Annotated in this window: 87 protein-coding genes and 3 tRNA genes (1 of these 90 only partly in view); 31 read left to right on the top strand and 59 right to left on the bottom strand. The window is 42.8% G+C overall.

Annotation, left to right across the window (positions count from 1 at the left end):
• The 6 genes from Q9G97_RS04815 to fdx all read left to right on the top strand — a co-directional run.
• Positions 1-507: the 3' portion of an IscS subfamily cysteine desulfurase gene (locus Q9G97_RS04815; protein ID WP_201572780.1), read on the top strand. It extends 720 nt beyond the left edge of the window; only the last 507 of its 1,227 coding nucleotides appear in the window; the start codon falls outside the window, past its left edge; its stop codon occupies positions 505-507.
• A 139-nt stretch (positions 508-646) separates the two neighbouring features.
• Positions 647-1,057: a Fe-S cluster assembly scaffold IscU gene (gene iscU, locus Q9G97_RS04810; RefSeq protein WP_201572778.1), complete on the top strand. Its 411-nt coding sequence runs from the start codon at positions 647-649 to the stop codon at positions 1,055-1,057.
• A 164-nt stretch (positions 1,058-1,221) separates the two neighbouring features.
• Complete coding sequence (gene iscA / locus Q9G97_RS04805) at positions 1,222-1,542, top strand: iron-sulfur cluster assembly protein IscA (RefSeq protein WP_201572776.1); 321 nt, start codon at positions 1,222-1,224, stop codon at positions 1,540-1,542.
• Between the two features lie 119 nt (positions 1,543-1,661).
• Positions 1,662-2,249: a Fe-S protein assembly co-chaperone HscB gene (gene hscB, locus Q9G97_RS04800; RefSeq protein WP_305899927.1), complete on the top strand. Its 588-nt coding sequence runs from the start codon at positions 1,662-1,664 to the stop codon at positions 2,247-2,249.
• A gap of 78 nt (positions 2,250-2,327) precedes the next feature.
• Complete coding sequence (gene hscA, locus Q9G97_RS04795) at positions 2,328-4,241, top strand: Fe-S protein assembly chaperone HscA (RefSeq protein WP_305899926.1); 1,914 nt, start codon at positions 2,328-2,330, stop codon at positions 4,239-4,241.
• Positions 4,242-4,317: 76 nt separating this feature from the next.
• On the top strand, positions 4,318-4,656 hold the full coding sequence (gene fdx / locus Q9G97_RS04790; RefSeq protein WP_201572770.1) for an ISC system 2Fe-2S type ferredoxin: 339 nt from the start codon (positions 4,318-4,320) through the stop codon (positions 4,654-4,656).
• A gap of 125 nt (positions 4,657-4,781) precedes the next feature.
• Here the strand turns inward: fdx and Q9G97_RS04785 are convergent, their stop codons facing one another.
• The 4 genes from Q9G97_RS04785 to Q9G97_RS04770 form a co-directional block, all read right to left on the bottom strand.
• Positions 4,782-5,213 carry an HIT domain-containing protein gene (locus Q9G97_RS04785; RefSeq protein WP_201572768.1) on the bottom strand — a complete coding sequence of 144 codons (432 nt, stop codon included), beginning with the start codon at positions 5,211-5,213 and terminating at the stop codon, positions 4,782-4,784.
• A gap of 138 nt (positions 5,214-5,351) precedes the next feature.
• Positions 5,352-9,083 carry a transcription-repair coupling factor gene (mfd, locus tag Q9G97_RS04780; RefSeq protein ID WP_305899925.1) on the bottom strand — a complete coding sequence of 1,244 codons (3,732 nt, stop codon included), beginning with the start codon at positions 9,081-9,083 and terminating at the stop codon, positions 5,352-5,354.
• Between the two features lie 231 nt (positions 9,084-9,314).
• The gene (gene rraA, locus Q9G97_RS04775) at positions 9,315-9,830 is read right to left on the bottom strand and encodes a ribonuclease E activity regulator RraA (RefSeq protein WP_305900271.1); all 516 of its coding nucleotides are present in this window, start codon (positions 9,828-9,830) and stop codon (positions 9,315-9,317) included.
• Between the two features lie 287 nt (positions 9,831-10,117).
• On the bottom strand, positions 10,118-10,816 hold the full coding sequence (locus Q9G97_RS04770; RefSeq protein ID WP_305899924.1) for an NAD-dependent epimerase/dehydratase family protein: 699 nt from the start codon (positions 10,814-10,816) through the stop codon (positions 10,118-10,120).
• Positions 10,817-11,356: 540 nt separating this feature from the next.
• Here Q9G97_RS04770 and rpsT point away from each other — a divergent pair.
• A complete protein-coding gene (gene rpsT / locus Q9G97_RS04765) occupies positions 11,357-11,623 on the top strand; it encodes a 30S ribosomal protein S20 (RefSeq protein ID WP_010200097.1) in 267 nt (88 codons plus the stop codon).
• A 563-nt stretch (positions 11,624-12,186) separates the two neighbouring features.
• The gene (locus Q9G97_RS04760) at positions 12,187-13,350 is read left to right on the top strand and encodes an FAD binding domain-containing protein (protein WP_305899923.1); all 1,164 of its coding nucleotides are present in this window, start codon (positions 12,187-12,189) and stop codon (positions 13,348-13,350) included.
• Positions 13,351-13,381: 31 nt separating this feature from the next.
• On the opposite strand, the gene Q9G97_RS04755 is transcribed toward Q9G97_RS04760, so the two are convergent.
• The 19 genes from Q9G97_RS04755 to Q9G97_RS04665 form a co-directional block, all read right to left on the bottom strand.
• A complete protein-coding gene (locus tag Q9G97_RS04755) occupies positions 13,382-14,119 on the bottom strand; it encodes a histidine phosphatase family protein (protein ID WP_305900270.1) in 738 nt (245 codons plus the stop codon).
• 194 nt (positions 14,120-14,313) lie between these two features.
• Positions 14,314-15,108 carry a metallophosphoesterase gene (locus Q9G97_RS04750; protein WP_305899922.1) on the bottom strand — a complete coding sequence of 265 codons (795 nt, stop codon included), beginning with the start codon at positions 15,106-15,108 and terminating at the stop codon, positions 14,314-14,316.
• A gap of 113 nt (positions 15,109-15,221) precedes the next feature.
• Positions 15,222-15,938 carry an orotidine-5'-phosphate decarboxylase gene (gene pyrF, locus Q9G97_RS04745; protein WP_305899921.1) on the bottom strand — a complete coding sequence of 239 codons (717 nt, stop codon included), beginning with the start codon at positions 15,936-15,938 and terminating at the stop codon, positions 15,222-15,224.
• 119 nt (positions 15,939-16,057) lie between these two features.
• Positions 16,058-16,465 (bottom strand): LapA family protein, encoded by a 408-nt coding sequence (locus tag Q9G97_RS04740; RefSeq protein WP_305899920.1) that lies wholly within the window; start codon positions 16,463-16,465, stop codon positions 16,058-16,060.
• A gap of 76 nt (positions 16,466-16,541) precedes the next feature.
• Positions 16,542-16,844, bottom strand: a complete 303-nt coding sequence (locus Q9G97_RS04735) for an integration host factor subunit beta (protein ID WP_201572752.1) — start codon at positions 16,842-16,844, stop codon at positions 16,542-16,544.
• A 361-nt stretch (positions 16,845-17,205) separates the two neighbouring features.
• Positions 17,206-18,900, bottom strand: coding sequence for a 30S ribosomal protein S1 (rpsA, locus tag Q9G97_RS04730; protein ID WP_201572750.1), 1,695 nt, complete (start codon positions 18,898-18,900; stop codon positions 17,206-17,208).
• Between the two features lie 310 nt (positions 18,901-19,210).
• Positions 19,211-19,966: a (d)CMP kinase gene (cmk, locus tag Q9G97_RS04725; protein ID WP_305899919.1), complete on the bottom strand. Its 756-nt coding sequence runs from the start codon at positions 19,964-19,966 to the stop codon at positions 19,211-19,213.
• A gap of 196 nt (positions 19,967-20,162) precedes the next feature.
• Entirely contained in the window at positions 20,163-20,621 is a 459-nt protein-coding gene (tadA, locus tag Q9G97_RS04720) for a tRNA adenosine(34) deaminase TadA (RefSeq protein ID WP_305900269.1), read from the bottom strand.
• Positions 20,622-20,756: 135 nt separating this feature from the next.
• Positions 20,757-21,509, bottom strand: coding sequence for a uracil-DNA glycosylase (locus Q9G97_RS04715; protein ID WP_305899918.1), 753 nt, complete (start codon positions 21,507-21,509; stop codon positions 20,757-20,759).
• Positions 21,510-21,755: 246 nt separating this feature from the next.
• A complete protein-coding gene (clpA, locus tag Q9G97_RS04710; protein ID WP_305899917.1) occupies positions 21,756-24,311 on the bottom strand; it encodes an ATP-dependent Clp protease ATP-binding subunit ClpA in 2,556 nt (851 codons plus the stop codon).
• A 676-nt stretch (positions 24,312-24,987) separates the two neighbouring features.
• Positions 24,988-25,395, bottom strand: a complete 408-nt coding sequence (locus Q9G97_RS04705) for an ATP-dependent Clp protease adaptor ClpS (protein ID WP_371747929.1) — start codon at positions 25,393-25,395, stop codon at positions 24,988-24,990.
• 61 nt (positions 25,396-25,456) lie between these two features.
• Positions 25,457-26,392, bottom strand: a complete 936-nt coding sequence (locus Q9G97_RS04700; protein WP_305899915.1) for a hypothetical protein — start codon at positions 26,390-26,392, stop codon at positions 25,457-25,459.
• A gap of 215 nt (positions 26,393-26,607) precedes the next feature.
• Positions 26,608-27,675 carry an N-acetyl-gamma-glutamyl-phosphate reductase gene (gene argC, locus Q9G97_RS04695; protein WP_305899914.1) on the bottom strand — a complete coding sequence of 356 codons (1,068 nt, stop codon included), beginning with the start codon at positions 27,673-27,675 and terminating at the stop codon, positions 26,608-26,610.
• 67 nt (positions 27,676-27,742) lie between these two features.
• A complete protein-coding gene (gene hemE, locus Q9G97_RS04690) occupies positions 27,743-28,909 on the bottom strand; it encodes a uroporphyrinogen decarboxylase (RefSeq protein ID WP_305899913.1) in 1,167 nt (388 codons plus the stop codon).
• A 57-nt stretch (positions 28,910-28,966) separates the two neighbouring features.
• Positions 28,967-30,136, bottom strand: a complete 1,170-nt coding sequence (gene proB, locus Q9G97_RS04685) for a glutamate 5-kinase (RefSeq protein WP_305899912.1) — start codon at positions 30,134-30,136, stop codon at positions 28,967-28,969.
• Positions 30,137-30,246: 110 nt separating this feature from the next.
• Positions 30,247-31,467 (bottom strand): Obg family GTPase CgtA, encoded by a 1,221-nt coding sequence (gene cgtA / locus Q9G97_RS04680; RefSeq protein ID WP_305899911.1) that lies wholly within the window; start codon positions 31,465-31,467, stop codon positions 30,247-30,249.
• Positions 31,468-31,821: 354 nt separating this feature from the next.
• Entirely contained in the window at positions 31,822-33,264 is a 1,443-nt protein-coding gene (locus Q9G97_RS04675; RefSeq protein ID WP_305899910.1) for a glyceraldehyde-3-phosphate dehydrogenase, read from the bottom strand.
• A gap of 432 nt (positions 33,265-33,696) precedes the next feature.
• Positions 33,697-34,872, bottom strand: a complete 1,176-nt coding sequence (locus Q9G97_RS04670; RefSeq protein WP_305899909.1) for a lipocalin family protein — start codon at positions 34,870-34,872, stop codon at positions 33,697-33,699.
• A gap of 218 nt (positions 34,873-35,090) precedes the next feature.
• Positions 35,091-36,260, bottom strand: coding sequence for an NUDIX domain-containing protein (locus Q9G97_RS04665; protein WP_305899908.1), 1,170 nt, complete (start codon positions 36,258-36,260; stop codon positions 35,091-35,093).
• 238 nt (positions 36,261-36,498) lie between these two features.
• Between Q9G97_RS04665 and hemP the strand changes: the two genes are divergently transcribed.
• Positions 36,499-36,663, top strand: coding sequence for a hemin uptake protein HemP (hemP, locus tag Q9G97_RS04660; protein WP_201572725.1), 165 nt, complete (start codon positions 36,499-36,501; stop codon positions 36,661-36,663).
• A gap of 119 nt (positions 36,664-36,782) precedes the next feature.
• Here the strand turns inward: hemP and Q9G97_RS04655 are convergent, their stop codons facing one another.
• Entirely contained in the window at positions 36,783-41,774 is a 4,992-nt protein-coding gene (locus tag Q9G97_RS04655) for a translocation/assembly module TamB domain-containing protein (protein WP_371747928.1), read from the bottom strand.
• A gap of 108 nt (positions 41,775-41,882) precedes the next feature.
• The gene (locus Q9G97_RS04650; RefSeq protein ID WP_305899906.1) at positions 41,883-45,443 is read right to left on the bottom strand and encodes an autotransporter assembly complex family protein; all 3,561 of its coding nucleotides are present in this window, start codon (positions 45,441-45,443) and stop codon (positions 41,883-41,885) included.
• Positions 45,444-45,731: 288 nt separating this feature from the next.
• On the opposite strand from Q9G97_RS04650, the gene Q9G97_RS04645 reads away from it, so the two are divergent.
• From Q9G97_RS04645 to Q9G97_RS04630, 4 genes are all read left to right on the top strand, one after another.
• The gene (locus Q9G97_RS04645; RefSeq protein WP_305899905.1) at positions 45,732-47,084 is read left to right on the top strand and encodes an MFS transporter; all 1,353 of its coding nucleotides are present in this window, start codon (positions 45,732-45,734) and stop codon (positions 47,082-47,084) included.
• 247 nt (positions 47,085-47,331) lie between these two features.
• Positions 47,332-47,970: a 2-polyprenyl-3-methyl-6-methoxy-1,4-benzoquinone monooxygenase gene (coq7, locus tag Q9G97_RS04640; RefSeq protein ID WP_305900268.1), complete on the top strand. Its 639-nt coding sequence runs from the start codon at positions 47,332-47,334 to the stop codon at positions 47,968-47,970.
• Between the two features lie 258 nt (positions 47,971-48,228).
• Complete coding sequence (locus Q9G97_RS04635) at positions 48,229-49,188, top strand: hypothetical protein (protein ID WP_305899904.1); 960 nt, start codon at positions 48,229-48,231, stop codon at positions 49,186-49,188.
• A 316-nt stretch (positions 49,189-49,504) separates the two neighbouring features.
• Positions 49,505-51,997, top strand: coding sequence for a triacylglycerol lipase (locus Q9G97_RS04630; protein WP_305899903.1), 2,493 nt, complete (start codon positions 49,505-49,507; stop codon positions 51,995-51,997).
• Between the two features lie 238 nt (positions 51,998-52,235).
• Here Q9G97_RS04630 and Q9G97_RS04625 read toward each other — a convergent pair whose 3' ends face one another.
• On the bottom strand, positions 52,236-52,781 hold the full coding sequence (locus Q9G97_RS04625; RefSeq protein WP_305899902.1) for a rhodanese-like domain-containing protein: 546 nt from the start codon (positions 52,779-52,781) through the stop codon (positions 52,236-52,238).
• A gap of 137 nt (positions 52,782-52,918) precedes the next feature.
• Between Q9G97_RS04625 and Q9G97_RS04620 the strand changes: the two genes are divergently transcribed.
• The 5 genes from Q9G97_RS04620 (at position 52,919) to cydB (ending at position 57,400) form a co-directional block, all read left to right on the top strand.
• Positions 52,919-53,272: an IS630 transposase-related protein gene (locus Q9G97_RS04620; RefSeq protein ID WP_201613354.1), complete on the top strand. Its 354-nt coding sequence runs from the start codon at positions 52,919-52,921 to the stop codon at positions 53,270-53,272.
• Positions 53,199-53,765, top strand: a complete 567-nt coding sequence (locus Q9G97_RS04615) for an IS630 family transposase (RefSeq protein ID WP_305899901.1) — start codon at positions 53,199-53,201, stop codon at positions 53,763-53,765. Before Q9G97_RS04620 ends, Q9G97_RS04615 begins: the two co-directional genes overlap by 74 nt.
• 250 nt (positions 53,766-54,015) lie before the next feature.
• Complete coding sequence (locus Q9G97_RS04610; RefSeq protein WP_305899900.1) at positions 54,016-54,480, top strand: hypothetical protein; 465 nt, start codon at positions 54,016-54,018, stop codon at positions 54,478-54,480.
• Between the two features lie 398 nt (positions 54,481-54,878).
• Positions 54,879-56,384 (top strand): cytochrome ubiquinol oxidase subunit I, encoded by a 1,506-nt coding sequence (locus Q9G97_RS04605; protein WP_305899899.1) that lies wholly within the window; start codon positions 54,879-54,881, stop codon positions 56,382-56,384.
• Positions 56,384-57,400, top strand: a complete 1,017-nt coding sequence (cydB, locus tag Q9G97_RS04600) for a cytochrome d ubiquinol oxidase subunit II (RefSeq protein ID WP_305899898.1) — start codon at positions 56,384-56,386, stop codon at positions 57,398-57,400. Before Q9G97_RS04605 ends, cydB begins: the two co-directional genes overlap by 1 nt.
• 269 nt (positions 57,401-57,669) lie before the next feature.
• Here cydB and murU read toward each other — a convergent pair whose 3' ends face one another.
• Positions 57,670-58,398, bottom strand: a complete 729-nt coding sequence (gene murU / locus Q9G97_RS04595; protein ID WP_305899897.1) for an N-acetylmuramate alpha-1-phosphate uridylyltransferase MurU — start codon at positions 58,396-58,398, stop codon at positions 57,670-57,672.
• A gap of 57 nt (positions 58,399-58,455) precedes the next feature.
• Positions 58,456-59,586 carry an aminoglycoside phosphotransferase family protein gene (locus Q9G97_RS04590; RefSeq protein WP_305899896.1) on the bottom strand — a complete coding sequence of 377 codons (1,131 nt, stop codon included), beginning with the start codon at positions 59,584-59,586 and terminating at the stop codon, positions 58,456-58,458.
• A gap of 363 nt (positions 59,587-59,949) precedes the next feature.
• Here Q9G97_RS04590 and Q9G97_RS04585 point away from each other — a divergent pair, with 363 nt between their 5' ends.
• Positions 59,950-62,919, top strand: coding sequence for an LPS-assembly protein LptD (locus Q9G97_RS04585; RefSeq protein ID WP_305899895.1), 2,970 nt, complete (start codon positions 59,950-59,952; stop codon positions 62,917-62,919).
• A 77-nt stretch (positions 62,920-62,996) separates the two neighbouring features.
• Complete coding sequence (locus Q9G97_RS04580; RefSeq protein WP_305899894.1) at positions 62,997-64,406, top strand: peptidylprolyl isomerase; 1,410 nt, start codon at positions 62,997-62,999, stop codon at positions 64,404-64,406.
• Positions 64,407-64,495: 89 nt separating this feature from the next.
• Here the strand turns inward: Q9G97_RS04580 and Q9G97_RS04575 are convergent, their stop codons facing one another.
• Both Q9G97_RS04575 and Q9G97_RS04570 read right to left on the bottom strand, forming a co-directional pair.
• Complete coding sequence (locus Q9G97_RS04575) at positions 64,496-65,122, bottom strand: hypothetical protein (RefSeq protein ID WP_305899893.1); 627 nt, start codon at positions 65,120-65,122, stop codon at positions 64,496-64,498.
• A 495-nt stretch (positions 65,123-65,617) separates the two neighbouring features.
• Positions 65,618-66,793 (bottom strand): endonuclease/exonuclease/phosphatase family protein, encoded by a 1,176-nt coding sequence (locus Q9G97_RS04570; protein WP_305899892.1) that lies wholly within the window; start codon positions 66,791-66,793, stop codon positions 65,618-65,620.
• Between the two features lie 280 nt (positions 66,794-67,073).
• Between Q9G97_RS04570 and asd the strand changes: the two genes are divergently transcribed.
• The gene (gene asd, locus Q9G97_RS04565; protein ID WP_305900267.1) at positions 67,074-68,198 is read left to right on the top strand and encodes an aspartate-semialdehyde dehydrogenase; all 1,125 of its coding nucleotides are present in this window, start codon (positions 67,074-67,076) and stop codon (positions 68,196-68,198) included.
• Between the two features lie 87 nt (positions 68,199-68,285).
• Here asd and Q9G97_RS04560 read toward each other — a convergent pair whose 3' ends face one another.
• Complete coding sequence (locus Q9G97_RS04560) at positions 68,286-68,933, bottom strand: heme-binding protein (protein WP_305899891.1); 648 nt, start codon at positions 68,931-68,933, stop codon at positions 68,286-68,288.
• A gap of 274 nt (positions 68,934-69,207) precedes the next feature.
• Here Q9G97_RS04560 and tgt point away from each other — a divergent pair, with 274 nt between their 5' ends.
• Positions 69,208-70,359 (top strand): tRNA guanosine(34) transglycosylase Tgt, encoded by a 1,152-nt coding sequence (tgt, locus tag Q9G97_RS04555; protein ID WP_305899890.1) that lies wholly within the window; start codon positions 69,208-69,210, stop codon positions 70,357-70,359.
• A gap of 225 nt (positions 70,360-70,584) precedes the next feature.
• Here the strand turns inward: tgt and Q9G97_RS04550 are convergent, their stop codons facing one another.
• From Q9G97_RS04550 to rimO, 13 genes are all read right to left on the bottom strand, one after another.
• Positions 70,585-70,716, bottom strand: a complete 132-nt coding sequence (locus Q9G97_RS04550; RefSeq protein ID WP_305899889.1) for a methionine/alanine import family NSS transporter small subunit — start codon at positions 70,714-70,716, stop codon at positions 70,585-70,587.
• A 50-nt stretch (positions 70,717-70,766) separates the two neighbouring features.
• On the bottom strand, positions 70,767-72,284 hold the full coding sequence (locus tag Q9G97_RS04545) for a sodium-dependent transporter (protein WP_305899888.1): 1,518 nt from the start codon (positions 72,282-72,284) through the stop codon (positions 70,767-70,769).
• Between the two features lie 272 nt (positions 72,285-72,556).
• The gene (lpxA, locus tag Q9G97_RS04540) at positions 72,557-73,333 is read right to left on the bottom strand and encodes an acyl-ACP--UDP-N-acetylglucosamine O-acyltransferase (protein ID WP_201572687.1); all 777 of its coding nucleotides are present in this window, start codon (positions 73,331-73,333) and stop codon (positions 72,557-72,559) included.
• A gap of 136 nt (positions 73,334-73,469) precedes the next feature.
• The gene (fabZ, locus tag Q9G97_RS04535) at positions 73,470-73,991 is read right to left on the bottom strand and encodes a 3-hydroxyacyl-ACP dehydratase FabZ (RefSeq protein WP_305899887.1); all 522 of its coding nucleotides are present in this window, start codon (positions 73,989-73,991) and stop codon (positions 73,470-73,472) included.
• A 156-nt stretch (positions 73,992-74,147) separates the two neighbouring features.
• Positions 74,148-75,164 (bottom strand): UDP-3-O-(3-hydroxymyristoyl)glucosamine N-acyltransferase, encoded by a 1,017-nt coding sequence (lpxD, locus tag Q9G97_RS04530; RefSeq protein ID WP_305899886.1) that lies wholly within the window; start codon positions 75,162-75,164, stop codon positions 74,148-74,150.
• 156 nt (positions 75,165-75,320) lie between these two features.
• The gene (gene bamA, locus Q9G97_RS04525; protein ID WP_305899885.1) at positions 75,321-77,723 is read right to left on the bottom strand and encodes an outer membrane protein assembly factor BamA; all 2,403 of its coding nucleotides are present in this window, start codon (positions 77,721-77,723) and stop codon (positions 75,321-75,323) included.
• Positions 77,724-77,981: 258 nt separating this feature from the next.
• A complete protein-coding gene (gene rseP, locus Q9G97_RS04520) occupies positions 77,982-79,355 on the bottom strand; it encodes an RIP metalloprotease RseP (protein ID WP_305899884.1) in 1,374 nt (457 codons plus the stop codon).
• A gap of 34 nt (positions 79,356-79,389) precedes the next feature.
• Positions 79,390-80,592 (bottom strand): 1-deoxy-D-xylulose-5-phosphate reductoisomerase, encoded by a 1,203-nt coding sequence (gene ispC, locus Q9G97_RS04515; protein WP_201572677.1) that lies wholly within the window; start codon positions 80,590-80,592, stop codon positions 79,390-79,392.
• A 129-nt stretch (positions 80,593-80,721) separates the two neighbouring features.
• Entirely contained in the window at positions 80,722-81,531 is an 810-nt protein-coding gene (locus Q9G97_RS04510) for a phosphatidate cytidylyltransferase (RefSeq protein WP_305899883.1), read from the bottom strand.
• A gap of 109 nt (positions 81,532-81,640) precedes the next feature.
• Complete coding sequence (gene uppS, locus Q9G97_RS04505; RefSeq protein WP_305899882.1) at positions 81,641-82,381, bottom strand: polyprenyl diphosphate synthase; 741 nt, start codon at positions 82,379-82,381, stop codon at positions 81,641-81,643.
• A gap of 229 nt (positions 82,382-82,610) precedes the next feature.
• On the bottom strand, positions 82,611-83,165 hold the full coding sequence (gene frr, locus Q9G97_RS04500) for a ribosome recycling factor (RefSeq protein ID WP_201572671.1): 555 nt from the start codon (positions 83,163-83,165) through the stop codon (positions 82,611-82,613).
• 102 nt (positions 83,166-83,267) lie between these two features.
• Positions 83,268-83,993, bottom strand: coding sequence for a UMP kinase (pyrH, locus tag Q9G97_RS04495; protein WP_201572669.1), 726 nt, complete (start codon positions 83,991-83,993; stop codon positions 83,268-83,270).
• Positions 83,994-84,357: 364 nt separating this feature from the next.
• Complete coding sequence (rimO, locus tag Q9G97_RS04490) at positions 84,358-85,935, bottom strand: 30S ribosomal protein S12 methylthiotransferase RimO (RefSeq protein WP_305899881.1); 1,578 nt, start codon at positions 85,933-85,935, stop codon at positions 84,358-84,360.
• Positions 85,936-86,098: 163 nt separating this feature from the next.
• On the opposite strand from rimO, the gene Q9G97_RS04485 reads away from it, so the two are divergent.
• The 4 genes from Q9G97_RS04485 to Q9G97_RS04470 all read left to right on the top strand — a co-directional run bounded on the left by Q9G97_RS04485 (position 86,099) and on the right by Q9G97_RS04470 (position 90,428).
• A complete protein-coding gene (locus Q9G97_RS04485; protein ID WP_305899880.1) occupies positions 86,099-87,493 on the top strand; it encodes a nitrogen regulation protein NR(II) in 1,395 nt (464 codons plus the stop codon).
• A gap of 79 nt (positions 87,494-87,572) precedes the next feature.
• Positions 87,573-89,318, top strand: a complete 1,746-nt coding sequence (locus tag Q9G97_RS04480; protein WP_305899879.1) for a sigma 54-interacting transcriptional regulator — start codon at positions 87,573-87,575, stop codon at positions 89,316-89,318.
• A gap of 285 nt (positions 89,319-89,603) precedes the next feature.
• Positions 89,604-89,688: transfer RNA gene (locus Q9G97_RS04475), tRNA-Leu, on the top strand.
• Positions 89,689-89,891: 203 nt separating this feature from the next.
• Positions 89,892-90,428 (top strand): hypothetical protein, encoded by a 537-nt coding sequence (locus Q9G97_RS04470; RefSeq protein ID WP_305899878.1) that lies wholly within the window; start codon positions 89,892-89,894, stop codon positions 90,426-90,428.
• Between the two features lie 9 nt (positions 90,429-90,437).
• Here Q9G97_RS04470 and Q9G97_RS04465 read toward each other — a convergent pair whose 3' ends face one another.
• Entirely contained in the window at positions 90,438-91,424 is a 987-nt protein-coding gene (locus tag Q9G97_RS04465) for a protein kinase (RefSeq protein ID WP_305899877.1), read from the bottom strand.
• An 80-nt stretch (positions 91,425-91,504) separates the two neighbouring features.
• Between Q9G97_RS04465 and Q9G97_RS04460 the strand changes: the two genes are divergently transcribed.
• Positions 91,505-92,497: an ATP-binding protein gene (locus tag Q9G97_RS04460; protein WP_305899876.1), complete on the top strand. Its 993-nt coding sequence runs from the start codon at positions 91,505-91,507 to the stop codon at positions 92,495-92,497.
• 122 nt (positions 92,498-92,619) lie between these two features.
• Here the strand turns inward: Q9G97_RS04460 and Q9G97_RS04455 are convergent, their stop codons facing one another.
• The 7 genes from Q9G97_RS04455 to Q9G97_RS04425 form a co-directional block, all read right to left on the bottom strand.
• Positions 92,620-93,774, bottom strand: a complete 1,155-nt coding sequence (locus Q9G97_RS04455) for a ribonuclease Z (RefSeq protein WP_305899875.1) — start codon at positions 93,772-93,774, stop codon at positions 92,620-92,622.
• Between the two features lie 73 nt (positions 93,775-93,847).
• On the bottom strand, positions 93,848-94,069 hold the full coding sequence (locus Q9G97_RS04450; protein WP_201572655.1) for a hypothetical protein: 222 nt from the start codon (positions 94,067-94,069) through the stop codon (positions 93,848-93,850).
• A 173-nt stretch (positions 94,070-94,242) separates the two neighbouring features.
• Positions 94,243-94,911 (bottom strand): glutathione S-transferase, encoded by a 669-nt coding sequence (locus Q9G97_RS04445; RefSeq protein ID WP_201572653.1) that lies wholly within the window; start codon positions 94,909-94,911, stop codon positions 94,243-94,245.
• Between the two features lie 302 nt (positions 94,912-95,213).
• Positions 95,214-96,284, bottom strand: a complete 1,071-nt coding sequence (gene rarD / locus Q9G97_RS04440; RefSeq protein WP_305899874.1) for an EamA family transporter RarD — start codon at positions 96,282-96,284, stop codon at positions 95,214-95,216.
• A gap of 242 nt (positions 96,285-96,526) precedes the next feature.
• Positions 96,527-97,195, bottom strand: coding sequence for a glutathione S-transferase (locus Q9G97_RS04435; RefSeq protein ID WP_305899873.1), 669 nt, complete (start codon positions 97,193-97,195; stop codon positions 96,527-96,529).
• Positions 97,196-97,550: 355 nt separating this feature from the next.
• A complete protein-coding gene (gene gyrA, locus Q9G97_RS04430; RefSeq protein WP_305899872.1) occupies positions 97,551-100,382 on the bottom strand; it encodes a DNA gyrase subunit A in 2,832 nt (943 codons plus the stop codon).
• A 489-nt stretch (positions 100,383-100,871) separates the two neighbouring features.
• Positions 100,872-102,851, bottom strand: coding sequence for an autotransporter domain-containing protein (locus Q9G97_RS04425; RefSeq protein ID WP_305899871.1), 1,980 nt, complete (start codon positions 102,849-102,851; stop codon positions 100,872-100,874).
• Between the two features lie 317 nt (positions 102,852-103,168).
• Here Q9G97_RS04425 and Q9G97_RS04420 point away from each other — a divergent pair, with 317 nt between their 5' ends.
• Together Q9G97_RS04420 and Q9G97_RS04415 are read left to right on the top strand one after the other, a co-directional pair.
• On the top strand, positions 103,169-103,447 hold the full coding sequence (locus Q9G97_RS04420) for a hypothetical protein (RefSeq protein ID WP_305899870.1): 279 nt from the start codon (positions 103,169-103,171) through the stop codon (positions 103,445-103,447).
• A 55-nt stretch (positions 103,448-103,502) separates the two neighbouring features.
• The gene (locus Q9G97_RS04415) at positions 103,503-104,378 is read left to right on the top strand and encodes a methyltransferase domain-containing protein (protein WP_305899869.1); all 876 of its coding nucleotides are present in this window, start codon (positions 103,503-103,505) and stop codon (positions 104,376-104,378) included.
• A 45-nt stretch (positions 104,379-104,423) separates the two neighbouring features.
• On the opposite strand, the gene Q9G97_RS04410 is transcribed toward Q9G97_RS04415, so the two are convergent.
• From Q9G97_RS04410 to Q9G97_RS04380, 7 genes are all read right to left on the bottom strand, one after another.
• Positions 104,424-105,728: an ABC transporter ATP-binding protein gene (locus tag Q9G97_RS04410; RefSeq protein ID WP_305899868.1), complete on the bottom strand. Its 1,305-nt coding sequence runs from the start codon at positions 105,726-105,728 to the stop codon at positions 104,424-104,426.
• 74 nt (positions 105,729-105,802) lie between these two features.
• A complete protein-coding gene (locus tag Q9G97_RS04405) occupies positions 105,803-107,488 on the bottom strand; it encodes an iron ABC transporter permease (RefSeq protein WP_305899867.1) in 1,686 nt (561 codons plus the stop codon).
• 70 nt (positions 107,489-107,558) lie between these two features.
• The gene (locus Q9G97_RS04400; RefSeq protein WP_227680361.1) at positions 107,559-108,683 is read right to left on the bottom strand and encodes an extracellular solute-binding protein; all 1,125 of its coding nucleotides are present in this window, start codon (positions 108,681-108,683) and stop codon (positions 107,559-107,561) included.
• A gap of 237 nt (positions 108,684-108,920) precedes the next feature.
• A complete protein-coding gene (locus Q9G97_RS04395) occupies positions 108,921-109,661 on the bottom strand; it encodes a 16S rRNA (uracil(1498)-N(3))-methyltransferase (RefSeq protein ID WP_305899866.1) in 741 nt (246 codons plus the stop codon).
• A gap of 1 nt (position 109,662) precedes the next feature.
• Complete coding sequence (locus Q9G97_RS04390; RefSeq protein WP_305899865.1) at positions 109,663-111,255, bottom strand: 3-deoxy-D-manno-octulosonic acid transferase; 1,593 nt, start codon at positions 111,253-111,255, stop codon at positions 109,663-109,665.
• A 128-nt stretch (positions 111,256-111,383) separates the two neighbouring features.
• The gene (locus Q9G97_RS04385) at positions 111,384-112,871 is read right to left on the bottom strand and encodes a tetratricopeptide repeat protein (protein WP_305899864.1); all 1,488 of its coding nucleotides are present in this window, start codon (positions 112,869-112,871) and stop codon (positions 111,384-111,386) included.
• A gap of 69 nt (positions 112,872-112,940) precedes the next feature.
• A complete protein-coding gene (locus Q9G97_RS04380) occupies positions 112,941-114,503 on the bottom strand; it encodes a cardiolipin synthase (RefSeq protein ID WP_305900266.1) in 1,563 nt (520 codons plus the stop codon).
• Positions 114,504-115,015: 512 nt separating this feature from the next.
• Between Q9G97_RS04380 and Q9G97_RS04375 the strand changes: the two genes are divergently transcribed.
• Both Q9G97_RS04375 and Q9G97_RS04370 read left to right on the top strand, forming a co-directional pair.
• Positions 115,016-115,091, top strand: a tRNA-Val gene (locus Q9G97_RS04375).
• 48 nt (positions 115,092-115,139) lie between these two features.
• Positions 115,140-115,216, top strand: a tRNA-Asp gene (locus Q9G97_RS04370).
• The last annotated feature ends 127 nt before the right edge of the window (positions 115,217-115,343 follow it).

Here is a 115,343-nt window from a genome sequence, read left to right as displayed (position 1 = left end):
CGCGGTATGCGTTCAGGTACTCTAGCAACCCATCAAATCGTTGGACTAGGCGCGGCCTTTGAACTAGCGAACTCAAGTCATGCTGAGGATCACGCTCATGCCGCTAAGCTACGTCAAAAGCTATGGGACGGTTTGCAAGATATCGAAGAGATCTATCTCAATGGTGATCTTGAGCACAGCGTACCGAATATCGTCAACATTAGCTTTAACTTTGTTGAAGGCGAATCGCTTATGATGTCACTGAAAGATTTGGCAGTATCATCAGGTTCAGCTTGTACATCAGCGACCTTAGAGCCATCGTACGTGTTACGTGCAATCGGTCGTCCAGATGAGCTGGCTCATAGCTCAATCCGCTTTAGCTTTGGTCGTTATACTACCGAAGAAGATATCGATACGGTTATTAGCCAAATGCATGCTGCGGTTGATAAGTTACGTGCCCTATCACCACTTTGGGATATGTACCAAGAAGGTGTTGATTTAGATTCAGTAGAATGGGCTGAACATTAATATTTAATGCTCACCATCTTAATTTACTATTTATCAAACGATTGCTTATTGAAGTATTAGGTTTGATCGTTTGACCCCAATTTAGATGAATAGTTAACGATACAAATGTTTTATTCATCGACTAACCAGGAGAAAACTCATGGCCTATAGTGACCAAGTTATTGATCATTACGAAAATCCACGCAACGTTGGTAATTTTGATAAAAACGCCGAAAACGTTGGCACCGGTATGGTTGGCGCTCCTGCTTGTGGCGATGTAATGCGCTTACAAATTCAGGTTGATAACAACGGTATCATCGAAGATGCTCGCTTTAAAACCTATGGTTGTGGTTCAGCTATCGCTTCAAGCTCACTTGTGACTGAGTGGTTAAAAGGTAAAAGCTTAGATCAAGCTGGCGAAATCAAGAACAGTGATATCGCAGAAGAGCTTGCTCTGCCACCTGTTAAGGTGCATTGCTCTGTACTAGCGGAAGATGCTATCAAAGCTGCTATTAGCGATTACAAAGGTAAGCATGCTGTAGCTGACACTGAAGAAGTAGCTGCTAACTAATCAATACTGTATCTTATGTCAAAAGCTAAGTTAGCTGTAAAGATTTACAAAGAGCTAGCTTAGCTATAAAGGTGACAATGACTTTGATTGTCGCCTTTTATTTTATCTTAATTATTAAAATATTCTACAATTGACTATAATTTAAACAATTAATAGGAGTTGGCATGATTGAAATGACAGAACGCGCCGCTCAGCATGTTCGAGATTTTTTGGACAATCGCGGCAAAGGTGAAGGCATTCGTGTGGGTATTCGTACTGCAGGTTGCTCAGGTTTGGCTTATGTCTTAGAGTTCGTAGATACGCCTGATGAAAACGATACTCGTTATGAGAGTCGTGATGTCAGTATTTTTATTGATCCAAAAAGCTTAGTTTATTTAAATGGCTTATTGATGGATTATGAAAAAGAAGGCTTGAATGAAGGCTTTAAATTCACTAATCCCAATCAAAAAGGTGAATGTGGCTGCGGTGAATCTTTTACGGTATAACGTTTGATTATTCAAGCAGTTAAATGGATTGTGTTGTCCAAAATCATCGTAAAACACTTTCAAGTATTAAAATTTAAGCATTATTACCATTCAAGCAACTTATACAACAAGGTTTTGTTATGACAGTAGCAGTTGATACTCAATTTGATGATTTCTTTGCTTTATTTAAGCAGCCTATCCAGTTCAAGCTTGCACAAAATGAGCTTGATGAGCGGTTGCGTCATCTACAAAAACAGTATCATCCTGATAATGTCGAAAAAAGCACTTTGCAAGGTGATACAGATACTGCCAAAGCCATTCAACAAGCCGAGCAAGCTTCTGCTATTATCAATCAGGCTTATCAGACCCTAAGCCATCTCGATAGCCGCGCGGCTTACTTATTAGACATAGCGGGACAGGCTGAAACCCTAGAGAACTCTATTGCTGATTTAGACTTTTTAGAAGATGCCATGCAATTACGTATTGATCTCGATGACGCCATTGATGATAAAGACAATGCTACCTTGAAGCATCTGCAACCGCAGATTGCTAAGCGTCTACAAAATCAGTCAGAACGTTTTGACAATGCTTATACGAATCAAGATTGGCCACAAGCTATTGATGCCACTCAAAAACTAAAATTCTTAGTCAAACTAAATGCTGATATTACTACTGCCATCGACGATGTCGCCAAAAGCGATCAAACTGATGATGATTTATACGTCTAATACTAATAATACCGTATAATCTGCACTTTCAAGTTAAAACTTTTATCCCTCTTATTCTTATAATCTTTGAGTTGTCTTATGTCTTTATTACAGATCGCTGAACCCAATCAAAGCGCCCAGCCTCATCAGCATCGTTTTGGAATCGGTATTGATTTGGGTACTACCCGCTCATTAGTCGCAGTAGTCCGCTCGGGTAAGGCACAAGTACTAGAAGCTGACAATGGTAAAGATAACCTATTGCCCTCAGTCGTCTATTACCCTGCCACTGGCACTCCAGTAGTTGGCGTTGACGCCTTGGCTCACTTAGCAGATGATCCTCAGAATACTATTATCTCAGCCAAGCGCTTTATGGGTCGCAGTCAAGCCGATATTAAATTCTCACATCCTTATCAGTTGAGTGGTGCTAAAGATGCGATGCCTGCTTTTGTTACCGCCCAAGGTGAGGTGTCACCTGTTGCCGTTTCAGCACATATACTATCCGTACTCAAACAGCGTGCTAGCGATGCTTTGCCTGATGATAGCATCGAGGGCGCCGTTATCACTGTGCCAGCCTACTTCGATGAAGCTCAGCGTCAAGCCACTAAAGATGCCGCGCAAGCCGCTGGTATAAAGGTATTACGTCTGCTCAACGAGCCTACGGCAGCAGCAGTTGCCTATGGCTTAGATCAGGCCGATCAAGCTACTGATTCTATTGCTACTGGTAACAGTACCCAGAACAATCTGCAAAAATATTATCTTATTTATGATTTAGGCGGTGGCACCTTTGATGTCTCTATCTTAAAGCTAACCGACGGTGTTTTTGAAGTACTAGCGACTGGCGGCAATAGTGCTTTGGGCGGTGATGATATCGATCGATTATTGACTAATTGGCTGATTAAGCAGCTTGATATCAACCCTGTTGATGTCAGCTTGCATGATAAATCAATACTGGCGCAACAAGCCAAAGCTTACAAGCAAGCATTGACTGATAATGAGCAAGTGGTTATCGACATTGTGGTTAATGAGCAGGCTTTTAAAGGGACAATGAACCGCGAAGACTTGTTGGCTATTGCTGAACCTGTAAATCGTCGTACGCTCAGCGTATGCGCGCAAGTGCTACGCGATGCTAAATTAAGCATTGATGACTTAGATGAGGTAATATTAGTCGGCGGCTCTACACGTATGCCAGCGGTACAACAGATCGTTGCTGAGTTTTTTGCTAGAGAGCCTTTATGTCGACTCAATCCTGATGAAGTTGTTGCTTTGGGTGCAGCACAGACTGCTCATCAATTGATAAATGGTGATAGTGATAATAACCTGCTACTCCTTGATGTCACGCCTTTATCATTAGGACTTGAGACTATGGGCGGTCTGGTTGAAGTGCTTATCCCACGTAACACCCCTATCCCTGTCAAAAAGCGTCAAGTCTTTACTACCTATCAAGACGGACAGACAGGCATGGTTATTCATGTGGTACAAGGCGAGCGCGAAACGGTCGATAACTGTCGCTCGCTCGGTCGATTTGAGCTATTTGGCATCCCTCCTATGAAAGCAGGTTTTGCCCGTATTGAAGTTACTTTTAGTATCGATGCCAACGGTCAGCTGACGGTTAGTGCGCAAGAGACAACGACTAAAACCGAAAGTAAGATTGAGATTACCCCAGCTTATGGGTTATCCGATGAGCAAAAGGAGCAACTACTGGTTGCTGGATTTAAGCATGCTGAAGAAGATAAAAATGCCCGCTCTTTGATTGAGACAAAGGTTGAAAGCGAGCGTGAGCTGCTAGCATTACAATCGGCTTTGACAGAGTTTGGTGAGTTGTTAGATACCGAGGAGCAACAAGCACTAGCTAAGCAAATGCAAGATATGCAAGAGGTTTTAACGACCAACGACTCAGTATTGATTGAAGCGCAGAAAAGCAAGCTTAAACCACATAGCGACACTTTTGCTGCCCGTATTATGAATCAAAGCGTACAAACTAGTATGGCTGGCACCAAAGCACAGGACTGGTAGATTTTAGAATTAGATAGATTTAGCTTGAATACTTAATAAATTTTAATTGAATCAATTAGCAGCGGATACACGAATTATGCCAAAGATTACTATACTGCCTCATTTTGAGATTTGCCCTGAAGGGGTTGAAGTTGAGCTTGAAGCAGGCAACAACTTATGTAAAGCCTTATTAGAAAAAGGTATAAAAATAGAACATGCCTGTGAGATGTCTAAGGCTTGTACTACCTGTCATGTAGTCGTACGCAAAGGCTTTAATGGTCTGGATGAAATGGATGATATCGAAGCGGATTTGCTGGATCGAGCTTGGGGACTTGAGCCTGATTCGCGACTGTCTTGTCAGGTTATGGTTGAAGACGACGACTTGACTATTGAGATTCCTAAATATACGTTAAATCATGCCAAAGAAAACCACTAAGATTGCTTTAAAAATATTTGCATCAAAAAATCAAAAGCCTACCATCGTAATGATAGTAGGCTTTTTATATTTCAGAATGAGATACTAAATTAGAATTTAATACTTAAAAATTATTAATAAACCAATCACATTTGCCAATCAAACGGCATTTGATGATGTCCACGTAATGCCATCATAAGTGTTTGCTGCATCTGCGCCATAACCTCTTTGGTATAAGGAACAGCTGGTACACCCCATACTGGATTCGGCCATTGTAAATCGTTCTGATAACGGACAATATGATGAAAATGCAGCTGTGGCACTTGATTACCTAAAGCGGCAACGTTCATTTTTTCTGCTTGAAAAGTCTTAGCTAGCTGGCTTGACAACCAACTAGACTCCCGCAAAAACTGCGTTTGATCCGCTTCAGACAGCTCATATAGCTCTTTGATACCTGAAACTCGTGGCACTAAGATCAGCCAAGGAAATTGGCAATCGTTAATCAAACGACAAGTCGATAATGGAAAATCACCTACCAAAAAACTATCAGCAGCAAGTTTAGGATGCAGTTGGAACATAATGACAGTATCTCTTGTTATTTATTATAAAAGTATAGAGCTTAAATCGTAAGCCCGCGTAATGTCCATATTTTACCAGTTATTCGGCTAATTAAGTAGTGGCATCTAAATATGCGCTGGCCCTAGCTATAAAAATAGCTAAGCAGTCTCTACCACTATATGATTATTAAAATAAGCCAATAGCTCTTGGACAATAGTCACACGTTGCTGAGCTGTGACAAGCTTATCCGCATCACTAAAGCGAATGCCAGACGCACCATTCATCCGGTAGCGTTTGGCATCTGATTGAATCAATTTGATAATGGCCAGCGCATCTACTGGTGTGTCAGGAGCAAACTCTAAAGTCACACTGTTGCTACTGGCATCAATCTTATTAATTAGTAGCGGTTCGGCTTGAATACGCAAACCATGAACGGCAAAGAGCTGCTTAGTCTGATCGGGTAGTGTGCCAAAACGATCAATCATCTCGGTACGTATATCAATGAGACTATCTTTATCATCAGCACTGCTAATACGCTTATAGAATAATAAACGCTGATGTACATCGTGCAAATACTCTTCTGGTATCAGCGCTGAGCTGTGCAGATTAATCTCGCTAGTCAAGGACAGCGGCGTATTCAAATCAGGCTCTTTGCCTGCTTTAATCGCTTTGGTGGCGCGTTCAAGCATATCCATATACAAGCTAAAACCTATCGCTTGCATATTACCACTTTGCTGCTTACCCAATATCTCACCTGCCCCGCGAATCTCCAAGTCCTCACTTGCCAGCATAAAGCCAGCGCCTAACGTATTAGCACGCTCAATCGCATGCAAGCGGCGCTTAGCATCCCCTTTTAGCCCTTTAATCGATGGCACAAGCAAGTAGCAATAAGCTTGATGATGACTGCGACCCACCCGACCACGGAGCTGATGCAACTGCGCTAGACCAAATTTATCAGCCCGCTCAATAATAATAGTATTGGCATTGGGCACATCAATACCTGTTTCAATGATGGTTGAGCATATCAGCACATTGAACTTTTTATGATAATATTGCTGCATGACTTGCTCAAGTTGGTTTTCGGGCATTTGACCATGAGCGACTCCTACTCGTGCCTCAGGGACTAGCTCGCGGATAGTCTCTGCCATGCGCTCGATGCTTGCAACATCGTTATGCAACAGATACACCTGTCCACCGCGTAAGAGCTCACGCAAGATAGCCTCTTTCATCAGCGCGTCACTCTTTGCCATGACAAAGGTTTTGATCGATAAGCGCCGTGCAGGAGGAGTTGCGATAATCGACATATCACGCATACCCGATAGCGCCATATTCAACGTACGCGGTATAGGGGTTGCGGTCATCGACATACTATCGACATCCGTCTGAATGGCTTTGATGCGCTCTTTATGACGTACCCCAAAGCGATGCTCTTCATCTACGACCATGAGGCCTAAATTAGAAAATTTAACGTCAGATTGCAATAATTTGTGAGTACCAATAACAATATCGACTTTACCAGCGGCTAAATCAGTTAATACGGTTTGTTGATGTTTTTTACCACCAAATCGCGACAAAGTCTCAATACGTACGGGCCAATCTGCAAAGCGATTGCGGAAATTATCCTCATGCTGCCCTGCCAATAGAGTCGTCGGCACGAGCACTGCGACTTGATAGCCTGCGCTTACCGCAATAAAGGCGGCACGCATGGCGACCTCAGTTTTACCAAAGCCAACATCGCCACATATCAGACGATCCATAGGCTGGTTTTGTTTCATATCATTCATGACAGCATGAATAGCATTGGCTTGATCGGGCGTTTCTTCAAATTCAAACTGACTGGCAAACAGCTCATACTGCGAAATATCGATTTTGAAGTGAATACCGACTTTGGCTTCGCGGCGCGCCTGCATATTGAGTAGCTCTGCTGCCACATCATGAATTTGCTCTAAAGCTTTTTGTTTGGCGCGATCCCATTTACCGCTGCCTATCTTGTGTAGTGGCGCGAGCGCTGGATCGCCACCACTGTAGCGGCTGATCATTTGCAAATTGGCTACAGGCACGTAAATACTAGCTTCTTCCGCGTACTTAAGATGAATAAATTCTTGTTCGCCATCGCCAACATCCAAAGTAATCAGGCCGTTGTAGCGGCCAATACCGTGTTCGATATGGACAATAGGACTGCCTTGCGTCATCTCAGTGACGCTCTTAACTAAGAACTCCTCTGACACCCCGCTTTGACGCCGCCTGCGCGTTTGCAATACTTGCCTGCCAAAAAGCTGAGTTTCGCTAATCATGACTAGACGTTCAGGGACATAGACGCCGCGCTCAATGGGCGCAACGGTTAGCCCTACTCGTGGACGCGCACTTGCACCGTTATTACTACTGATAGCCGCTATTTTGGGCGCTGCTAGAAAGTCTTTAAAGCTAGCATAAGCGGTAATATCTATCTTACCCTTAAATAGCTCAATCAGTATCTCACGGCGACCTGCCGTTTCGGCAACGATTAAGACTGGTGTATTGGTTTGCCCTTGTAATGATAGAAAATCTAATAGCGCAGCTAACGGTTCAGATTTTTGATGATTAACGGCAAGTTGTGGTGGCTCTTCGGCACTTAGGGTCACTAAGCCTTTTTGCTTATGTACGTTTGAATCAAGCTGTAAACTGTCATTATCGATTGTGGTAACATCATCAATCGCAGCAACATCGCTCATGGTCGCAAGCTTTGCATCTGCGCTCAATATCACTCGTGGATAATTGTTTAACTGCTCATTAAGAGTATTTGATAATAGATACAGTAATTCAGGCGCGACAATTGGTTTGTCGATATCGTGTCGACGCTCCTCATAACGACGTTGAATCTGCGACCAGTAATCTACCTGCCGCTCACTGATGTGCTCATCGGTGATAAATAGCGTATCACTTGGCAGATAGGCAAATAGACTACTCTGCTGTGCCCAATCTTTTAGATCAAAAAACAAGGGCTGATAATACTCAAGTCCGCTGCTAGCGATACCTGCCATCACGTCCTTATGCAGCTCAGACTTGCGGCTACTAACATTTGGGAACATAGCAGCGAAGTTCATGCGAAAGGTCTCGCGTCCTTCTTCCAAAGGAAACTCTTTGGCAGGTAAGATCTGAAACTGCTCAATCGGCTTTGAGATATCCGGTAGCTTATGTAGTAGCGATATCGACTCTTGACCCATACTACTATCATTGCCCGATAGCATAGACTTTAAGTCATCTTCAGTTAAGGTACGCTGGGTCTGAGGATGAAAAAAACGAATGCTCTCAATCTCATCATCGAACAGATCCAGACGCAGTGGAAACGGCTGCCCCATTGCAAAGATATCAATAATACTGCCACGTACCGCAAACTCACCCGGCTCAAAAACATTCTCAACGGCGCGATAACCCGCCTTAGCTAGTAACTCACGCTGAGTGTTAATATCAAATCGATCACCAACACTTAAGTCAAAATGCTGACCAATCAACCAGCTGGGCGGCGCCACTCGATGCATAAGCGCCTGTATCGATATGAGCATCACCCCTGAGCTTGGCATATCTGTCAGTAAATTAATCCGCTCGCTGACAATATCTTGATGCGGCGACAGCTCATCATAAGTTAAGGTCTCCCAATCAGGAAACACATAAGCATCAACACCGCAAAAGGCCAATTCGGTCTCTATTTGGTTGAGCTGGTTTTGATCGCGGGTTACTACCACCTTTAGACGCTCAGCCACATCCCATACTGGCGATTTGACTAAGCTTGCCAGCCATAGACTACTGACCGCACCATGCACAGGTGCCAGCCAGCGCCGCTGAGTATCTTTTATTGGAAATAACTGTTGATTGATCGGAGCAAAGGCGTCAGTTAAAGCAGTGATAGGCATAGCGAATAGGATCAAAGTTAGGAGTCAGATAACCATTATACGAAAGTTTTGGCTTTTGACCAAAATGTATGCCGTAACGGTTTGTGATTAAAACTATTATTAGCAAAATTATTGTCGAAACTCTAATCAAGGTTGTTATCAAAGCAGTCATTACTCATGCAAAAAATCCCAGCAACTACGCTGAGATTTTAGATTTAGATTTACATTTAGCTTAAGATAAGCTTGCTTGAGCTAGAGTAGTGCTTTGTCGCTTGCGATCATGCCATTATTATCGGCATAGATGAACATGCCAGAATTAAGCGTTAAATCGCCAAAGCTAACTTCAATATCCGTTTGACCTTCATCACGGCGTGTTGATTTGCGTGGGATACAGCCTAGCGCCATAACACCAAGTTCCATCTGTGCCATATCGTCGACATCACGGACGCAGCCATAAACGACTACCCCAGCCCAGCCATTGTCTATCGCGGCTTGTGCAATCATATCGCCAAGTAGAGCACAGCGCATTGAGCCACCGCCATCAATCACTAACACCTTGCCTTCACCACTTTTGTCTTTACCATCGCTATTGAGTAGCGCTTTAACACGGCTATTGTCTTCAAAACATTTAACTGTGACGATTTCACCGCAGAACTTATCCTTAGCGCCAAAGCTATAAAACGATTTGCCTTCTATGTTTGGCAAACATACTTGCGATTCAGGATTGGCATCCAACAAATCACAAGTAACAAAATTCTCTTTATTCATAGTAGTTTCTGACATATACACACTCCTTGTTAATAATTATTCTGAGCTAAAAGTAAGATCAAATTTAATAATCACTTAAGCTATTTCGCAAAACATCATTAAAATTCAATTTAGGGTATATTCTCGATTGAATCATAAGCACAGCAAGCAAGTACAGCAAGATAGTTACTTGCCAATCAAAGTGAATGTTATCAAATCCGGACATACTCTAGCTTAAAAATTAGAATAACGCAGCTTTTAGAAGTTGGAAGCCAACAGATAGAAGCCAATAGCAGCCAAAGCTCGTTCTATTTGACTCGAGTCATCGTTAGCATTTGCTTATTCTCTATCAGGGTAACACGATTATCTAAAGGACCATTCTGATACTTATTACGCTCATAAATATCATGAACACTCATCGCCATGGCGCTAGCCACACGTTTGGCCGAGATAGGATGCAGAGATAAAGACTCAGATATCAACGGCGATACTAGTCCAAAAACCTTCTGACTAATACTCTCTAAAGGACGGCCTTTATGCTTACCCAATAATAGCGACGGACGAAATATTATGAATTGCATAAAGTTAAGCGACGTAATTGAATGCTCAGTTTCAGCTTTTACTTTATTGTATAGAAATCGGCTATCAATATCAGCATTCATTGATGATAATAAGAAAAATCTCTCAACGCCTTTATCATGACATAGCTTAGCAAAGGTGACATTGTAATCGTGGTCCACTTTTCTAAAGACCTCATCACTACCCGCTTGTTTTTTGGTCGTTCCCAAGCAGCTAAAAGCATCGGTGCTCTTATTGACGCCCACACTAGCAAATACTTCGGTTAAATTGTCAAAGTCATTGACCTGATAAAATCGCATGCTGGCATTGATAAAGCGCGGTGGTCGCCTAGCAATAACAATCAAAGTATCATAAAGCTCACTCAATTGTTTTACAAGGTGCTGCCCTACCAGTCCTGTCGCCCCAATTATTATTGCTTTTCGTTGCATATTTGACTCATTCCATCAAAATATTGTTGCCGAGTAATAGTGTTAAATAGAGCCATTAAAAACAGCCTTCATGTATCAACACTAAGCTAATTGCGGCTACCAAAGTCATTCAGTTATTATTTCCCTATCATACCTAAGCTGAGCACATGACTGAATGTATTGTTGATAATTTATTGTAAGAGATTCTATCAGAGTATTATAATCTATCAGAGCATGAAGAATATCATAAACCGTTTTATGAAAAGCGAAAGTCTTATTGATCTCATCCCAGTACAGTGACCTGTTTGTTTACGCATTCGCTGTCAAATACATTGTCCTAAGCTCAATAATTTGTTAAGATAACCGCCTTTACTGGTTGAGTCTATTTAATTATTCCAAATAGATTTAACGATTGCGATGGCCTATTTATACCTAGTTTATATTTAGCATCGATATTATCAATTGTGAGACGGCTGCTCGTCATTGATGATGGTTCAATTCATTATTGCACTGTTGCAAGTTACATTCATTTTTTACCTGTCTTTTATCAAGGAGATACGCGTGGCTAATACTGCACAAGCTCGTAAACGCGCCCGTCAAAACACTAAACGTCGTCAGAACTCTGCGTCACAACGCTCTATGGTTCGTACTTATTTAAAGCGTGTTGATGCGGCTATCGCAGCCAAAGATTATGATGCTGCTACCGAAGCTTATAAAAAAGCGGTACCAGTTTTAGATCGTATGGCTGACAAAGGTATCATTCATAAGAATAAAGCGGCTCGTCGTAAAAGTCGCCTAAATAAAACTATCAAAGGCTTACAAGCTTAAGACTGTTTGATTTAGACTGTACGCATCAAAACCTTGCCTTAGGTTCAATACCGAGGCAAGGTTTTTTTATGGGCGCTCAAATAATACCTGTAACTGCTAACGCTTGAAACCTAAGACTTAAAACTTAAAAATTCTCAAAATTAAGATTTTTAAATATTAGGGTCTGTTGAACATTCGACCGTGGCACTGGCAGTGACTATTTTTTAGGCGATTCTAGATTAAAAATATCTAGTTTAGTCACTCTAAGCGGATCTTTTTGATGACGAATCGGCAAAAAAGAGTCCTGTCCTTGCAGGCTGATGCTAAAATTGCCCTATTCGTTGTAACCGTCTAACTAAAATCAGCTAGCCAAGGCATCTGCATTACCTGCGATTTTTACTTAAACTAGAACCATTTTAGCTATCAGCAGTGCCTACTTGTGAATGTTCAACAGACCCTAAAATAATGGGCGATTAAAACAATTAATAATTAAAATAATACCTAAAAACATTAGTGCTTAGAGCAAAACACTTTAAACTAAAAAATAATAGGAGCGATAGGTATTTAAACTTAGGAGATCTTCAGTGCAAGCTTTAACAGAATCTATAGATAAACGCGCCATTATAATAGGCGGCTCTTTAGCAGGGTTATTTGCCGGAGTACTGCTACGCACCATTGGCTGGCAGGTAGATATTTATGAGCGCTCAGCGCATAGTTTAGATAGTCGCGGCGGCGGTGTGGTGCTACAGGCAGATGTCATTAGAGTTTTTAAGCAAGCAGGCATTGCCACTGATACTTTGGGGGTAGATGCTACTGAGCGTTATTATATTCAAAAAGACGGCCATATTGAAAAGATGGCAATGCGCCAAACCCTAACTTCTTGGAATATTCTCTATCGCTCAATGCGTAAGAGCTTTCCAGACGATCACTACCATCAAGGCAAAACACTAATTAAAGTGCAAACAAACGATAACAAAGCGACGGCTATTTTTGCTGATGGCACTATTGAGACTGCTGATTTATTAATTGGCGCTGATGGGCCACAGTCCACTGTGCGTCAGCAACTGCTTCCTAACTATAAGCCTCAATATGCTGGTTATGTCGCTTTTCGAGGCCTAGTTGATGAAGCTGACTTGCCATCGAATGCTGCCGCAATATTTACTGAGCGCTTTGTATTTTATGACTTTCCAAATTCGCAGATCTTAGCCTACCTTATCCCTGGTGAGAATGAGTCACTTGTTTCAGGTACACGGCGGTTTAATTGGGTTTGGTATGTGAATTACGATGAGCAGACCGAGCTACCTGCTATTCTCACGGATAAAAACGATAAACAACGTGCCCATTCTATTCCACCAGATATGATAGCTACTAGCAGTGAGCGCACGATGCGTGATTATGCTGATCTCGTACTTGTTGAGCCATTTAAGACCTTAGTTGCCGCTACTAAAGCTCCCTTTGTGCAATCGATCTTAGATTTAGAAGTACCACAAATGGCTTTTGCTACTATTGCGCTAATAGGTGACGCCGCTTTTATTCCAAGACCTCATACTGCAGCGAGTACGGCAAAAGCTGCAGCAAATGCACTGGCATTAGTACAGGCACTAGTGTCAAATTGTCATGACGTCCATTCTGCTTTGCAATCATGGCAGATTGAGCAGCTAGCATACGGTAGACAACTTTGCGCACACGGTCAGCGCTTAGGCAATAGCTCTCAGTTTAGTTATGGCAAAGGTAGAATAGTAGTTTAGCGATTGTAGACCTGTGTCTTTCATCCAGCCCTCAAGTCCACTTGACCTCTGGGGGCAGTAATAACTGACTAGAATGAAACCCTGATGCGCGATAACCCTCCAATAAGCTACTGACACTACGCGTATAGACCTCACCTCGCCAAATAAAATGAGCACTGGTTTCTATAAATGGCTTATCATCAAACCATAAAAACACCCCTTCCATCATCTTTGGCCAATCATTCCAGTCAATCTCTGGAGTATCAAGCATCACGGCCAAAAAGGCAGATAATAAAGTATCGTGGCTAACGGCCAGCATTAAATGATTTTGCTCAGGCTGGTGCTGATAAAGTAGCGATAAAATGTCCAAACCGCCTTGATAAGCATTTTTGGTGCCCTCAATGCTGCCTTGTAAAAAACGATTGATAAAATTGAGCACACCAATTTCTTTAAATACTGCACTTACAGTTTCAGAATCAGTGACTAAGCTGCCAGGCTCGACCAGTAGCGACTGATGCGCAATATCACGCTGCAAACCTGCACCCTCTTGCATCAGCTGCGCCGTATCGATGCAACGACCTATCGGACTGGATATGCTATCAACATCTAGCGAATAAGGCAGATTACTATCGAGCCAGCGCCCCCAAGACTTGGCAAGTACCCGCCCTTTAGACGTCAATGGTAGCTGATAGCTGGCAAACCCATTGCCATCAGAGCGTTCACGTAATGAGTGACGAGTAAATAGAATGAGACGCTTACAGTCAGGCAATAGATTGACCGATGGCACCATACTATCAGGTAGGTGCGCGGGCGTTGTGACATTTAGACGAGATTTAACTAAAGTATTAGAGGCATATACTTTATCAGGCGTATCTGGTTGTTTGCTCATAGCTATCAGCGTAGCAGATTTTTGATTTAGAGTGAATACAATATAGGTTTGGCAATTATAAAATAAAGTTAAAATTAGCACCTTATAAACAACCATCAAATCTCAATGACTTTATCCCAAGCAAATTCTATAGAAGTACTGCTAATCTCGTTAGGATAAGCACGCGGATTAACAATGACACGGGTTTTATCAATACTATAATCAAAAGCCTCATGAGTATGACCATGCACCCATAATTTTGGCGCCCAAGGCTCACTCATCCACCCTGATAAATCACTAACAAAGGCGGCATTACTTGGTAAGGTGGCGTACTTTTTAGAAACAGATAACGGACTAATACTATGATGGCTCATGACTACTGACGTCTTGCCTAGCTTCTGAGCTGTGATTAGCGCCTGCCTGAGCCATTGACGCTGCTTGCTATGGATCTGCATAGAGACCTCAGGCGAGAATAGCTCATCTCCAGCATAGATTTGCTTATAATCGCGCATAAAGCGTTTGGCGACTTCCATCGTATCCTCGTCGGCTTGATATTGGTAATCCGTCCACAATGTACAGCCTAAAATGCGTATTTCGCCAATATCTATATGCTGGCATTGTAGTACTCTTACACCTTGATTATTTGCAGCGTTATAATTATCCCACGTTGCCAGTTTATGATCAAAATGCAGCACATCTTCACCAAAGTATTCGTGATTACCCGCAACAGTAATCAGTGGCACTTGCAAACGTGTGGCTTGCTGCTGTAACCATGGCATACCACTATCGCTGTTAGCCGTATCTCCTGCGACTAACACTATGTCAGCATCAGTCTTAGGAATATGCCCTATAGGATGTGATTGCCTAGCATAACTATCTATATGTAAGTCACTTAAAATCTGTAATTTCATAACATCCAAGATAATATAAAACGTCAACTAGTTATATAAGGTGCAAAAGCAAAAAAGACAACTCAAGGTCGTCTTTTTTATGATCGATACAATGAACTATTTTACTTTAAAAACTAAATACCTTGTAATATCTGCTGTAGCTTTTCAGTGGGATTAGGTGCTTGAGTGATTGAACGCCCAATCACTAGATAATCGGAGCCATGCTCTAATGCTTGCTTCGGGGTGCAAATACGTTGCTGATCGTCACTGTTATCCTCTAACAGACGAATACCTGGAGTGACTAATTTAAAATCAGCACCGCACAGCTGTTTCAGCGCCTTAGCTTCTTGTGCTGAGCAAACAACCCCATCCAGTCCCGACTGCTGAGTCAACTGAGCCAGACGACTCACTTGCCCGTCTAAACTATCTGTAACCCCTATTTGGCTTAAATCATTGGCATTCATAGAAGTCAAAACAGTAACCGCTATTAGCAGAGTGTTATGATTGTTATCTACTAAACGTCGCTTGGCTAATGCCATTGCCTCATAGCCAGCGCTGGCATGAACATTAACCATCCATACCCCCATCTCAGCCGCTGCTAATACTGCTTGTGCGGTAGTGTTAGGTATATCATGAAACTTTAAATCTAAAAACACCTCAAACTGACGTTGATGCAAGGCGTCTATAATGGCAGGCCCTGAACGAGTAAATAGCTCTTTACCGACCTTCAATCGGCATAACTTTGGGTCTAGAGTATCCGCTAAAGTTAAAGCGGCATTTATAGAAGGACTATCAAGAGCTACGATGACAGGAGAGATTACTGTATTCGTATTTATTGCACTATCATTCATTATAATACCGTATCTATTGGCGTTTTAAGCGATTAGCCTTTTGAAGTAATCCTGTTATTGATATCAAGCTAATAACTGAAACCTAGTAACTGGCAAACTAACAACTGGTATAACCGTAATTAGTCGCGTTGACGCTTACTTAATAATGCCGTCTTTTGAGTACTTAAGTTATTATCTACGTCTACAGGCACGCTTGAAGCTGGATAACCTGCTTCATCGACTGTTGGTACATTTGCCTGCCGATCAATAACAACATTAGCTTGGGTAAGCTGCTCTTGCAGCTTTGCGTTACTTTTCTTTAACTGTGATATTTCCCACTTATTCTGAAAGACTCTAAACAGTAATAACGCTAGTAATAAGCCGATAACAATGCCTAATGTCATACATAAAATTAGCAACAAGCCTAAATTCATAGTAGGCGCTTGCGAGAACAATAGATTGACGCCGATATCTGCATTATTCGCTAGCACTAGACCTATAGCATAAGCAAAGCTCAAAAATAGAAGTACAAATAATATAAAACGCATGAATCGAGTACCTCAATAGATAGTATTAATAGAATACACAAGAGCAGGCTTTAAATATAGCTTACTTAAAAGATAATTAAGAAGCAACGGTTTCATTAACTGCTTCGCGTAGCGCTTTACCGGGCTTAAAATGCGGAATAGCCTTGGCGGGTACAGGAACACTCTCGCCCGTCTTTGGGTTGCGACCCATACGGGCACGGCGATGATGTAGACAAAAGCTACCAAACCCTCGAACTTCGACTCGACCATCACTGGCTAGAGTATCTACCATAAGATCTAATATTTCGCGCACCGCATCATCGACAACGACATCAGTCATAGTGTCGCAATTGACGCTCAAATTATTTATAAAATCGGATTTATTAATCGTATCTTGCATTGCTACACTTGCCTTATTAATAGGTGGTTATGGTTGTAAAGCGTCTTCTCTATCAGCTTATATTATCCAATATTATAGGTTTTATAAAATCGGGATCTACAACATCAGGGTCTACCAACCATTTATAAATAAAGATAAAAAATATTCTTTAGCTAAAATATCCACTATTTTACATTTAGTCACTGGTATTGTACATAGTAATAGAAAAATCGGTGCATATAAACATAAATTTATTAAGTTTTAATTATGAGCGACATTATATAAGTGTTTGAGATAAAAGCAAAATTTGAATGCAAAAAAGAGCAACCTAAGTCGCTCTTTTTAATTCTGCTAATATATAGTAACTCGTATCAATAAAAAGTTACTGCATTTGCTCTTTGATTAAGTCACCAATAGTTTTTGGCTGAGCATCAGATCCTGGAGCTGCAGCTGCTGTAGTATTAGCACCGCCTAGATCTTTAATAGCTTGACGCTCTTCAGCTTCGTCTTTCGCTTTGATTGACAAGTTGATGTTACGAGTCTTACGATCAACACTGATGATCTTCGCTTCAACATCATCACCGACGCTTAGATGCTTAGTCGCATCTTCAACACGGTCACGTTGAATCTCTGATGCACGTAGATACGCTTCAACTTCGTCAGCAAGCTCAATCGTTGCGCCTTTCGCGTCAACATCTTTTACTTTACCATTAACGATAGCACCACGGTCATTGTTGACTAGGTATTCGTTGAATGGATCTGAGTTTAATTGCTTCACACCTAAGCTAATACGATTAGCTTCTGCATCTACTGACAATACCATAGCTTCTACAGTGTCGCCTTTGTTGTAGTTGCGGATAGCGTCTTCGCCAGTCTCAGTCCAAGAGATGTCAGATAGATGTACTAAACCATCGATACCACCGTCTAGACCGATAAAGATACCAAAATCAGTGATTGACTTGATCGTGCCAGAGATTTTATCACCGCGCTCATGTTTCTTATCAAACTCATCCCATGGATTAGCAAGAGTCTGTTTGATACCTAAGCTGATACGACGGCGTTCTTCATCGATATCCAAGATCATGACTTCAACTTCGTCACCTACTTGAACAACTTTTGATGGATGAATATTTTTATTGGTATGATCCATCTCTGATACGTGGACTAGACCTTCGATACCTTCAGAGATTTCAGCGAAACAACCATAATCAGTCAAGTTAGTTACGCGAGCTTTAACAACTGCACCTACTGGATAAGTGCCGCCAACGTTATCCCAAGGATCAGTACCTAGTTGCTTAAGACCTAGGCTAACGCGATTGCGCTCACGGTCGAACTTAAGTACTTTAACTTTAAGGTCTTGACCAACTTCAACCACCTCAGATGGGTGCTTGATACGACGCCATGCCATATCAGTGATGTGAAGCAAACCATCGATACCACCTAGGTCAACGAACGCACCGTAATCAGTTAGGTTCTTAACGATACCTTCGATCTCGATACCTTCTTCAAGCTTATTCAATAGCTCTTCGCGCTCAGCTGAGTTTTCAGCTTCCATAACGGCACGACGACTAACCACAACGTTGTTACGCTTTTGATCAAGCTTAATAACTTTGAATTCTAGCTCTTTGCCTTCTAAGTGCGTAGTATCACGGATAGGACGTACATCTACCAATGAGCCAGGTAGGAACGCGCGTACTGAACCGATATCTACGGTAAAGCCACCTTTAACCTTGCTTGAGATAATACCTTTTACGATCTCATCGTTATCAGAGATTTTTTCTAGGATATTCCAAGTCTCAACGCGCTTGGCTTTTTCACGCGATAGTAAAGTTTGACCCATACCGTTATCGACTGCTTCAACTACAACGTCAACCGTATCGCCAACTTCAACTTCAATCTCGCCTTCTTCGCTTAAAAACTCTTCACGAGCGACAATACCTTCAGATTTTAGACCAGTGTCAACTGTGATCCAGTCGTTATCGATGGCGACAACAGTACCTGTGATAACCGAGCCACGCTCAATATCAAGACCTGTTTCTTCGATGCTCGCTTCAAATAGTTCAGCAAATGATTCCATTATATCTACCTTTGTATAGCCGTGGCCTGTCCAGCACAGTACGGATCAAATTTATGAGCATATAAAACGAAATACTGGTTTTATATCTTATATGCTCATATAAAAAAAACGGTTGTTGCTAACAAATTAATTTTCATAATTATTCATTCATTAGCAACAACGGTCTCTAAAGTTCTAACTCGCCTATCGTTATTATAAAAGCTTTTACGGTGTAAGTGCTTATAATGACTATAATTTTACACTAAAACTATCTAGTTTAGGTACTTTTTGTATTATAAATATAAAAGCTTCTTCTTGTCAAAATGCTGTACTAAAAACAGATTCCTTGCGCTTGGCAATGCTGTTTTATTTGTTGATAGACGACATCAGCGTCTACTGTTGAGCTATCAAGTAATAATGCATCATCAGCAGGCTTAGATGGTGCAATAGCACGATTTTCATCACGATCATCGCGCGCTTTAATGGTTGCCAAAATCGAACTATAGCTTGCATTTTGTCCAGCATTTATTAGCTGGGCTACTCGGCGCTGGGCACGAGCCTCAGCGCTAGCGGTCAAAAATACTTTGGCATCGGCTTGTGGAAACACTACAGTACCCATGTCACGCCCATCAGCGACTAACCCCGAACGACTTGCCATATCTTGCTGTAAGTCTAGCAATGCTTGACGAACTTTAGGAAATACTGCAACTTGTGATGCATAACCACCAACTGTCTCATTGCGTATATCAGTACCGACCAACGTCTCATTGACTAAAATATCGATATTACCCGTTGCTTCATTGGGCTGAAAACTAATTATTAATCTCTGAGTCAAGGCGGCAACAGCCTCCTCATCTAGTACGCTCTTTGCCAATAAACCTGCTTCAAAAGCTTTTAGGCCAACGATACGATATAAAGCACCAGAGTCTAGCAGTTGATAATCTAGCTCTTTTGCTAGACGCCATGCTGCTGTGCCTTTACCCGCGCCACTTGGGCCATCAATACAAATAACGGGATAACGCAATGCTTGGCTACGTTCTTCTAAAGCCTTGCTATCAGATGCTTTGAGATCGGATTTTATAGTCATAATACCTAATTAATAGTCATAACACGCAATTAATAATCACAATATCTAATGATAATACCTGCGTGAACTACCTATTATAATTTAGCAAACTATTATAATTTAGTACGACTAGCCGACGCTGATGCAGTTAAACAGGGGCATATTATAGCAAATAAAAACTACTATCACTAGCTTTGTAGACGATATCTTCTGTCGTTTACAAACTTTTATTCAATTTTGCAATCTGTCTACGTTGACGAAAAAAGCGCTTTAGCAATTGGCTACTAGCATGAGCTTGCAATCCTGCAAAAACTTGTATTTGATGATTATAAAAATCTTGCTGGGGCAAATTCATCTGACTACCGACCATACCTGCTCTAGGCTCGCAAGTGGCAAAAACAAGTCTATCAACTCGCGCATGAACCATAGCACCAACACACATCGTACAAGGCTCTAAAGTCACATATAGTGTCGTCTTCAATGGTAGGCGATAATTGCCCAGCTGAGCACAAGCTTGTCTGATAGCCACAATCTCAGCATGAGCGGTGGCATCATGACGTCCTATCGGCTCATTAAATCCTTGACCAATAATAGCGTCATTATGCACTAATACAGCACCAACAGGGACTTCGCCATGTTCAGCGCCCTGCTCTGCTAAAGCAAGAGCATAATGCATCCAACGGGCATCTTCCAATGACCACAATTTGTCAATAGCGGGAGTTGAGTGCGACTTTACTACTGATGGTGTCCTCAAAGGATATGTCACTGGCAATAAACAGTCACAGTTATATCTGTTAATGATAGTCATCGTTTACTGCGGCAATTGCCAGTCAATAGGTGTCTTGCCATATTGTGCTAGATACTCATTGGTTTTCGAGAAGGGTTTTGTGCCAAAAAACCCACCTCGATTGGCGGCTAATGGTGAAGGATGGACTGCGGTTAAGATAAGATGCTTATCGGTATCGATATATTTACCCGCCTTTTGCGCTTTGCTACCCCATAAGATAAACACTATATGCTCGGTTTGCTCATTAATGACATCAATTACTGCATCCGTGAATTGCTCCCAGCCTGCGCCTTGATGACTAGTCGGCTCACCTTCATTTACAGTGAGCGAGGTATTGAGTAATAATACGCCCTGCTCAGCCCAATAAGTCAAATCACCATGTTTTGAAGGCGTAATGCCAATATCGTCAGCCATTTCTTTGAGTACATTATTCAATGAGGGCGGCTTGGGAATAGTTTTGGGTACTGAAAATGATAATCCCATCGCTTGCCCTGGACGATGATAGGGGTCTTGACCTAGAATAACGACTTTAACGTGAGCTAAAGGCGTTAAATTAAAGGCATTAAACATTAGATTGGCAGGGGGATAAACGCTAGTATCTGATTGATAAGCTTCCTTTAAGAAAGCGCGTAGATCGTCCATATTGTTCGATGTCAGCTCATCTTCTAACGCTAGTTTCCAATCCTCTGGCAACTTTACATTATCCAAAATAGCTTTTTTTTCTGCTGCTGTTTTACCAGCTGTTGACTCATCATCTAGCTCGTCAAATAAATTCATAGGTATACATCCTTATTTTTAATTTTTTATAAGCTTTGTGTTTATCTACTTTGTGGTTAATACAATTTAAAAAGGATAGTAGCAAAAAACTCTGTTGCTTTTCATTATAGAATTTAATATTTATACCTCTCACTCTCAACTTAAGCCAAATGGCTACAGATAAATGCTACTAGTCATGTATAAAAAAACGGCTACCGTAGTAACCGTTCGCTTAGATTATATAGCTTTGGATAGATAGCTCGGATTTTAACTAGCTACAGTATCAGGCTCATGTGTTTCAACTACTGTCAGAATGATACGGCTGTCACTTGATCCTTTATCGCTGTTTTTATCTAGATTGACCGCTTCTTCATCATCCATTTGCTCTGGCTCGAGTGTCAGGTGAACGACCCCGCCATTGACCAAGTCGCCGAATAAAATCATCCCAGCCAATGGCTTTTTGATCTCATCTTGAATCAGGCGCTGCATAGGACGTGCACCCATCAAGCGATCATAACCTTTATCCGCTAGATAGTCGCGAACCTCGTCATCAATCTCAAGGGTGACTTGCTTGTCATCAAGCTGCACTTGTAGCTCAACCAAGAACTTATCCACGACAGATACTACCACTGATGCATCCAACGAATTGAATTGAATGATTGCATCTAAGCGGTTACGGAACTCTGGTGTAAAGACCCGTTTGAGTGACTCATTATTATCACGGCTATGATCCTGCTGGGTAAAGCCCATCGACGAGCGACTGATACTATCAGCGCCGACGTTGGTCGTCATAATGACAATAACTTGCTTAAAAATAGCCACTCGACCGTTATTATCAGTCAGCGTACCATGATCCATCACTTGTAATAACAAGTTAAAAACGTCTGGATGCGCTTTTTCAATCTCATCAAGCAAGAGCACGCAATGCGGATGTTGATTGATCTTTTCGGTAAGCAGACCCCCTTGATCGTAGCCAACGTAACCAGGAGGCGCACCAATGAGACGTGACGCAGTGTGGGCTTCCATGTACTCCGACATATCAAAACGTACCAGCTCGACGCCTAGCAAGTTTGCCAACTGACGCGATACCTCTGTTTTACCAACCCCTGTAGGGCCTGCAAACATAAACGATCCAATAGGTTTATCGGGCGCCTTAAGACCTGCACGCGATAATTTGATAGCATCAGCAAGCGTTGCAATCGCCTCATCTTGACCAAATACCAAGCGCTTAAGGTCACGATCTAAATGCTGAAGGATGCTCTTATCATCAGTAGAGACTGATTTGGGCGGAATACGAGCCAGCTTGGCTACAATAGCCTCGATATCATTAACATCAATTTTTATTGGTGCTTTATTACCTTTGACTTTACCTAATCCTGCTGACGTCTCATCGCTATCAGAACCGTCAGATTTCAAGCGATCATTAGCTTTGGCGGTAGCCGATGCATCGAGCATCTCATTATCGCTATCATCGATACTAGTTTCCATATCATCGACATCATCATAATCTGCCGCGTCAATCTGCTTTTCTATGTCAGCAATAAAGCTCTCTTCTGCTTGCATATCATCGGCATCAGGAATGACTCCTAAGCGCTTATAAGCACCGGCTTCATCAATAACATCAATGGCCTTATCTGGTAAAAAGCGCTCATGAATATGCTTAGCAGAGAGCTGTACGGCACTGATTAGAGCTTCATCAGAATATTCAACGTTATGAAACTCTTCATAGCGTGGCTTTAGGCCGCGCAGAATATCAATGCTCTCATCGATGCTAGGCTCTTTCACATCAATCTTTTGGAAACGACGTGAGAGCGCATGATCCTTCTCGAACACTTGACGGTACTCAGTAAAAGTCGTTGAACCGACGCAGCGTAGCTCGCCATTAGCTAAAGCAGGCTTAATCAAGTTAGAGACGTCCATATTACTGCTCATGGATGACCCTGCTCCAATGATCATATGAATTTCATCAATGAACAAAATAGCGTTTGGCTTAGCTTTTAGCGCATCAAGCAACGACTTCATCCGCTTTTCAAAATCACCACGATACTTAGTACCTGCTATCAACGCGCCTATATCAAGACTATAAATGACACAACCGTTAAGAGGCTTAGGCGCTTTATCATTAATGATTAACCAAGCTAGACCCTCAGCAATAGAAGTTTTGCCGACACCTGGCTCACCTACTAGCAATGGATTGTTTTTGCGGCGACGACATAATACTTGCGCAGCGCGTTCAATCTCAGGGCCACGACCAATCAAAGGATCAGTTTTGCCCTCAGCCGCGCGCTGGTTTAAGTTAGTCGCAAACTCAACTAATGGGTCTTTACTGGTCTTCTCAGAAGCACTACGGCGATCGCCTGTACTCGATGCTCTTGGCTCGCTCGCCTCACTCTTCTCTTGACCATGTGATAAATACTGAGTCAACTCAAGACGGCTGATACCTTGCTTTTTGAGTAAATAAACTGCATAAGTATCATGTTCTGAGAACATAGAGACTAAGATGTCTGAGCCTTCAACTAGACGACCGCCACCGATAGACTGTACATGAAAAATAGCTCGCTGCAAAATACGATCAAAGCTTTGAGTGGGCTGCGGCGACTGTTCTATATCTACATCAACAGTGGGCGTATGCTTATTAATATAAGCTTCAAGCTCTGTACGCAGACTTGAAACATTGGCGTTACAAGCCGTTAGGGTATTAGCAGCATGAGTATTTTCAAGTAGCGCTAATAGCAGATGTTCAACAGTGAGATACTCATGAGACTTTTGACGCGCAAGCGTCATAGCTAGACGTAAAGAGACTTCAAGGTGGCGACTTAACATAAGAATTCCTACGGTTATATCTATCTTTATAGGCGGATAGCTTAGTGAATAACATAATTAATCAATTTGGGCGATAAGAGGTATGTTCAATAGCAGTGGTCGTATTATTACTAAATGACAGCAAATAAAAATAATAGAGAATGGTCTCAAACAGTGATGATAATAACAACTATGCTCTCTATTTATATCAACACGATAACTGATTATAGTCAATCGTTTAAGCACGACTAAAATGTATCGAAGCTTATAAATACGTAATAATAACGAGACTAATAAGACAAAAGGCTAGGCTTGACCAGCTACATGAAGATGAATAGGTTAAAAAACTATGAAGTTAACTAAAAGCTGTACTTTATGCGGATTTATGATGATCAGTGAATTATCTGGATTCGTTGCAGGGTAGCTATCTATATAGCGCTATATCCTACAAAATTCAAGGACAATTGATAGAATTATCAGATAGATAATCCTATTACTTTAGGACAGATGAACAATAGAATAATAAGAGAGTTTTGATGTAAAGCGTAGAGGGTGATTAATAATGGTAAGAGCTTTTGACAAATTTTATAACTGAGTTTTTATAACTAATTTCTTATAACTGAGCTCTGTTGAACATTCGATTATAAATTATACATAATTAGGCTAGGCTATAACAGTTAGGCTATAAATGATTGAGCTATTCGCCTTGATGCGGTTCAATTTGCGTGAGCAGTGGGTAGCCTTCGCGATGCGCTAAGCTATTAACTTTTTTGGCTTTGGTTTCAGCAATATCTTTGGGATAGATACCTGCAATACCTTTACTATTATTATGAATAGTTAGCATGATTGCGACCGCCGAATCAACACTATGACGAAATTCTGACTGAAGAATATAAACTACAAATTCCATCGGTGTGTAATTATCATTGTACATTACCACTGCATACATCGGTGGCTTGGCAACCTCAGGTTCAGCAACCAATACATCTGCTTGTGGATCAGTCTCAGCGTCAGGGTTGTCATTTTGAGCACGATGACCTGCAGGCATACTTGGAAAATGCCAGTCACCTACCGTTTTTTCATATATCATTGTCGATTGTTTCATCATAATAAGTTTCAAAAATATAATAGATTTCAAAAATTGGTAGTAATAGAGGTATTGATTACTAAGGTGCTGTCTTTTTATTGGCAATCGTCTTATCAGCAGCTGTATTGACAATAGGGCTTTGATCAGGCTCTGGTAAGTCCAACAACGATAATGGCATACTATCAACCATATCACCTATCGTCCAATCATAGAGCTGCTCGACCTCTTCATCACCTGCTTTTAGAGTCAGCTTCACTTGTGAAGGTTTAAACCCTGTTGGCATGATAAATCGGCCACGTATACGAACAACACCTTGAATAGAGAAGCGCGCTGGGTCTAGCGGCACTTCAACAAAATCATCGTCGTTTTGTAGAGTTAAAGTAGCTGTCAAACTTTGCGCACTGCCTTTGCTACTTAGCATACCAACATCAAAGCCATATTCAAAAGCGTTCTCTGGCAGGGGTTCTATTTTTGCACCAAGTACTTGTAGCGGTAATCCACCATTCTCACTGATGAAGTCAGCATAAAGCTCATTTAACTGATTAACTTGGCTACTCTCAACCGCTAGATCACGCTGACTTTGACGTAACTCATCTAAATTATTTAGGCTAATAGTAAGCTCTTGCTTAGCAGTAGCGACTTGATTGGTCAGTACTTTATTACTGATACGTAAGTCTTTGAGCTCCGTAGTCGCCTGCTCACTATTAATAGCGGCCTGCTGGTTTTCGGATTGTTGCGAGTAATAGCCGCTTTGATAGCCAAGCTTATGACCAAATAATATCGCTACCATTGCGGTAACAATCATAGCAACAGCAAACAGAGCCAATAGCAAAGTATTAGCACCGCGCTGTCGACTACTAATAGTCCTAACAGCAATCTCGTTATGATTGTCACTATACAGTAGTGTCTGCTGTGCAAAATCAGTCGTCGAAATATGTTTTGGATCAGATACACGAGCATGACACGATAAACGTGCAGGCTGCGAGCGCAAGCGTAGGGCAGTCTTAACACGCATTTATACTAGTACTCTTAAACAGTAAAGGCGAGGTATTATAACGGAGTTTACAGCTAATACCTAGCGTACAGCTGTAACCACAGTGACTCAAGGGTAAGGTTACATTGACAATAAAGCAGTTTTACACGCGCTACTTACAATTAATGCCGCTAAATGATAGTCAACTAGATTGGCATCTATTTGTCTTAGTATCATTGACGCGTTGATGGCTGTCATTAAGGAACAATAGGCGCAGCGTTCAACCCTAAGCTTTCCTCAAAACCAAACATTACGTTAAGGTTCTGCACCGCTTGTCCAGCAGCACCCTTAACTAAGTTATCCTGTACGACTAATATGGTCAGCTCATGACGCGTATTATCTTGATAAACAGCAATGCGCAAACGGTTGCTAGCGCGTACACTGCGAGTATCTGGATAAATACCGCTTGGCAAGACATCAATAAAAGCCTCGTCTGCATAACTGCTTGCAAACTCTTGCTGCCAATCGATAGCCATACCCGCCTCAGTAAGCTCTAAATGAATAGAGCTAAACATCCCACGTATCATAGGAACTAGGTGCGGTAAAAAACGTACTCGATGTGCAAACTGGCTGGCGAGTAACTGCTCAAGGCCCTGCTCAATTTCTGGCAAATGTCTGTGACCTGTGACCCCATAAGCTTTGAAATTATCAGTCGTCTCAGCATAATTGAGCGCAAGACTGGCCTGCCGACCAGCCCCTGATACCCCAGACTTGGCATCTATAACAATGCGCGGCTCAATCAGACGTGTATTCTGCTGGTTCTGTAGCAAGATTATTGGCTTTAAACCTAATATCGCTGTCGTAGGGTAACAGCCAGGATTGCCGACTACCAAAGCATTAGCAATCTTGTCACGATTCAGCTCTGGCAAGCCATATATAGCGCTCTTGAGCAGCTCAGGACAAGCGTGAGGCTGGTTGTACCAGTGTTCAAACTCCGTTAAGGACTGCAAACGAAAATCAGCGGCTAGATCAATGACCTTGACACCTTCTTGGGTAAGCGCTTCAGCTTGCTGCATCGCAACGCCATGCGGGGTAGCAAAAAACACCACATCACACTGTTGTAGAGCTGCAAGCGTATCGTCACCCAAGTCACTAAAGACGATGTCAGAGACACCGCGCAGGCTGGGAAATATTTCATCAGCACGAGTGCCTGCTTCGCTGCGTGACGTTAACAAGTCCAGAGAAACTTGGGGATGCGCTGATAATAAACGTATAAGCTCAATACCCGTATACCCTGTACCACCTACGATAGCTGCTGAAATCATGACTTATCCTTTTACTGCTTTATAAGTACGCTATTAAAAACTTGCAAATACAACTCAATCTTATATCTTATATCTTATAGTCATGTACCGCATCGATAAAGACTTTGGCATGATCAGGGTTGACCCATTGAGTAATACCATGACCTAAGTTGGCTATATAGCCTGTTTTTTCACCGCCTGCATAAGCGCTATCAAGCATAAGATTGACCTCGCTACGAATAGTGCTAGGTGCGCCATATAAAGTAGAGGGATCCAAATTACCTTGAATGGCTTTACTACGCTGAATCTTTTTATGCTGTTTGGTCAATTGGCGCTGGCGCTCAGTCAGTACTTGACGAGCACGATCAATCGGCATCGTCCAATCCAACCCTAAAGCATCCGCTTCGCTATCAGCTTGTACATCAAGCCATAGTCCACCGCCTTTGGTGAATAGCACAACCGGTATTTGCGGGTGGCGAACCTTGAGCTCCGCTACGATGCGCTTATTATAGGCATGCGAAAACTCGATGAACTGACGATAACCCAACGCTCCGCCCCAACTGTCAAATATCTGTACAATTTGCGCGCCAGCGACGATCTGCGCATCTAAATAATCGATAACCGCCACGGCAATCTTATCGAGCAATTGATGTAAAAACTCAGGATTACTATATAAAAATCCTTTAGTGTAGCGATAATCTTTTGAGCTACCCCCTTCAATCATATAGGTAGCGAGCGTCCATGGACTACCAGAAAAGCCGAATAAGGGCACTTGACCACCCAGTGCATGACGAATGCTAGTCACTGCACGCATGACATAATCCAATGAGTCATTGACATCAAGTATAGGTAAGCGATCAAGATCGGCCTGCGTGCGAATTGGATGCTTGAATTTTGGACCTTCGCCTGTTTCGAAATACAAGCCTAAACCCATAGCATCAGGAATAGTCAAAATATCACTGAATAAAATAGCAGCATCCAAGTCCATGCGACGTAATGGCTGCAAGGTGACCTCAGTAGCACGCGCGGTATCTTTACATAAGCTCATAAAGTCACCAGCCTCAGCGCGAGTCGCTTTATACTCTGGCAAATATCTTCCTGCTTGACGCATCATCCATACTGGGGTGGTGTCCACGGACTCAAAACGTAATGCGCGCAATAATCTATCATTTTTTAGTGGGGCAAAATTATGGGCAGAATCATTATCGTTAGAACTATTATCGGTAGAATCAGGGGTCTGGTATAAGGCGCTCATGGCCAACTCTCCAAAATAAAATGCGGTTTATCTTAATCAAAAATATAGGGTTATGCCCTACATAGATAGGGCTAAATTATCACGGTGTACCATGACAATACGCTCTTCATTATTACCGAGGATTTTATCGAACTCACCGGTACGCTCACGAGCGACGCGGCGGGCATCAGTGGATGAGAAATTCACTTGTCCAACGGCTAAACGCTCACCTGTATCTTGATTAACGATTTGAACCACTTCGCCTTCATCAAAATCACCGCGTACTTCAACGACTCCTACAGGCAACAAGCTACGATTTTGCTCTATTAACGCTTTGGCAGCGCCTGCGTCAACGATTAAACTACCAGCCATACGTAAATGTGCCGCTATCCACTGCTTACGAGCAATGATTTTATCTTCGTCGTTGGTCGTCAATAAAGTACCAACAGCCTCACCTGATATGACGCGGGTGATGACATCGTCAATCGCACCACTGACAATAACCGTTGGACAACCACCCATAGCCGCCAAACGACCTGCACGAATCTTCGTCAGCATACCACCGCGACCGAGCTTACCGCCATCGCCTGCGATATCAAATAAGTAATCGGCCATAGCGCGCTCTTGACGAATCATTTTTGCATCAGGGTTATCACGCGGATTATCAGTGAATACGCCTTTTTGATCGGTTAAGATAATATATAAGTCAGCGCCAACCATAGCTGCCGCCATCGCGCCTAGAGTATCATTATCACCAAACTTGATCTCATCGATAGTAATGGTATCGTTTTCATTGATGACAGGTAGGACGCGCCATTCTAGCAGTTGAGTTAGGGCGCTTGCGGTATTGAGATAGCGACTACGATTGGATAAATCATCATGAGTGAGCAATAGCTGTGAGCTTTGGATACCATGTTGAATCAGCGCTGACCACCACGTCTCAATCAAGCCCATTTGACCGATTGAAGCACAAGCTTGTAGGGCTGCCAGCTTTTTGGGGCGCTCCTCTAAGTTCATGCGTACTACCCCTTCAGCGACCGCGCCTGAAGATACCAATAGTACCTCAACACCATTATTATGCAGCTTTGCTATTTGCTTTGCCCATTCATATATAGCGGTTCTATCAAGTCCGCGACCATTATTAGTCAATAATGATGAACCAATTTTGACAATAACGCGCTGAATATTGAAATCACGCTTTTGCTTAATAAATCTCGGCTCAATGGTCTGTTCAGTACTATCTGTCATGAGAACTCCTATTAACTATCTATTATTATTTTACAATCTATATCAAAACTTATTATCAAAATTTTTAGAGTACATAGATTTAAAGCACATAAGCTTAAGGAACATGAGCTCTAAGGAACATAGACAACTTCGACACCATCGTCATCATCCAAATCGTCGTCAAAGTCTTCATCAGAAACATCCGTTCCTTCACGTTGGGCTTTGCGAGCTGCCCGATAAGCTTCGCGCTGAGCTTCAGTATTGCGACGGACTTCAACCTCTAAGCGCTCAAAACGTGCTTTTTGCGCTTCGGCAAATTCCGGATCTTCCTCTTCACGCTCACGCTCAAGCTCGATCTCATTCATCAAATGATACTTGACCGCATCAGTACCATCGCCCGTTAAGGTTGAAGTGCGAAATACTTCACCTGTCCAACCAAGTTCAGTGACGATATGATTGCATAGCTCATTTAGCTCTTGCTCATCGATAACTTGATCAATCTTATTCAACACTAATATCTGCGGCAGATTAGCCAGTTCAGGCGAAAAACGCTCAAGCTCGTTGAGAATAACCCGCGCATTACGTACAGGATCTGTTGCATCAATAGGCTGAATATCGACAATATGCAGCAGGCGACGGGTACGCGCGACATGCTTTAAGAAGCGAATGCCGAGACCCGCGCCCTCTGATGCTCCCTCAATCAATCCTGGAATATCTGCCATCACAAACGAGCGATGACGACCAATATCGACTACGCCTAAATTGGGTACGATAGTGGTAAACGGATAGTCGGCAACCTTTGGTCTGGCCGCAGATACTTGACGGATAAAGGTCGACTTACCAGCATTTGGCAAACCAATTAAGCCAACATCAGCGACGACTTTTAGCTCAAGTTTTAACACCTTTAACTCACCTTCAAAACCAGAAGTGGCTTTACGCGGTGCTTGGTTGGTTGAGCTTTTAAAATGGGTATTACCTAAGCCGCCGTCACCACCTTTGGCAATCAATAGCGTTTGGTCAATCTCAGTCATATCACCAATGACTTCATCGGTCTCAGTGTCGATGATAGTGGTGCCGATAGGTACAGGTAGATATACATCGTCAGAGCCTTTACCTGCACAGTTTTTGCTATGACCGTTTTCACCACGCATCGCATCGTAACGGCGAGTATAACGATAATCAACTAAGGTATTGGTGTTGTCATCAGCAATAACATAAATATCACCACCTGTGCCACCATCACCGCCATCAGGTCCACCGCGAGGCACGTATTTTTCTCGACGGAAACTGGCGATACCATTACCACCGTCACCCGCTTTTACCGTTACGACGGCTTCATCAATAAATCGCATGCTTCAATCCTTAATTGTCAATCGTTCTGTGTGGTGCAAATTTTATAATATAAATGTCATCTATACTTTATTGAGATGTTTTTTATTCCGATGTACTTTGTATTTTTTACTTTAATCAAAATTGTCACGGCTCAAAATAAGTCGTAATTCACGTCTTAAAATAAGCAATAGTAGTAACAAAAACACCCGATAACCAAACAGACTATCGGGTGTAGTAGATCTAAATAGTGTTACGGCTCAGTATAACAGTTACTGCTACTAGCAAACTATAAATAAGATGCGATATCGATAGATGCTGACCAAATCGTAAACGCATTTTATCATCTAGTTCTTATTATTAGCTACAAAACAGCCCTATGCTGGAATTTGCGCATAATGAATACCAGCCATCTGCGTGGCCAAGCGCAATACTTGCGTGCTGTATCCTACTTCATTGTCATACCAGATGTAGACCGTTGCATGATTGTCAGTGACGATAGTCGCCTGCGCATCTACGATACCAACGTGTTTCGTACCGACAAAATCAGTTGATACCGCCTCATTTGAGTCAGTATAAGCGATTTGCGATTGCCAAGCATGACTATTAGCAGTATCACGCATAAACTCATTTAGCGCCTCACGACTCTCTGGCGCGGTTTTTAGATTCAGATTTAAGATAGCTAAGCTGACATTTGGTGTAGGAACACGTATGGCGTTACCTGTCAGTTTACCGCTCAGCTCAGGTAGTGCTTTACCGACCGCTTTGGCAGCGCCTGTGCTAGTAATAACCATATTTAGCACTGCACTACGACCACGGCGATCCGCTTTATGATAATTATCAATTAAGTTTTGATCGTTAGTAAAGGAGTGAATAGTCTCTACATGACCGTTTTCAATACCATATTTATCATTTAATACTTTTAGCGTTGGGGTAATCGCATTAGTAGTACAGCTTGCGGCACTAACAATAGTGTCCTCGCCGACGGTATCATTATTCACGCCATAGACAACGTTTTTGATATCGCCGCCAGCAGGAGCTGTCAAAAGAACTTTATTAACGCCTTTAGATTGCAAATGCTTACCAAGCCCTGCTTCGTCTTTGAATACACCAGTATTGTCGATAACTAACGCGTTTTCGATACCGTAATCAGTATAATCAATCTCACTTGGATCTTTGGCATAGATAACTTGGATAAAGCGACCATTGATCAGTAAGCCATTATTATCCTCATCCACGCTCACACTACCCAAAAAGCCACCATGAACAGAATCACGCTCAAGCAAAGAGGCACGCTTGGCTAAATCACCAGCTGCTGCAGGACGCACAACAATAGCTTTTAACTGCAACCCTTTAACGCTTGAAGCTTGTGATAACAATAGGCGCGTAAGCACACGGCCAATACGACCAAAGCCATAAAGCACGACATCAGTTGCGCCATTAACATGACTCTTATCATGGCTGATACTGGCTAGCGCTTGCTGTATATCACTGTCATTGGCAATCAATTGACCCACATCAACGCTGGTAGACTGAACATCGCTTGCTGCTATAGCTTTGACCATCTTTAGCGTATCTGCAATCGCAATAGGCTGACTGCCTTGATGACGAATAGCGGCTTTTTGATGTAGTGCTAGTACTTGATTGATCGAACTCGTATCTATAGCTTCACCAAATAAAGTGACTTGCACATCTTGCTCGTTATAAAGCTTATTCAATAAACCCGTTAACTCAATGACTTGTTGTTCTTGATTATTATAGTCGGTTAAACGGTCTTGATGTAATTGACGTAAAGTCGCAGCGTTGCTCACAAGAGACATCCTTATAGTTTGATAGAATAATGAATAAAACAAGTAATACGATTAGGTTTTAAAGCGTTATGACGTATAAGATTAAAATTTTTTGCAGAAAATGAATAACAGTAGCTATTAAGCGCAGCAGGCCAAGAACAGCGGAAATAAAATAGCTATGCAAAATAATATAACCTTGCCTACTGTCTACAATATTGACCTGCTCACTGGCTTAAGTTATAGGTTGAAGCGCGAAATATAACTTTGTGCCAAGCATTATTGATGTAAATGATTAAATCGCCTAGATTTTAGCTTAAAAAGTCTTATTTTGCCAGTACTAGCCTAAATTACTGTTATAAGCATTATTTATAAACATTACTGATAGACATCATTTAAAAAATTTTAAAAATAAAGCCTGCTAATCGTAGCAAGCTTTTAATCAACTTTGACTCTACTTAACAATTAAGGAACTAAGTTAACCGTCTGATCAGACTGTGTGGTTAAAGTGAACTCTCTTAAGTCATACCCTTGTTCCTGAGCGATTTGACGATATTTAGCATAAGTTTGCTGCGAAATATTGGGTGTACGTGCTAGCAGCCATAAATTGTCTTTATCAGGCGTGCCAACTAATGCCGTTCGATAATCGGCATCGCGAGCCAAGACCCAATAATCACCACGGCCTACTGGCAACCAGCGAATCCATGACGGTAAAAAACTCACTTTAAGCTTACTGCCAGTATCATCTGTGGGTTTTGCAAGGCCTTCAGAGACCATGACTTCCCCATTATCTTTGACGCATTTATTAGTGACCGTAATTCCTGAATCATTTTCTCTAGCCGTATAGTTCGCCGTTACATCGCTAGCGCAATTACGCTGAAAATATAAAGGCAAACGTCCGATCTCATACCACGTACCTGCATATTGTTGCAGATCAACGCTATCAACAGTCGTTGGTGTTGTTGCAGATTTATAGATAATATCTGATGGTTCAATATCTTTTGTGGTCATACTAACTTTATCAGCTGCCGCTGCTGCGCTATTTAGCATGACGGGTGTATGAACTGGCGCTGCATAAGCTGAAAACGCGGCTAAAGGTATAATAATGGCTAATGCTATGCCTGTATGCTTAATTAAACTACTCATAAATACTCGCTCTGATACCTTAGGATTTTGTTTGATAGTAGCTGGTTTCGCTCTTGAATCTAATAGCGTATCTGTCCGATGTTCATCCACACTTTTATCTATCATATATAGGCCGTCTGCATCTACAGGCTCTCTCATATCTATATATTGAATAGTACAATCTATAGAGCTATCGCTAGTAGAGCTGCCATTACTATAACTGCACGCAGCTTTCTTGTAGCCACCATCCACATTTATAGGCTGCTCTACATAAGGCGCACCTGAAACAGTAGTATGGTTTCTATTATTATTGGCATTAGCAATGACTGACGCCATTGCCTCGAATAACTCGCTCTCATAACTTGCATCATTACTAGCAAAAATAGCTTGCTCTTCATTATTGTACGTCATGTAGTCTGTGCTTAATAGCTGACTGGGCTGACTGTACTGTTGCAGATGAGAACCGGCTGCCTCAAAGTCATTCCATTCTGACTTAGGTAACTTATTGGTTTTCATAAAACACCATATTAGGTTATAAATTATTGGAATTAAAAAGCTTATACAGCTTTCAATTTGATAGCTTATAGTAATAGGGTATTGTTTTTCATAACAGTGCCACTATGTAGGGAAAAGCAACGGTTTGTAATTAGTTTTGCCTTGTGTTTGTTATTAGCCTTTTATAGTTACTGCTGTGTAAATAGTAGTAAAAACAACTATTTATATTGAAATTTATTTTAATCGTGCAGAAATTGCCGGATACCTGCAATACTCACCGCGCCATAAGTACTGGCTAAGTCATACATATTTGGGTATAAACCGCCCAATGCTATAACAGGTATATCTGCCAATTGTGCCAACGTAGACCACTGCCTCCAGCCTAAAGGATTGTCATCAGGATGGGTATGAGTAGCTAATACTGGCGAGATAAAAACCCCTATCACAGGTGGCAGATGCTGTTGTAGACGCATCTTAGCGATGGCATTAGCTGCTTGTATACTCTGTACATCATGACAGCTTAATATCAAAGGCTGTTCGATATAAAGGCGCTTATTATCATCATAATTAACTCGTAAATTATGAAACCAAGTGAGTACTTCAGCGTGATTAAGATGATACGCAGCTAATTGTGGCCTTAAGCTTTTATAATTTAAATCTTTATTTTTTATTCTCACATCAGTAGTTGTTTTTTTAGTAGTTGTTTCAAAAGTATCAGAACTATCAATACCCCTACTACTTTCAACAGGTAATATGGCCATAATGTCTGAACGCGATTGTAGGATTAAAGCGGCAAAGTGGCTGGCTTGCTTATCTTTTAGTCGCACATATACCCAAGCGTTGTTGGCAATGTTTTGCTGATGAAACCTTAGCCAAGCCTCACAGCTGTCCAATTGAGTCGCAAAATGGGCTAGCGGATAAGTGATAGTGATAAGCTTGGGCAATCTTAACCAAGCTAATATCGTGGTATTCGCCGCTGGCAAATTATATTTATTCTCTAACAAATCAGCTTTATCTACCCAAACCAAAGCTTGTCCCTCAGGGCCAAAATCGTCACCCTTATGCTGCTGATACTGCGCGGCGCTTAGCTCAACTCTATAAACGTGCAGGCAAACTTGCTTATCGCCATAATCATGATGCAAACGCCCAAGCTTGAGGGCGTTATTGCCGCTAATATCGATAGCAACCTCCTCGCTAACCTCACGAATAAGCGCTGCTTGTGCTGTTTCATTAGTATCTATTTTGCCGCCGACGAACTCATAACGATCGCCTTGGTGTTGGCTTGCATCACGGTAGCCTAGCAGATAGTGCTGCTGATAATGGATGACTGCGACTGCGACATTTACTACTTGAGCACTTGACTCGTTCGCAGTAACCTTTCCCGATTTGGCTGATAAGTTATGTGTCATAAAATGACCTATATAATAAGTTCTATTTGTTTTTAACCATAAATCTAAGAGTCTAACTTTATCTAAACACATAAGTTTATATAATAATGCTCACTGATTTACTTATTAGCTTGCAAAGTATAAGATTTTAAATGATAATGATTATCGTTACTTAGTTGAAGCCTCGTTCTATTTATATAGCATAGCTCGCTAAGTGCTAACTATTATAAACCTAGCCAATTATCAAAAGGATTTTATTATGAGCGTTGTGATCTCTCGTTATCTAAACTGCCGTGACAACCGCTTGCCTACTATGCAGTCCCAACATTTATTCGCCTTGACTAAAGAGGTGCGCATTGAGCATGAAGGCGAAGAATATCGCTTGCGCTTGACCCGTAATAATCGTCTCATTTTGACTAAATAAGTCGCCTATATTATTTGTATCCTTATTTCTTAATAAAGATTACTTAATAAAAAATCATGTAATAAAAGCTAACTAATAAAAAACGCCTCTAAGGGCGTTTTTTATTATCTATCAAATGGTTAGAATTTCAGGCTGTAGACGACATCGACAGCGTTTTCGGCGGCTGAGGTAGCCTCGACATAAATACGCCGCGTCAACTGATAACGAATAGACAGACTGTTTTGAGCATTGAACACCCCTACGCCATAACGAATATACAGATCAGGACTGATATAGCCTGTGACATTCAGGTTAGTATCCTCACTATTGCCCGAAGCTTCAACGGTTAAGCCCTGTAGACCGAAAGCTTGACCTATCTGATTGGTCAAGCCACGCGTACTATTTAGGCCAAAGTTAAGGCCAGCTGCCGCTAAGTTATTAGTGACTTGCGACTTAAATCCTTGCTCACTAATTTGACTAGGACTACCGTCATCTATTCGACCCGTTACTAGCGCATTCATGGCTTGCTGCTGGGTCAGACCTGCATTATTAAAGACGACGATATTTGGACTCTCAATGGTACCTGTGACTCGAACCCCTACCGTATCATCGTTGATGATTTTTACCGCCTCGATACTTAAGTTCGGCTTTAGAACATCACCATTGAAGCGTACTTGACCATAATTGAGTTCTAAATTCTGTCCAAATGCATCAATCTTGGTACGACGCGCTACTTGTACTACACCTTTAGCGCGCATGACCCCTGTGCCACTTTGAGTGATATTTAAGGCGCCAGCTAATGGGATAACCGCCCCAAAACCACGGAAATTAATATCATCGCCCAAATCAATCCCGATATCGGCATTGATAGACCAAGGCTTGGAGATCGCTAATACCTCATCGATATTGCCAATCAAACGTCGATCGAGCACGACCGCATCTTCAGTTTGAGTGATGATATCTTCACTGGCCTCTGGCGGTCGAATCGTTGCAGAGGGCACGCTAATCGCCCCTGCGATATTGACGTACTGATCCGTTGGTCGCACGATAATATCGATATCTGGATTGACTTCAGCCAAAAGTAGCGGTGGCTGAGTCAAGACTAAGCGCTCCCCTACGATGCTAAGCTTAGCTTGTAGCTTTTGTCGCCAGTCGATAGTACCGTCCAAAGTTCCTGTCCCTGTCCCACTATTGAACGTACCATCGACAGTGGCTTGAGTACCCCGAATCTTAGCATCGACATTAATTTTGGAGAGATTAACAGGTAGATCAAGCATAGCGACTCGTCCATCAACCAGCTTGACATCACCATAAAACTGCGGCTTATCGAGTGTGCCGCCAAGTCCACCTGCCATCGTGATATTACCTTCTAAGACTCGCATACCTGGGAAGAAGGGTTTTAAAATAGCAAGGTTTAGCTCATTTAGTACCACAGCCCCTGAGATTGGTTTTGGCGTTTTATAGGGATCAACAATCACCTCGGCATAACCACGAGCACCGCGCCCCGTATTAATATCAGTACGCAGCTTTAAGCCCTCAGGCACAGAGACCGCTATCAACGAGACCCGCTTATAAGGCAGAGTCACAGGAGCGGCGTCACCATCTTGAATCAGACCGATTTTGCCATTATCTGAATACAGCGTCGTGTTGATCGTCGGTGGACGCCCTTTTTGCCAGCCCACAATCGCCTTGCCATTGATTTTGCCGTGCCAGTCAATGTCTTTAGGCAAAAACACGGAGAACAAAGAGGTGTCAATCTTCTGTACGGTAAGGTTCACTTGTCCGCTTGTGGCAGAAGCCACTAAGTTTTCGCGCAAACATAACTTGCCACTTTGATCTGTTGCCTGCCAGCAATGCGCGGCTAGCTGCACTTGTAGATCGTTAGCATCAGTTTTAGGTAGATTCACAATCAGCTGTGCAGGTTGCACTTGAGCCAGCGTGGCGTATTGCGACTTGATTTGACCTTTACCTATCGCCCCAGACCAGCTTAGCTTGTCACGATTAAAGCCGCCTTTGAGGCGCGCGGCTATGTTTAGCTGCTCATTAGCAATAGCAAGATTCACAGTATGCGCTTGCTCTGTCCCATTAAAGGCTGCATTAACACTCTTAAAAGTCTGACCTGCAGCGTCCAAGCCCTCAGCGCTAATCACGAGCTGACTTGGGCTATTGGCAAGATTGACTACTTTACCGCGAATGCTGCCTTTACGTAAGATAAAGCCTGGCAGTGAGATGCGCTCGCCCACTAAATCAATATAAATCGTTGGTAATGCTTGACCCTCAGGCTGAGACAGAGTAGCACCACCTGTGACCTTACCTGCTAGATTTTCTGAGAGCTGATCGAGACTGGTAATATTTATCTTAGTCTGTAATTGCTTGGCATTGCCGTTAGCGGTCAGATAATTATCACCCCAACGTAGCACCAAATCATTGGCATTAAGGCTATCGATTAGCGCATTGACTTGCTTGTATTGCGCTCCAGCATCTTGCGCTTGCAAGCGCTTAAAATAGCTGGCGATATCCTCTGGTAGATTAAGCTTGGCTGATAAGCTACCTTTTGCGCTCAACGCCTGCCCTTTTAGATTGCCTGATAAATCAATCTGTTTTAGGTTGATAACTTGCTGAGTTTTACCCCAACTACCATTCGTGTCAATCGAGCCTGTGATAGCGCTTGGAATATTCTTAACGAAATAGCCCAAATTAAAACGATCCATCACCGCATTAATATCCCAAGCGATGCCGCGACGCACATCAACCGTGCCTTTAGCATCGATACTGCCTGCCGCGCCTACATGACGTAAACGCTTAAGGCGAATCAGCTGCGAGTCGCCACTAGCGTCGATAGTCAGCTTGCCTGCTGGTAATTGCTCAGCATCGAGCATCCCATCAAAGTTGATAGCAAAACGTTGCAGCTTGCCTTTGGCATTAGCATTGCTATTAGGTGCTGATTGCCACACGCCGCTGGTAACCAAATCGCCCGTCAAAATAGCGGGGTTATTCGGCAGAAAATATCCTAAATCAAAATTATCAAAACGTCCGTTAACTTGCCAGCCAAGATCTTTACGCAGATCGATAACGCCTTTGGCTTTTACCGCTCCCGCTTCGCCTGCATAATTGAGCTTACGTATATTAATGAGCTTTGTGCTGCCACCAGCATCAATAGATAGCTTGCCTTTTGGCACATCAGCGGTGTCGATTTGACCATCAAAACGCGCATCAAATATTGACAGCTCACCATTAATAAGATCGACTTTTGCGTCGCCTGCACCTGTGATACCTATACCGCGATTATCTTGCGTATCATCCAGCTTAACTTGTAGATCCGTATCATTAAAGCTGATGATATGACGCTGAGCTTTGATACGGTTTTTGCTAATATCTAGCAGGCGCCCGCGCGCGCTAATATTACCGGTCAGGCGCTCAAGCGGCAAATCGCTACGGTAGTTTTTAGGCAGTAGACCCGTAGTACGAGCATCTATTTGCCACGTTAGTGGGCGTTGATTGGTCGCTAATTGAATTTGGCCTGTCCCTGCCAAGTCTCCAACTATTCCTTTATAATTAAGGCGATTAATGTCAATGACGTTGCCGTTCTTACGTATTTGTAAATCATAATTGCCTTTGGGCGCAGCATTTAGCTCATTAATAACCGCATCCGCATCGACAGACAGCCGTGAGCCACGAACCGTGACATCAGCCTGCCCACTTGGACTATCGATGTTGCCGATATTAGGAATAGCGGTGCGCTTAAGATTACGCCATTGAGCATTTATAAATAAAGGCGCAGGCTGTTTGGAGCGCACAGGCTTTTTGCCTTGGACAATATTGGCATCAATAGTCTCGCCATCACGCTGACGCAGATCGACATCGACTTCTAAATTGCCGGCTATATTTTTTTGCTGAAAGTGCAATCCCAGCTTGCCATCTAATTTTTGTGGTGCATAAGCTTGATATTCGCTATATTGCTCAGGGATAACACGGCGTATATCAAAATTACGCCCAAAAGCGTTTATCTTCGCCTCAAAGCTATCTTGCCAACCTAAAGTCCCTTGTGCTAGTAACTGTCCTGCTGGCACATTGGCATTGAGCTGCTCAATATTTAGCTTTTTGTCTGCTAATACTAACAATGCTCGCGCTTGATACTGACCTGAAGGAATATCTTTGGCCGTAAGATCGGTATTGATGCGCAGACTTATCTCAGAGAGTACACCTGAGGCGTTTAGCACCCCTTCTTTGAGATGAATATCTTGCGCATCTGCATAAGGAATAAGCAGATCATCCCATTGCAATTTGGCTTGGAATGGGGCATCACTGGATAACCCTTGGATGACGATATCACCGCGTACATCACCCTCATTATAACGGCTACGTACTTTACCTACCGTACGCTTTAAGGTTCCCGTTGCCGTAATATTGAGTGGGTCTACATAAGCCTTTTCTAACCCACTAACCTCAACGATAGCGCTCAGATCTAACGGATAATCACCTTGCAGATCAATACTACCTTTTAGAGCGTTAATTTTGACAATATCGGCATAGCGTAATCTGCCGCGGCCAACGGAAACTTTGGTATCGACCCAAGTTAGATCCCGAGCATCAATATCGTGGATAATGACAGGCTCTTTGGTCACTTGGTTATAGACGATGGTTTTTATTTTTGCCTGATCAAAGCGCAAATTGACGGGTAGCTGAAGGGTTTTATAATCAAAAGGCTCACCGGTCGGTGGCTTTTGATTGATGATTTCGATGCGCCCAATATTGGCATCACGTAAGTGTACTTCTTTAGCAAACAGCGCACGCCAGCCTATTTTTACATAAGCTTTATCGACTACTATCTCAAGATCATCTGTCGCCTCGATATCAATATCAGTCACCCAGATACCATCGCGCAGATTACCACTACCGTACTTGAACTCAATACCTGTCTCAGCACTTACCTTATCCAGCAAAAACTTAGTGCCAGAGTCTGTGCCTGCCAGATAAAAGAACACCGCAAACATAATCACGAAGACAATAAGGATCAAGATCAATAGTTTGATCAAGAACGATAGCGGATACCAACGGCGCAGCGCGCGCGCATCTCTTTGTGCTGGATCTTGCATTGGATCTTTAGGAGGCGTGGTATTATCAGGCAACATGACACTCAACTGCATTAAAAAATATCATAACTAATCAACGATTAGCATGTTTTGCTTAGGACTGGTTTTGTTTAAAGTAAGTTAAATAGCTTCCTTTAACGACCAGCATTATAAGGGCGATCCGATAAAGAAGTGTAGTCTAACAGGAATGCTCTCCTCAGAGACCCCAGCGGCGACATCAACTCGCACTGTGCCAACTGGCGATGCCCAGCGGATACCAACACCTACACCAACTTTAGTTTCAGTGTCAAAATCGGTGTCGTAGGCGTTACCTACATCAGTGAATACCGCGCCTCGAAAGCCAGGGATAAACTCGTAGTTATACTCAGCGCTACCGACTGCTAGTACTTGACCGCCTGTTAGATAGCTTTTATCAGTTAAAGGCGATTCAAATACAGGCGATAGACTCTCATAATCATAGCCACGAATGCTCCGATCCCCGCCTGCAAAAAAGCGCAACTTATATGGCACACTATCAAAGTCATCAGCCCAAATATAGCCAGTATTAAAACTACCCAATAGCTGATGCTTATTATCCTCTCCAAAACTATATAAGCCGCTGACCCCTGCTCTGACAATCGCCATATCGGTATCGGTCGCTAGGCTCTCAGTGCCGCCCTCAATACTATAATACTGGCGTATACCACTGGTAGGATTGATCACATTATTGACATCGGTCTTATTAATGCCATAACCAAATAACAGCGCCTGTTGAGTAGGTTTTGAGAAAATAAATTCTATAGGGGTGTCCTGTAAATCAATCTCATCTACCCCTGACTCTAGTTTGTCCAAGCGATAATTGACAAAATAGCTGCTATTCCAGCCACTATCTTTACGGATGTTACGAGCTAAAGCGGCTTTTAGAGTTTGGGTCGACAGATCAAAAGTACTTTCGCCTTTATCAATAACTTCTTCTTCATAGGTCAGACGCGCCTCAATCTTATCATTAAGCGGATGCTTCCAAGGACGACTGCCATAGACCGTAGCGTTTTTAGTAATCCTTGAGAGCTCAACCTCAGCCCCTGCTTGATAACCTTGGCGATTAATCAAGTTATAATCGATCTTACCCGTGGCGCGCACCCCTGTATCAGTGCCATAACCTAAGCCCACTTGGGCATCGCGCGGCTTATCGGAAGATACAAACACATACAGGGGTACTTTTTTATTTTCTTTAACTTGTGCTGGAGTGATACGACCCTCTAAAGTTGGCGGTACAAAATTTTCATCCCTAAAGGCTCTCTCTTCATCAGGAATGATCTTTTTAACCACGTTACTAATAGAGTCACTTATTTTACCTAAGAAGTTTTGCGCCTCCTCCTCTTTTTCATCCAGTACTCGATTATTAGGTAGCTGGATTAAGCGCGTTGCTTTTTGCTTAATTGCTTGTAGCTTCTCGCTCGTTTGCTCATCAACTTCAAATTCAATAGGGGCGATATCAGCGGGATCACCGATTGCTGCATTGTCTGAACTGGCGCTACCCGCTATAACTGTACCAGTACCAGTACCAGCATTCTCATCGGTAGTGTTATCAGCGCTACTAGCTTGGCCTAAAGTCGCATTACTATTGTCGTTACTGCTGTTATTACTATTGCTAATAGTCTGATCGCTATCGACATCAGGATCTAAGTCGCTCTCGCTATTGGCAGGTACATTATCGAACGCTAAAGTGCTGGCGGCACTGCGAGCATCAGCTGGTAAGATGGATTCTACGTTTACGGTATTAAAGTAGCGCGTGGCGGATAAGTCATTACCAAACTTGGTAATAGATGGACGATAAAAAGGATCGCCCGCCTCAAAGTCGAACATCTGCTGTAATAAACTTAGTTCAACAGGCAATTTGGCAGGATCTCGAGTGAGAGTATTTGTGGCCTTATCATAAGTGAAGAACACCACCTCGTCAAACTCATAACGATCGCCTGTATTGTACACCAGCGACACATCAGCAGTATTATCAGGCAAGATAACATCCACTGATTTATTGAGCCAATACTGGTCAAAATAGCCATAAGTGTTGCTCAGTGACTCAAGAGCCGCTTTGCTATTCTTGTAAACACGATGATTGAAAATATCACCTTCTTGCGGTGCAAGCTTGGCCTCAAGCTCTTTAAATTCAGGTTGCTCGATACCCGCGCCACGAATATCCACTATGCGACTATCCACCCGTACTGGCTCACCAAGCTTTTCAATAATAACATCGATAGTATCGCTATTAGACTGGCGCAATTTTAAGCTAATATCGTAATAACCAACAGCGCGAGCAGCATCCAATGCAGATTGACGCAAGCGTGGTAGTGCTGCGGTAAAGTCAACCACTGACTGTACGGTAGTGTCATCCAAGGCCGCTTTGATATTGTTTATCGGTTGAATATCTTTATCCGCTTTAATCAGTGTTGTGGTGCTAACGCCATTTTTATCGGTAGCCGCTTGTTGCAGATAGACGGTAGTCTCAACGTGCGGCAAGGCAACAACGCCACCATTGAATAGTTTATTGTAAGCGCGTTTAACAAGGCTCTCAGAGTTACGGGCACTGAGCTTGGGCTTGTTGGCCTGCTCAACGCCTTCGCTCAGCGCTTGCTCATCCGTCGCCACTTGGTACTCTGGTAAGTAATCATCAGGATCTAACGTATTATCGGGCGTCGCTTGGTCACCATTGTCAACGATATCAGGTACTCTACCTGCGCCAGCTTGTGCCTGAATATCTTGGGTCTGATTACCAGCGTCTGTAACAGGCTTACCTTGTTGCTGCGCCAAAGCTTGCTCAGGACGGGCTTGTTGAGTGATATCGGCGCTAGGGTCTACTTGCCCACTACTGACAGCGTCACTGACTTGAATAGGACGGGCCATAATCTCAGCCACTTCCTCGACATCTTGCTGATCCTGAGGCATATTTAGGGTTTCAAGGTTACTAGGCGTCGGCAAGCTGGCTTGATCAAGCTCACTGTCAAACCCAATAGGTGGCTGAGCGCTATCTAAAGTAGCGATAGGTGCGTCAAAATCGTTACCACTAGTAAAGATATCGTCATTGAGACTACTGTCAAAACCACTGTTGTCAGAGTCATTATTATAATCATTAGAAACAGCGTCTTGCTGATTATCTAAAATATCAAGCGCTGCAAGCTCACTCTCAATCTGCTCAGGGGTCATCATCTGATAGCCACTTCGCTGTATTTGCTGCGCTTGTTGTTGTAGCTGTTGCTCTGAGAGAGCAGTTTCATTACCAGCATTAATACTATCGCTATTATTGCTTATAGCTTCATTGCGAGTAGTGCTATTACCTTTGCCGTTGTTGTTTATATTCTGTTGGTTGTACTCTTCTAATACCGAGCGATCAATAATACCCTTTTCGACTGCGTTTTTTAGACGTAAGGCATCTAGTACCGTGTCATCATCTATATCGGCTTTGGTAGTGAGAGATGCATCACTCTTGACGATGTTATTGGCATTACTGTTAATATTGCTGTTAGCATTATCAGCTGCCATTGCTGGCGTCATGGTTATCACTAGACCTAAACTGCTAGCAAGGGCGGTAAATAAAGCGGATCTAGCAAAATGCTTACGCGGATAAGACGCAAGCAAATACCGAGTGCAAGAGCGGTTTGACAACGCTATAGTATGAGTAGTTGGTAGATGATCTACACCAAGTAATGAAGCTTTAGACGGATGATTCATAATGACTTATTTCCTATCACTTCATTTGGCATAAATTAGCTCATAAGTATTGAATTTCAGTTAATATCTGTTAAAGCTTGCAAATAATAACTGAGTTAAATATTAAATCATAGCATCGAAAACAGGTTTTTATTGCAAACCCTTGCTATTATACGGCCTTATAATGATAAAACCTATCTTATATTTAGATAAGTTTTTGATAGTGCTAACTATTATTTATTTAAAGCTTATTTAAATCTCTAAAAGCTTGCCCAAACCACTAGACGTTATATGCTTGTAGGAGCACTTATGGCCAGTCAGTTTCAATTATTTAAGCGCAAGCGCTTTAGTGCGATGTTTTTTACTCAGTTTTTGGGTGCCTTCAACGATAATGTCTTTAAGCAAGCCTTGATATTAGTACTAACTTATACCGCTGCCAGTCAGCTTGGGGTCGAAGTCAGTATTTTGAACAATTTGGCGGCTATGCTATTTATCTTGCCCTATTTCTTATTTTCAGCCTTGGCAGGTCAGCTCGCCGATAAGTTTGAGAAGTCTAAGCTGACGCGTTTTGTCAAGCTGCTTGAGCTTGTTATCATGGCAGTGGCTGCAGTAGGTTTTATCTTTGAATGGTATCCACTGCTTTTTGTGGCACTGTTTTTGATGGGCACTCATTCTACTTTTTTTGGCCCAATTAAATACGCCTATCTACCGCAAGCCATGAAAAAGGATGAGCTGGTCGGCGCTAACGGTTTATTTCAAATGGGTACGTCATTAGCGATATTACTCGGTATGATTATCGCTGGGGTATTAACGCAGTTGCCTCAGTCGCTGTATTGGATCAGCGCTACCGTCTTGATCGTGGCAGTGTTAGGTTACATGGCAGCGCGTTTTATCCCAGTGACGCCTGCGATGCAGCCTGATCTCAAAGTAAACTGGAATATTTTTACCACTAGCGTGGCGACCGTAAAATACTTATATTCGTTACCGTTTTTATTCTTTGTCATCTTAGGTAATAGCTGGTTTTGGTTTTATGGAGCGACGTTTTTGACTCAGACGCCAGAGGTCAGCAAAGTTATCTTACAAGGTGATGAGTCCATCGTTATTTTTTTATTGACGCTGTTTTCAGTTGGTGTATCGATCGGCTCGCTATTATGTAAGACTCTGACCAAAAACCAAGTCAGTTTACGCTTGCTACCTTTTGGTATCGCAGGGTTGAGTATATTTGCTATCGATCTTTATTTTTCGCTGTCAGGATTGAACATAGATACCGGTGATACTCTGCTAGGTATCGGCGGTTTGTTGGATATAACAGGCAGCTGGCGCGTATTTGTAGATTTGTTCTTTTTAGGCTTTAGTGGTGGTCTCTACATTGTACCCCTATACGCTTCTATGCAAGCCTATGCACCAAAAAGCCATCGTGCGCGTATCATTGGTGCGAATAATATTTTCAATGCCATCTTTATGGTGACCTCGGCCATATTTGCTATTGTAGTGTTGAACTCTTTGGCTATGTCATTGCCACAGCTGTTTTTAGTTACCGGCTTATTGAATATAGCTTTCGGACTGTTTTTATACTTAAAGCTCAATAAGCATATTCAGCACGCCGTCATCCAAACGCATGATACTGCTGATGATAGCTTTAGCCAACGTCATGATGACTAACAGCTAGCTCAAAACTAAGTGTAAAAAAGACATAAACAAGGCGTAAACGAACCCCTAAGTACATAATTGCTATGCTGATATTGGCTAAGGTTTGCTATAGTAAAGCCTGTTTTATTCAGCGCAACTGTTCTTAAAAAGTTTTTAAAGATTGTTTAAAAGGCACTTGAAATACGTTTAGCCAATACGCTTAAAATGTGATTAAAATTAGAAAGCTATTATTTATTAATAGTAGGAGTTTATTATGAGTTTGCGCACTTTATCGAAGATGGATCATTTATTGCTTGGCGTTGACCAAGCGCTACGAGCAATCGTTCCACGCTCCAATCCTAGCACCCGCCCGCTACCCGTCAGCAACGATAATATTCCTGAGCTGAGTATCACTGAATCAAGGCATGTGGCTGGTCTTATGCGCATCAATCATACAGGCGAGGTCTGCGCTCAAGGTCTATATCATGGTCAGGGGTTCGCGGCCAAAAATAGTGACGTCAAACAAGCGATGCAAAACTCAGCAGCAGAGGAGGTAGATCACTTGGTTTGGTGTGAGACTCGTCTCGGAGAGCTAGGCAGTCATCCTAGTATCTTCACGCCTTTGTGGTACGGCATGTCATTTGGTCTTGGTGCGGTTGCAGGTGCGATATCTAATGAGTTCAGCTTAGGGTTTGTCGCTGAAACCGAAGCGCAAGTGAGCGAGCATCTACAAGATCATATTGGCCGCTTACCACTGCAAGATCAGCGCTCGCGCGAAATATTAGCACAAATGGATATCGAGGAGCTACACCACCGAGAGCTTGCACTACAAAGTGGCGGCGCCGCTTTGTCACCACCTGTGCGTTACACTATGCGCTTGCTTGCTGATTGTATGAAGAAGGCGTCTTATCACTTCTAGGACATTATTCTTAGTATTTTTAAAGTATATAAGTATCTTCAAATTATTTGTGCTTGTCAAAAATTGGCCTAGTAGTGAAGTTATAGTAGTAAGATATTAATAACAAACTCACTATTGAGTGGCCTTATAATAGTTTGCTACGGTACTGATAATTTGTTAATAATTCTTGCTCAGTTAGACCTTATTAATCCTATTTTAACCCTGCTAATTTTTAATCATACTAATTTTTTAGTCATACTAATAAAGGTATCCTATAATATGAGTCACTCAACTTATCATAAATTTGCAACCCTTACGGCTCTAGCTACTGCTTGCAGCATTATGTTTGCCGTGCCAGCTAGTGCCGCGCCAAACGATACTCTTGCCGTTCCTAGCGCCACTGACTCAAGTAAGCGTGTTGTTCGTCGTGTTCAGCCGAGCACAACGGCTACTCCAGCACAATTGACGCCAGAGCAATTAGCCGCTAATAATGCCGCTGTGCCATTAACACGTCTTTATCAGCCAGGTCCTATTACCGCGACAGGTATTGACATTAGCCTTGGTCAACTGGCCAATATTCCAGTGCCGCAAGCGCTTATCTCTGATGTTAGTTTCATCAAAACAATACTCATTGCTCAAGATACTCGTGGCAATCAGCAGATAGATGTCAGCTTGCTCGATGATTTTATCGAAGATGTTTCTCCTAACGCCCGTCATTATCCGCCAAACTTCCCTAATCGTACTCAGCGCTATAATGCGCGTGAAAAAATTAAAGCTTTATCAGAGTGGATCGATCCGTACGCCAAAGCGCCTGATGCCTCTTATGATGTGCTCATCCGCGCAGCAAAACTTAACGGCATGGGGCGTAACTTAGACTTAGGAACTGACTTTGCCGTACGCGGTAGTCAGTATGTGGATCGCGCTATCAAGAGAAAAGCGGATAGCGGTGAAGCCAACTTTTTGTATGGGATGATGCTCGCTGAGGGCGGCGGCTTTAAAGAGGGGCAAAAATATCTAGATCGTGCGGTCGCGCTTGGATATACCGAAGCGGAACAGAGTCTTGCTCAGTCTGATTTATTAAGTGATCGTCGTAGCCAAGCTTTGGAGCGACTGCGTCGCCTTGAGCGCCAAAACCCTAATAACCCTATATTAAAGCAACAGATCAAATTAGTTGAAGATGGTAAATTTTATATTTGGAATATTCCAGCTCCTGACATTAATGTGACGTCTACTATGTAATACTCGCTTGATAATGTTTACTTAAGCTAGTATTTACTTAAACAACATCAGCGCCAAAGTAAGCTGAGAGTTAGGATAATGATATTAAGACAGTAGTATTAAGAAAGTATTATTAAAAGAGTAATAAAAGCACATTAGTTTTATGTTGATGACTTATCAATAATAAAGCTTATGTGCTTTTTTATGGCTATAACGAAGGTCAGTTAAGGCAAAATTTAGCTAAAAAAATAGTTTATTAATAAAAGTTACGCTACACTTAAATTTTATCGTCTAATGCTTGATGTTTACGTCTGAGCATAATTTATTGAGACTCTCTATGATTATCGCCAGTCTTAACGCTTGCATGAAAGCTTATCGTTACAAGAGAACTACCTCAAACTTAGCTTTGATAGCGGTGTCTTGCCTTGTGCTGCTGCCTGCGTGTAGCACCGTTTCAGTAAACAAACAGACTTCAGCAAAGACTATTACTGACCAGCGTGGTAATATTGCCACTAGTAATAATCTGAGCACCACTACCAGCTCAACCCTATTATCAGCAGGTCTCAACGAACAAGCTTGCTTGCAGAGCTTTGATCTGTGTTTGGATCAGTTGAGCGATAGTATGCTAAATGAGCACTACCGCGCCTCTATGGCAATCTTTGCTGAGCTTCATTACGCCAAAGCTCGCGAGCTTTCAGCATCATCCGACTGCGGCGATGCGCTAACTCGCCCACCACTAGATCCTTATTATGCCAATGCGCCACTAAGTGCTGAGCAGACTGACTTAAAACAAAAAAATACCCGTAACTGCTTGCTCAATTATCAAGCCCGTCTTTTTGATGCCATAAAATATAGCTACAGCTATTTATTTTATGATCGCTTAGAGCATGATTTTGCAGGGGCGGACTTAGATAGTGATAAACGCCAGCAGTACCGAATCCCCAATGATACCGATATTCAAACTCAAGACATCTATAACGCTGCGACTAATGATATCCTCACTCAATTATATGAGTCGATCGATAAAACCAAAATCATGGGCGCAAGTAAGATAAAGTACCTATCTGCAATTAAGACCGTCAACGAGGATCACAAAGCCGCTATTGCCAATCAGACACCTTTGCCTGGCAAGCCTACTGATCAGATAAATGTGATGCAAATAGCATTAGATAATTATAGCCTTAATATCCATCTGCCTAATGAAAATAATTATCTAAAAAACGCTCATAAAGATACCTCAGCCTTAATCGATCTGACCTCAACTTATCAGATGCGCCTAACGGGTCTGAACTCTATTAGTAAGCGTCCAGGATTAGGAGTGAGCTTAGTCGCATCCTTAGATGATCGCTATACAGCTACTATTCGCGAACTGTTATCAGCATCACTATCTGGCAAACTTGGCAAATCTGCTGCTACTGAGCGCGTCGACAATAGTAAAGCTACGGCTCGTATTTATCCGACAGGTCATTTACTACTAACAGGATATATCCAGCCCAAAGGCGACAGTATCTTGGATGTACTTGGAAGCGAGAGTCTAGATATTTATCTATATAACCCTTATCGTAGCGATAGCGTTGATATTTTGGGCGGCAACTATCCACTAGCGGCTAATTTTTCAGCAGGTTATGGACTATGGTTGGCAGAGAATCAGCTAGATGGCGTCGGTTATCTCAATTTGTTGAGTCGTAAAGATGAGACTACTTTACCCAAATTATTCATGCTGGAGCCTTATGATCCTAATAAGCGCGTCCTTATTATGCTCCATGGTCTAGCCTCAAGCCCAGCAACTTGGGTTAATCTAACCAACGATATCTTTAATGATGACAAGCTGCGCGAAAACTACCAAGTGTGGCAGATATTTTATCCGACCAATTTGCCCATTCTAGAGAATCGCTATCAGATTCAAAAATTAATTAACGCCACTTATCAGCAGACTGACCCTAGCATGAGCAACCGCGCCAGCAGTAATAGCGTGATTATTAGCCATAGTATGGGTGCACTGATTGCACGTATGATGGTGTCTGATGATAATTTGGCAAATAATTTAGGTGTGCTTGAGAGCAAAGATAAAAATCTACTAGCTAATAGCAATGAGTTACAGATTGACGATAAGCTTAGAAAAGCATTAAGCGCTGAGGACTTGGGTGAGCGCCTGAAACTTGAAACTTTAACTCAAGTCGATACGGCGGTGTTTTTGTCTGCGCCGTTTCGCGGTACCGATTATGCAGATCGTTGGTTTACCCGCGCGCTGCGACGGATAGTATATCTGCCCGTAGGACTGGTCAAAACAGTCACCGATAATTTGGCTACTATCGCCACTCAAGGAGATTTGGCTCAAAATCCATTAGGTGCCTTGTATCTACAAAATGGCGCCAGCCAGCTCAGTAATAAATCCTCTTTTATCGAATTAACTAAAGATATCAAGATTGACGAAGGTATTACTTATCACTCTATCATCGCTAACAACGATGCGGATATCACCCAAGGCCTTGCACGAATGCAGCCAGGTGGTGCCAAGATAGATTTATCGCAGCCTTTGTCCGACAAGGAGGCTGGTGAGGGTTATAACGCTGCGGCAGTAGCACTTGATGATAACAATGACAATAACGATGATACATCTGGTGCGCCACTGGTCTCCTCAGTGACGGTCAATCAAGATATTAGCCAAGCCTTAACTGAGACGCTATCTGATGGTATCGTGCCTTATACTAGCGCTCATCTTGATGGTGCAGCTTCTGAAACCGTCATCACAGGCGGTCATAGTATTCAATCTAATCCGCAAACTATCCTAACCTTACGCCGAATATTACATCAGCAGTTAAAGCAGTGATATCTACTAAGTGTATCGCTTGAATGAACAAGTGTGTCATGTAAATAAACTAGGGCATATAAACAATTAAGCATTTGTTAGTATGCCCTAGACTCATCCTATTCAGTCCATATAATGCACAGACATTTAGTACACACCTATTATTTTGATTAGCCTTATCCAATTAACTCGACTTAATTAGCCCAAACAACGCTTTACTATCAATGATGTAATAATCCTTTGGTTACAGTACTGAGAATTAAGGTTTATTAATTTTGGTGGCATCAAGCGTTGATGACCACGGCAGTTTTGAGTTTTGCCAACCATTCATTATGCGAAACCCTTTCATGACACCTTGCTTGACCGCGCTGCCCTGAAAACCATGGTCGATGTACTTTACATTGGTGAATCCTTGGGTTAATAAATAGTCAGCGCTTGGCTTACCACGCTCCGAGCCTGAGCGGCACATAGTCACTATTAAAGCGTCTTTATCAAGCCCCTTAGCCTTGAGCGCCTCTTCAATATCACTAGCAAAGTCCGAATTGCTGCGCATAGCAAAAACAGCCTTATCCTCATTGAATTGAGTGCGATCAACCGACTTAAACGGGATATTGATATCGACAGCATCGGTAAACCCGACGAACATAATCTCTACAGGATCTCTGATGTCAATAAATAGCAACTGATCAGGATCTTGTTGCACTAAGCGCCAAACCTCATTGGGTGTCACTGATAGCGCATCGTCTGCATGAACATATGAGCTTAGACCAAACATAATAAGTAGCGATAACATAATAACTTTCATTTTTCCCCCTAGGAGCGCTTAAGCTATTTCAGCTATAGGCATGACTCCAATCTTAACTTTTAGACTAGTTAGCTATAGTCAGTCTTTTATAAATAAGATACAATTGTTTTAAAACAAGCGAAATGGTATAAGAATATATGACCTATTCAGCAGACTTCCGAGCTCAAGTGATCAAAAGTGTTAAAAGTAAAGACATGAGTATTCGTGAAGCGTGTACTTTCTACAATATTAGTAAAACCGCATTACAGCGCTGGCTGAAAAACCCAAGTATCAAACAAACTCGGAATAAACCACCCAGTAAAATACCTAATGACGTGCTATTAAAAGATGTTGAACAGTATCCAGACGATTATATGTATGAGAGAGCACAGCGTTTAAATTGTAGCAAATCAGGCATTGAGATTGCCTTAAAGCGCCTTGGTATCAGTCAAAAAAAAGACCTTAGAACATCCAAAAGCATGTCCAATCAAAAGAGCGGAATATCAGAGTAAGCTTGATCGTTTTATGAAGCAATGCTATCCCATCGTTTTCATGGATGAAAGCGGCTTTGAGGCTGAAACCATTCGCCCTTACGGCTATGCGCCCATTGGAACGCCTTGCATTGGTAGCTACAACTGGCAATCAAAAAAGCGTACTAATGTTATCGGGGCTTTGTATGAAAAGATGCTGTTTGCGCTTGATTACTTTGAGCAGAATATTAATGGTGACATATTCTACCACTGGTGCAAACACACACTCATTCCAAGCCTTAAAACCAAATGCGTAATTGTTATGGATAATGCTCGATTTCATAAAAACAAACGCATTCAAAAATTACTGAACAGACATGGCCATCGTATTCTATGGCTGCCACCCTACAGTCCTGATCTTAATCCCATAGAGAAAAAATGGGCACAGGCAAAATTTCTACGCCAAGGGTGGATGGAGAATGATCTACCTAAACTGTTTCGTGATATGGGATGTATCTCTTTTATTCTGGATTAACTATATGTTTAATTTTTTTATTAAATAACTGTAATAAATTCACTATAGCATGTTACTATATGTAAATACATTATATATTTATATATTACTATTATTTATCTAAATATATCTAGGGTCTGTTAAACATAAAGTAGTGTTACCTCTTACACTTATGCTTACACATACATTATCAGCATTATCTTTCGACGGCTGTTTGCCTTAAAGAGTGAAGTAATAGCCGATAACTTTGTACAACAATGAGAGAAATATTATGAAAAGAATCCTTATTACCGCCCTAAGTGCTGCTATTACTTTTTTAGCAGCTGGCTCTGCTTCTGCTGAAGAGACGCGCTCTGTCAAAGCATTAACGCCTCCTTTACTAGTGATCGTCACCTCAGATGACGCGCAAGTACAGCTGATGTCAATGGTACTGACGATGCAATCAGCACAGCAGGGCGCTGCCACTCGCGTACTACTGTGCGGCCCAGCTGGTGATATGGCGCTACGCGATGCTCCATCTAGTGTGACTATGGGTCAGCCGCCCAAGAACATGAGCGCTCAAGGCTTAATGAAAGCTGTTATGCAAAAAACTCAAACTCAAGTCGAAGTTTGTGCCATCTACTTACCTAGTAAAGACCTTGATCAATCGGCATTAATCGATGGTGTTACAGCAGCTGACCCAGCAGATATTGCTAAGGTTATGATTGATAGAAATACGAAGATAGCCAGTTTTTAGTAAATGGCTCATTGAGTATTTTAAAGAGTGCTTTGGTATTTCAACAGCTGGTTTATGACCATTAGGTGTGTATTTATAACAGGCTGTTACTTGCGACATAGTGCTGCTAGGCGCATAATATATCGACATTAAAAGATAGCAATTTATTGATTCTATTAACGGGTGGTTGTTGAATTATAGGGATATCAATTCGACACTTTAGCTAAATGTTACTTACTTGCATTTAGCTAGTATCCATTCTCAGCTCACGAATATTTGGCTATTGCCCGTGACATTTGCCGCTCCCTATTATTAAGATCTGTTTGATCTTTCACAAATAGTTACGACAATTACGGACAGTTACTTGCGCATATCATGGAAGCTTGCGCCACTTAGCTAACAGATAAAGGTAACCGTTTATGTTCGCTGCATTTATGATCGACCAAATGGACGCGCTAATACTAGCGCGAATCCAGTTCGCTTTTGTTATCTCCTTTCACATTGTTTTTCCCGCCTTTTCTATCGGGCTTGCCAGCTTTTTGACGGTATTAGAATTTCGCTGGCTGAGAACGGGTGAGCCTATCTATGCCGAAGTCTATAAGCACTGGGTTAAGATATTCGCCGTAGTGTTTGGACTAGGTGTAGTATCAGGCGTTGTGATGTCCTATCAGTTTGGGACTAACTGGGCCGTGTTCGCAGATAAAGCAGGTAACGTCATAGGTCCATTATTAGCCTATGAAGTATTGACCGCGTTTTTCTTAGAAGCCTCATTTTTGGGTATTATGCTCTTTGGTTGGGGACGGGTTAGTAAACGCATGCACTTTGCCGCAACAGCAATTGTGGCTATAGGTACGCTGATATCGGCTACTTGGATTTTGTCAGCCAATAGCTTTATGCAGACCCCACAAGGTTTTATGATAGGCGCTGATGGCCTCTTGTATCCAACCAACTGGCTTGAGATTATATTTAACCCCTCATTCCCCTACCGTCTTGCGCATATGGTGACGGCAGCATTTTTGACAACTGCCTTTGTCATCGGTGGTATCGGTGCTTACTATATCCAGTCCAAAAAGCATACTGATCATCGTAAGCATGGTCAGGTTATGCTGGGTATGGCGATGATTATGGCTATTTTTGTCGCACCTGTCCAGGTATTTATTGGTGATGAGCATGGTCTAAACACGCTTGAGCACCAACCAGCAAAAGTTGCGGCGATGGAAGGTATCTGGGAGGATGAGCGCGGAGCTGCATTACGTCTTTTTGCGATTCCTGATCAAGACAATCAGACTAACAAGTACGAAGTTAAAATCCCTTACGTCTCAGGTTTGATTTTGACCCATTCATTAGATGGAGAGATCAAAGGGCTTAAAAACTGGGCACCAGAGGATCAACCCCCTGTCGCTATTGTGTTTTGGGCATTTCGAATCATGGTTGCTATTGGCACTTTGATGGTATTTGTCGGTCTGTTCAGTATTTATAAATACTTTAAAAAACAGCACTATAACCCGCAAAGCAAATGGTTTCACCGTGCATGGATGGTGATGACGCCTATGGGATTTATCGCGATACTTTCAGGTTGGTTCGTCACTGAAGTAGGACGTCAGCCTTGGACGGTCTATGGTGTTATCCGTACCGCTGAGAGCATGTCGCCCATTGCAGCCCAGCAAGTCGCCACGACACTCATAGGTTTTATTGTTCTGTATATTTTCGTTTTCGGTGCTGGTAGCTTTTATATCTTACGTCTAGTCGCCCAAGGACCTAAGCCTTATGAGGATCCTGCTGATGACAACTTCTATGAGCATTCAATTACGGAAGGTCAAGGTCGTACACTAAGCGGTGATAGTAACGCTGCTGAAAAGACTAAAGGTGATGCTGAGGATTTAGATACGCCTGCTGATGATGTCGATGATGGAGGGCTACGCTAATGTTTAATTATGGTGATGTATTAGACTTACCGCTGATTTGGGGCGGCTTGATTGCACTATCGGTCTTTATCTATGTGCTGCTCGATGGTTTTGATTTGGGCTGTGGTATATTATTCCCCTTTGCAGGGTCAGATAAAAACCGTAGCCGTATCATGAACTCTATCGCCCCATTTTGGGACGGTAATGAGACATGGCTGGTACTGGGTGGTGGTGGTTTATTTGCCGCGTTCCCAGTTGCCTATGGCATTATAATGAGTGGCTTATATTTGCCCGTTACCTTTATGCTGTTTGGTTTGATTATGCGCGGGGTGGCGTTTGAGTTTCGCTTCAAAGCCAATACCCGTCGTCATATATGGGATACGTTTTTCTTTGTAGGCTCTGTTACGGCCACTTTTTTCCAAGGCATTATGCTCGGTGCTTTAATACAAGGTATTGAGGCAAGTAATCGCCTTTATAGTGGCGGACCCTTCGATTGGCTAACCCCATTCGCCATTGTTTGCGGTATTGCAATGATTATCGGCTATGCACTGCTTGGCTCGACGTGGCTTATTATCAAGACTGAGCATAAGCTGCAAGTATGGGCGCGCAAGGTATCTGGCTGGATACTCTCAGCATTAGTGGTCGCTATGGTCGTTGTGACCGGCTTTATGTTTTTCTCTGACATCGATGCTCTAGAGGGCTGGTTTAGTTTCCCAGGACTGCTATACCTAGCGCCTATGCCGATTATCGTATTATTGCTTTTCTTTTTTATGCGTAAAGATCTCACTAGCGACCGTGAATATCGTCCTTTTTTATTGACAGTTGGGTTATTTTTGATGGGTTATATTGGGGTATGTTTTGCGATATTCCCTTATATCGTGCCTTATCAGATGACTATTTATGAGGCGGCGGCGGCGGATACTTCGTTATCGTTTATGTTGATTGGCGCAGGTATTATGTTACCTATTATCTTGAGCTATACCGCGTTTGCTTATTATACTTTCAAAGGCAAATCCAATCATGAGCCTATGTACTGATAGCGTTTTGGTAACGGTATAAATACAGTTGCCAAAATAACTAACAATCTAGAGGTTATAATGAAAAATCTTAGTAAAAAACAATCGCAGTGGGTCTGGTTTATTGGTTTGTATATCGGTGGGTTTTTGGTTGTGTTTATTTTCGCGCAATTGATTAGATTGGCGATGGGTGTCTGAAAACTTATAGACCTAAATATTAGTGTTTAATATCAAAGCTAAAAAAAGCAGCATTGACTAGTCAATGCTGCTTTTTTATTGCTATTTATTATTCAGACTCCGCGATGCTGGCTAATATCATGGCTGTTGATAAACTCATTTACTTGCTCTAGGCGCTCAGGCGTACCGACATCTACCCAGTTATCAGTAATGATAGCAGCGGTTACTTGAAACTTAATCATAGCCTTACATAGTAAGGGTGCCAGTGCAGCCGCTTGACCTGTAACTATGCCATCAAGTAGACGCGGCGATAGCACGCTAATACCAGCAAAAGTGTATTTATCCGCATCGCCAATGGCTTGCTCGCTAGCCAAGCCATTATTAACAGCAAAGTCACCGCCATTATTGTGCTGTGGATTATCGATTAATAATAAATGCGCCATTTGATCAGCCCCAAGCTCATATTCTTGCAACTGTGCAAAATCGTAAGTTGTCCACACATCAGAGTTAATTAAGATAAAAGGCGCGTTTTGCAATTTATCCGTTTGTAGCGCGTGAAATATCCCGCCTGCGGTCTCAAGTGGCTCGCCTGCCTCTACTGACCAGTGTAGACGTACACCGAATTGCGACCCATCACCTAACTCATCCATAAGCTTGTCCGCTAGATAAGAGGCATTAATCGTAATATCAGTGATGCCTGCCTCTTGTAGCGCTTTGATATGCCAGACGATAAGAGGCTGTCCGCCCACTTCTACTAGAGGCTTCGGCGTCTTTAGAGTCAATGGACGCAGACGCGTGCCCTTGCCTGCTGCTAGTATCATAGCCTGCGTTATTACCGCCATGCCTGCTCCTTATTTATAATAGTATTGAATATAGCTCTCTTAGATCGACCAATATAGCTAAATATATTGCTGCACAAACTTCGACTGACAAGTCGGTAATACCGTCTCTATTAACCATTTATTAAAAGGTTTTATTGCTACTATCAGCTCATCACTACCCTGAGTTTCAAGCCACTCCAGCTCGAACATCAAGTCATCTAATACTTTGGGGATATTTGCCAAATAGCGACTCTTACCATCGCGTTGAAACAGACGAATAAAAATCCCTAAGACCTTTAGTTGACGTTGAACACCCATAATATTGACATCATGCTCGAACTGCTCAGCACTGGCCGCTGTTGGCAGATTAGCCCGCTGTTGCAATTGCCAATAATCATAAATCCACTGTGATACTTGGGGCTCAGGCCACTCTACATAAGCGTCACGCACTAGTGATACTAAATCATAGCTATAAGCGCCAATCACCGCATCTTGAAAGTCTATAACGCCCAATTGAGCATTATCAGCCTGATCTTGCATCAAGTTACGACTGTGATAGTCACGATGTACAACCACTTGCGGCTGCGCCAAAATCTCTTTGATTACCGCAGCTTTTAGCGCGTTCCAGATATTTTGGTCTAACTCCACTTCGATATAAGGCACAAACCAGTCGCGAAAAAGATCCATCTCACGGTTTAGGAGCGCCGTGTCATAATCTGGCAACTGATACTCAGACTTGACGACATTCGTATCTAAGCGCTGAAGCGCTATCAAGGTTTGCATGGCTAACTGATAGTGCTTATCCACCTGCTTATGAGTCGCCTCTGGCAATAAATCAGCAAACTCTACAGAGCCAAAATCTTGTAATACCAAGAACCCTTGTTCGATATCTTGTGCTATCAGCTTTGGCACATTTATCGCAGGTGTCATTATTTTGGTGACTTTGATAAACTGCTGCATGGCGTCTTGTTCATCTGCTGAGTCCATAACCATGTAACGGCTGGCACCTGCATCTACATTCTCATTAACCAGTTGCAGGCGATGATAGCGGCGAGCACTGGCATCCCCAGGTAAGCTCGTTAGAGTATAGGGCTGCTCAAACACTTTTTGCAACCAGCTATGTAATTGTTGCAGGCGGCTACACGTTATCGCGCTATTATCGTCAGCTGTGCTGGCAGTAGCATCAAGGCTAAAAGGCTTATTTGTCATAAAAAAATTCACAAGTTAAATATAATGATAAATCAGGCAAATACTTGCTAAAATGGCGAACCATTTAGACTATTCACTTAGGCTTATTACAAAAGACCTTTTCTATAATGATCTAGAGCGTGCCCTCACTTTAAAAATGAGGTCAATAATAAAAGTTGCTCAATAGTGTAGCTGATTTGGTTTTTTTTGACTATCATAAGTCGTTAATATTTATAGCCGTACAAACTATAGTCTTACATGGCAGCAGTGTTTATTCGTTATTGCTTGTTCGTTATTATCTAATCGTTATATTGTTGCTGTTTATAAATGATAAAGTGTTATTTTGATCATCATCCACGAAGCTTTACAATCATAGGTGCGCCCTTGTTATATTCTCCGCTGTATCAAAGCATTCGCCTGATCTTATTTGGGGCCTTGAGTTTGACTGGGCTAAGCGTAGCTGCAGCTGACGTCGTAAGCTCCGATCTGCAAACTGCTGCGCCTCTGATTACCGATAGCCCAACTTTACTAGCTAATGCTCAAAATGATCTGACTGATGATTTGATTACGGATAGCTCATACAGCGCTTTAGCTGAAAGCGCTATACCTGTGACTGCCATTACTAACAGCGCTAATGACGCGGATACTGTAGTGATATCTAGCCAAAACGATACGGCTATTAATGCTAATAAAGTAGTTAATGACGACCCAGTTAATGACAAGGCTTTGAATGCAGATGATGAAAGTATTCAAGATAGCTTGGTACGCTTGGCTGAATTTTATCAGTTAAAGCCTGAGACAAGCTTCGATGATAAAGGTGATCAATCTGTAAACGAGCAGTCGACTACCGACTCAGGTAAGCTGAGCTCAACTCTACAACCCGTAGGCAGAGACCTAAAACTGCTACCCAATGCAATCGATAGTGCTCAGCGCTGCGAGGGTCAATGGGTCTATCCTAATAGTAATCCCAACTATCAACGTGCGGTCAATGAAGCTAATAATAGGCTGAATAATGGGCAGGCGGCTATTGATCCTGCGAATCTGCCGAACAGTAAGGCATCGCTGTTTACTGAGTCTGATTATGGCTACTATAATAATATTAATTACGCTGAGCTGTCAGGTAATGTCATTATCGATCAAGGCACGCAGCATATCGAGGCCGATAAAGTCGTATTAGACTTGACTACAGGGGTTGCAGCCGCTCAAGGTAAGGTCATGTTTACCGATCAAGCGATAGGCAATGGTGCCAATAGTCAGGTTAATAATAGAAACCAGCCTGCCGCTTTTAGCAATCCAACGGCTTTTAGAAACACTAACCGGCAAACACCTGTTACCCAAAAAGTAGCTCAAGGCGGTCTAATTGGCGTAGCAGATAGTTTAAACTATAGCACCCAGACAGGGCAATCAACCGCTTATGATGTGGCTTTTGCCAGCGTACCGTTACAAGCGCATGGTTACGCCCAGCAGCTAAATCGTCCCAATGAGAGTCAATACGAGCTTGATAACGTGATGTTTAGCACCTGCCCGCCCACTGATCGTAAGTGGCAGCTTGATGCAAAAAGTATCGACCTAGATACGGATACGGGTCGTGGCGAAGCCTATAATACTACCTTTCGCATAGCTGATGTGCCTGTCTTCTATCTGCCTTATTTTAATTTTCCGATTGACTCAAGGCGTAGCAGCGGGTTTTTATTACCTAATGCCAGCGTTGGTAGTGAGAACGGTGTTGAGATTGATATTCCATATTATTTTAATCTAGCACCCAATTATGATGCGACGCTTAACACTCATATCTATACCAATCGTAACCCTATGCTCTCAGGTGAGTTTCGCTATTTAACCCAAGATTATGGTTCAGGTATTTTTAATGGCTCATATTTACCTAATGATAAAGAATACGATGGTGAGGATCGCAATAGTTTTTTCTATGATCATTATTGGTCATCAAGCGATATTCCACGTTTAAGCGGTGATGCCAAGTATAGCTATGTCTCAGACGCTGACTACTTAAACGACTTTGATACACTAGGGCTATCAGATAATACTGTAAACCTGCCTAGACGCGCGCGGCTCAACTACTATAATGATTTTGTGAATGGCGAGCTGAAGGTTGAGACCTTTCAGACGTTAGATGCTTTTAATAATAATGGCGAACCTTTACAAGACAAGGACAAGCCCTATTCACGCCTGCCGCAGTTGACCCTTGACTATCGTCTACCGTGGGCAAAAGCGTTCGATATAACGGGGGTTCATGATTCCGCTTACTTCAAAAAATCTATCGATGATGGCTCAGAAGCTGAAAAAAGTGGCGTCCGTGTCTATAATAAGCTTAGCGCCGCTTACCCGTTAGAGTCCGCTTGGGGTTATATCAAACCTAAGCTGAGCGTACAGCATTTATACACCTCATACGATCAAGATAGCTTAGCAGATAATGAGCTTAGTGAAGATGATGGAAGTCAATCGGTGCTAGTGCCACAAGCTAGTATCGATGCAGGCTTACATTTGTATCGTGCTGGTTCTCCGTTTGGGGCGTTTGACGATACTATGGGTGGCTATCAGCTCCTAAGTCCCCGCCTAAAATATACATATTCGCCGTTTAAGAATCAAAACGATATTCCAAACTTTAACACTCGCATTGCTTCTATTAACTATGAGCAGCTGTTTTCAGACAGCTGGTTCTTAGGACACGATCGCCTGCAAGACTTGCACGCCATAACGCCTGGGATTAATTATCGTTACATCGATGCAACGGGGGTGACACGTTTCGATGGTAGCATTGCAGAACAATTCTATATCGACGATGGTCGCGTGACCTTAGATGGTGATCAGCAGTTATTCAATAGCTCATCATCAGGCATGGTTTGGGATTCGAGTATTCAGCCTTACAATAATCTTTGGGTTGATGTGAGCGGTGCGCTAACAAGTGACTATGATTTAAACTTTATCACCACTGAACTGCGCTATCAGCCTTCTAACAATAGTTTATTCAATGTTGGCTATATCAAGCGCGAAAGTGATGAGAATACTAACCAGCTGCCATTATCCGCGATTACTGCCTCTGCAGTATTTCCTGTAAACAATAACTGGCGCGTGATAGCTCAAGGCCAATATGATCACCGCCGTGATAAGATGTTAGATGCTTTAGTAGGGATTGATTATGAGGATTGTTGCTTTGGTTTTGCTGTTTATGGTCGACGCTACTACAATGATTTAAATGTAAGAGATGAGCCAACTCAAGCGGTAATGGCTGAGATTAGATTAAGCGGTCTAGGCAGTGGCGATAGTCGCTTGACACGCCTACTCACTGATAAGGTATTGGGCTTTGAGCCTGTGCAAAGCGCGTGGAAAGATTAGTGATTATCAAAAACTATTATTAAATAACATATGCCGTTAAATCATCCTATTTTAAGATCACAATAATAAGGAACATTATGAGTATTTTTTCTTTACGTCAGACTAGTCGTGCTGTACTGATCGCCATGAGTGCTGGTAGTGCTTGCTTATTTTTGGGCGTCAATGCTCAAGCGGCAACGGTGAATAATCAGGCCGATGCCACCACAAATAACAGTGCTATGGCGCAAAATACAGCCAATCGTCTGAGCGCGGCTACTAGCACCGATGGTATTATTGCTCTGGTTAATGACAACGCTATCTTAAAGAGCGACTTAATCGAGGCTATAGAACAGACGCAAGCACGCGCTACAGCGGCAGGCCAACCCTTAGCTAATTCAGCGCAGCTACAATCTGAGGTACTTAACGCGCTGATATTGCGTGAGTTGCAGTTGTCATTAGCCAACCGTGCTGGCGTTAAGCCTGACGAAGCAGCCATCAATCAGCGCTTAGCACAAATTGGGCAAAGCGAAGGTGTCAATAGCCTTGCCGCCCTGCAACAACGCTTAGATGCCGAGCAACCTGGCAGTTATGCCGCTTTACGTGCGCAGCTGATTGAAGACTCCGCTATTCAGTCTTTGCAGCAGCGTCAAGTGGGTAGTCGGGTGCGTATCAGCGAGCAAGATGTTGATTCATTTTTAGCCTCTCCTGAAGCTAAACGCTTGAACCAAAGTGAGTATCAAACCATTCATGTGCGTGTGCCATACATAGATGATTATAGTCGTCTATCGCAAGCTCAGCGCGATGAAGCTCTAGCAGTAGCTCAAACTTTACGTAGTCGTCTGCAAGCGCCCAATGTCGACGTAGCCGCTGCTATAGCGGCTGTACAAAGCAGCTATGCTATTAATATACAAGGTGGCGATATGGGCTACCATAAAGCCGCATCGCTACCGACTGAGCTATCGAGCGAGATCACTAAGCTTGACGTTGGCGCAGTCAGCGCGCCATTGGTGACGCCTGAGGGCATAGATATCATTAAGCTTGCGAACAAAAAGTCTAGCGACAAAATGATCGTACCGCAGTGGCGTGCCAGTCACATCCTAGTCAAAGTAGATGACTTGCAGACGGATGCGCTAGCGGAGCAAAAGATTAATGACCTATATGAACAACTGCGTCAAGGCGCTGACTTTGCAGGATTGGCCTCTACTTATTCAGATGATCCAGGCTCAGCAGGGCGCGGTGGTGATCTGGAATGGGTCAGCGAGCAAGATATGGTCGGACCTTTTGAGGCGACAATGAAAAACACGAGCGTTGGTGATTATTCAGCGCCATTCAAAACTCAATTCGGCTGGCATATCTTAAAAGTAGTCGATGAGCGTCAATATGATGCTAGCGATGAATACCGTCGTGATATGGCTCGTCAGGCATTGTATCAGCGACTAGCGCCGCAAGCTCAAGAGGATTGGCTGCAAGAGCTACGCGCCAGCTCCTACATTCAAGTGCTCGAATAAATAACAATGTAGAAGCGCTCAATAAAAAACGGCTTATCTAATAGATAGGCCATTTTTTTTGCACTAAAAAACTGCGACTTTATCACAAATTATCGTGATATAGACATCTGATTGGGATCATAGTTGCGCAAATCAAACTCTGCATCAAATGCATTGCCAAAGCCAACGATAGGTAGGCTCACTATCGCTTTATTTGAGGTAGTGAATTTGCTAAATAAAGCAGCTTCAATATTACTATTAGCAGGTTTGAGAATACCATCTCCGCTATCTTGCATCCGATAAATAGCAAATTGATTATCAAAACGAATACGCACATCGCAAGAAGGCAAGCAAACCACTGCCCCACCTGCAATTATACTGACTGACTCTACAATAAAGTTATTTACCAGTTGTTTTTTAAGCTCAACTCTTGGTATAGCTCGAAGATTAGTATTAGGTTCTATAAAGCTATTAATCGCATTATTATTGGCAGTTACTGAAAAGATAGTATCATCAGTTTCACTAGAGGAATAACGCCAATTGCTTTGTATCTCTGGATCAACAGGTTGATTTGGATTGGTCACTGTACTGCCAATACCAGCACCTGCCGCTCTTGCCGCATCCAAGTCATCAAAACCACCGCAAGCGCTCAACCCTATTACTGATAGGGATAATAGTGTGGGTAGTAAGGTTGACCTCGTCACTGGCTTTAAAAATGATAAAAAGTCTGTTTTCATTACGACTCCAATGATGGTCAGCTTACAAAGTGCAGTTAACTTAGAAAATACAGTTGGCTTAGAAAATACAATTAGCTCATAAGCTTTTACTCTAAGGTATAAAACCAATTTAAGCAATTGTTTAGAGCTTTATAATTATCCAATATTACCAACCTTTAAATAGTATTGTTACCTGCTTTAGATATGCCACACTTAGCACAATCATAAAACCAATCGATAAGAAAAAACCCAAACCTTGGGCAATAGGTTTGGGTTTTAGGCAGTTTATCGTATAATTATTATCTCATCCTTGCTGACTTATCCTAAGTCATAAACGTAAGCTTAGCTAATGCTGCCAACGCCTCAACACGTTATCCTTAACGCTCCTTGTGCTGATAGGAGGTATTATAGATCAATCACTCCTACTCACCTAGACGCTAAAGACCCCTTTGTCTGTACGCTTTTGCTTACAATCAAGTCATATAGATCATTCATAATAAAGTGCTAATGCATTGCTTAAGCAGATTTACAGTTAGCGTCTTGTTGACCCCTTTTTATAGTCTCCTCTGCATGCTCTTTAGAAACCTTACGACCTTCCTTTTTGCCCTCCTTAATTTTATTCTCCGTCTCTTTAATGTCCTCTGCATCTTTTGTCGGCGCGTTTTGCTCCTGTTGCCTAATCTCTTCAGGCTCGTACTGCAAGGTAGTTAATACAGGAAAATGATCAGAACCGATTGATGGCATGCGTTTGATATCCACTACCGTAAAGCAGGCACTATGGAAGATATGGTCAAGTGCCCAGCGCAAGAACGGATACTTAACATGAAAGGTATTGATAAAATGGCGGCCAATACGTGGATCAAGTAGGCCTGAGATACGCTGAAAACGCCGCGTCGTCTTTGACCACGCCACATCATTCAAGTCGCCCGCTAAAATCGCAGTCTGATCATTATCATAGATATGACGCCCGACCATTAGCAGCTCAGCATCACGAGTCGTTGACTTATCAGCTTCAGTTGGACTTGGCGGCATCGGATGCAGACAATATAGCCAAATGACTCGGCCACTTGGCAAGCGCATTTGACTATGAATAGAGGGGATATCATCGATCATTAGATACTTAACCTGAGGATCTATAAGCTCAAGCTTAGAGTATAGATGCATGCCGTATAGATTGTCTAAAGGCACTTTGACCGTATAAGGATAATCAGCTTCAATGACGCTTAGCGCTTGCTCCCACTTTTTATCACTCTCAAGGGTAATCAAAATATCAGGCTGCTGTTCATTGACTAAATCGATGAGTTTTTGAGTCTCATTGTTAGGGGTTAGTACGTTTGAGACCATGATTTTGAGCTGATGAGTGCTATCGCCATCCGCTTTGACTTTAGCTTCTTGTACCTCTTTTTTCCACAGTCGCGTATAAGGCAATACCATACGCAGCTGAAAGCCTAACGAGACGCTAAGGGCGACGAACAATGTCCACTCTTTAGCTTGCCACTCTAATCCAGAAACTAACGGCCCAAAAAGCAACATGCAAAGCCAAGCGCTAGCACCCAGTACCAGTATTTGAATACGAGGGAATTCAACCGCTCGCACCCACCAGTTATCTAAGCGTATCCAGCCCCAAATGGTGACAAAAATCACAAATCCTGCCAGTAGCTGCACAGCATAATATATAAAAATAAAATCCATGAGATTTATGAACCCGTTATTGAAGTAGTAGCAAAAAGCTAATAGTAAAATATTATAATTTTAAGATCTATTGTGCACGATGTTAGCGCTTTATTGTGTAGCTATTAAATAAATAATTAAAAGTTAATAGCTATCAAACTAATTTATGACTAAAAATGTTAGAAATTATTCGTAAACGTCTTGCTTTTTAAGGCTATTCACGGCATTGTTACTGGTTGACTTTATAGCAAATAGTTTGGCAATAAACAACAGTAAATAAGGATTACATCTGATGAGCAACTTGACAGTAGGTTTGGTCGGCTGGCGCGGTATGGTCGGTTCGGTACTTGTACAGCGTATGCGTGACGAAAAAGACTTCGCTGGTATTACCCCAGTGTTCTTCTCGACCAGTAATGCTGGCGGCGATGCGCCAAGCTTTGATGATATTGACGCTGGTCAATTAAAAGACGCTCATGATATCGACGCTCTAGCTGCTTGTGATGTGATTATTACTTGCCAAGGTGGCGACTATACTCAAAAGGTACATCAGCCATTGCGCGATAGCGGTTGGAGCGGCTATTGGATTGATGCTGCCAGTACTTTACGTATGCAAGATGATAGCGTTATTATTCTTGATCCAGTGAACCGTTTAGTCATTGATAAAGCATTAGCGGGTGGCACCAAAGACTTCATCGGTGGCAACTGTACAGTATCGCTCATGCTAATGGCAATTGGTGAGCTGTTCAATAGAGGCTGGGTTGAGTGGGTCAGCGCGATGACATATCAAGCGGCTAGTGGCTCAGGCGCGAACAATATGCGGGAGCTGATCGAAGGTATGGGTGTGTTGCGTGACGCGGTTGCCGATGAGCTGGCTGATCCTGCAAGCGCTATCCTTGAGATTGATAAAAAGATCGCTGCTACTCAGCGCTCAGCGGACTTTCCGCAGCAGTATTTTGGTGTGCCATTAGCAGGTAGCTTAATTCCTTATATCGATGTTCAATTAGATAATAAGCAGTCAAAAGAGGAATGGAAGGGCGGCGTTGAGACTAATAAAATCTTAGGTAATAATGCTGATAACACGATTGCTATCGACGGGATGTGTGTGCGTATTGGTGCTATGCGCTGTCATGCACAAGGGCTTACTATCAAGCTCAAAAAAGATATTCCATTGAGCGAGATTGAAGCGGCGCTAAAAAACAGTGGTAATCAGTGGTTAGACGTGGTTGAAGATGATAAGCAGGCGACTATACAGCGCCTAACGCCAGTCGCGGTCACTGGCACTTTGACAGTAGCTGTTGGTCGTCTACGTAAACTAAATATGGGTCCTGAATATCTAGGGGCGTTTACTGTCGGCGATCAGCTATTATGGGGCGCAGCTGAACCCTTGCGTCGTATGCTAAACATCATCCGTGAGCAAAACAGCTAGTAGCTTATAAAGACTCTAGTGAATAGCGAGACTAAAAAAGACAGCCTAGGCTGTCTTTTTTATGGGTAATCATCACCGTCATTATTATTAATTAGCTTGATACTCAATCATAACTTCATTGCGGCGCATAAAGGGCAATGTCCATGGCGGATTGTAACGTGCCATCTCAGCATCCCCTATTATCTTTAAATTTTGACCTTGCATCCAATTTTTTAGCGCTTGAGTCTTCTCCGCGACTTTTTGCTCACCTGTAAGCCCTGAAAACTTAATCACGCCGTAAGTCTGCATGGGTACTTCAATAATACTAACCTCAGCGTTGTTAGGCGTTGGCAATGTCTGCATCGTATATTTACTTGGCATGACAAACCTAACTCGCCACTTACCATCTTGCTCTTGCATGGCTACAGGAGAGGTCATAGCTATCTTTTGTGACTTATCACTATCGGCCCTTTGGGGCTGCATTTTGACAGGTGACGTCATGCTGATCTTACTACTCTCACCACTAGGCGCGGTATTATTACCGAAGATATAATCGGCTAGTATTCTAAAGCCTCTATTACCCGCTTGCTTTTGACTGCCTGACACCCACGTTTGTGCCACAATTTGCGGATCATAGCGACGCAGCTCAAAATCATCTACTTGATTCAATACCGTATACTTGGGTTCTTCAGTAGCCATAGCCACTCCTGGTAAGGTTAATAAACTGCCTACTAATAAATAAACACCAACTTTCATAGCTTGTCCTTGCCGTTATTTATATAATCATTTATCTAAATCTCACTTTAGCAATTTTGCAGTCTTACTGTCTGTGTCTTTTAAGTATAGGTATAGCTCTGCCATGCTCAACACTACTATACTTAAAACTGCTGTGCTCAGCACTAGTCGCTTAAAACTAGGAGCTAAACTGACAAGTTACTAATAAGCGTCTCACAAAAACTATTCAACTCACAAAAATCATCTAGCAATGGTATAATCAGCGCCATTTTATCGATTAAAAAGCGACTATCTTATGCAATTTACTTTACATAAAACGGCTGTAGGCGCGTCCCGTGCTCGTCGTGGTACCGTGCATCTAAATCATGGCAATGTGCAAACCCCAGCCTTTATGCCAGTAGGTACTTATGGTACGGTCAAAGGCATGTTGCCGCGCGATATCGAAGCTATTGGCGCGGATATTATCTTGGGTAATACCTTTCATCTGTGGTTACGTCCAGGCACTGACATTATTGATAAATTTGGTGGTCTACATAAATTTATGCATTGGGACAAGCCGATCTTGACCGACTCAGGTGGCTTTCAAGTGTTCAGCTTAGGCGCTATGCGTAAGATTACTGAGGAAGGAGTAAACTTCAAATCGCCTATCGATGGCGCAAAGGTATTTTTATCGCCTGAAAAATCCATGCAGATTCAGTATAGTCTCAATTCTGACATCGTTATGCAGTTCGATGAATGCACGCCCTATCCTGCCACTCATGATGAGGCCAAAAAGTCTCTAGAGCTGTCCTTACGTTGGGGTCAGCGCTGTCTTGATGAGCATCAAAAGCTTGGCAGCACCAATGCGCTGTTTGGCATCGTGCAAGGCAGTATGTATAGTGATTTACGCCAGCAGTCGCTTGAGGGTCTACTAAATATCGGCTTTGATGGTTATGCTATCGGTGGTCTATCCGTTGGTGAGCCTAAAGATGAGATGATGGCGGTGCTTGATTATCTCCCTGACGATATGCCAGCGGATAAGCCCCGCTATCTCATGGGTGTTGGTAAGCCTGAGGATCTGGTTGAGGGCGTACGGCGCGGTGTCGATATGTTTGACTGCGTCATGCCAACGCGTAATGCGCGTAATGGTCATTATTTTGTCACAGGGGATGCTGATAATGCAGGAGTAGTACGTATTCGTAATAGTCAGTATCGCGAGGATACAGGTGCACTAGATCCTGAATGTGACTGCTACACTTGTCAAAACTTTAGCCGTGCTTATCTATACCATCTGAATAAATGTAAAGAGATGCTTGGGGCGCAGTTAGCGACCATTCATAATCTACGTTATTATCAGCGCTTAATGGCAGGTATTAGACAAGCTATCGAAGAAGATACCTTTGATCAGTTCGTTAATGATTTTTATGCCAAACGTGGACAGAGCGTGCCTGAGCTTAATTTGCTGTAGCTGCAACATTATTTAGATCAAAACTAAAAACGTGCAATTGAAAGTTTAACTCTTTTAGCTTTTGTAGGGTGCCCTCCAGCGCACCATTTGTTATTCGTAATTTCGATATCGGTGTGTGGAACGCACCCTACGCCTAACAGCTCAAAACCAAAAATGCCAGACAGTAAAAGCTGACTGGCATTTTTTTATGGTAACTAATACTTTTATTTCTACACTATAAAAGTATTAATATCGATCATCAGGAACCTGATCCATCGGAATATCAGGATTATTTCTTAGATGAATGATTGCAGCAATCAAGCCACCCCATATCAATACCATAGAGATAATCATAAAAATAATAGCTGAAGTACTCATAGTAAATCCTTATAAAATAATTTCTATCTGCTAGATTTTTGATGCCTTATTTAGCGTGCATCATCGAGCAGGCGAGCTTTATCATCTTCTGCGTCATGGATACCTTTCATACGACTCAGTATAAATGCCCCTAAGCCAAAGAACACCACAACGCCCCAGCCAAACAATAACAGGATGGTTGAAGAGTAGCCCTCATAAGGTGTTTTAACCAGATCAATAAATTTCAGACCTAAAGAGATAGTCAAAACAGTAGGCGTAATAACCGTCAACATAAATATCCAAGCACCGCCTAGTTTGATGCTAGAGACACTGTTGATGTGCGCCAGCAAGCCTGGGATTTTATTGCGATTAAACCAAGTGACTAATACGATAGACATTAGACCACCCGCTACAATACCAATGTTATTGGCGAAATGATCGATCACATCAACGAGCACCAGCGAGCTACCTGTCGAGAAAGCACCAATAGAGATCACCGCACAGACACCACAAATCAGGGCAACGGCTTTTTTGCGTGACCAGTCAAATTTACTTTGAAAGGCCGAGATTGGCACTTCTAAAATACTAATGAGCGAGCTAATACCAGCGACCACTAGAGAGCCAAAGAATAAGAAGCCAACAAAATCGCCGCTTGCACCCATCGTCGAGATGATTTTAGGGAAGACAAAGAAAGCAAGGCCAACACCGCCACTAGCAACTTCCGCAACATCTTGACCAGTTGACATTGCCATAAAGCCAATAGCGGCAAAGATACCAATACCTGCAATAAGCTCAAATGAAGAGTTAGCAAAACCAACCACTAAACCTGCACCCGTTAAGTTAGTATTCTTTTTAAGGTAGGAGGCATAAGTGACCATAATACCAAAACCTACCGATAGAGAGAAAAACACATGACCATAAGCGGCAAGCCAAACATTTGGATCTTGCATTTTGACCCAATTGGGTTCAAAGAATGCATTTAGACCAATAACAGCGCCAGGTAGAGTAACGGCTTTAAATACCATAATACCAAATAGTACTATAAGCAAAGGCAGACAGATTTTGTTCGCCAGCTCAACCCCTTTACGGATACCACCAAACATAATCAAAATAGCAACTGCCCAAACAATGACCAACCCTATAAACATCTGTGGTACGAACACTGAAGTCAGCTCGCCTGTATGCTGTACAAAGTCAGTAACAAAGAAGGTCGTCGTATCCTCGCCCCACTTTTGGCCAAACGAGAAGAACATATAGCTGCCTGCCCAGACGATCACCGCCGCGTAATAGATAGCAATGACAAAAGAGACTAGCGTTTGCCACCAGCCCACAAACTGACCTGATGGAGAGAATTTCTTATAGGCGCGTGGTGCTGCTGCGCGATACTTGTGTCCGATAATATAATCTAAAAATAATAGTGGAATACCTGCGGTTAACAAGGCAATGAGATAAGGCACCATAAATGCCCCACCACCATTATCATAAGCGACATAGGGAAAGCGCCATATGTTACCTAATCCTACTGCTGAACCAACAGCGGCTAGAATAAACCCTGTTCTACTAGACCAATTTTCCCTTTGCTGTGCCATATAACACTCCTAAAATCTACTAATAATTGCTTTGATAATCTTAGGTTCTTATAAAAAAACGATAATAATCAAAAAAATTGCTAGTTTGCTGTTAGTTAAAACTTACGTTTAGTTAAGATAAGTTGCTACAATCTTACTACATATAACTTGGCAGTTTCTGCTAATCAGCGCCAAAAGTCAAGAAGCTATAAATACAAAAAGCCATAACAATTAGTTATGGCTTTTAAATAGTCGACTTGAGCGTCATGACTGCTTAGTACGATATGGCAGCTTTAGCGAACCACACCGCGGCTACTTTGCGCTAAAGAGTCGATTAACAGCTGAATTTTGGGCTCATCTGCTACCTTTTCTTGCAGCTTATCAAGCGCTTGCTTAGTCGTAAGCCCTGATCTAAAAATAGTAATATAAGCCTGACGCAATACTTCGATAGTCTCTTGTGTCCATCCTTTGCGGCGCATACCTTCAACGTTAAGACCATGAGCGCGCGCTGGATTACCTGATACCATAGTAAAAGCGGCAACATCTTTCACAATTAAGCTAGCACCGCCAATCAGGCTATAATCGTCTACTCGGCAAAACTGATGAACACCTGAATTACCACCAACGATAGTATGATTGCCTATAATCACATGACCTGCAATGCCTACATTATTGGCAAAAATATTACTATCACCAATAGTGCAATCGTGAGCAATATGAGTGTTGACCATCAGTAAATTATGATTACCAATCTTAGTCAACGAGTTATCTTGCACGGTACCACGATGCAAGCTACAAGCTTCACGAATGATATTATGATCACCAATCTCAAGCCAAGTGCGCTCACCTGCGTACTTTAAATCCTGACAATCCTCACCAATACTGGCAAATTGATATATCTCATTATGTTGTCCAATTCGAGTAAACCTGCTGACGACCACATGACGATGTAACACCGTGTGCGCGCCTATAGTTACTTCCTCACCGATAACGCAGTAAGGACCGATGACAGCAGTATCATCTATCGTTGCCGATGACGAGATGAGTGCAGTAGGATGAATTTGACTCATAATATAGGCCTTGGTAATTTTAATAATAGCTGCAATAAGCTGGTACTAAAAAGGGATTTTTTGACTATTTGTATCCGTCCAACGAGCGCCCCACTAAGGCGTTACGAATGAGAGAGTATGACGCTGATCAGCAGCACTAAGCATTCTGCTCTTGACGAGCAATCATCACTTGCGCGCTACAGGCAAGCTGTTGACCCACATGTACCGTACAGTCAAACTTATAGATACCACGCTTTTGCATAGTTAGTGTAGATCTAATAATGAGCTGATCGCCGGGAATAACTTGACGCTTAAAGCGCACTTTATCCACCCCTGCAAATAAATACAGATAGCCATCTTCAGCGGTCAACCCTGCACTAATAAAGCCAAGTACCCCTGAAACTTGCGCCATAGACTCGACCATCAGCACCCCTGGCATGATCGGCTCATCAGGGAAATGTCCATTAAAAAACTCTTCATTAATGGTCACATTTTTGATACCAGTAATGCATTCACCAGGCTTACAAGCGGTGATTTTATCAACCAACATAAAGGGATAACGATGTGGCAAATAGTGCTTGAGCGTATGGTAAGTAAGCGGTAGAGTCAGGTTTTGCTCAGCTAATGACTCTATATCGTCATCAGTCAAGGTTTCTATGTCGATATTGATGGCGTTCATAATAGTGCTTCCTTGCAATCGTTGCGGGCTGTTTACTCATAAAGGTAAACTAAAATTATTTTATAAAACTCTGTACATGATCTTTAGAATACATAATACTTAAAATAAGCAGTGCTTAAAAACTATGGCTACAATTAATAAAAACGATTGCAATAACTAATCATTACCTAGTTGACGAAAGCGAACCGCAGCACGTCGCCATTTTGCCGTCGGCATAGCAACGGTACCAGAGGAATAGTACCCTGCGGTATTAATCGATTTGGTGACCATAGTCATAGCTGATAAAGTTACATCATCAGTTATATTGATGTGTCCAGTTATACCAACAGCCCCGCCAATAATACAGCGTTTGCCTATAGTAGTGCTACCAGCAATACCAGTATTAGCGGCTATCGCAGTTCCATCGCCAATGCGAACGTTATGCGCAACTTGCACTAAATTATCAATAATAACGTGATTGCCAATGACGGTATCATCGATAGCACCACGATCCACACAAGTATTACTACCGATACGTACATGATCACCGATAATCACTCGCCCCAGCTGAGCAATACGCTCCCAGCCACTAACGCTTGGATCAGCAGTTGGTACAAAGCCAAAACCTTCGCTACCGATACTTACCCCAGTATGAAGGCGGACATGATTGCCGATCAGACAATTATGGGCTACGACCACTTGCGACTCAAATAAGCAATAATCACCAATATGACTGTTTGCTTCAACCACGACATGTGCTTTTAGACAGCTGCCTGTGCCTATTGTTACCTGCTCACCAATGACACAAAAAGCGCCAATACTGACGCCACTAGCAATATCAGCACTATCAGCGATTACCGCTGTAGGATGAATAATAGAGGTAGCCGCTTTGGGCGCAAATAACTGGCTGGCGCTCGCATATGCCAAATATGGGGTTGCAACGACTAACGGTATACAAGAATTAGGTGCTTGATCAAAAAACTGCTCTGTCACTAGCACCGCACCTGCTTGACTGCTAGCAAGATGAACGATGTAATTTGGATCAGCCAAAAATCCTAACTGAGATTCTTTAGCGTCTATTAAATTACCGATGCTGCTTAGCTTAACTTGCAGCTGCTCGGGACTGAGCGTCGCCTCATTTAGTACTGGCTGACGTTGCTCAATTTGGCTGATAAGTTGCGAAATCGTTATCATAGTTAATAGTACTATTATTAGTAGTAAAATAGAAATAGATGCCAAGCTAAACCATCACCTTGGCTATCTCTTAATGTTATAAGCTAATGATTTACCTAGCTCTACACTTGCACAAAACTGAGCAAACCATTAACCCTATAGCTTATTATAACTCGCTTAGAAGGTACTACCGATCTGGAACTGGACTTTTTCAGTCTGATCGCCTTCTTGATCGCCAAACGGTACCGCATAGCTGATCGAAATAGGACCAATCGGCGTATACCAAGTTACCCCAGCACCAGCACTAAAGCGAAACTTATTATCTTGAGTAAGTAGTGGGGTTTCAGTTGCCGTACCTGAAACAGGATCAGTAAAGGTGCTATCTTCTCTACCAGTCGTATCAAATACTTGACCACCTTCAGCGAATAGCACAGGACGAACTTGATCGGCCCAGTCCGCTTTAAAAGGTAGTGGCAAGATCAGCTCAGCGCCAAAACTTGCTAAAGCGTTGCCACCGACCTCTTCATCTCTGATACGATCAGTCCCAGTAATGACATCATTGTAAGCTTTAGATCTGGGTCCTAGACTTGAGGACTCATAGCCACGTACTGAACCATAACCCCCTGCATAAAAGTTCTCATAAAACGGCAAATCATTACCATAACCAAGCTTAGTATAGCCGCGAGCGACCCAATCTTTATAAATCGGGTAGTAGATATTACCACTATAGACAGCTTTTTGATAACTGGCATCACCTAGACCTATAGTACCATCAACCCTGTGGCTCATACCTTTGGTCGGGAATACGGGACGATCAAGCGTACTATAATCCCAGCCTAATAATAGATTGTAGGTCGTATAGTCATTCTTAAAATTAGCACCTTCATCAAGGCTGGTGAATTCACCACCATCCTCTAAGATACGATCAACGTTTGAGATGCCAAGGAATCGACCACCACGTACTGTCGTATTATCCACGTTTAGACCCGCACTAACGCGCTTGGTTTCATCAACTGGATAGCTATAGTTTAGTGTTGCCCCATAGGAGTCTGTCACGTAGTTACTGACGTTATTATCATCATACTTGGTTTCGCGATAGTAAGCACTAATGCCTTGCGAGACACCATTCTCAGTAAAATACGGATCAGTATAGCCCAAACTATAAGAATCGCGAGTCTCTGAGCGTGACAAGGCCGCTTTTACTCGATTGCCGGTACCCATGAAGTTATTTTGAGTTAAGTCTAACTGAAAGGTAATACCGCCGCTCTGTGAGTAACCCGCTGCAATCGTTGAGCTACCTGAAGGTTGCTCTTCAACGATATAGTTGACATCAATTTGATCGGGCTGATTGGGTACTGATCTAACCTCAGTTTTGACGTCTTTGAAAAACCCAGTACGCATCAAGCGAACCCGCGATAGCTGAATCTTTTCGTTAGAGGCCAAAGCACCCTCTAGTTGGCGCATCTCACGGCGTAATACTTCATCCATGGTTTTGACATTGCCACTAAAATTAATTCGGCGCACATAAACAGGCCGTGCAGGATCTATATAATAATCAATATCGACGACTTTGGTGTCATCATTAATACGCGGTACAGGACGTATTTGAGCCAAATAATAGCCTTCATTACCGTAACGGTTTTTTAGCGCTAAGGTTGTTGCGTCTAGCTCAGCTTGCGAATAATTATTGGTAGGCGCAAAAGTCACGAGCTCTTTGAGCTCATCAGTAGTAAATTTAGGCTTACCCAAGAAGTTAATCTCACCGAACTGATACTGCGCGCCTTCAGTTAGGCTAATCTCAATAAATACATTACTTTTATCTTCACTAATATTGAGCACAGCATTATCAACGGCAAAACGCACATAACCATCATTTTGATAAAGCGCTTTGAGGCTCTCTAAACTGGCGGCTAACTTCTCTTGCGCATAGCGATCAGATTTAGATAACAAGCGCGTCCAAGAGGACTCCTTTAGCGCAAACACATCTCTGATTTGTTTATCTGTAAAGTGACTATTGCCAATGACGTTAATATCAACCACTTTAGAGGGCTTGCCTTCTATAAAGCGGATGTCTAATTTGACGCGATTGCCATCAAGTAGTGTCTGATCGACTTCGATATCGCTATTATAATAGCCTTGCGAGATGTATTGCTGTTGTAGCTCATTGGCAACCCCTTGAAGCGTCGCCTGCTTGAGCACCTCACCTACCGATAACCCTGCGTTCTCAAGACCTTGAGTCAAGCCCTCTTTAGGAATGAGCTTATTGCCCTCAAAATTTACCTCAGCGATAATCGGACGCTCAACGACAGCAAAAAGCAGCTGATTACCCGTGACACGGCTCTGAATATTGGCAAAGTTCTCAGTCGCATACAAAGCTTTGATGCTAGCCGCTAAGCTTGCATCAGTCACCGTATCGCCAACTGAAACAGGCAAAACTGGATAGAGACTATCAGAGGTTAGGCGCTGTAGACCCGAAAATTCGATATCGGTGGCTACAAAATCTGCAGCTTGTGCCGAGACACTCATCATTGCTACCACTAACGGCAACCCAGCCGCGCTCATAAATAAAGGCGTACGCATAAACACTATCCGTCAATAAAAGGTGCTAAAGTTAAGTTAAAAAGCGTCTTAAGAAGGGAATAAACACTAAATAAGCGATTCATCCCATACAGACTCAAGACACTGTATATAAAACACATCATAAAATAAACTAAAAATTACTAATATTACAGCATCGAAGCTTAAAAAATCATAAACGCTAATACTTGTTCGTTAAATGCCATTCCTATACGGGCAATAGCACAGCGAGCTTAAATAACAAACTGTCAGTTGTAATCATCAGAAAAGTCGGCTGATATCATTACCAATTGCTAACACCATGAAACCTAACAGTAAGAGTAAACCAATATTAGCCCCTACAATTTGGACACCCTCTGATAAGGGTTTACCACGAATCAGCTCGATAATATAGTAGACCAAATGACCGCCATCTAAGACTGGAATAGGTAATAAATTAAGTACCGCTAAGCTCAAGCTGATCAAAGCTGCGGTAGATAATACCATCTCCCAACTGATATCAAAGCTTTGCTTAGCAACTTTGGCAATGGTAATCGGTCCTGATAAATTATCCAAACCTATCACACCTGAAATCATTTTACCCATGGAGTCTACGGTCATCACAGCGAGCTGCTCAGTCTTTTGAAACGACTTAATCAAACTTTCGCCAGCACCATAGACGATCGTGGTTTTATATTCATCAGGTATAACAATCTCAGACTGAACTACCATAGCACCAATCTGACCAAAGCGATTGCCTAAATTATCTTTTTTGCCCTGTGGCATAATCGATAAGTTAACTAATTTGTCATCGCGCATTACCGTAAAACTCAATAACACCTCAGGACTGTCACGTATAATACGCGTCGCGCTGATCCAATCGGTTATAGGCGTCTCATTAATGGCAGTAATCGTATCCCCTACTTGCGAGCCTTGCTTAATAGCGGCCCCATCTGGAGAAAGTTCACCGATAGTAGGCGTGATATTAGGCTGCCAAGGTAAAACACCAAAACTACTTAACGCATCCTTACCTTGATCTCGCTCTTGCATAAAGCGAGTGACAGGCGCTTGATACGTCGTCGCTTGACTGGTATCGGTGGCGGATTGTAAGGTGATACTAACGTTATCAGTCTCACCCATACGCCCAGCCAATCGATAATTAATGCCTTCCCAAGTCTGTACTTGATGACCATCAATAGCGACGATCTTATCGCCTGCTGGCAGTTGAGCCATAGCTGCTGGCGTATCGGGCAATACTTGACCTATGTTAGTAGCGAGCTGCTCTGATGGGGTCATAAACAACACCCAAAACAGCGCTATAGCAATCACAAAGTTCATGATTGGACCTGCCGCTACAATAGCGATCTTTTTGAGCGGATGTTGGCGATTAAAGGCTAAATGCAGCTGATCTTTTGCCACCTCACCCTCACGCTCATCCAGCATTTTGACATAACCGCCAAGCGGTAGCATAGAGATACGATAGTCAATACCACTACGTTTACTCGTCCAGCTAGTAAGCTTAGGCCCAAAGCCTATAGAATACGTCAACACCTTTACGCCGCACAGACGCGCCACGATATAATGACCCCATTCATGCAAGGCAATGAGCGGACCTAAAACAAAGATCGCGGCTAACAAAGTTAGAATAAATGTCATAGTCTTATCTCAACTAAACCTACTGTCAACTGGATCAAGCTATATTAGCAATTAGCTTAGTCGTATAACGCCTAGCTAAGCTATCAATGGCTAAAATATCGTCAATATCAGCATCTGCACTCAAGGCAGGCACTGGCACTTGGGTTAATGCCTGCTCATTAATAGTGGCAATATCCGTCAAACGTATTTGGCTATGCAAAAAAGCCTCTACTGCCAGCTCATTAGCGGCATTGAGTACTATCGTTGCTTGTGTACCTGCTTGCATAGCATCACGTGCCAGACGCAAACAGGCAAACTTATGCAGGTCAGGTTTTATAAACTCTAAATTATTTAAAGCGAATAAATCTAAGGGTTGCGCGCCACTAGCAATACGCTTGGGATAGCTTAGCGCATGAGCAATCGGCGTTTTCATATCGGGGCTGCCCAGCTGCGCCAAATAACTGCCGTCGTTATATTCTACCATTGAGTGAATGATGCTTTGTGGATGAATAACCACATTTATCTTGCTCTCAGGTAGATCGAATAAATGACAGGCCTCTATTAATTCTAACCCCTTGTTCATCATCGTCGCTGAATCGACAGATATCTTTTGACCCATCGACCAGTTAGGGTGTTTGATTGCCTCGCTGATTCCTGCTTGCTGCATCTGCGCAAATGACTGCTTTAAAAAAGGTCCACCAGAGGCGGTTAACCACAGTTTACGTACGCCATGACTACTATCATGAATCTGCGTATTGTCTTGTTGAATAACTGCGGGTAGACACTGAAAGATAGCATTATGCTCAGAATCTAAGGGTAATAAGGTAGCATGATGGGTTTTGACCGCTTTGATCATCACTTCACCTGCCATCACTAGCGCCTCTTTATTGGCAAGTAGTATGCGTTTACCTGCGCGCGCAGCGGCTAAGGTAGAAGGCAAGCCTGCAGCACCCACTATCGCGGCAACTACCGTATCGACTTGGCTGTCAGTGGCAATATCAATGAGTCCTTCAGCGCCGCCTACCACATCAATTGTCAAACCAGCTTGTTTAAGCTGTGCGGCAAAATCATCAACAGCAGCGGTTGGTACAGCGACCCGTTTAGGCTCGAATTGTTGGCAAAGCTTAAGCAGTTTATCTAGGCGTTGATGGCCTGATAACGCATAGACTTGATAGTCTTTTAGGTGCGTGGCCAATATTGCCAAAGTGCTATCGCCTATTGAGCCTGTTGCGCCTAGTACCGCGATGCGTTGCGTCATAACTACTAATACCTGTCTAATAGTACCTAAAAATAATACCTAAAGAAGTGTTGATGCCTACAAAAGTGTCAAACCCTAATAAAAATAGCTAAGCGCTACTCATTAGAACTCAAACAAAATTTTTATGCTTTAAACCACCAACCAGCCTAATTGCTGTAACCCCCAAAACCCTAAAGCAAATATCGGCGTGGCAGATAAGAGCGAGTCAATACGATCTAAAATACCACCGTGACCTGGCAGGATAGTGCCTGAATCTTTCACTTTAGCACGGCGCTTGAGCATCGATTCAAACAGATCACCCAATACTGACGCTAATATAGTGATCGCTGACAAAGCTACAAATGCGACTAAAGCTATACCCGTGAGTTGCAGCTTAAAAAAGCTAATGCCAATAACCACCACTAAGCCCGTCACTAAACCACCAGCTAATCCTTCCATGCTTTTGTTCGGTGACACATTGGGTGCCATCTTGACGCGGCCAAGCTTACGTCCGACAAAGTAAGCACCACTATCTGCGCACCATACCATCAAGAACACATACATCAGCCACCAAGGCGATGCTTGCCACAAATAGAACATAGCGGTGATTGAACCAGTCAAAATGACAACGCCCATCAAAGCCAAGCGCTGACCATACCAGTTAGTAAATGTCGGAAACTTAGTGACCCAAGATAGTGCCATGAGCCAAATAACTAAGGAGGCCAGCCACCACAGCACCCAAGTCGCTTCAAATATGAGAGAGACTAAAGTGATGGCCAATACTATCAGCACAAACACCACTGGCTGACGCCATTTAGGCATCAATTTGGTCCACTCATGAGCCGCAATAGTCACCCCAATCGCTAGGAGCGGCGCGAATAGAACCGGTGTTTGGCTGGCAAATAATGCGATACCAACAATAATGATCAGCACCACTGCCGTTCTAATCCGTTGCCACATAGTGATCGAGCCTTTTAGTTGTAGTCAGTAGGTTTACGAAAATAGTTAACTGATAATACTCATGCTGAAAGGCATTATAACAGCTAATTGGCGCAGGTTAATGATTGGCTTAGCGACTCAGTATTTGCTCGCTGGTCTTACCGAAACGACGTTGACGCTGAGCAAATTCTGCGAGCATTGATGCTAGCTCCTCTGCAATGAAGTTCGGCCATAATGTCTGAGTGAAGAACAGCTCTGCATAGGCCGATTGCCACAATAAAAAGTTGGATAGTCGATACTCGCCGCCCGTACGAATGAGCATATCAACCGCTGGCGCATCAGCAAGCTGTACGTGCTGGGCCAGTCGCTCTTTATCGATATCTTTGGCTTCTAATTTGCCCTCTTGCACTTGCTCAGCCAACTGTTTTGCGGCGTGCGCAATATCCCATTGACCACCATAACTGATCGCAATGACTAAGCTCATTGCTGTAAAGTGCGCAGTCTGAGCTTCGGCATCTGCCATTTGCGCTTGTAGCTCGTCTGATAACTGACTACGATCCCCAATAAAGCGCAACTGGATTTGATATGTTTGCATCCTTGGTAGCTGCTCGGTAATCGTCACTGATAGCAGGTGCATCAGCAGCGCCACCTCAGTTGGTGGCCGTTGCCAGTTCTCACTTGAAAAGGCAAATACAGTTAACACCTCAATGCCAACTTCACGACAGTATTCAACGATAGGATCAAGCGCATCCTTACCCTTACTATGGCCTGCGCCTTTAGCTAGCGCGTGTTGTTTGCCATAACGATTATTGCCGTCCATAATGATAGCAATGTGTTTGGGTAGAATATCTAGCGTGGGTTCTTTGTGCATTTTAGAGCCATTATCATTGGTAAATTTAAGACAGAAAATAGAATTAACGTCTATAAAGGAAGTCATAAGCTGTTGCTATTATAGACTGCATAAAATAAGCGATGCAAAAAAGAGATGTAAAATGGGCTTATAAAACTCATTTACAAAAAAACTGGCACTCTAACAAATAGCTCTTGTGAGAGGATGCCAGCTCTTATATGGCTAGTGACTTAATGAGCAAAAAAGCTGCTTACACTTCCATCAGATCACTTTCTTTTTTACTTAGACGACTATCGATCGTTTCGATGTACTTATCGGTAATCTTTTGGATCTCATCGCTTGCGCGGCGCTCATCGTCCTCTGATATCTCTTTTTCTTTGGCTAAATCCTTGATATCATTCATCATATCACGGCGCACATTACGAATAGAAACACGACTGTTTTCAGCTTCACCACGTGCCAGCTTTTGCATATCGCGACGGGTCTCTTCAGTCAGTGATGGCATCGGTACACGAATTACATCAGCGGTCATGGGATTAAGACCCAAATCAGCTTCGCGAATGGCTTTATCGACCGCTTGTACCATAGTACGATCGAACGGCTGGACTAGCAGGGTGCGCGAGTCTTCGACGTTGACGCTAGCAACCTGATTCAACGGGGTGGCCGCACCATAATAGCTGACCATAATACCTGACAACATACCAGGATGAGCGCGACCTGTGCGAACTTTACTAAAGGTACTCTCGAGCGCCTCTAGCGTCTTTTGCATCCGCGCTTCGCCTTCTTGCTTTATCTCTTTGATCATGGTTCTATCCTTATCGATAATATATTTTATTATTGGTTGTTAACGGTTAACTATATATAGTTGGCGCTGTCATCTTTTAATCATTCTGTATGATGCTGCTGTTTAATGATAGACCCTTGTGCCTTCGTTTTCGCCCATAACCACATTTAATAACGCATTGGGTTTGGTCATATCGAACACTTGCAGTGGCACATTATGCTCACGGCATAAAGCGATAGCCGTTAAATCCATGACCCCAAGCTTTTGCTCTAATACTTCATCAAAGGTTAAGCCATCATATTTGACCGCATCGCTATGTAAGCTTGGGTCTTTATCATAGACACCATCGACTTTGGTCGCTTTTAGGATCAAACCCGCTTCAATCTCAATGCCACGCAAACACGCTGCGGTATCCGTAGTAAAGAACGGATTACCTGTACCTGCCACAAAAATACAGACTTCACCATTTTTGAGGTGGCGAATAGCATTACGGCTACTATAGCTTTCAGTCACCTCGCCAATCGGTAGCGCTGACATCAAGCGCGTCTTAATATTGCGGCGCTCCAAAGCATCACGCATAGCAAGGCCATTCATGACCGTCGCAAGCATACCCATCTGATCGCCTGTGACGCGCCCAACCAAACCTTCTTTTTGCAACTGTGCGCCGCGGTACAAGTTACCACCACCGACGACGATACCGACTTGTACACCAAGACCGCGCAGATGGGCAATAGATAAACTCATTTTGTCCAATACTTCGCTGTCAATGCCCATATCTTTGCCACCAGCCAAAGCCTCACCTGACAGCTTAAGCAAAATGCGCGAGTAACGAGGATTTTTGTCAGACATAAGAGCACCTTTTATGAGTAATATGTTATTAATAATATGAGTAAACCGTAGCGTTATTATTAAACGCCGATATTATAATAATGAAGAGTAGAGCGTAAAAACAAATTGCGCTAATTGTAGCAAAAACTACTAGGGCGTGTCATTAATTAGGTTATGAGGGTAAAAATGAGATAGATTTTTGTCAATCAAGATAAATTTTGCAGAGAATATGAACATATTGTCTAGAAATTTATAAAGAGTGGCGGAAATATAGCCATTTTTAACCCATAAAATATAAATGTTTTAATTGATGATACGCCCTAGCTATTGGGCAATTTTCATCTACTCTATTTGCCCATTATTTTTTGAGTATTCGAACGACTATTTAACCTTGATAGCTGGCAAATAGATCATACTCGCTCGCATCATCAATAGTCACCGTGATGAATTGCCCGACTTTTACAGTAGGACCATTACCACCAACATTAATATCATCAACATAGACATGACCATCAATCTCTGGTGCATCAGCGTAGCTACGACAGATAGCGATGTTCTCTTCCATGTCTATCTCATCGACTAGTACTGTCATCGTTTTGCCGATTTTTTCTTGCAGCTTTTGCGCGGAGATATCCTGTTGCAATGCCATAAAGCGCTCGTAGCGCTCTTGTTTTACCGCCTCAGGTACTGGATTAGGCAAGTCATTAGCGACTGCGCCTTCAACCTCTGAATAAGTAAACGCGCCAACGCGGTCAAGACGTGCTTCAACCAGCCAGTCAAGCAACAATTGAAAGTCTTCTTCCGTTTCACCAGGAAAACCAACCACAAAGGTCGAGCGAATCACAATATCAGGACATATTTCACGCCATGCTTTGATACGCTCTAGCGTGTTTTCACTATGCGCAGGTCGCTTCATCGCTTTGAGAACGCTGTGGCTGGCATGTTGAAAAGGAATATCCAAATAAGGCAGTAGCTTGCCCGCGCCCATTAATGCGACAACTTTGTCGACATGCGGATAAGGATAGACATAATGCAGGCGCACCCAAATACCTAAGTCGTTAAGCGCTTGACACATGTCATAGAATTTTGACTTAAGCGGCATGCCATTCCAAAAGCTAGTCTTATACTTTAGATCTAAGCCATAAGCTGAGGTGTCTTGTGAGATAATGAGTAGCTCCTTAACTCCAGCGTTTTTTAGCGCTAGCGCCTCATTCATCACACTATCAATTGGACGCGAGACTAAATCGCCGCGCATACTGGGGATAATGCAAAAAGTGCAGCGATGATTGCAGCCCTCTGATATCTTAAGATAAGCGTAATGGCTTGGGGTTAGTTTAATACCCGCCTCGTTGATCAGATCAATTTTAGGATTATATTTATCATTCAACTCACGCTCAGGCTTGGGCACATGTAATGCAACGGCTCTAATGACTTCATCGTACGCATGAGCACCTGTCACTGCGAGCACTGCTGGATGCATCGCGCGAATTTTGTCTGCCTCTTTCCCCAAGCAGCCCGTGACGATGACTTTACCGTTTTTGCTAATCGCCTCGCCAATAGCGTCCAGCGACTCCTGTACTGCCGACTCAATAAAGCCGCAGGTATTGACCACGACTAAATCTGCGCCTTCATAATCACTGGCGACTTGATAACCATCACGGCTCAGCTCTGTGATAATACGCTCACTATCTACCAAAGCCTTTGGGCAGCCTAATGATACAAAACCAATCTTTGGCGCTGTGGTCGGGGCACTAGCCGTCGCAGTGTTGCCTGCACTGCTTTGAGCAATACTACGGTTCTCATTATGATTGGCTTTATGGTGATAAGGCTGGCTTGGCGCTTGTTGAATAGGTTCTGAGCTTTGGGCAGGATTAAATACGGTTACCGCATCTTTTACTGTCTGCATGCTTGATGGATCATTGGTTGAGACGATATTGGCTGATGGGCTAGAAGTTTTGGACATAGCTGACCTTGCTTGAGATAAAATGGCTGTGCGCATTGTACGTTTTTTTTATACTTACCGCTAGTTTTGCCGTGCTATGCTCATGATTTATAGTTAAATAACAGTTAAATAATAATACCTTACCTCACTTTTACTTCACTCTTGTCTTATTTGGGCCTTTATAATGACTACTCAAACAGATGCTGCTACAACGCTTCCTGATTTAACCTTTCTCTCACAGCATTTATTTACCGCTATTTTGTGGGTCGATGAGTCGCTACAGATAAGATGGCTAAACACGCAAGCCGAGCAGTTATTAACCATTAGTCGCGCCCGTCTATTGAATCAGTCTATCTTGACTCTATTAGCTCCTAATGAGACAGGTGATAAAAATAATGATGTTGTTGATCACCCTATTAATAATATCTATTCGCTAACAGAGCGCTTTGCTCATGCTCGCCTGTATCAGCAGCCCTTTGTCGATCATGATCACAGTATCCATCCACAAGCGCTGGGTAGCTCTAGCAAAAGCGCTGCCATATTAGTCGATTATAGCGTGACGCCAGTTATCCAGCAGCATCAGATCTATTATATTATTGAGATGTGGGGCAAGGATCGACAAAGTCGTATCTCAAAGGAGCAGCAGCAAGAGCAGCAATATGATATCGCCCGTCATATGCTACGGTCGGTGGCTCATGAGGTCAAAAATCCTTTGGCAGGTATTCGCGGCGCCGCACAGCTGCTACAAAGACAACTGGCAAAGCTAAACGCTGTCACTTACCAAGCAGCTGACCAAGTCGCCGCGCAAGATTCTGTAAAAAATTCCTCAGAATATGAGACCAATACTGCATCAACCACTCAAAAGATGCTAACTTATACCGATATTATCATCTCTGAAACCGATCGATTAACTCAGCTGATTGGACAGCTATTGGGCTCTAATCAGCTCCCCAATTGGCAAACGTTAAATATTCACCAAATCCTTGAGCAAGTACTGACGTTGGTGATGAGCCAATATTCACAAGTAACATTGCAACGTGACTATGATTTATCTTTGCCAGAGATAGAAGCGGATAAAGATCAGTTAATCCAAGTATTTTTGAATTTACTAAATAATGCTTGTGAGTCGATGGTAGAGCATCAGCAAGCGCTATCAAATAACGCGGCTATTGAAGCTATTAAAGATAGAGACGACAATCAAATAGATAATTTACAAAAGCAACAAGGTCAAAAGTTAAATAGCAATGACAAGTTTTTAAAGCCTGTATTATTTATCCAAACACGGATTGCCTTTCAGCATACTATTGGCGGTCAGCAACATAAGCAAGTATTGCAAGTTACTATCACTGATAATGGTAGCGGTATAGACCCTAAGCTCATTGAGCAGATATTCTTTCCGATGGTAAGTAGTCGAGCGACAGGGACAGGTTTGGGCTTGTCTATAGTGCAAGATATCGTCAGCCGCCACCATGGTAGGATAGAGGTCAGCTCCACTAAAACGCCTAACAACGGTAAAAACAGTAATCAAACTAGCTTTACAGTATATCTGCCCTTTAACCAGCCTAATATTGCAACTTGATCTTCAATGACGATAGCGATTTATCCGTTCTAAAAACAGAGTAGCGCTAAAAATATAAAATAATGAGTATAATAAATTTATGAGCAACGTTGATGATAAAGGGAATAAAGTGTCCGATAACCCAACTGCCAATGGCGTAGATACTAGTGATATAGCCACTCTATGGCTGATAGATGATGATGCCGCATTGCGTTTAGTACTCGCTGATACTTTTACCGATGCTGATTTGAACGTAGTGAGCTTTACTCAAGCACAAGCAGCTTGGACGCGTCTGAACGATGTTTTGCAGGAGCAAGAGAGCCGCTCTGTTTTGCCTGATGTTATCTTAACCGATATCCGTATGCCAATGATGGATGGTCTGTCCTTTAGCGACTGGGTACACAAGCATTTTGCTGATATTCCTATTATTATCATGACCGCACACTCCGATATTACCTCAGCAATAGATAGCTACCAGACAGGCGCATTTGACTATCTGCCCAAGCCTTTTGATTTGGATGATGCCGTAGCTGTTATTTATAAAGCGATCAACTATCAACCCGCAACACCTAGCCTCGATGTAGCAAATAATAAAGCACAGGCGGTTAAGAGCACAGAGCGAGCCAATACTACACCAGCTACAGCAGCGTTATTGCCTACAGTGAAAGCAACTGTAAAACCAAAGACTCAGGTTAAAGAAGAGGTTAGCGCTAATGATGCCTCTATAAAACAGCCGAACAATAATCCTAGTGGCATTATCGGTCAGTCGCAGGCGATGCAAGACGTCTTTCGCGCGATCGGGCGCTTAGCCCATTCTCCTATTACTGTACTTATTACAGGCGAATCAGGCACAGGCAAAGAGCTGGTTGCCAGCGCCTTGCATCAACATTCACCGCGTGCCAAACAGTCTTTCATTGCACTGAATATGGCAGCTATCCCGCATGATTTAATTGAATCTGAGCTATTTGGTCATGAAAAAGGCGCGTTTACAGGCGCGACGACGATGCGTCAAGGTCGCTTTGAGCAAGCAGATGGTGGGACGCTGTTTTTAGATGAGATTGGTGATATGCCGTTTAGCACGCAAACGCGATTGCTGAGAGTACTAGCTAACGGTGAGTTTTACCGCGTCGGTGGTCAGCAGCCTGTCAAAGTCGATGTGCGTATTATTGCCGCCACTCATCAAAACCTTGAGCATCTCGTGCAGCAAGGCAAGTTTCGCGAAGATCTGTTTTATCGGCTTAACGTCATTCGTCTGCCATTACCACCGTTACGCGATCGCCGTGAAGATATTGCTGAGCTTACCAGCCACTTTATGCACCGTGCTAGTAAACAAATGAATACTACGCCTAAACAGCTACATCCCGATGCTATGCGCGTGATGCAAAACTTTGCTTGGCGTGGCAATATTCGTCAATTAGAGAACGTTTGTCTTTGGCTAACCGTAATGACCACAGGCGACATGGTATTGGTTGAAGATTTACCACCGGAGCTATTAACTACGATTGATGAGTCATTGCCCCAGATGACTGCTACTTATAACGATAACAATAGCGACAACAATCCTAGCCCCCAGCTCAGTCTACAAAACATTTCAGTTGCATCTGACTCTACTGCGACTAGCTGGCAAGAGGCACTTGCCAAATGGGCAACGCTGTCACTACAAGCGGGCAAAACCGATATTCTACAGACTGCTACTCCTGAGTTTGAACGTATTTTACTCAACGCCGCGCTTACCCATAGCGGAGGTAAGAAAAACACTGCTGCGACATTACTTGGCTGGGGACGCAATACGTTAACGCGTAAATTATCTTTGTTAGAAGATGATCCCTCGAAAAATCTACCCTAGAGTCGCCACTTATAACGTCAAAAGAAGTAATGTTAGAAGGGATAGAAGCAAAGTGACTGAGCGCATGATAACTATGCCAAGCGATCAATAAAGAGAGATGTATAGACAGAGGGTTATAACGCTAAAATACAGGCTATTAAAAAATATTTAATTTAATTCAAAAAAGGGCTTGCCAAATAATTTAAACTCTATATAATAGCCAACCACTGAGACGCACTACCGAATCAGTTATCTATCTGCTTGGCATTTGATTTTGGATGTTAACGATGATAGAGTTTGGATAATGGGGCTGTGGCGGAATTGGTAGACGCACCAGATTTAGGTTCTGGCGCCGCAAGGTGTGAGAGTTCGAGTCTCTCCAGCCCCACCATTTTCGGATAGTACATCTTAGCTTATATTGAAAAGATAAGATTAAAAATTAGCCTGCTTATTAGCAGGTTTTTTTGTGTCTGATTTTTGGATAGCCTCTTATCTGCATCATATTTAGGCAGGTTTAGCACTGATAAACTCAGCACTCATAAACTGTGCCATACTACTTGCCAGGTCTATAGACCACAAAACCTCTAGGTGGAAATGATGAATAAAGGATTTTGGCTAACGGCAGGCTTGCTAGTACTATTAGCGTTTGGGCTTTATGGACTGCGTAGTCTGTACGATCCAGCTATCACAGCAGAGACTAATACTGCTGGGATGAGTGTAGATACCGACGAAAACAATAAGATTATGATGAATCTTGAGAAGTTTAGTGGCTATCATAATGATGCGGAAATACTATCAAAAGAATTAGTAATCTTAAAAACCGATACCGAAAGAGCCATTGCGAACAAAGACCCAAAATTAGTAGGCATTGCTGCCAACAATATCTATAGAGTTCTGGATAATGTGAGCGTCAATCGTATACCTACTATCGAACCCTTTGAGGTCTGCGATGAGGCTTTAGATACCTTGAGTCTCTATGCGATAAGCGCTAAAGCCTATTATGCTAATACGAATAAGACAACCTTAAAAGATATTAATGACTTAAAGACGCAGTTTGATACTAAGTTTGCACAGTGCCAAAGTATCGTCAACGACAAGCCTGTCGAAGCACTTTATCAAGATTATCAATAATTACTACTACTAACTGGCAAAAAACTTCAAATCGCTTATAACATCACTTATATCTTTATAACGACTTTCAATTCGTTTTGCTAAAGTTTTATTAATAATAGCTTGATAATCACGATACTGGCTAGGTAATTTAGCAATAGGCTGCTGGCAATGCTGAGTCGCCCAATCAAGCATTGCGTCGTCACTTGTCTTTGCTCTCTTAAACGGTCTATCCCTTGTCAAAATCTCGTACACCATAATTCCAAAAGCATAAATATCGCTTTGCTGAGTTGGTGTGTGTCCTTGCCAGCGCTCAGGCGCAAGATAGGCGGGCGTGCCAGCAAGATTACTATCGTTTTTAAAGTTATCTATACGCTGCGCCACAGCAAAATCTGTCAGTAATAAATTAGGCGTTGAATCAACGTTGTCGTCAGTTAGACTAGAGCCAATCAAAAAGTTGCTAGGCTTTATATCGTTATGTAGCCAGCCTTGGCTGTGTAGATCAGCTATTAACTGCGCCGCTTGCATAATATAATGCTGCTTTTGCTGGCAGGTTAATAGCTGACGATTGGTAGCGTTAAGCTGACGCGCTAGAGCGCCTAATGGATAGTAAGGCATGATTAGAAGGGTTAGCTGGTAATTTTTGTTTAATATTTTTATAATCAAGCTCTTGTCAGTTAGCAGTTGTGGCGCAATAATTATAGAAGCTTGCGCTTTAGCTTGAGAACCATTCAGCGCTTTTAGCACCTTTATTTCATGACCTAAACTCGTTAGATCATAATAGATATTTGCGCTTGTTTCCCACTTAATCATAACTTGACCAAGCTGACTGTGCCGCGCCTTTGTTAACCCTTGAAAGCTAATATCTTGATGGCTAGTATCTTGATGACTGATACGTTGATGGGTTATCTCTTTATAATTTAAATCTGAAAAGGCAGCCGTTAATATCGGCAATAGCTGTGTAGCTTGTGTTTGTAGCGCTTGTTTTGTTGGATAATTAATGGCATTATTTTTCATAATCAGTATACCTTTAGCTTATCCTATGTAGTAGCATAATCATCACCGTTACACGTCCATTAAAATTAGATAGAGTTATTATGCCTGAATCAACTGACGACTTTAAATCACCCAATCCCTATTGCTCTTCCTATGCACTACCCGAGCCTTTATTAGCTTTATTGAGCCAGTATTTGCATCAGCAAGTCACCCCTACTATTCAGATAGATCCTGAACAGTTGGCTTATCGCTGGGTTGGCGGGTCTACAGGTCACCTGCAACCTCTGACCGTTAATCTATTTTTAAGCTTAGATGACCTGCATGGGATTGACACCCAAAAGGCTAAGCTGATTCAAAACACGCGGCAGTTCCTAAAGGGGTATCCTGCCAATCATGTGCTGATGACAGGGACACGCGGCGCGGGTAAATCCTCTTTGATTCGTGCTCTATTGCAATCCTATCATAGCGAGGGTCTGCGGGTTATTGAGATTGCCCGTGATGACTTGCTAGTGCTTGATAAGGTTCGCGCGGCTATTAATGAATTGCCAAACGACTCCAACTGTCGCTATGTCGTGTACTGCGATGACTTATCATTTAATGGGCAAGATGAGAGCTATCGTACCTTGAAAAGTGTACTTGATGGTGCACTTGACTCTGAGCAGGACAAACTACTAGTCTATGCGACCAGCAATCGTCGTCACCTGCTACCGCAAATGATGAAAGACAATCTCAATATTTATAATGGTCAGACTGATGAAGTTAATCCGTATGAGACTATTGATGAAACCGTGTCCTTATCGGATCGCTTTGGGCTTTGGTTATCCTTTGGGCCAATGGATCAAACCGCTTACCTGCATATCGTCCAGCATTATTTAAGTATACAGCTTGAGCAGCTATCAGGATCTGATAGCTATCCTATTAAGAATCAAGATATTAGCAATAAAGTGATTGATAATGGCGAACTGGCAAGTCAAATCAGATCGGAGGCTTTGCGTTGGGCGTCAGAGCGTGGTGGACGCTCTGGTCGTATCGCTTATCAATTTAGCCGTTATTGGAGTGGTAAGATGCAATTGGCAGCGGCAGATGAAATTTAGGTTAGAGCGTTTTTTAAAATGAAATTTTCGTGTCGTTTTTCAATCATAATTTGATCAATGGTGCGCGGGGCGCACCCTACGCGACTGCAAAAAATTTCAACGACAAAGTCATTTATTCATATTTAACTCTCACGAGCAGATCCCAAAAACTCTACTTCGTTATCAACCTTACTTTCTGATGTTGATGACTTACCCTTAACTAAATACTGCGCAAAGTCTTCTGCTAGCCAAAGATTACCTTGATAAGCACTTTGAGCATCAATACGGATATCGCTCATATTTGCTGTGCTGCTATCAGGGTCATCATAGCTCTGGTAACGCGCGCTAAAATGCGTCAAGATCAAATTATTAAGCCCAATATCTTGCGCAAACTGACCAACTAACTGAGCGCTGCTATGCATCGGGTCAAAACCAGCTTCAGTATCAGGATCACTATCAGCGTCAAAGTCAGAATTTTGGGTCTGGATGCGGCTTTGAATTTTAGCCAATACCTCAGCGGTATAAGTCGCTTCATGTACTAATAGATCCGTATCTTGCAAAGCACCTACTAGACACGTAGGCGTGTCATTATCACCTGCCACTACGACACGCGCCCGCAGCTGCTCATTATGTACATAATCCGCTGATAGTAGGTGTTTACCTTCTTGAGTAGTGACATCCTCACCCTGCTGTAGCTTGCCCCATAACTGGCTTGGCGCAATATTTTCGGCTTTTAACTTGGCGGTATCTAGACGTCGATGGCTGATGGTCTGGGTGATACCAAAAGCATGGGAGGGCACTCTGTGCGACAGCTTAGTCACATCAATAGTGAGCTGTTGCTGCTTATCCAGTTCAAGGGTTATATCTGTTTTTGCTTTTTCTTGCTCAGATAATACATCCTCTACCGCTATAAAGTTAATAGTGTAAGAAAAGTGTAATTCAGTTGTGAGCATTATCGCATCAAGCAAGGTAGCAATAGCTTTTGGTGCGATAATAGTCAGTGACTCAGTACGTCCAGACATAGCCGCGCTAGCCAGCAGTCCTGGCAGACCATAGCAGTGATCGCCATGCACATGAGTGATACAGATCGCAACCAGCTGATGTAATGATAGCTTAGTATGTAACAATTGCTGCTGCGTGCCCTCTCCACAATCTATTAGCAGCCAAGGACGCGACTTGTTGTTATGTTGTTTAGCACTTGCTAGATAGAGATTTAGACATTCAATAGCCAATGCTGTGACATTGCGCTGTTTGGTCGGCACACCAGCTGATGTGCCCAAAAAGGTCAGTTGTAACATGGCTGATCTCTAGTAATAGCTGACTGATGAATAAACGTATTAATTGTTTTTTATCGTTGTAAATAACGAAAACTTAAGACAATTCGCAAAGTAACGTTTTCTCGCCCTCAGTGACTTGGCCCCCACTAGCGTAGCACTGTTTCACCATGTTTGACTCATGGGACTTCCAGCCGCCATAAAAGCTTGCCACACAAAGTAGCGCTACTAGTAGCTTTTGTGCCCAAGCTTTTGGCGATATATCTTTAAGATTGGGTTCAGCGCTATTTTTGAGAGGTCGATCATTTGGGTCAGTCATTTGCTTACCTTTTTATAGTACTATTTATGCTAAATAAAATTATTCTAAATGGCACTGTATTATAACCAAAAAAACAATAGGGCCTCAAAACTATCGTCATTGAGACCCTATTGCCTTAGTAAAAAGAAAAGCAAAAGCATAGGCTATTTTAAATGAATAGCTTGAGAATTAGCCTAAAACTTCACTCGTCCACCCTTTTCTACTGCTCGCTTAAAAGCTTCTCTTTCCTCACAGCGTTTAAGCCAGTTCAACACATTAACATATTTTACTTTATCTAAGCCCTTGCCAGCATTTGCACCGACGACAGCGATGTGCATTTGAATATCAGCAGCGCTAAACTCACTACCTGCAAACCAATGATCGTCTTGCAATTGCTCCTCCATCATATTGAGCATCGTGGTCAAGCTGCTACTGATCATGCTGTTTTCAACTTGCTTGCGAATACCCTTGCTGATTGGCTTGATCAACATCGGTGAGCGCTCAACGACTTTAGTAAATACTAAACGCATCACCAACAGCGGCATGACTGACGCTTCAGAGAAATGCATCCAAAAAGTATAATTCTCCCAAGCTGATTCATCACTATCAGCAGGCTTAAACTCATGCGCTTGATCATAATGCTTAAGCAAATACTCAATGATAAAACCAGATTCTACTAATGGGCGTCCGTCTGCTTCTAGTATCGGAGCATGACCGAGTGGATGAATTTGTTTTAGACTTTTAGGCGCAAGATGGGCTTTGGTACGATTATAAGCGGTCAGTTTATAATCAGCGTTTAGCTCCTCTAATAACCAAAGAATACGAAATGAGCGTGAGTTTTCTAAATGATGCAAATGTAACATGGACTATCCTATTGTTAAGCCATAATTAATGGTAATAATATAAGAGTATGATAAAACTTATCCGTATAAAAATGCCATAGATAAAAATATTATTAATAATAACCTAGCTGCTAGTGCTTTAAAACTGCCTAGTAGCGCGTCTGTTACGAAAAACAATATCTATAGGGTCAACTCTGAATATTCTAGAGTCAAACTAAGGTTTATATAACATTCTTCTTATACTTACCCTTAATTTTATGCAATGTTTATGCCATCACTATCTTTAACTTTAACGCTAGCTCTAACATTGCAATGAACAGAGGTTACTTGGAATGCAACTGGTCAATTTTGCGATTCATTTTATTAATCTTAGATTGATAGCGTCTAATTTTACGAAAGCGTCGCGCAACTAATATGCCCTCGATACGGTGATTTTTGAGACGACGATGTAGCGGGAAGCTGTTAATCTGTGGCTCATGGTAACCTTGCAGACGATTCTCACGCTTGTTATTAACATAGCCTAATGCACTATCAGCAACCATAATAAACAGCGCTAGCATAATCATGGCATACATAAATAAAGAGCCACCCTCATCGAGGTTCTGACTCAAAATAGTGATCGAGAATACAAAGAGCAGCATAGGCTCGACATAGCTTAGCGCGCCAAATAAAGACACGGGCAGCTTACGACTGGCAACCATCGTCAGCGACATAGCAATGGCACTAAAAGCACCAAGCAGCGGCAGCAGATACCACAATTTGGCATTTTGCACGGCCAAACTGATACCGCCACTTACAAAAAGTACGATAATAACTATCGGTGTTAGCAATATCAAATCTGATAGCAAGCCTGTGATAGGCGGCACAGCAAGCTTTCGACGCATCAAATAATAAGGCGGATAGCCCAAGCAAACAAATAACGTCACCCAGGAGATGTGCCCATATTGAAAGATGTCATAGCCTATCCCTAGCGCGGCAAAAAATACAGCGATCCACTGAAACACGCTAACCGGCTCTTTATAAAAAAATCGTCCCACTATAATCATCACCAGCGGCAATAAAAAATAGCCCAAAGTCACATCTAGAGCAAAATCATTGACTGGCCCCCACATAAATAACCAAATCTGTCCACCCAAAATCGGTGTCGGCAAAATAAACCATAACCATTCTTTTGGTGTTTTTAGGGTCTTTAGATAACTAAAAACATGTTGCCACTGCTTAGTGACACTGACTAACAGCATAATACTGATCAGCATAATCAGTACGCGCCATGAGGCAACTTGTGTACCAGATAATGGCTGCATAAATAGGCCGAATAAAAACATCAGCGCGAATAAAAAACTCGATGCTACTGATGCGACAGTGCCCTGCATAGTTTGGTTAGAAGTGAGCATAACAAAGGCCTTACAAATTGAACTGACAAAAAATACCGCTAAGAGATATAAGAATATTTTGGATTTATAAATAAAGCAAAAATTACAAAAGCCTCCAACGATAATGTCAAAGGCTTTTTTTTAGAACTTTAAGACTTAGTAAACTAGATTTACAATAAGATGATTAAAAGAGAAACGATTAAAACAGCAGTAACCCGTCTCTTTTATATAAACTAGAATTTTTAGTTTTAGAGAGTAATATATTAAAGAGTTATGTGACCACCCTTTTTTTCAGCGCGCTTAAAGGCTGTGCGCTGCTGACAACGTTTGAGCCAATTCATGACATTAATATAATCGCCACTACCTAGCGGTGTACGAGACTTGGCAGCAACAGCCACAAAATACATCTGAATGTCAGCAGCGCTAAAGCTCTCTCCTGCAAACCATAGATTATCTGCTAGATGCTGCTCCATGAGTGCCAACATAGCTAAGATATTGTCAGCAATATAACTTTTTTCGACTCTTCTGCGCATAAATTTGACGGCAGGCTTAATAAGAAAAGGCGTTCTGTCCACAATCTTATTAAAGACTAAGCGCACGACCAAAGGCGGCATCGCTTTAGCCTCTGAATAATGCAGCCAAAAAGTATAATACTCCCAAGCAAGCTCATCGTTATCAGCAGGCTTAAACCGTTGCTGTTCGTCATAATGCTTGAGCAGGTATTCAATAATAAAACCAGACTCAAGCAAACAGCGACCGTCAACCTCTAATATCGGTGCATGCCCTAGCGGATGAACCTTCTTTAGGCTATCAGGTGCCAAATAGGCTTTAGTACGTTTATAACGAGTCAGCTCATAATCTATTTTCAGCTCTTCTAATAGCCATAAAATACGAAATGAGCGTGAGTTTTCTAAATGATGCAAATGTAACATGACTTATCCTAACTTAGAATTACTGCAAAGCTTAAAATTACCGTAAAGCTTAAAATTACCGCAAAGCTCAGCATCGCTGCAAAGTTTGTATCACTATAAATAATCATTGTATAAAGGCAGATAAACAATAGTAGCTTATTACTATCACCATTAATACCGTATATAAAAATAATATTAAGACATGTTCTCATTTTGAATACTAGTAAAAATCGACAGAAAATGTCAGAGCCATTGACAATGGCATAAGCAAAAAAATAAAAACCTCTAACAGTGATGTTAGAGGTTTTTACTGAGAGGTTTTAGATCATTTGCTGAAGATCAGACTGACTCTATAAGCCTAGTCAAGTGTCTAACATCAAGAGTCATCTTGTGGATTATAATCGTTAGCAATATCAATAGTTTCACTGATATCCGCGTTATCGACTTCATCTATGCCAGCATTAGCCGCAGCGTCTACCTCTGCTTGCTCTTGACCCTCAACCGCAAATGTACCGTCCTCTTTCATCGCATCAATCAAAGCGTCATCATCGCCCTCTTCATGCTCAACTCTCGCCATAGCGACCAGCTTCTCATCTTTTGATAGACGAATCAAGGTCACCCCTTGAGTATTACGACCCGAGCTGGCCACATGCTCAACAGGTGTACGTACTAGCGTACCTTTATCTGATATCAGGATAATATCATCTTCAGGATCAACCTTAGTGGCACGAACGAGTGCGCCATTACGCTCGCTGGTCTTGATAGCGATAACCCCACCGCCGCCGCGATGCTGAGTATTGAACTCATCAACAAAGGTGCGTTTACCAAAGCCTTTTTCACAAGCGATTAGGATTTCATGGACATCATCTTCGATAACTACTAATGATTTAATGAATTCATCACTAGCAAGACGCATACCACGTACCCCTTTGGCGGTACGTCCCATAGCGCGAGCATCCGTCTCATTAAAGCGAATAGCTTTACCGCTTGAGGCGAACAGCATAACTTCTTGGCTACCATCAGTGATACGAGCGCTGACTAACTTATCGCCTTCTTCAAGTCCGACGGCAATCAGGCCATTAGAGCGAATATTAGCAAACTGCTTGAGCTCAACACGTTTGACCGTACCATTGGCCGTTGCAAAGAAAACAAAAGGCGGCTCAGCGGCATTACTATCTTCTAGTGATTCGTCATCGCTTACCAAATCGCTATCTATTAAAGCTACTTCATTTTTGCTAGATAATTCTTCTACCATTTTGGGGATTGGTAAGATAGTGGTGACCGTTTCATCACCCGTCAAACCAATAAGATTCACTAAGGGTCGACCACGTGCGCCGCGACTGGCAATCGGCACTTCAAAACCACGTAAACTAAAGACGCGACCCGTATCGGTGAAACACAGCACGGTTGAATGCGTTGAGGTCACGATTAAATGATCGATGACGTCATCTTCTTTCATCGCGGTCGCAGACTTGCCTTTACCACCACGTTTTTGTGCGACATAATCATCAATTGGCTGAGTTTTGGCATAACCCGTACGCGATACGGTCATGACTACCGTTTGTTCAGGGATCAAATCTTCACGGCTAAAGTCAGTACGTGAATCGATAATATCAGTACGACGCTCATCACCAAAGTTGTCACGAATCTCAATCATTTCATTGGAAATAATAGTCATCAGCTTATCAAAGTCGCCTAAGATAGACTCAAGATTGGCGATTTCACGCAGTAGATCTTGATATTCTTCGGTTAATTTGTCTTGCTCAAGACCCGTCAAGCGATGCAGCTGCATCTCTAAAATAGCGTTGACTTGATCAAGTGATAAACGATAGCTTTGCTTAGATGCGTCTTCATGCACGATCAAACCAAACGGTGCTTTAGGGTCTTCGCCTTCAATATAATCAGGGCGCACCGACTGGCTACCAGCCGCTTTTAGCATCGCAACTACGCTACCTGAACCCCAAGTATTGTTTAATAAGCTCTCACGAGCTTCACCGCGACTAGCAGAGGCTTTAATAGCGGCAATTATTTCATCGATATTAGCTAATGCTACAGTTAAGCCTTCGAGCAAATGACCACGGACACGGGCTTTATTTAGCTCATAAATAGTACGGCGGGTAACGACTTCTTGACGATGGCGGACAAACGCGGCAATGAGCTGACGCAAAGTTAATAGCTTTGGCTGACCATTATCGAGCGCCACCATATTGATACTAAAGCTGGACTCAAGCGGCGTTTGCAGAAACAAGTTATTAACGATAACTTCCGCAGTCTCACCGCGACGAAGATCAATAGCGATACGCATACCATCTTTATCAGACTCATCGCGTATCTCACTAATACCTTCAATCTTTTTGTCACGTACCAGCTCAGCAATACGCTCAATCATCTTGGCTTTATTAGATTGATAAGGTACTTCGGTAAATACAATACGCTCACGATCACGGTTGACGCCCGTATCCGTCATCGGCTCGATATGATAGCGACCACGGATATGCAGACGACCTTTACCCGTGCGGTAAGCGTCTTGGATACCCGCACGGCCATAAATAATACCGCCTGTAGGAAAGTCAGGGCCTGAAATATGCGTCATCAGCTCATCGCTTGAGATCTGTGGATTGTGCGCATAGGCCAAGCAAGCATTAATCACTTCGGTCAAGTTATGCGGTGCCATATTGGTCGCCATACCGACCGCGATACCTGTTGCACCGTTGACTAGCAAGTTAGGCACACGAGCTGGCAATACGCTAGGCATACGCTCAGAGCCATCGTAGTTATCTTCCCAATCGACAGTGTCTTTATCAAGATCAGCGAGCATCTGGTGGGTCAGCTTGGTCATGCGCACTTCGGTATAACGCATCGCCGCTGGTGGATCATCATCGATTGAGCCAAAGTTACCTTGCCCATCAACCATTGGGTAGCGGAGGCTAAAGTCCTGCGCCATCCGCACGATAGCATCATAGACTGCACTATCTCCATGAGGATGATATTTACCAATGACATCGCCTACCACACGCGCCGACTTCTTATAGGCTTTATTATAGTCGTTCGATAACACATGCATCGCATACATCACTCGGCGATGCACAGGCTTAAAGCCATCACGCACATCAGGTAGCGCGCGCGAGACGATCACGCTCATCGCATAATCCAGATAGGACTGCTTTAATTCATCGACGATGGCAATAGGACTGATCGAGTCGCTCATATACACTCCGTTATTCATCTTCAGCTCTAATGTTTGCATTAAAGATTGCAGCTAACTTTTCATAGCCAGCTATAGCGCTTATGATCATCAATCAATACTGCTGCAAAATGCGCAGTTCATATCGATATATATACATCATAAAAAGCACTGCTTTAGAGGCAAAACAAGAGAAATATAAAGATGCTATTTTTAATAGAAAAGGGACTAAAAAACAAAGTGTATTTTAGCACAAAATTGCCTATTTAGGGGCATTTAGATGCTATTAAACTACCTAAATCAGCCTATCGTTAAAAGTCATTTTGAGTGTTTATTAGGATATGAATTATCTTATTGTTAGGCGTTTTTGCTTGGCAGACTTTAATATTTCTACCAATGAGTTAGTTCTACTTAAAGCACAGTTTTGGACCTATAAACGACAAACTGCCAAACACTTTTCAATGCTTGGCAGTTTATTAAAAGCTTAAGACTATTGGAGATAAGTTTAAGTGTTTAAAATGCACCATTTAGACCAATGAAGAAACTCGTTGAATCATCGTCATCCCCTTGTGTGAAATTAATACCAGCATTAGCGTTGAGCGGGCCAAAGTTGCGAGCTAGTCCTAGTGTCATACCGAAGTTATCATCGTCAGTGTCGATAGTTGGGGTCTCAAAGCTAATACCTTGAATAGTGTTTAAACGTGCTGAAACAGCATCACGATCATCGCTTAGACGATTTTGATAATAAACATCTCCAAAAATATTAAGATTAGCTGCTAAAGTATGATTGGCTTTGACACCAAGCTTACCGTAAGTGGTCGTATATTTTTGCTCATCAAATTGCATGGCAATACCAGATATTTCTTGCTCTTCTAAAGCATCGATTTTGACACGGTTGATCATTGCACCAAGATAAGGCGTTACGTCAATATTGCTCACTTGCATTGGATAGCCTGCTTGCAGGTTAGCGTAGTAACGTTTTCCGTCGGCATCTGAGTCAAAGTTTTGAATAGTGCCGCCCAAGTTGACTGAACGCGTAACATCGACATCCATTGAGCCATAACCAATAGCGCCATTGAGTTGTATACCGCCTAACTGCTCTAAGGTAGTCGTATGATAAACACCAAAACCTAGCTCATCAATACCGATATCACTGAGACCTGAAGAATTACCTGAGCGGTCAAAATCCTTACGCGTAATATTGGCATATAAGCCTGTTACAGCGTTAGTAAAGCTGCCCATATTTGCATTTGCAAAGTCTACCCCTACGAGTAGCTGAGCGTTACCATCGCTCTCATACCCTGCGATATCAGCGGTACCAACTTCTCCAGTTGCCCAAGCGGTTCGCGCCGCTCTTTGCTCACGGCTTTGAACTTGGTTAATATGTGACTGCAAGCGCTCGCTAGTGGCCAGGCCTACTTTAGTCGCAATATGTGGCAACACTCCAATTTGACTCGGCGCAGTGACTACTGCATTGGCATAATCCGCTACTAGCTGATGCGTGCGACCCGTAGGATGAACACCATCGGCAAAGAAGTAAGTTTCATTAGCATTTGAGGTTACTAGATCGCTAGAACCACAAAATAGAGAGCTGTCAGACGGAGATATATTTGTACAAGCTCTATCAGTCACATTAGTAAAGCCAAAAGCGGCTGGATTGGCACTGATTTGCTGAGTTAAGCTATACATATCTAGTGGAATAATATTAGCACCAGTGGATGCTACACCGCTAAGCATCGCCTGATTATATGCATTAGTAGTAGCAGTTGCTACTGCTTGAGTCGTCTGTGCTTGCAAAAGATCGTCGCCTGTCAAAGTAGTATCAGCAATGAAGTCAGGAGTGATACCAATATCAGGAATATTCGGTACTAAAATATAATTGACACCACTATCTTTAAGTGTCTGAGTAGTTTCAACTTGACTACCAACTGCTGCAATAACGATATTTTGAGCATCAGAGGCACTGGTTGCTCCAGATGCTGCAAATAAATCATTGGCTCCTGCCCACACAACATACAGACCTTTGGAATCAACTTCATTATTAGCTAAATAGTTATCAACTTGGGTGTTGGCAGAAGCAACGGTAATAGGAAATCCAAAACTATTGTTAACAACGTCCACACCTGCTCGTGCACCACCAATAGCATAGTTATTGCCCGTTAAAGGACTACCAAAAGTGTTGGCAACTGCTGTCGTACCTAGCTGTTCAGCAAAAGAGGTTGCCCACACATTATCAGGATTCGTGGTGAATTGTCCTGATTCTGCAAGTCCTAAATTACCTTGAGTGATGGGACTAAAGAAACCACCATCAGTTAAACTATCACCAAAAAATGTGACACTATTGTACTCGCTAGCATGAGCGGCGCCCGCGATAGATAGGCTGATAGCGACTGATAGCAGACAACGAGTCATTATAGGTTTTTTAATAACGTGAGCAATGGAAGATGAATGGGGACAAGTCATTAGCTTAGCGCTATCTTTAGATATAGTCATTAGTGCTATCCTTAGCAGTCAATAAATAGAAGTAAGTCATATCAGCGGTCAAAAAAATAGATATTAGGTAATCTATACAGCAGTTAATATTTATCTGACATTGTTGCTCATACCTTACTGTTTATACCGTAAACGATTATAAAAAGCTACTTTAAAATCTGTCAGTAGAAGTCAAATTAATTTTGATGAACTTATAAAATGGTGGTTCATCTTTATCTAGACAAATAATTTTTGTTGGTTACACTGTTGACTCATAAATATTAATTTTGGCATCCAAAAGCTTTGCGATGCTACTCCTATAAAGGCTGACATTTATCATGGATATTATTCTTGCAATCGTTTGGGTGCTAGCTATGGTGTTGTATAGCTTTTCAAGTGACTATGCGCTCGCTTTCCCCAGTTATAAATCTCAAGTTTTGCCCTTGATACGTTGGGGTTCTCTATTAGTCGCTATAGTACTCTCCACTTATCTGGCTATGACCTATCGAGATAACCTAGTAGGTACAGGTATTTGGGTGTTCTTTATCGTCGTGTTTGTGGTTATCCTACTCTCAAAATTGGTGTTCAAATGGGTGCTAAGACGACCACGGAACTGAAGTAATTTAGCATGAGTCAAAAATATTTTAAAAAAAGTAAGAGTAAGAAATAACTATGAGTGATAGCACACAGATGGCAGAGCAAGAGCCACGGGTCGATCGTAGCTTTGATGACGTAGCGGATCATTTTGAAAAAAAAGTCTACGGTGGTCTCAAAGGAGATATTCGACTGGCGGTATTGCGTCGTGATATTTTTGAGTATGTAGATGAGTTGACTAAGGTTTTAGGTCGTCCTCTGCGTATTTTAGATGTCGGTGCAGGTCTGGCACAGATTGCTATAGAGCTGGCAATACAAGGTCATAACGTCGTGGTTAATGACATCTCAGCTAATATGCTAACTAAAGCGCAAGCAAGCTTTAAGCAATTGGCAGTAGATACAAATGATTGTGAGGTGAATGCGTTTGGTGAAATAAAATGGATTGTCTGCCCTTATCAAGAACTTGCAAAGACATTAGCAGCTGACCCAAATAATAAACCGCTAGAAAAATTTGATTTGATACTCTGTCATGCGCTATTAGAGTGGTTGGCGAAACCCGCTGAGATTATGGACTTTTTTGATAGTCAGCTCACGCCTACTGGCGCATTATCTTTATGCTTTTATAATCCTGCGAGTTTTGAGTATCGTAACTTGATTATGGGTAATTTTAATCTGCTTGATAGCTTGCTTAGTGCGGACGGCTATCAAGCGGATAATAAAATAAGCCTCACGCCCAACCATCCTGTCGCTAAGCTTGAGGTTGAGCATTGGCTTGCTGATCATCACTACAAGATAGTAACAGAGAGTGGTCTACGAGTATTTCACGATTACGCGCCGCTCAAACGCGGTGGTCACAACGTGCCCAAGGAAGTGATAAGAATGGAGCTGCGCTACTCGCGTCAAGAGCCTTTTAAACGACTGGGTCGCTATTTGCATATTCTAGCGACTCGCTAAGGGTTCTTATCAGATAGCTTTTTATCAGGCAACTTGAAGCTTAGTCTAAGCCTTATTGTAATCTGACCAAGTCGTAGCATTGATGTTCTTCTCATCAAAGACGACAACGTGCTCAAGCATAGGCAAGATACCGATATGCGTGCCCACCGCATGATTATGATGGCTGGGCACTTGCGATAATACGGTCTGCCCATCCTCTAATTGCAAACGGTATAGATAGTTTGCACCGCGAAATACGCGCCCGATCACAAGCGCAGTCTGAGTGCTATCATCATCATGAATAATATCATCAGGACGGACTAATACTTTAATCGCCGTACCATTAGGATAGTCATATTCACAATACTGCGGCTGCCCTGATGAGTCGTACACCTCCATTGGTCGATAAATATCACCTAATATAGTCTCGACATGACCTTCTTGTATGATGCCATCTATCATCGCCCCTTCACCGACGAACTCAGCGACGAAAGGACTAATCGGCTCATGATAAAGCTCGCTTGGGGTGGCCCACTGTACCAGTTTGCCATTATGCATCACCCCAACTTTATCCGCTAAAGCAAAAGCTTCGTTTTGATCATGGGTGACCAAAATTGCCGTAGTATTGGTGCGCTTTAGAATATCGCGCACACTCATAGCCAGTGACTCGCGCAACACGACATCAAGATTCGAGAATGGCTCATCCAATAATAACAGTTTAGGCTTTGGTGCAAGCGCCCGTGCGAGCGCCACCCGCTGCTGCTGACCCCCAGATAGCTCTGCTGGACGCTTACTGGCATGTTCTGTCAAACCAACCAGCTCCAACATCTCAGCCACGCGCGCTTTTTTGTCGCTGGCAGACCATTTGCTCAGTCCAAAACCGATGTTTTTGGCGACACTCAAATGACCGAATAGCGCATAGTCCTGAAACACCATGCCCATACCACGATTGGCGGGTGCTACTGTAAATGAGGTGCTTTTGGTTTGCTCAGTCAATCGTTGCTCATTGAGACTAATCATACCCTGACGCGACGGCTCAAGGCCTGCTATCGCTCGCAGCGCTGTAGTTTTTCCACAACCGCTATAACCCAAAAAGCAACCGATCTCACCTTGTTGCAAGTATAGCGATAAACCATTGACCACCGTCGTATCATCATAACCAACGATTAAATCTTGTACAGCAAGATAAGGTTTATTGGGAATATATTGCTCCGCAGCGTCACGAATATGATTGAGCGGTTTAGAAACTGGCAGCTGTTGCATTTGTTGCACAGCGACTAACGGCTGCCCTTTGCTATCAAGGCGCACTTTAACCAAATCCTTATTAGAAATCGGCTGGTCGGCTAAGTTGTAAACTGATTCGGTAGTCATAAACGTCACCAATAGGCTATAAATGAGTTGTATCGTACAATCGTACACTTGCTAAGGGCAAAAATTATCTTTTGTTAGCTGGTTTTATCGCTTTGACGCAGCAATATCCATACAGGAATCAGCCCAACCACTACGATCAAGAGGCTAGGCAGTGCCGCGCGTCCCCACATACCTTCGCTAGTCATCTCAAATACTCGCACAGCTAAAGTATCCCAGCCTTGGCGTCGGGTCATCAGGGTGATCGGCATCTCTTTCATCACCTCTACAAAGCCCATTAGCAATGCCGTTAACACCCCAGGACTGAGTACCGGTAATACCACTTGTCGCCAGCGCTGCACAGGGCTGTCGCTAAGCAGTTTGGCCGCAGCCTCTTGATTGACGGTTAGACGTTGCAATTGCCGATCGACAGGCTGAAAGCTTACCGTCATAAAGCGTGTCGATAGAGCCAGTAGCATCACAATCACGCTACCTGATAATATTTGATGGGAGGTGATGCCAGTAGCGATCATCTGATTATCCAGCCAAGCAATAGGAATAAAAACGCCTACCGCCAACACCGTACCAGGTACCACATAGCCTAACGTGGCAAACGTAGTCATTAGCTTAGTGCTTTTATCAGGATACTGACGCTTAATCCAAGCAATAATCACCGCTAATACTGCGATCAATAAGGTGGTCATACTGGCTATTAATAAGCTATTAATCACAAAGTCTATATAACGCTCATCAAAATCTTGCTTGTAGTTCAGCACCGTCCAATAAACCAATTGTAAAAACGGTATTAAAAAAGCAATGAGAAATATGCTAGTACACAGTAGACTCATGCCAAATTTAGCGCTTTTACTGCTCTCAAGACGACGATTGCTGCCTTGAGTGATAGCCTGCCCGCGACGAGCTTGCCAATATTGCTCAAAGAGTACTACGATAAAGACCACCCCAATAAGTAAGGCGGCTAATTGCGCGGCGGTCGTTAGGCTAAAAAAGCCAAACCAAGCTTTATAAATAGCGGTGGTAAAAGTATCAACATTGAATACCGACACCGCACCAAAGTCCGCTAAGGTCTCCATAGTCGCTAGCAGCAGTCCACCCAAAATCCAAGGTAGCGCCTGCGGTAGTGCCAAGCGAAAAAACACCCGACTGCGACTTAAGCCTAGCATCTGCCCTGCTTCAATCGCTCGGCGACCTTGCGATAAGAACGCTTGACGTGCCAGCAAGTAGACATAAGGATAAAAAGCGAGCGAGAGCACTAAGCCTGCGCCCCAAATATTACGCACGGAAGGAATAGCGGTACTAATACCTAAATCACGCAGCCCTGTTTGCAGTGGGCCGCTAAAGTCAACGATGCCAATAGTGACAAAGGCTAGGACATAAGCGGGCATAGCTAAGGGCAACATCAGCGCCCAAGAAAAAAACCGCTGTCCTGGGAAGCGGTACATACTGGTAACCCACGCCAACGCCGTGCCGATAGTGCCGGAGATGACAGTCACCATTAATAGCAATATGGCGGTGTTTTTGAGCACTTGTGGCAGTACATAATCTGCCATGTGTTGCCAAATATCAGCAACCGGCTGCGTCCAAGAAAATAACACGATAACAATCGGTATGAGCATAAACAACGAAATCAGTCCTAAGACTGATTTGGATAGTACACGGCGAATAATGGTATGGTCTCGACTAACAACGCGGCCTGCAGAGATCGCGTTGTCATCATTATTATTATCATCAGAGCCATAATCAGCTGTTTTTGATACCGTTACCATAAAGCTTTAATCATCTAATTATTACCGTTTTAGCTATCAATAGTGCTTTTTTATGAATACTCAACAGTTATTATTTATATCCTGCTTTATCCATCATTTGAATCGCTTGAGTTTGCAGTGAGCCAAATTTTTGTACGTTGATATTATCAGGTTTGAACTCGCCCCATGATTTAAGTAGCTCTGATTTATCGACCCCTTCTTTGACTGGAAACTCTTTGTCTGAGCTGGCATAAATGCCTTGCGCTTCATCGGATGACAACCACTCCATCAATTTTAGCGCGCCGCTTGGATTATCAGAGTTGGCAATTACCCCAGCACCAGAGATATTGACGTGCGTGCCAGTAGTGTCTTGATTGGCCCAGAATATCTGTACTGGGAAATCAGGTTTTTCATCAAGGATACGACCGTAATAATAGCTGTTGGTAAGACCAACTTCACACTGACCTGCGGCAATAGCTTCCAGTAAACTAGTATCATCGGTAAACACATCGGTCGCTAAATTATCAACCCAGCCACGAATAACTTGCTCAGTTTCATCACTGCCTAAATTCTCTATCATACTGGCTACTAATGACTGATTATAGACAGATTTTGAAGTGCGCAGGCACAGCTTACCTTTCCACTTGGGATCAGCTAAATCAGCGTAAGTCGATAACTGCGAGGCGTCAACTTTACTAGGATCATAAAGAATAGTACGTGCACGTAATGATAGCCCTGTCCATTGGCCTTTTGGATCACGATATTTGGCAGGCACATTTGCTTCAAGCACGCTTGAGGTTACGGGCTGTAATAAGCCTTGCTCAGCCGCTTGCCATAAGTTACCAGCATCTACCGTCAACAGCATATCGGCTGGGGTGTTCTTGCCCTCCGCTTGCAGACGTGCCATTAACGGGCCTGTTTTATCCGTAACTAGCTCAATTTTGACCCCAGTCTCTTCAGTATATTTATCTAATAATGGCTTAATCAATTGCTCATTACGCGATGAGTAAATCGTAACCACTTGATCACTACTTGGCGCGACAGCGGCATCATTGTCGCTTACTGCCACCGTGCTATCTACTGGCGCGTCAGCATCAGCTGTTTCTGACTTAGTACAACCTGCCAGCCCTAACATCAAGCTAAATACAGCAACAGATAAGCCAAGTTTTGCAGGATTAGCTAAGGATAGTGAAGTGTTAAGCGTTTTTGACGGCATGGAAGTCTCCAAAATAGTGCAATGATAGCTACAGTAAAATCAGCATATATAGCGAAAAATAAATAGCAATAGAGCGGTTAAATAACTAAAACAGTATACTAATGGAAATGAGATTAATTATCAATACATTTATTTAACCTATAAATACTTCTTATAACTTCTTTTGTATTAGCCTTTAGCAGTATCCTATTACGTTATTAAAATAATAGATTTTATACGCGAATATTTGTTTGGTAACTAACGATGTATCAGCCACTGCCCCAAAACCACATTGACAGCCGCCTCTGTTCTTAATACTCGAGCGCCAATATTGAGCGCTTGGCAACCTTGCGCTTGTAGAAGCTCAATCTCATAATCTATCCAGCCGCCCTCACTACCAATAAACACCACACTCGGTAAGGCCTCTTCTACTGATTGCCGCAAATAGTTTGCTAATGAAAGCGGTGCATAAGGATGTGCGATGATAGCCCGATCTGTTATTAACGCTGGCAGATCATCCTCTACAAAGGGCTTAAAGCGCTTTTGCAAAATGATAGTCGGCGCGATAGTATCCACGCCTTGTTGCAGCCCTTCCAGCACAAACTCATCAAGACGGCTGAGCATCGGACTTTGCCAATAGCTCTTTTGGGTTCGATAGCTATTTATTAATACAATATCGCGCACGCCAAGCGCGGTCATATCCATGATAAGACGGCGCAGTACTTTAGGACGTGGCAAAGCCAAAACGACGGTGACATCGAGCTTAGCAGGTGGCGGAATCGTTAACTGGACTTCTCGCAATCGAATATTACCGTTCGTCATAGTATCGATAATAGCCGTACCAAGATTGCCACTGAGCATGCCAATCTTTAGCGTATCGCCTACTTGCGCGCCAAGGATATTATGAACATGAGTAATCTGCGCAGGCGCTGTAATCTGCGCCATATAACCCGCGTTGTGCTGCACAAAATCAGTAGAGGATAATAAAATACAGTTCATACTATCTCTTTACTTGATCGACGCTCGTAGACGACTCAATGACCTCTTCAATCATAGCCAATTGCTTGGTCAACGCTGAGCGCTGTTGAGCCGTTAGCTGCTCGCCTGCTTGTCCTGCGCGGCGAGCTTGCTCTGAATGACTCAGCCAACTCTGTAATTGCAAATAAATGAGCACCATAGGATCAGTATCGCCTTGATTTGTTGCAGCGATCAAAGGTTCGTTTTTCGTCGCTTGGTTATATTCAATTAGAGGATTATCGTTGGCAGCAATCGCTTTATAAAATGGATTATTAGGCTGGTATAACGCCCCTACACTGGCTAGTTTATCGACCACATTTTGACAGGACTGTGTGTATTGACCCATTATTATTGGCGTGCCGACACTAGCTGGCTCCACTGGATTATGACCACCAATATCGACCAGTGAGCCACCGACTAGCGCTACATCTGCTTGTCTATACCACAGCATCAGCTCGCCCATAGTATCGGCTAGATAGACTTGCGTTTGCGCAGTAATAGTATCATCCACACTGCGTCGTGCCATCGTAAGCTTAGCTGATGCAATTAACTCTGCTACTTCATCAAAGCGTTCAGGATGTCGAGGTACAATAATTAATAAGCTATTTGCCAGTTCTGGATTCGATGCTAAATTCAGGGCTGGGTTCGATAACAGCTGCTTATGCAAAGCTATAGCCGCTCTCTCCTCGCCACTATGCGTGCTAGCTGCTATCCAAATTGGACGATGCGCGTTGCTTGAAAAAACATCTGGCTTGTTCTTAGTATCTGAACTTGATTTAAGATTTTTATCATCTTTAGCGTTTTGAGTAGTGCTTGAACTAGCAGTTTTTGGGGTGTTAATCACCCACTTTAGCGAGCCGCCAACACGTACTTGTGAGCTATGCGCGCCAAGCTGACTAAAGCGCTGGGCTGATTCCTCGTCTTGCGCAATAATCAGGGTTAGATTTTGCATCATACTAGCGCTTACGCTAGCTATCTTTTGATAGCGCTTAAAAGATGCCTCTGACAGGCGTCCATTGACTAAAACACTGGGAATATGCTGCTCTGAGAGCTTGGTTAAGATATTTGCCCACAGTTCAGTCTCTACAAACATCGCCGCGATCGGCTGGACATGCGCCAAAAATGTCTCAATCACCGCTGGACTATCAACGGGCACATAGCTATGACTCAGTCGCCCCGCTGTAATATCATCAGCAAAGCGACTAGCTCCACGAGCGAACCCCGTCTGGGTAGTATTGGTCAGCCAAATAGTAAAACCATTCGCCATGAGCGCATCGAGTAGCGGCGCTACGGTATTGGTCTCGCCTAAAGAGACCGCATGACACCAAATGGTTCTATTACTGTTGTTTTTAGAGTCAGCCTTTGGCGCGGGCGGATACTGCTTACCAAAACGCTGCGCAACCTCTTGCTGGTAATTATCACGCTGATGGGATCGCCTCCATACTTGCAGCCGATATAGAGGCTTTAGGACAGCGATAGCTGAACGATAGTACCAAGGTGGCAGGCTCACTTGAGATTTATTTAAAGGCTCGGATTTGACATTAGATTTGGACGATAGCGGATCAAAGGACGGCATGTCAGTGCTCAGAATAATAAGTGTGAGTAATTGAGAGATATAATAAAAGAAGTTATGCAAAAATAGCTTCTTTTAATTAAAGATAACATTTAAAAATAAAGCACGGTAGCGCACTATAGCAATAGTTTTTATGCAAAAACAATCAACGCAATAGCCGCTATTATCACTGCTATAATAAGCCATTGATAGCGCTTAGTACTGTGCTGCTCTTGCTGGCGAGTCGTGATAAGCGTCTGTGCTTGTTGCCACTCGGCGACCAAAGTTGCCGCCTCGCTATGACCGTTGTTGGCCGCCTGCTCAAGCCAGTGTCTACCGCTTTGTATATCTTGCGTGACCCCGAAACCTCGATAGTATAGACGACTTAGCAGACGCTGTCCGCGACTGTCATTGGCATTAGCCGCTTGCTTAACCAACTCAATGCCTGCCTCTTTACTGGCCTTTTTATCAGTATTATTATCAGCATCAGCGACTAAGCCTTCACCTAATAGCTCGTACATAGCGAGCCTCAGCATAGCGCCAGTATGACCAACGCTAGCAGCATCTTGCAATTTGATAAGCGCTTGCTGACGCTGCTGTTGATGCGCATCTGAGAAATCAACTTCGCTGCGAGCTGTTTTTTGCCGTGCTATATGACGCTCAAACTGATCTAAGGTTTTGCACGCTTGGCTATAGTCTTCATTGCCATTAGCTTGCACGACTTCTATGCTGTTCAGCTCAGCCAATAGCTGTATAAAAATCTCTGGCGTCGGTGTTACTGGTTTGTTCGTGATAACCGTAAATTGTTGTGAAGCACTCTTTTTAAAGCTAGGTTCACTACTGGCGCGATCGACAATATTTGATTTAACTGCAGCTGTTTCGCTAATAGTGGACTCTTTAATTAAGGCTTTATTAGCTATTGACTGAGACGAATTATCATTATCATCACTATTATCGATAGTAGCAATTGAGTCTTTAACCCTTAAGTCATCATTGACTGATCTTTTATCATTTACATTTCTAGCATCTGAACTTTTAGTCTCTAAATTTTCATTGACTACTGTTTTAGGCAGCCGCTCTAACACGGCTTGATATAGACCACTTGCCACTTGTCCACCTTGTATAGCTGTGAACTGACGATCAATATTACCGAATAGCCGCTGTCCTATTGGCTCTAAAGCAAAAAATAAGGCGCTTAGCACCCTATCATTCGACTCAGCATTATCACAATGGACCACCGCTATATGCTGATAAAAATCATCCTCTATTATAGGCAAATTGGGATAGCGCTTAGCCAGCTCAAATTGACTGTACCAATTGGGTATATAACGCCCTTGTTCAGCCAATACTCGGCCTGCATAAAATGCTAAAAATATAAATAGGTTACGATAGCGCTCATCCGCTAACACTGTTGCCTCATTGAGCTCATCTGACTTGATGATATCGCGTCGTATTTGACTGAGTAATATATCGATACGCTGCAGACTGAGTAGCGATTCATCCAATTGACAGGCATGTAATGGCTGCTCATAGGCAATACCACCCGCGATAGCTCGCTGCGCTAAAAAATCCTGCCAATAGCCCTCAGCCATATAATCTAGCGGTGTTTTTGTAGTAGAAACAGCAACGTTAGCGAACATAAAATAAGCCCATCTATATACCTCAAAAATAACAACAATCGATACTACCTTAACCCAAAAGTCTAAGCGCTACAATAACGGACTAAACAGACGTACCATATTATCGAATAGACGCTGATAGCCATGACGCTGTTGCCACTCTACCAGTTCTAAATAGCGACAGTTTTGTAAATAACAGCGCTGACAATCCGCGATTTGTGCGACCATCTCAGGGGTATAAATGGCTAAGCTGACCTCCATATTGAGATAAAAGCTACGCATATCGATATTGACCGTACCAAACAGACAATAGTCGTTATCGATTACGACCATTTTGGCATGCAGCAATCCGCCTTTAAATAGCGCAATCTTGACTCCAGCCTCAAGCAGCTCTTGATAATAAGCTTGCGAGGCGTGCTGAACTAAGAACGAATCTACCTTTTCAGGAATAATAAGGGTCACATCCAAGCCACGCTTCGCGGCTGTGGCTAACGCTCCTGATAACGCCTCGTCTGGTACAAAATACGGAGTGGTGATTTGAATACACTTATTAGCACGATGGATCAGCGTCACTAAGGTATTGTAGATAACATGAGCGGTCACTTGCGGCGCGGAGGGTATCAGCTGGGCTATGACGTTATGAACCGTTGGCATTGGCGCAATTTCGATAGGACTTATACCTGTTGCTAATTGGTGAGATAAGTGCTGAGCCGATTGACTGTCTGAGTGATCAGCATCATTACTCACTTGTATCCGTCTATCGATATCATTGATCGTCGGTGGCAGCACATACAGCTTGCGAGTATAAGTATTCATACGCTGATGTAGCGCATCCAAATTGCTTTTACTCTCAGCACCAATATCAGTAACCACGACTTTTGCCATCGCGGTGGCGATACTGATCGGCTGATAGCTGACACTACGTATCATTACATCTATCCATTGACCTACTTTTTTATCCTGCTTAAAAAACTTTGGATCAATCAGATTAAAGCTGCCCGTATAGCCAATATTTTCGTCAATAACGACTATTTTGCGATGATTGCGTAAGTCCGAGCGCTTAAACAAAGTCTTAAATAACCCAACGGGCAGCGACTGATGTACTAGCACTCCTGCACGCTCCAACGCTTTATGTTCAGAGCTGTTGAAAAAGCTAAAGCTACCCACACTATCGACTAAGATATGACACTCAACCCCGCGCTGAGCAGCTGCTACTATAGCGGCTAATACCTCAAGCACCTGACCCTTAGGATAGATAATATAAAACTCTATTAAGATACTGCGCTTAGCCTCGTCTATATCGATGATCAGACGTTCAAAGATCGTTTGCGAGCTGGTGAGTAGCTGCATCTGATGATCAGGATAAACCCCAAAGCCCGTCCAGCGCGTACCAATATGACTGACGCCGCGATAGTTGTCTGGTAGTAAGCTCTGACCTTTATCCAATATCAGGCGCTCACGCACCGCCATCTCGTTAGTCAATAGCTGTGCCTGCTGCATACGCTGACGGTAGCGACGACCTATCATAGGTTCACCCAATAATAAATAAGCGATTAAGCCTACTATAGGTAGCGTATAGAGCATCGCAATCCACGCAATCGCTACTCCGATATTGCGCTGTACTGAGACAATCCGTAGGGTCATCACAATCATCACTAAGATATGCAATATCCAGCCATATCCTGCAAGGTCGACCCAAGACCAAGGGGCAGTTGGTTCAGCAGCTGTAGCGTCTATATCGGCCTCCTTTTATCTAATACGATAATTTTTTAGGTATTCTTTCGTTGTTTAAGATAATAGTTTTAGAATAATAGTTGTACAAAGTAAGTAGTATAATAGCTTTTGGCATCGGCACAATAGGCGACTGCACAGCCAATAGCTAGTCCTTGCAGTCATTTTATAAAGCATAACGCAAAATATTTTAGTAATAGATGAAATAATATTTGACAGGCGCAATCAGATGTATATAATACACACCCACAGCAAGGGGCTTTATTGAGCTTTGAGTTGTTAGAAGTTAGTTTAGAGGGTGACAACTTTAAACGTTATGACTTTTAAGGGATTGGAAGAACAGTATGGTTCTTATAGTTCCAGAATTTTCCCTTTAAGGAAAATTCTCTTGCGAAGCTAAAAACGTTCCCCGAACGTTTTCTTGACGCTTATCAGGGTGATTAGCTCAGTTGGTAGAGCGTCTGCCTTACACGCAGAATGTCGGCGGTTCGAATCCGTCATCACCCACCACTTATTAGCAAGTGGGTCTTTAATCAGACAAAAGCTAGTACGACCTTAGCAGCGGTAGTTCAGTTGGTTAGAATACCGGCCTGTCACGCCGGGGGTCGCGGGTTCGAGTCCCGTCCGCTGCGCCATATTTAAAACGAATTTAAACTCTTAAGTTTAAGTAAGTTTCGCCTCAAACATTAGATTGTTTGGGGTTTTTTTGTGTCTGCTAAACTAGCAAAGCGTCGTGATAAAAGTTTTTAAGAACCCTCAATT

The sequence above is a fragment of the Psychrobacter sp. M13 genome, assembly GCF_030718935.1.
GTDB classification, from domain to species: Bacteria; Pseudomonadota; Gammaproteobacteria; order Pseudomonadales; family Moraxellaceae; genus Psychrobacter; species Psychrobacter immobilis_G.
Note: the sequence above shows the minus strand (reverse complement) of the source record. Positions and strands in the feature narration are given on the sequence as shown.

Bases quoted from the DNA above. Each gene is read 5' to 3' on its own strand.
- iscU (WP_201572778.1), top strand. From the start codon at position 647: ATGGCCTATAGTGACCAAGTTATTGATCATTACGAAAATCCACGCAAC.
- iscA (WP_201572776.1), top strand. From the start codon at position 1,222: ATGATTGAAATGACAGAACGCGCCGCTCAGCATGTTCGAGATTTTTTG.
- hscB (WP_305899927.1), top strand. From the start codon at position 1,662: ATGACAGTAGCAGTTGATACTCAATTTGATGATTTCTTTGCTTTATTT.
- hscA (WP_305899926.1), top strand. From the start codon at position 2,328: ATGTCTTTATTACAGATCGCTGAACCCAATCAAAGCGCCCAGCCTCAT.
- fdx (WP_201572770.1), top strand. From the start codon at position 4,318: ATGCCAAAGATTACTATACTGCCTCATTTTGAGATTTGCCCTGAAGGG.
- Q9G97_RS04785 (WP_201572768.1), bottom strand. From the start codon at position 5,213: ATGTTCCAACTGCATCCTAAACTTGCTGCTGATAGTTTTTTGGTAGGT.
- mfd (WP_305899925.1), bottom strand. From the start codon at position 9,083: ATGCCTATCACTGCTTTAACTGACGCCTTTGCTCCGATCAATCAACAG.
- rraA (WP_305900271.1), bottom strand. From the start codon at position 9,830: ATGAATAAAGAGAATTTTGTTACTTGTGATTTGTTGGATGCCAATCCT.
- Q9G97_RS04770 (WP_305899924.1), bottom strand. From the start codon at position 10,816: ATGCAACGAAAAGCAATAATAATTGGGGCGACAGGACTGGTAGGGCAG.
- Q9G97_RS04755 (WP_305900270.1), bottom strand. From the start codon at position 14,119: ATGGTGCCATCGGTCAATCTATTGCCTGACTGTAAGCGTCTCATTCTA.
- Q9G97_RS04750 (WP_305899922.1), bottom strand. From the start codon at position 15,108: ATGAAATTACAGATTTTAAGTGACTTACATATAGATAGTTATGCTAGG.
- pyrF (WP_305899921.1), bottom strand. From the start codon at position 15,938: ATGAATGATAGTGCAATAAATACGAATACAGTAATCTCTCCTGTCATC.
- Q9G97_RS04740 (WP_305899920.1), bottom strand. From the start codon at position 16,465: ATGCGTTTTATATTATTTGTACTTCTATTTTTGAGCTTTGCTTATGCT.
- Q9G97_RS04735 (WP_201572752.1), bottom strand. From the start codon at position 16,844: ATGCAAGATACGATTAATAAATCCGATTTTATAAATAATTTGAGCGTC.
- rpsA (WP_201572750.1), bottom strand. From the start codon at position 18,900: ATGGAATCATTTGCTGAACTATTTGAAGCGAGCATCGAAGAAACAGGT.
- cmk (WP_305899919.1), bottom strand. From the start codon at position 19,966: ATGACTATAAAATCCGATCTCAAAGCATCTGATAGCAAGGCTTTAGAA.
- tadA (WP_305900269.1), bottom strand. From the start codon at position 20,621: ATGCATTATGCTCTTGCTTTAGCAGAGCAGGGCGCTGAACATGGCGAA.
- Q9G97_RS04715 (WP_305899918.1), bottom strand. From the start codon at position 21,509: ATGAATTTATTTGACGAGCTAGATGATGAGTCAACAGCTGGTAAAACA.
- clpA (WP_305899917.1), bottom strand. From the start codon at position 24,311: ATGTTAAGTCGCCACCTTGAAGTCTCTTTACGTCTAGCTATGACGCTT.
- Q9G97_RS04705 (WP_371747929.1), bottom strand. From the start codon at position 25,395: ATGAAACAATCGACAATGATATATGAAAAAACGGTAGGTGACTGGCAT.
- Q9G97_RS04700 (WP_305899915.1), bottom strand. From the start codon at position 26,392: ATGCGTGTTAAGACTGCCCTACGCTTGCGCTCGCAGCCTGCACGTTTA.
- argC (WP_305899914.1), bottom strand. From the start codon at position 27,675: ATGATTTCAGCAGCTATCGTAGGTGGTACAGGGTATACGGGTATTGAG.
- hemE (WP_305899913.1), bottom strand. From the start codon at position 28,909: ATGAGCGCCTTATACCAGACCCCTGATTCTACCGATAATAGTTCTAAC.
- proB (WP_305899912.1), bottom strand. From the start codon at position 30,136: ATGACAGATAGTACTGAACAGACCATTGAGCCGAGATTTATTAAGCAA.
- cgtA (WP_305899911.1), bottom strand. From the start codon at position 31,467: ATGCGATTTATTGATGAAGCCGTCGTAACGGTAAAAGCGGGTGACGGT.
- Q9G97_RS04675 (WP_305899910.1), bottom strand. From the start codon at position 33,264: ATGTCTCTTGTGAGCAACGCTGCGACTTTACGTCAATTACATCAAGAC.
- Q9G97_RS04670 (WP_305899909.1), bottom strand. From the start codon at position 34,872: ATGAAAACCAATAAGTTACCTAAGTCAGAATGGAATGACTTTGAGGCA.
- Q9G97_RS04665 (WP_305899908.1), bottom strand. From the start codon at position 36,260: ATGACACATAACTTATCAGCCAAATCGGGAAAGGTTACTGCGAACGAG.
- hemP (WP_201572725.1), top strand. From the start codon at position 36,499: ATGAGCGTTGTGATCTCTCGTTATCTAAACTGCCGTGACAACCGCTTG.
- Q9G97_RS04655 (WP_371747928.1), bottom strand. From the start codon at position 41,774: ATGTTGCCTGATAATACCACGCCTCCTAAAGATCCAATGCAAGATCCA.
- Q9G97_RS04650 (WP_305899906.1), bottom strand. From the start codon at position 45,443: ATGAATCATCCGTCTAAAGCTTCATTACTTGGTGTAGATCATCTACCA.
- Q9G97_RS04645 (WP_305899905.1), top strand. From the start codon at position 45,732: ATGGCCAGTCAGTTTCAATTATTTAAGCGCAAGCGCTTTAGTGCGATG.
- Q9G97_RS04635 (WP_305899904.1), top strand. From the start codon at position 48,229: ATGAGTCACTCAACTTATCATAAATTTGCAACCCTTACGGCTCTAGCT.
- Q9G97_RS04630 (WP_305899903.1), top strand. From the start codon at position 49,505: ATGATTATCGCCAGTCTTAACGCTTGCATGAAAGCTTATCGTTACAAG.
- Q9G97_RS04625 (WP_305899902.1), bottom strand. From the start codon at position 52,781: ATGAAAGTTATTATGTTATCGCTACTTATTATGTTTGGTCTAAGCTCA.
- Q9G97_RS04620 (WP_201613354.1), top strand. From the start codon at position 52,919: ATGACCTATTCAGCAGACTTCCGAGCTCAAGTGATCAAAAGTGTTAAA.
- Q9G97_RS04610 (WP_305899900.1), top strand. From the start codon at position 54,016: ATGAAAAGAATCCTTATTACCGCCCTAAGTGCTGCTATTACTTTTTTA.
- Q9G97_RS04605 (WP_305899899.1), top strand. From the start codon at position 54,879: ATGTTCGCTGCATTTATGATCGACCAAATGGACGCGCTAATACTAGCG.
- cydB (WP_305899898.1), top strand. From the start codon at position 56,384: ATGTTTAATTATGGTGATGTATTAGACTTACCGCTGATTTGGGGCGGC.
- murU (WP_305899897.1), bottom strand. From the start codon at position 58,398: ATGGCGGTAATAACGCAGGCTATGATACTAGCAGCAGGCAAGGGCACG.
- Q9G97_RS04590 (WP_305899896.1), bottom strand. From the start codon at position 59,586: ATGACAAATAAGCCTTTTAGCCTTGATGCTACTGCCAGCACAGCTGAC.
- Q9G97_RS04580 (WP_305899894.1), top strand. From the start codon at position 62,997: ATGAGTATTTTTTCTTTACGTCAGACTAGTCGTGCTGTACTGATCGCC.
- Q9G97_RS04575 (WP_305899893.1), bottom strand. From the start codon at position 65,122: ATGAAAACAGACTTTTTATCATTTTTAAAGCCAGTGACGAGGTCAACC.
- Q9G97_RS04570 (WP_305899892.1), bottom strand. From the start codon at position 66,793: ATGGATTTTATTTTTATATATTATGCTGTGCAGCTACTGGCAGGATTT.
- Q9G97_RS04560 (WP_305899891.1), bottom strand. From the start codon at position 68,933: ATGAAAGTTGGTGTTTATTTATTAGTAGGCAGTTTATTAACCTTACCA.
- tgt (WP_305899890.1), top strand. From the start codon at position 69,208: ATGCAATTTACTTTACATAAAACGGCTGTAGGCGCGTCCCGTGCTCGT.
- Q9G97_RS04550 (WP_305899889.1), bottom strand. From the start codon at position 70,716: ATGAGTACTTCAGCTATTATTTTTATGATTATCTCTATGGTATTGATA.
- Q9G97_RS04545 (WP_305899888.1), bottom strand. From the start codon at position 72,284: ATGGCACAGCAAAGGGAAAATTGGTCTAGTAGAACAGGGTTTATTCTA.
- lpxA (WP_201572687.1), bottom strand. From the start codon at position 73,333: ATGAGTCAAATTCATCCTACTGCACTCATCTCGTCATCGGCAACGATA.
- fabZ (WP_305899887.1), bottom strand. From the start codon at position 73,991: ATGAACGCCATCAATATCGACATAGAAACCTTGACTGATGACGATATA.
- lpxD (WP_305899886.1), bottom strand. From the start codon at position 75,164: ATGATAACGATTTCGCAACTTATCAGCCAAATTGAGCAACGTCAGCCA.
- bamA (WP_305899885.1), bottom strand. From the start codon at position 77,723: ATGCGTACGCCTTTATTTATGAGCGCGGCTGGGTTGCCGTTAGTGGTA.
- rseP (WP_305899884.1), bottom strand. From the start codon at position 79,355: ATGACATTTATTCTAACTTTGTTAGCCGCGATCTTTGTTTTAGGTCCG.
- ispC (WP_201572677.1), bottom strand. From the start codon at position 80,592: ATGACGCAACGCATCGCGGTACTAGGCGCAACAGGCTCAATAGGCGAT.
- Q9G97_RS04510 (WP_305899883.1), bottom strand. From the start codon at position 81,531: ATGTGGCAACGGATTAGAACGGCAGTGGTGCTGATCATTATTGTTGGT.
- uppS (WP_305899882.1), bottom strand. From the start codon at position 82,381: ATGCACAAAGAACCCACGCTAGATATTCTACCCAAACACATTGCTATC.
- frr (WP_201572671.1), bottom strand. From the start codon at position 83,165: ATGATCAAAGAGATAAAGCAAGAAGGCGAAGCGCGGATGCAAAAGACG.
- pyrH (WP_201572669.1), bottom strand. From the start codon at position 83,993: ATGTCTGACAAAAATCCTCGTTACTCGCGCATTTTGCTTAAGCTGTCA.
- rimO (WP_305899881.1), bottom strand. From the start codon at position 85,935: ATGTCCAAAACTTCTAGCCCATCAGCCAATATCGTCTCAACCAATGAT.
- Q9G97_RS04485 (WP_305899880.1), top strand. From the start codon at position 86,099: ATGACTACTCAAACAGATGCTGCTACAACGCTTCCTGATTTAACCTTT.
- Q9G97_RS04480 (WP_305899879.1), top strand. From the start codon at position 87,573: ATGAGCAACGTTGATGATAAAGGGAATAAAGTGTCCGATAACCCAACT.
- Q9G97_RS04470 (WP_305899878.1), top strand. From the start codon at position 89,892: ATGATGAATAAAGGATTTTGGCTAACGGCAGGCTTGCTAGTACTATTA.
- Q9G97_RS04465 (WP_305899877.1), bottom strand. From the start codon at position 91,424: ATGAAAAATAATGCCATTAATTATCCAACAAAACAAGCGCTACAAACA.
- Q9G97_RS04460 (WP_305899876.1), top strand. From the start codon at position 91,505: ATGCCTGAATCAACTGACGACTTTAAATCACCCAATCCCTATTGCTCT.
- Q9G97_RS04455 (WP_305899875.1), bottom strand. From the start codon at position 93,774: ATGTTACAACTGACCTTTTTGGGCACATCAGCTGGTGTGCCGACCAAA.
- Q9G97_RS04450 (WP_201572655.1), bottom strand. From the start codon at position 94,069: ATGACTGACCCAAATGATCGACCTCTCAAAAATAGCGCTGAACCCAAT.
- Q9G97_RS04445 (WP_201572653.1), bottom strand. From the start codon at position 94,911: ATGTTACATTTGCATCATTTAGAAAACTCACGCTCATTTCGTATTCTT.
- rarD (WP_305899874.1), bottom strand. From the start codon at position 96,284: ATGCTCACTTCTAACCAAACTATGCAGGGCACTGTCGCATCAGTAGCA.
- Q9G97_RS04435 (WP_305899873.1), bottom strand. From the start codon at position 97,195: ATGTTACATTTGCATCATTTAGAAAACTCACGCTCATTTCGTATTTTA.
- gyrA (WP_305899872.1), bottom strand. From the start codon at position 100,382: ATGAGCGACTCGATCAGTCCTATTGCCATCGTCGATGAATTAAAGCAG.
- Q9G97_RS04425 (WP_305899871.1), bottom strand. From the start codon at position 102,851: ATGACTATATCTAAAGATAGCGCTAAGCTAATGACTTGTCCCCATTCA.
- Q9G97_RS04420 (WP_305899870.1), top strand. From the start codon at position 103,169: ATGGATATTATTCTTGCAATCGTTTGGGTGCTAGCTATGGTGTTGTAT.
- Q9G97_RS04415 (WP_305899869.1), top strand. From the start codon at position 103,503: ATGAGTGATAGCACACAGATGGCAGAGCAAGAGCCACGGGTCGATCGT.
- Q9G97_RS04410 (WP_305899868.1), bottom strand. From the start codon at position 105,728: ATGACTACCGAATCAGTTTACAACTTAGCCGACCAGCCGATTTCTAAT.
- Q9G97_RS04405 (WP_305899867.1), bottom strand. From the start codon at position 107,488: ATGGTAACGGTATCAAAAACAGCTGATTATGGCTCTGATGATAATAAT.
- Q9G97_RS04400 (WP_227680361.1), bottom strand. From the start codon at position 108,683: ATGCCGTCAAAAACGCTTAACACTTCACTATCCTTAGCTAATCCTGCA.
- Q9G97_RS04395 (WP_305899866.1), bottom strand. From the start codon at position 109,661: ATGAACTGTATTTTATTATCCTCTACTGATTTTGTGCAGCACAACGCG.
- Q9G97_RS04390 (WP_305899865.1), bottom strand. From the start codon at position 111,255: ATGCCGTCCTTTGATCCGCTATCGTCCAAATCTAATGTCAAATCCGAG.
- Q9G97_RS04385 (WP_305899864.1), bottom strand. From the start codon at position 112,871: ATGTTCGCTAACGTTGCTGTTTCTACTACAAAAACACCGCTAGATTAT.
- Q9G97_RS04380 (WP_305900266.1), bottom strand. From the start codon at position 114,503: ATGATTGTGATGACCCTACGGATTGTCTCAGTACAGCGCAATATCGGA.